The organism is Brevundimonas sp. (assembly GCF_031412435.1).
Taxonomy (GTDB): Bacteria; Pseudomonadota; Alphaproteobacteria; order Caulobacterales; family Caulobacteraceae; genus Brevundimonas.
This window is the reverse complement of the sequence record NZ_JANODA010000040.1, coordinates 1-113113: the sequence shown is the minus strand read 5'-3', so window position 1 is coordinate 113113 and position 113113 is coordinate 1. Positions and strand designations below refer to the sequence as shown.

103 protein-coding genes, 1 tRNA gene and 1 pseudogene (1 of these 105 cut by a window edge) are annotated in these 113113 nt (G+C 66.6%); 44 read left to right on the top strand and 61 right to left on the bottom strand.

The window, feature by feature from the left end:
- Positions 1–330, top strand: partial view of an alpha/beta hydrolase gene (locus RMO01_RS07680; RefSeq protein ID WP_309628455.1) — the end only. The gene continues 552 nt to the left of window position 1, outside the view; only the last 330 of its 882 coding nucleotides appear in the window; the start codon falls outside the window, past its left edge; its stop codon occupies positions 328–330.
- On the opposite strand, the gene RMO01_RS07675 is transcribed toward RMO01_RS07680, so the two are convergent.
- Together RMO01_RS07675 and RMO01_RS07670 are read right to left on the bottom strand one after the other, a co-directional pair.
- Entirely contained in the window at positions 327–551 is a 225-nt protein-coding gene (locus RMO01_RS07675; protein ID WP_298158631.1) for an alkylphosphonate utilization protein, read from the bottom strand. The genes RMO01_RS07680 and RMO01_RS07675 overlap by 4 nt on opposite strands.
- 9 nt (positions 552–560) lie before the next feature.
- Positions 561–2639, bottom strand: a complete 2079-nt coding sequence (locus RMO01_RS07670) for an NAD(+) synthase (RefSeq protein ID WP_309628454.1) — start codon at positions 2637–2639, stop codon at positions 561–563.
- Between the two features lie 264 nt (positions 2640–2903).
- Here RMO01_RS07670 and ftsY point away from each other — a divergent pair, with 264 nt between their 5' ends.
- From ftsY to RMO01_RS07655, 3 genes are all read left to right on the top strand, one after another.
- Positions 2904–3857 carry a signal recognition particle-docking protein FtsY gene (gene ftsY / locus RMO01_RS07665; protein WP_309628453.1) on the top strand — a complete coding sequence of 318 codons (954 nt, stop codon included), beginning with the start codon at positions 2904–2906 and terminating at the stop codon, positions 3855–3857.
- Between the two features lie 3 nt (positions 3858–3860).
- The gene (locus RMO01_RS07660) at positions 3861–4547 is read left to right on the top strand and encodes a septation protein IspZ (RefSeq protein WP_309628452.1); all 687 of its coding nucleotides are present in this window, start codon (positions 3861–3863) and stop codon (positions 4545–4547) included.
- A gap of 188 nt (positions 4548–4735) precedes the next feature.
- The gene (locus RMO01_RS07655; protein ID WP_309628451.1) at positions 4736–5347 is read left to right on the top strand and encodes a MarR family transcriptional regulator; all 612 of its coding nucleotides are present in this window, start codon (positions 4736–4738) and stop codon (positions 5345–5347) included.
- A gap of 3 nt (positions 5348–5350) precedes the next feature.
- Here RMO01_RS07655 and RMO01_RS07650 read toward each other — a convergent pair whose 3' ends face one another.
- From RMO01_RS07650 to RMO01_RS07640, 3 genes are all read right to left on the bottom strand, one after another.
- On the bottom strand, positions 5351–7174 hold the full coding sequence (locus tag RMO01_RS07650; protein ID WP_309628450.1) for a heparinase II/III family protein: 1824 nt from the start codon (positions 7172–7174) through the stop codon (positions 5351–5353).
- Positions 7175–7837, bottom strand: coding sequence for a ribulose-phosphate 3-epimerase (gene rpe, locus RMO01_RS07645; protein ID WP_309628449.1), 663 nt, complete (start codon positions 7835–7837; stop codon positions 7175–7177).
- 105 nt (positions 7838–7942) lie between these two features.
- Entirely contained in the window at positions 7943–9397 is a 1455-nt protein-coding gene (locus RMO01_RS07640; RefSeq protein WP_309628448.1) for a phosphoesterase, read from the bottom strand.
- Positions 9398–9630: 233 nt separating this feature from the next.
- Between RMO01_RS07640 and RMO01_RS07635 the strand changes: the two genes are divergently transcribed.
- The gene (locus RMO01_RS07635) at positions 9631–12417 is read left to right on the top strand and encodes a TonB-dependent receptor (RefSeq protein WP_309628447.1); all 2787 of its coding nucleotides are present in this window, start codon (positions 9631–9633) and stop codon (positions 12415–12417) included.
- Positions 12418–12520: 103 nt separating this feature from the next.
- On the opposite strand, the gene bla is transcribed toward RMO01_RS07635, so the two are convergent.
- Positions 12521–13306: a subclass B3 metallo-beta-lactamase gene (bla, locus tag RMO01_RS07630; protein WP_309628446.1), complete on the bottom strand. Its 786-nt coding sequence runs from the start codon at positions 13304–13306 to the stop codon at positions 12521–12523.
- Positions 13307–13546: 240 nt separating this feature from the next.
- On the opposite strand from bla, the gene RMO01_RS07625 reads away from it, so the two are divergent.
- A complete protein-coding gene (locus tag RMO01_RS07625; RefSeq protein ID WP_309628445.1) occupies positions 13547–14440 on the top strand; it encodes a LysR family transcriptional regulator in 894 nt (297 codons plus the stop codon).
- Here RMO01_RS07625 and RMO01_RS07620 read toward each other — a convergent pair.
- Positions 14421–15395 carry an ABC transporter ATP-binding protein gene (locus tag RMO01_RS07620; RefSeq protein ID WP_309628444.1) on the bottom strand — a complete coding sequence of 325 codons (975 nt, stop codon included), beginning with the start codon at positions 15393–15395 and terminating at the stop codon, positions 14421–14423. The genes RMO01_RS07625 and RMO01_RS07620 overlap by 20 nt on opposite strands.
- A 108-nt stretch (positions 15396–15503) precedes the next feature.
- On the opposite strand from RMO01_RS07620, the gene RMO01_RS07615 reads away from it, so the two are divergent.
- Complete coding sequence (locus RMO01_RS07615; RefSeq protein WP_309628443.1) at positions 15504–15740, top strand: zinc-finger domain-containing protein; 237 nt, start codon at positions 15504–15506, stop codon at positions 15738–15740.
- A 9-nt stretch (positions 15741–15749) separates the two neighbouring features.
- Here the strand turns inward: RMO01_RS07615 and RMO01_RS07610 are convergent, their stop codons facing one another.
- Positions 15750–16940, bottom strand: a complete 1191-nt coding sequence (locus RMO01_RS07610; protein ID WP_309628442.1) for an NAD(P)/FAD-dependent oxidoreductase — start codon at positions 16938–16940, stop codon at positions 15750–15752.
- Positions 16937–17548 carry a hypothetical protein gene (locus RMO01_RS07605; protein WP_309628441.1) on the bottom strand — a complete coding sequence of 204 codons (612 nt, stop codon included), beginning with the start codon at positions 17546–17548 and terminating at the stop codon, positions 16937–16939. The genes RMO01_RS07610 and RMO01_RS07605 overlap by 4 nt, the downstream gene beginning before the upstream one ends.
- Positions 17549–18112: 564 nt before the next feature.
- Between RMO01_RS07605 and RMO01_RS07600 the strand changes: the two genes are divergently transcribed.
- From RMO01_RS07600 to RMO01_RS07580, 5 genes are all read left to right on the top strand, one after another.
- Positions 18113–18340, top strand: coding sequence for a hypothetical protein (locus RMO01_RS07600; RefSeq protein WP_309628440.1), 228 nt, complete (start codon positions 18113–18115; stop codon positions 18338–18340).
- Positions 18341–18365: 25 nt separating this feature from the next.
- Entirely contained in the window at positions 18366–18593 is a 228-nt protein-coding gene (locus RMO01_RS07595) for a hypothetical protein (RefSeq protein ID WP_309628439.1), read from the top strand.
- Positions 18594–18676: 83 nt separating this feature from the next.
- Entirely contained in the window at positions 18677–19939 is a 1263-nt protein-coding gene (locus tag RMO01_RS07590) for a P-loop NTPase fold protein (protein WP_309628438.1), read from the top strand.
- Positions 19939–20922, top strand: coding sequence for a hypothetical protein (locus RMO01_RS07585; protein WP_309628437.1), 984 nt, complete (start codon positions 19939–19941; stop codon positions 20920–20922). The genes RMO01_RS07590 and RMO01_RS07585 overlap by 1 nt, the downstream gene beginning before the upstream one ends.
- 488 nt (positions 20923–21410) lie before the next feature.
- Positions 21411–22049: a hypothetical protein gene (locus RMO01_RS07580; protein ID WP_309628436.1), complete on the top strand. Its 639-nt coding sequence runs from the start codon at positions 21411–21413 to the stop codon at positions 22047–22049.
- Between the two features lie 10 nt (positions 22050–22059).
- Here the strand turns inward: RMO01_RS07580 and polA are convergent, their stop codons facing one another.
- The 3 genes from polA to RMO01_RS07565 are packed head-to-tail and all read right to left on the bottom strand — an operon-like array spanning position 22060 to position 26096.
- Entirely contained in the window at positions 22060–24981 is a 2922-nt protein-coding gene (gene polA, locus RMO01_RS07575) for a DNA polymerase I (protein ID WP_309628435.1), read from the bottom strand.
- Between the two features lie 54 nt (positions 24982–25035).
- Positions 25036–25653 (bottom strand): DUF6655 family protein, encoded by a 618-nt coding sequence (locus RMO01_RS07570; RefSeq protein WP_309628434.1) that lies wholly within the window; start codon positions 25651–25653, stop codon positions 25036–25038.
- A gap of 2 nt (positions 25654–25655) precedes the next feature.
- Positions 25656–26096 carry a VOC family protein gene (locus tag RMO01_RS07565; protein WP_309628433.1) on the bottom strand — a complete coding sequence of 147 codons (441 nt, stop codon included), beginning with the start codon at positions 26094–26096 and terminating at the stop codon, positions 25656–25658.
- Positions 26097–26268: 172 nt separating this feature from the next.
- Between RMO01_RS07565 and RMO01_RS07560 the strand changes: the two genes are divergently transcribed.
- Positions 26269–28254: a CASTOR/POLLUX-related putative ion channel gene (locus RMO01_RS07560; protein WP_309628432.1), complete on the top strand. Its 1986-nt coding sequence runs from the start codon at positions 26269–26271 to the stop codon at positions 28252–28254.
- Between the two features lie 98 nt (positions 28255–28352).
- Positions 28353–28679 (top strand): zf-TFIIB domain-containing protein, encoded by a 327-nt coding sequence (locus RMO01_RS07555; protein ID WP_309628431.1) that lies wholly within the window; start codon positions 28353–28355, stop codon positions 28677–28679.
- Positions 28680–28727: 48 nt separating this feature from the next.
- Here the strand turns inward: RMO01_RS07555 and RMO01_RS07550 are convergent, their stop codons facing one another.
- A complete protein-coding gene (locus RMO01_RS07550) occupies positions 28728–30440 on the bottom strand; it encodes a hypothetical protein (RefSeq protein ID WP_309628430.1) in 1713 nt (570 codons plus the stop codon).
- Between the two features lie 199 nt (positions 30441–30639).
- Between RMO01_RS07550 and RMO01_RS07545 the strand changes: the two genes are divergently transcribed.
- The 5 genes from RMO01_RS07545 (at position 30640) to RMO01_RS07525 (ending at position 34161) form a co-directional block, all read left to right on the top strand.
- Positions 30640–31344, top strand: coding sequence for a response regulator transcription factor (locus RMO01_RS07545; RefSeq protein WP_309628429.1), 705 nt, complete (start codon positions 30640–30642; stop codon positions 31342–31344).
- The gene (locus RMO01_RS07540) at positions 31313–32938 is read left to right on the top strand and encodes a stimulus-sensing domain-containing protein (protein ID WP_309628428.1); all 1626 of its coding nucleotides are present in this window, start codon (positions 31313–31315) and stop codon (positions 32936–32938) included. Before RMO01_RS07545 ends, RMO01_RS07540 begins: the two co-directional genes overlap by 32 nt.
- Complete coding sequence (locus tag RMO01_RS07535; protein WP_309628427.1) at positions 32935–33357, top strand: HPr kinase/phosphatase C-terminal domain-containing protein; 423 nt, start codon at positions 32935–32937, stop codon at positions 33355–33357. Before RMO01_RS07540 ends, RMO01_RS07535 begins: the two co-directional genes overlap by 4 nt.
- 109 nt (positions 33358–33466) lie before the next feature.
- Entirely contained in the window at positions 33467–33871 is a 405-nt protein-coding gene (locus RMO01_RS07530; RefSeq protein WP_271084494.1) for a PTS sugar transporter subunit IIA, read from the top strand.
- A gap of 14 nt (positions 33872–33885) precedes the next feature.
- Positions 33886–34161 carry an HPr family phosphocarrier protein gene (locus RMO01_RS07525; RefSeq protein WP_309628426.1) on the top strand — a complete coding sequence of 92 codons (276 nt, stop codon included), beginning with the start codon at positions 33886–33888 and terminating at the stop codon, positions 34159–34161.
- Positions 34162–34211: 50 nt separating this feature from the next.
- Here the strand turns inward: RMO01_RS07525 and RMO01_RS07520 are convergent, their stop codons facing one another.
- The gene (locus RMO01_RS07520; protein ID WP_309628425.1) at positions 34212–35150 is read right to left on the bottom strand and encodes a rhodanese-related sulfurtransferase; all 939 of its coding nucleotides are present in this window, start codon (positions 35148–35150) and stop codon (positions 34212–34214) included.
- Between the two features lie 264 nt (positions 35151–35414).
- Here RMO01_RS07520 and RMO01_RS07515 point away from each other — a divergent pair, with 264 nt between their 5' ends.
- Positions 35415–36719: a tyrosine-type recombinase/integrase gene (locus RMO01_RS07515; protein WP_309628424.1), complete on the top strand. Its 1305-nt coding sequence runs from the start codon at positions 35415–35417 to the stop codon at positions 36717–36719.
- A gap of 82 nt (positions 36720–36801) precedes the next feature.
- Here RMO01_RS07515 and RMO01_RS07510 read toward each other — a convergent pair whose 3' ends face one another.
- From RMO01_RS07510 to RMO01_RS07475, 8 genes are all read right to left on the bottom strand, one after another.
- The gene (locus tag RMO01_RS07510; RefSeq protein WP_309628423.1) at positions 36802–37089 is read right to left on the bottom strand and encodes a hypothetical protein; all 288 of its coding nucleotides are present in this window, start codon (positions 37087–37089) and stop codon (positions 36802–36804) included.
- Positions 37079–39604 carry a DUF927 domain-containing protein gene (locus RMO01_RS07505; RefSeq protein WP_309628422.1) on the bottom strand — a complete coding sequence of 842 codons (2526 nt, stop codon included), beginning with the start codon at positions 39602–39604 and terminating at the stop codon, positions 37079–37081. Before RMO01_RS07505 ends, RMO01_RS07510 begins: the two co-directional genes overlap by 11 nt.
- Entirely contained in the window at positions 39604–39921 is a 318-nt protein-coding gene (locus tag RMO01_RS07500; RefSeq protein ID WP_309628421.1) for a hypothetical protein, read from the bottom strand. The genes RMO01_RS07505 and RMO01_RS07500 overlap by 1 nt, the downstream gene beginning before the upstream one ends.
- Before the next feature lie 4 nt (positions 39922–39925).
- Positions 39926–40231 (bottom strand): hypothetical protein, encoded by a 306-nt coding sequence (locus RMO01_RS07495; RefSeq protein WP_309628420.1) that lies wholly within the window; start codon positions 40229–40231, stop codon positions 39926–39928.
- Positions 40232–40490: 259 nt separating this feature from the next.
- Positions 40491–41420: a hypothetical protein gene (locus RMO01_RS07490; protein ID WP_309628419.1), complete on the bottom strand. Its 930-nt coding sequence runs from the start codon at positions 41418–41420 to the stop codon at positions 40491–40493.
- Complete coding sequence (locus tag RMO01_RS07485) at positions 41417–41641, bottom strand: helix-turn-helix domain-containing protein (protein WP_309628418.1); 225 nt, start codon at positions 41639–41641, stop codon at positions 41417–41419. The genes RMO01_RS07490 and RMO01_RS07485 overlap by 4 nt, the downstream gene beginning before the upstream one ends.
- Positions 41642–41760: 119 nt before the next feature.
- Positions 41761–42357, bottom strand: coding sequence for a hypothetical protein (locus RMO01_RS07480; RefSeq protein ID WP_309628417.1), 597 nt, complete (start codon positions 42355–42357; stop codon positions 41761–41763).
- Positions 42358–42431: 74 nt separating this feature from the next.
- On the bottom strand, positions 42432–42863 hold the full coding sequence (locus RMO01_RS07475) for a hypothetical protein (RefSeq protein ID WP_309628416.1): 432 nt from the start codon (positions 42861–42863) through the stop codon (positions 42432–42434).
- 1410 nt (positions 42864–44273) lie between these two features.
- Here RMO01_RS07475 and RMO01_RS07470 point away from each other — a divergent pair.
- Both RMO01_RS07470 and RMO01_RS07465 read left to right on the top strand, forming a co-directional pair.
- Positions 44274–45086: a hypothetical protein gene (locus tag RMO01_RS07470; RefSeq protein ID WP_309628415.1), complete on the top strand. Its 813-nt coding sequence runs from the start codon at positions 44274–44276 to the stop codon at positions 45084–45086.
- Between the two features lie 49 nt (positions 45087–45135).
- Positions 45136–46671 (top strand): hypothetical protein, encoded by a 1536-nt coding sequence (locus RMO01_RS07465; protein WP_309628414.1) that lies wholly within the window; start codon positions 45136–45138, stop codon positions 46669–46671.
- 13 nt (positions 46672–46684) lie between these two features.
- On the opposite strand, the gene RMO01_RS07460 is transcribed toward RMO01_RS07465, so the two are convergent.
- The 6 genes from RMO01_RS07460 to RMO01_RS07435 form a co-directional block, all read right to left on the bottom strand.
- Positions 46685–48115, bottom strand: coding sequence for an SMODS domain-containing nucleotidyltransferase (locus RMO01_RS07460; protein ID WP_309628413.1), 1431 nt, complete (start codon positions 48113–48115; stop codon positions 46685–46687).
- Between the two features lie 3 nt (positions 48116–48118).
- Positions 48119–48664 carry an SLATT domain-containing protein gene (locus tag RMO01_RS07455; RefSeq protein WP_309628412.1) on the bottom strand — a complete coding sequence of 182 codons (546 nt, stop codon included), beginning with the start codon at positions 48662–48664 and terminating at the stop codon, positions 48119–48121.
- A gap of 100 nt (positions 48665–48764) precedes the next feature.
- Positions 48765–49442, bottom strand: coding sequence for a hypothetical protein (locus tag RMO01_RS07450; protein WP_309628411.1), 678 nt, complete (start codon positions 49440–49442; stop codon positions 48765–48767).
- Complete coding sequence (locus RMO01_RS07445) at positions 49439–51652, bottom strand: hypothetical protein (protein ID WP_309628410.1); 2214 nt, start codon at positions 51650–51652, stop codon at positions 49439–49441. Before RMO01_RS07445 ends, RMO01_RS07450 begins: the two co-directional genes overlap by 4 nt.
- Positions 51649–52110 (bottom strand): hypothetical protein, encoded by a 462-nt coding sequence (locus tag RMO01_RS07440; protein ID WP_309628409.1) that lies wholly within the window; start codon positions 52108–52110, stop codon positions 51649–51651. The genes RMO01_RS07445 and RMO01_RS07440 overlap by 4 nt, the downstream gene beginning before the upstream one ends.
- 62 nt (positions 52111–52172) lie before the next feature.
- On the bottom strand, positions 52173–53390 hold the full coding sequence (locus RMO01_RS07435; RefSeq protein WP_309628408.1) for a hypothetical protein: 1218 nt from the start codon (positions 53388–53390) through the stop codon (positions 52173–52175).
- A 574-nt stretch (positions 53391–53964) separates the two neighbouring features.
- On the opposite strand from RMO01_RS07435, the gene RMO01_RS07430 reads away from it, so the two are divergent.
- Positions 53965–54669, top strand: coding sequence for a hypothetical protein (locus RMO01_RS07430; RefSeq protein ID WP_309628407.1), 705 nt, complete (start codon positions 53965–53967; stop codon positions 54667–54669).
- A gap of 108 nt (positions 54670–54777) precedes the next feature.
- On the opposite strand, the gene RMO01_RS07425 is transcribed toward RMO01_RS07430, so the two are convergent.
- A tRNA-Ala gene (locus RMO01_RS07425) sits at positions 54778–54853 on the bottom strand.
- A gap of 151 nt (positions 54854–55004) precedes the next feature.
- On the opposite strand from RMO01_RS07425, the gene RMO01_RS07420 reads away from it, so the two are divergent.
- The 5 genes from RMO01_RS07420 (at position 55005) to hisS (ending at position 59822) form a co-directional block, all read left to right on the top strand.
- Entirely contained in the window at positions 55005–55310 is a 306-nt protein-coding gene (locus tag RMO01_RS07420; protein ID WP_309628406.1) for a YggT family protein, read from the top strand.
- A gap of 99 nt (positions 55311–55409) precedes the next feature.
- The gene (locus tag RMO01_RS07415; RefSeq protein WP_309628405.1) at positions 55410–56291 is read left to right on the top strand and encodes a 3-hydroxybutyryl-CoA dehydrogenase; all 882 of its coding nucleotides are present in this window, start codon (positions 55410–55412) and stop codon (positions 56289–56291) included.
- Positions 56291–56848 carry a phthalate transporter gene (locus RMO01_RS07410; RefSeq protein WP_309628404.1) on the top strand — a complete coding sequence of 186 codons (558 nt, stop codon included), beginning with the start codon at positions 56291–56293 and terminating at the stop codon, positions 56846–56848. Before RMO01_RS07415 ends, RMO01_RS07410 begins: the two co-directional genes overlap by 1 nt.
- 75 nt (positions 56849–56923) lie before the next feature.
- The gene (locus RMO01_RS07405) at positions 56924–58168 is read left to right on the top strand and encodes a DUF418 domain-containing protein (protein ID WP_309628403.1); all 1245 of its coding nucleotides are present in this window, start codon (positions 56924–56926) and stop codon (positions 58166–58168) included.
- A 136-nt stretch (positions 58169–58304) separates the two neighbouring features.
- Positions 58305–59822 (top strand): histidine--tRNA ligase, encoded by a 1518-nt coding sequence (hisS, locus tag RMO01_RS07400; RefSeq protein WP_309628402.1) that lies wholly within the window; start codon positions 58305–58307, stop codon positions 59820–59822.
- 401 nt (positions 59823–60223) lie between these two features.
- On the opposite strand, the gene RMO01_RS07395 is transcribed toward hisS, so the two are convergent.
- Positions 60224–62344: a M13-type metalloendopeptidase gene (locus tag RMO01_RS07395; protein WP_309628401.1), complete on the bottom strand. Its 2121-nt coding sequence runs from the start codon at positions 62342–62344 to the stop codon at positions 60224–60226.
- A gap of 165 nt (positions 62345–62509) precedes the next feature.
- Here RMO01_RS07395 and RMO01_RS07390 point away from each other — a divergent pair, with 165 nt between their 5' ends.
- Positions 62510–64351 (top strand): cation:proton antiporter, encoded by a 1842-nt coding sequence (locus RMO01_RS07390; protein WP_309628400.1) that lies wholly within the window; start codon positions 62510–62512, stop codon positions 64349–64351.
- Between the two features lie 185 nt (positions 64352–64536).
- Positions 64537–65187 (top strand): TetR/AcrR family transcriptional regulator, encoded by a 651-nt coding sequence (locus tag RMO01_RS07385; protein ID WP_309628399.1) that lies wholly within the window; start codon positions 64537–64539, stop codon positions 65185–65187.
- 54 nt (positions 65188–65241) lie between these two features.
- On the opposite strand, the gene RMO01_RS07380 is transcribed toward RMO01_RS07385, so the two are convergent.
- On the bottom strand, positions 65242–66357 hold the full coding sequence (locus RMO01_RS07380; RefSeq protein WP_309628398.1) for an aromatic ring-hydroxylating dioxygenase subunit alpha: 1116 nt from the start codon (positions 66355–66357) through the stop codon (positions 65242–65244).
- Between the two features lie 156 nt (positions 66358–66513).
- Here RMO01_RS07380 and RMO01_RS07375 point away from each other — a divergent pair, with 156 nt between their 5' ends.
- The 3 genes from RMO01_RS07375 to RMO01_RS07365 all read left to right on the top strand — a co-directional run bounded on the left by RMO01_RS07375 (position 66514) and on the right by RMO01_RS07365 (position 70334).
- Positions 66514–67464: an alpha/beta hydrolase gene (locus tag RMO01_RS07375; RefSeq protein WP_309628397.1), complete on the top strand. Its 951-nt coding sequence runs from the start codon at positions 66514–66516 to the stop codon at positions 67462–67464.
- Positions 67461–68084, top strand: a complete 624-nt coding sequence (locus RMO01_RS07370; protein WP_309628396.1) for a class I SAM-dependent methyltransferase — start codon at positions 67461–67463, stop codon at positions 68082–68084. The genes RMO01_RS07375 and RMO01_RS07370 overlap by 4 nt, the downstream gene beginning before the upstream one ends.
- 150 nt (positions 68085–68234) lie before the next feature.
- On the top strand, positions 68235–70334 hold the full coding sequence (locus tag RMO01_RS07365) for a PBP1A family penicillin-binding protein (protein WP_309628395.1): 2100 nt from the start codon (positions 68235–68237) through the stop codon (positions 70332–70334).
- Between the two features lie 31 nt (positions 70335–70365).
- On the opposite strand, the gene RMO01_RS07360 is transcribed toward RMO01_RS07365, so the two are convergent.
- From RMO01_RS07360 to RMO01_RS07350, 3 genes are all read right to left on the bottom strand, one after another.
- Positions 70366–71091, bottom strand: coding sequence for a SprT family zinc-dependent metalloprotease (locus RMO01_RS07360; RefSeq protein ID WP_309628394.1), 726 nt, complete (start codon positions 71089–71091; stop codon positions 70366–70368).
- Positions 71045–72325, bottom strand: coding sequence for a polyhydroxyalkanoate depolymerase (locus RMO01_RS07355; protein ID WP_309628393.1), 1281 nt, complete (start codon positions 72323–72325; stop codon positions 71045–71047). Before RMO01_RS07355 ends, RMO01_RS07360 begins: the two co-directional genes overlap by 47 nt.
- Positions 72326–72540: 215 nt before the next feature.
- Positions 72541–73164, bottom strand: coding sequence for an SCO family protein (locus RMO01_RS07350; RefSeq protein WP_309628392.1), 624 nt, complete (start codon positions 73162–73164; stop codon positions 72541–72543).
- A gap of 49 nt (positions 73165–73213) precedes the next feature.
- Here RMO01_RS07350 and RMO01_RS07345 point away from each other — a divergent pair, with 49 nt between their 5' ends.
- Positions 73214–74704: an ActS/PrrB/RegB family redox-sensitive histidine kinase gene (locus RMO01_RS07345; RefSeq protein WP_309628391.1), complete on the top strand. Its 1491-nt coding sequence runs from the start codon at positions 73214–73216 to the stop codon at positions 74702–74704.
- 83 nt (positions 74705–74787) lie between these two features.
- Positions 74788–75354 (top strand): ActR/PrrA/RegA family redox response regulator transcription factor, encoded by a 567-nt coding sequence (locus tag RMO01_RS07340; RefSeq protein WP_309628390.1) that lies wholly within the window; start codon positions 74788–74790, stop codon positions 75352–75354.
- 25 nt (positions 75355–75379) lie between these two features.
- Here the strand turns inward: RMO01_RS07340 and mmcB are convergent.
- The 3 genes and pseudogenes from mmcB to thpR form a co-directional block, all read right to left on the bottom strand.
- A pseudogene (mmcB, locus tag RMO01_RS07335) lies at positions 75380–75831 on the bottom strand (DNA repair putative endonuclease MmcB); the annotation flags it as partial.
- Positions 75832–75862: 31 nt separating this feature from the next.
- Entirely contained in the window at positions 75863–76414 is a 552-nt protein-coding gene (locus RMO01_RS07330) for a GNAT family N-acetyltransferase (RefSeq protein ID WP_309628388.1), read from the bottom strand.
- The gene (gene thpR / locus RMO01_RS07325) at positions 76411–76947 is read right to left on the bottom strand and encodes an RNA 2',3'-cyclic phosphodiesterase (protein WP_309628387.1); all 537 of its coding nucleotides are present in this window, start codon (positions 76945–76947) and stop codon (positions 76411–76413) included. Before thpR ends, RMO01_RS07330 begins: the two co-directional genes overlap by 4 nt.
- Before the next feature lie 149 nt (positions 76948–77096).
- Between thpR and RMO01_RS07320 the strand changes: the two genes are divergently transcribed.
- Positions 77097–77846: a Bax inhibitor-1/YccA family protein gene (locus RMO01_RS07320; RefSeq protein ID WP_309628386.1), complete on the top strand. Its 750-nt coding sequence runs from the start codon at positions 77097–77099 to the stop codon at positions 77844–77846.
- 153 nt (positions 77847–77999) lie between these two features.
- Here the strand turns inward: RMO01_RS07320 and RMO01_RS07315 are convergent, their stop codons facing one another.
- The 4 genes from RMO01_RS07315 to RMO01_RS07300 form a co-directional block, all read right to left on the bottom strand.
- Complete coding sequence (locus RMO01_RS07315) at positions 78000–78341, bottom strand: DUF2794 domain-containing protein (protein WP_309628385.1); 342 nt, start codon at positions 78339–78341, stop codon at positions 78000–78002.
- 412 nt (positions 78342–78753) lie between these two features.
- Positions 78754–80100 (bottom strand): trypsin-like peptidase domain-containing protein, encoded by a 1347-nt coding sequence (locus RMO01_RS07310; RefSeq protein ID WP_309628384.1) that lies wholly within the window; start codon positions 80098–80100, stop codon positions 78754–78756.
- Positions 80101–80127: 27 nt separating this feature from the next.
- On the bottom strand, positions 80128–81573 hold the full coding sequence (locus RMO01_RS07305; protein ID WP_309628383.1) for a HAMP domain-containing sensor histidine kinase: 1446 nt from the start codon (positions 81571–81573) through the stop codon (positions 80128–80130).
- Positions 81574–81577: 4 nt separating this feature from the next.
- The gene (locus RMO01_RS07300; protein WP_309628382.1) at positions 81578–82390 is read right to left on the bottom strand and encodes a response regulator transcription factor; all 813 of its coding nucleotides are present in this window, start codon (positions 82388–82390) and stop codon (positions 81578–81580) included.
- Between the two features lie 210 nt (positions 82391–82600).
- Between RMO01_RS07300 and RMO01_RS07295 the strand changes: the two genes are divergently transcribed.
- A complete protein-coding gene (locus tag RMO01_RS07295; RefSeq protein WP_309628381.1) occupies positions 82601–83059 on the top strand; it encodes a nuclear transport factor 2 family protein in 459 nt (152 codons plus the stop codon).
- The gene (locus RMO01_RS07290) at positions 83060–83449 is read left to right on the top strand and encodes a cupin domain-containing protein (protein WP_309628380.1); all 390 of its coding nucleotides are present in this window, start codon (positions 83060–83062) and stop codon (positions 83447–83449) included.
- Between the two features lie 13 nt (positions 83450–83462).
- Here RMO01_RS07290 and RMO01_RS07285 read toward each other — a convergent pair whose 3' ends face one another.
- Complete coding sequence (locus tag RMO01_RS07285) at positions 83463–84653, bottom strand: acyl-CoA dehydrogenase (protein ID WP_309628379.1); 1191 nt, start codon at positions 84651–84653, stop codon at positions 83463–83465.
- Positions 84654–84783: 130 nt separating this feature from the next.
- Between RMO01_RS07285 and RMO01_RS07280 the strand changes: the two genes are divergently transcribed.
- Both RMO01_RS07280 and RMO01_RS07275 read left to right on the top strand, forming a co-directional pair.
- On the top strand, positions 84784–85050 hold the full coding sequence (locus RMO01_RS07280) for a DUF6356 family protein (RefSeq protein WP_309628378.1): 267 nt from the start codon (positions 84784–84786) through the stop codon (positions 85048–85050).
- Position 85051: 1 nt separating this feature from the next.
- A complete protein-coding gene (locus tag RMO01_RS07275) occupies positions 85052–86248 on the top strand; it encodes a CaiB/BaiF CoA-transferase family protein (RefSeq protein ID WP_309628377.1) in 1197 nt (398 codons plus the stop codon).
- On the opposite strand, the gene RMO01_RS07270 is transcribed toward RMO01_RS07275, so the two are convergent.
- The 9 genes from RMO01_RS07270 to RMO01_RS07230 form a co-directional block, all read right to left on the bottom strand.
- Positions 86240–86794 carry a PIN domain-containing protein gene (locus tag RMO01_RS07270; RefSeq protein ID WP_309628376.1) on the bottom strand — a complete coding sequence of 185 codons (555 nt, stop codon included), beginning with the start codon at positions 86792–86794 and terminating at the stop codon, positions 86240–86242. The two genes, RMO01_RS07275 and RMO01_RS07270, sit on opposite strands and share 9 nt — an antisense overlap.
- The gene (locus RMO01_RS07265; RefSeq protein ID WP_309628375.1) at positions 86698–86982 is read right to left on the bottom strand and encodes an AbrB/MazE/SpoVT family DNA-binding domain-containing protein; all 285 of its coding nucleotides are present in this window, start codon (positions 86980–86982) and stop codon (positions 86698–86700) included. Before RMO01_RS07265 ends, RMO01_RS07270 begins: the two co-directional genes overlap by 97 nt.
- Before the next feature lie 64 nt (positions 86983–87046).
- Positions 87047–88615, bottom strand: coding sequence for a 2-oxoglutarate dehydrogenase complex dihydrolipoyllysine-residue succinyltransferase (gene odhB / locus RMO01_RS07260; protein ID WP_309628374.1), 1569 nt, complete (start codon positions 88613–88615; stop codon positions 87047–87049).
- A gap of 82 nt (positions 88616–88697) precedes the next feature.
- The gene (locus RMO01_RS07255) at positions 88698–91703 is read right to left on the bottom strand and encodes a 2-oxoglutarate dehydrogenase E1 component (protein ID WP_309628373.1); all 3006 of its coding nucleotides are present in this window, start codon (positions 91701–91703) and stop codon (positions 88698–88700) included.
- 328 nt (positions 91704–92031) lie between these two features.
- A complete protein-coding gene (sucD, locus tag RMO01_RS07250) occupies positions 92032–92934 on the bottom strand; it encodes a succinate--CoA ligase subunit alpha (RefSeq protein WP_309628372.1) in 903 nt (300 codons plus the stop codon).
- Positions 92935–92961: 27 nt separating this feature from the next.
- Positions 92962–93258 carry a hypothetical protein gene (locus RMO01_RS07245; protein WP_309628371.1) on the bottom strand — a complete coding sequence of 99 codons (297 nt, stop codon included), beginning with the start codon at positions 93256–93258 and terminating at the stop codon, positions 92962–92964.
- A 23-nt stretch (positions 93259–93281) separates the two neighbouring features.
- Positions 93282–94472, bottom strand: coding sequence for an ADP-forming succinate--CoA ligase subunit beta (sucC, locus tag RMO01_RS07240; RefSeq protein WP_309628370.1), 1191 nt, complete (start codon positions 94470–94472; stop codon positions 93282–93284).
- Between the two features lie 248 nt (positions 94473–94720).
- The gene (locus RMO01_RS07235; RefSeq protein ID WP_309628369.1) at positions 94721–96229 is read right to left on the bottom strand and encodes an MFS transporter; all 1509 of its coding nucleotides are present in this window, start codon (positions 96227–96229) and stop codon (positions 94721–94723) included.
- A 174-nt stretch (positions 96230–96403) separates the two neighbouring features.
- Positions 96404–98611 (bottom strand): TonB-dependent receptor, encoded by a 2208-nt coding sequence (locus RMO01_RS07230; protein WP_309628368.1) that lies wholly within the window; start codon positions 98609–98611, stop codon positions 96404–96406.
- Positions 98612–98791: 180 nt separating this feature from the next.
- Here RMO01_RS07230 and RMO01_RS07225 point away from each other — a divergent pair, with 180 nt between their 5' ends.
- Complete coding sequence (locus RMO01_RS07225; RefSeq protein ID WP_309628367.1) at positions 98792–99514, top strand: TetR/AcrR family transcriptional regulator; 723 nt, start codon at positions 98792–98794, stop codon at positions 99512–99514.
- On the opposite strand, the gene RMO01_RS07220 is transcribed toward RMO01_RS07225, so the two are convergent.
- Positions 99511–100041, bottom strand: coding sequence for a DUF2306 domain-containing protein (locus RMO01_RS07220; RefSeq protein WP_309628366.1), 531 nt, complete (start codon positions 100039–100041; stop codon positions 99511–99513). The genes RMO01_RS07225 and RMO01_RS07220 overlap by 4 nt on opposite strands.
- Before the next feature lie 99 nt (positions 100042–100140).
- Positions 100141–100539 carry a DUF2141 domain-containing protein gene (locus tag RMO01_RS07215; RefSeq protein WP_309628365.1) on the bottom strand — a complete coding sequence of 133 codons (399 nt, stop codon included), beginning with the start codon at positions 100537–100539 and terminating at the stop codon, positions 100141–100143.
- A 92-nt stretch (positions 100540–100631) separates the two neighbouring features.
- Between RMO01_RS07215 and RMO01_RS07210 the strand changes: the two genes are divergently transcribed.
- The gene (locus tag RMO01_RS07210) at positions 100632–101408 is read left to right on the top strand and encodes a LytTR family DNA-binding domain-containing protein (protein WP_309628364.1); all 777 of its coding nucleotides are present in this window, start codon (positions 100632–100634) and stop codon (positions 101406–101408) included.
- Positions 101409–101446: 38 nt separating this feature from the next.
- Here the strand turns inward: RMO01_RS07210 and RMO01_RS07205 are convergent, their stop codons facing one another.
- Both RMO01_RS07205 and RMO01_RS07200 read right to left on the bottom strand, forming a co-directional pair.
- On the bottom strand, positions 101447–102913 hold the full coding sequence (locus RMO01_RS07205) for a carotenoid oxygenase family protein (RefSeq protein ID WP_309628363.1): 1467 nt from the start codon (positions 102911–102913) through the stop codon (positions 101447–101449).
- A 25-nt stretch (positions 102914–102938) separates the two neighbouring features.
- On the bottom strand, positions 102939–103352 hold the full coding sequence (locus tag RMO01_RS07200) for a DUF2141 domain-containing protein (RefSeq protein ID WP_309628362.1): 414 nt from the start codon (positions 103350–103352) through the stop codon (positions 102939–102941).
- Positions 103353–103601: 249 nt separating this feature from the next.
- On the opposite strand from RMO01_RS07200, the gene RMO01_RS07195 reads away from it, so the two are divergent.
- The gene (locus tag RMO01_RS07195) at positions 103602–103835 is read left to right on the top strand and encodes a hypothetical protein (protein WP_309628361.1); all 234 of its coding nucleotides are present in this window, start codon (positions 103602–103604) and stop codon (positions 103833–103835) included.
- Here RMO01_RS07195 and RMO01_RS07190 read toward each other — a convergent pair.
- A complete protein-coding gene (locus tag RMO01_RS07190) occupies positions 103832–104242 on the bottom strand; it encodes a DUF1801 domain-containing protein (RefSeq protein ID WP_309628360.1) in 411 nt (136 codons plus the stop codon). The genes RMO01_RS07195 and RMO01_RS07190 overlap by 4 nt on opposite strands.
- Entirely contained in the window at positions 104242–104646 is a 405-nt protein-coding gene (locus RMO01_RS07185; protein WP_309628359.1) for a DUF1801 domain-containing protein, read from the bottom strand. The genes RMO01_RS07190 and RMO01_RS07185 overlap by 1 nt, the downstream gene beginning before the upstream one ends.
- Positions 104647–104964: 318 nt before the next feature.
- On the opposite strand from RMO01_RS07185, the gene RMO01_RS07180 reads away from it, so the two are divergent.
- Positions 104965–106128, top strand: a complete 1164-nt coding sequence (locus RMO01_RS07180; protein ID WP_309628358.1) for a zinc-dependent alcohol dehydrogenase — start codon at positions 104965–104967, stop codon at positions 106126–106128.
- A gap of 203 nt (positions 106129–106331) precedes the next feature.
- On the opposite strand, the gene RMO01_RS07175 is transcribed toward RMO01_RS07180, so the two are convergent.
- The 4 genes from RMO01_RS07175 to RMO01_RS07160 all read right to left on the bottom strand — a co-directional run.
- Positions 106332–106901, bottom strand: coding sequence for a hypothetical protein (locus RMO01_RS07175; RefSeq protein ID WP_309628357.1), 570 nt, complete (start codon positions 106899–106901; stop codon positions 106332–106334).
- Positions 106898–107944: a hypothetical protein gene (locus tag RMO01_RS07170; protein WP_309628356.1), complete on the bottom strand. Its 1047-nt coding sequence runs from the start codon at positions 107942–107944 to the stop codon at positions 106898–106900. The genes RMO01_RS07175 and RMO01_RS07170 overlap by 4 nt, the downstream gene beginning before the upstream one ends.
- Before the next feature lie 161 nt (positions 107945–108105).
- Positions 108106–110691, bottom strand: coding sequence for an ATP-dependent chaperone ClpB (gene clpB, locus RMO01_RS07165; protein WP_309628355.1), 2586 nt, complete (start codon positions 110689–110691; stop codon positions 108106–108108).
- Between the two features lie 126 nt (positions 110692–110817).
- Positions 110818–113113 (bottom strand): TonB-dependent receptor domain-containing protein (locus RMO01_RS07160; protein ID WP_309628354.1); only part of this gene is annotated, 2296 nt, incomplete at its 5' end.

Genomic DNA, 113113 nt, shown 5'->3' with positions numbered 1-113113 from the left:
GCCTTCGCCCGGCGCGTTTTCCGTGACGGCACCGAGGGCTCGCCCGTCCTCGACTACGACCCCGACATCGCCGTGCCGATCCGCGCCGCCGGGGCCAAGGCCCTGGCGCCCAACCTGTGGCCCTTCTTCCGGCGTCTGGCGAAGAAGCGCCCGACCCTTTTGATCCGAGGCGGAACGTCCGACCTGCTGAGCGCCGACATCGCCGCGAAGATGCAGAAGGCCGCGCCCGACATGCGCTACGCCGAAATCCCCGACATCGGCCACGCCCCCATGCTGGACGAGCCGGAGTCGAAGGCTGCGATCTTCGAATTCCTGCGGGACGTGCCTTAAGCCTTCCGCACGAACTCCGTCCGCAGCACCAGGCCGCGGACCTTGTCGACATTGGCCTCGATCTCGTCCGTGTCGTCGGTCAGGCGGATGTTCTTGACCAGGGTCCCGCGTTTCAGCGTCACCCCGCCCGATCCCTTGACCTTGAGATCCTTGATCAAGGTCACGCTGTCGCCGTCCGACAGGATGTTGCCGTTGGAGTCTTTGGTGGGGGCGTCGGTCATGGCCAAGCTTTAGGCGTCCGGTACGTTGGCCTCAAGCTCATCCAGCCAGACCCGCGCAGTGCCGTCCGACGGCGCCCGCCAGTCGCCGCGCGGTGACAGCGACCCGCCGGTCACCACCTTGGGCCCGTTGGGCAGGGCCGAGCGTTTGAACTGGCTCGTCTGGAAGAAGCGCACGAGGAATTTCCGCAGCCACAATTTGATCGTCGCCAGATCGTAGGCGACCCGATCCGCTTCCGGATGATGCGCCGGCCAGTGCCCGCGCGCGGCGTCGCCCCAGGCCTGATGGCACAGGTATGCGACCTTCGACGGGCTCATGCCGAAACGCGTGATGTGGAACAGGAAGAAATCGTTCAGGGCATAGGGACCGACCGTGCCCTCCGTCGACTGGATCTTCCCGTCGGCGCCCGCCGGCACCAGTTCGGGCGAAATCTCCGTGTCCAGAATGGCCTGCAGGATGCCCGCGGCCGAGGCCATGTCGTCCCGTTTCGCGACCCAGCGGATCAGATGCCGGATCAGGGTCTTCGCCACCCCGCCGTTGACGTTGTAGTGGCTCATATGGTCGCCGACGCCATAGGTGGCCCAGCCGAGCGCCAGTTCCGACAGGTCGCCAGTGCCCAGCACGAACGCCTTGTTCTGGTTGGCCAGCCGGAACAGATAGTCGGTCCTCAGACCCGCCTGCACATTCTCGAAGGTGATGTCGTGGACGGGCTGGCCGTCCGCCCAGGGATGTCTGATGTCGGCCAGCATCCGCTCGGCCGCCGGGCGGATGTCGATCTCCTCGCCCGTGACCCCCAGCGCATTCATCAGGGCCCAGGCGTTGGATTTCGTCCCCTCCGAGGTCGCGAACCCCGGCATGGTGTAGGCGAGGATATCGGTCCTCGGCAGCTTCAGCCGGTCGAACGCCCCGCAGGCCACCAGCAGGGCCTGGGTCGAATCCAGCCCGCCCGACACCCCGATGCACAGCCGCGCGGCGCCCGTCGCCGTCATCCTGCGCATCAGCCCCTGCACCTGGATGTTGAAGGCCTCGAAACAGTCCTGGTCCAGCCGCTTGGGATCGTCCGGCACGAAGGGAAAGCGGTCGAGCGGGCGGATCAAGGGCCCGGATGAGGCGGCCTCGCGCGCCTCGAAGGTGATCGGCTGCACCGTGTCGATGTCGATCTCGCGTTTGGCGCAGTCGGCGAAGGTGCCGTTCCTCAGCCGGTCCAGGCCGATCCGGTCCACATCGATGTCGGCGATGGTCAGGTGCGACTCCATCGAGAACCGCTCTCCGGCCGCCAGCGACGCGCCCAGTTCGTGGATGGTCGCCTGTCCGTCCCAGGCCAGGTCGGTGGTCGATTCGCCCCAGCCCGAGGCCGCGAACACATAGGCCGACATCGTCCGCGCCGAATGGCTGGCGGACAGGATGGCTCGCTCGTCGGCCTTGCCGATCACGATGTTGGACGCCGACAGGTTCAGCAGGATCCGTGCGCCCGACAGCGCCAGCCGCGTCGAGGGCGGCAGCGGCGCCCAGTAGTCCTCGCAGATCTCGACGCCGAAGACGAAGCCCGGCCGGTTCCTGGCCTCAAAGACGATGTTCGGCCCCAGCCACGTCGAACTGTCGCCCAGGCGGATCATCTGGGGCCGCTGGTCGACCGCCGGAGCGAACCAGCGCTTCTCGTAGTATTCGCGGTAGTTCGGCAGATAGGTCTTCGGCACGACCCCCAGCACCTGCCCCTCGGCCAGCACGAAGGCGCAGTTGTAGAGGCTGTCACCGATCCGATACGGCGCGCCGACCACGGTCACGACGCCTGTCGGCTCGATCGCCTTCGCCAGACCGGTAACCTGCCGCTCCACGTCCTCCAGCAGCGCCGCCTGCATGTGAAGGTCGTCGATGGCGTATCCGCTCAGCGACAGCTCCGGGAACACGATCAGGTCCACGCCCTGTTCGCCCGCCTGGCGGATCAGCGCCAGATGCTCTTCCGCATTGGCCTTCGGATCGGCGATATGCACCACCGGCGTCGCCGCCGCGACCCGGACGAAGCCGTGGGTGCGGGCCGAATGGAAGGCGTGGGTCTTGGCCAAGGCGCGGTCCTCGATGCTTATGCTCATATAGAGCCAAACGTCGGACGGACCAAACCTACCCTGTTCTCGTTTCCCTTTCTTCTTTCGTCATTCCGGGCGCCGGGAGCGCAGCGACCAGAGACCCGGAACGCAGCGGCGCCGTAGCGAAGCGCAGGCGATGGTTCCGCCAATGAGTCCGCGACAGGTTCGCGCTCTCGCGCGCCGCTGGGTTCCGGGTCTCCGCTTCGCTACGCCCGGAATGACGAAAGAAGAAAGGGTGACGCCCCATCCCGGCCCCGCTAAAGCCCTCCCATGACCGACACGCCCAAGAAGGGCTGGTTCCAGCGCCTCAGCCAGGGACTGGCCCGCTCCAGCCAGCAGATGACCGAACAGGTCGTCTCCGCCTTCGTGAAGGAGCCTCTGTCGGAGGCCGCCCTCGAGGGTCTCGAGGAGCATCTGCTGGAGAGCGACCTCGGCCCCGCCGCCACCGACCGGATCGTCGCCCGCTTCCGCGAGCTGCGCTTCGGAGGCGGGTCCTCCGAGCGCGAGGTCAAGGAGGCCCTGGCCGAGGCCGTCGCCGCCGAGCTTCTGCCGCGTCAGGCGACCTTCGATCCGCTCGGCCCCGACGGCGTCGGCGGCGGGATCAAGCCCTATGTCGTCCTGTTCGTCGGGGTGAACGGCTCGGGCAAGACCACGACCCTCGGCAAGATCGCCGCCGACCTGACGGGCAAGGGCGCCCGGGTGATGATCGTCGCCGGCGACACCTTCCGCGCCGCCGCCCGCGAACAGCTGAAGGTCTGGGCCGACCGCGCAGGGGCTCATTTCGAGAGCCGCCGCGACGGCGCCGACGCCGCGGGCCTCGTCTTCGACGCCTATGCGAAGGCGAAGGCGGAGGACTATGACGTCGTCCTGGTCGACACCGCCGGCCGGCTTCAGAACAAGTCCGCCTTGATGGACGAACTGCTCAAGATCGTCCGTGTGCTCCGGAAGACAGATCCGGACGCCCCGCACGAGACGCTTCTGGTGCTGGACGCCACCGTGGGCCGCAACGCCCTGGCGCAGGAACAGATCTTCGGTCGCACCGCCTATGTCTCGGGCCTGGTCATGACCAAGCTGGACGGCACGGCGCGCGGCGGCGTCCTGGTCCCCGTGGCCCAGGCGTCGGACGCCCCTATCAAGCTGATCGGGGTGGGCGAGGGGATCGACGACCTGCAACCCTTCGACGCCCGCGCCTTCTCCCGTTCGCTCGTCGGCCTCGAGGACTAGATCATGACCGACACGCCCGAGACCCCGGCGCACAAGCCGCCGACCTGGATCCGTCAGGTCGTCGATTTCGGAGCGCTCGCCGCCTTCGCCGCCACCTTCATCTTTTTCCGCGCGCGCGGCCTGCCGGGCGACGAGGCTCTGGTCCATGCGACCTGGGGTCTGGTCGCCGGTTCGGTCGTCGCGGTGGTCACAGGTCTTATGGTCGAGAAGCGGCTGGCCCTGATGCCGCTTCTGGTCGGCGGTTTCGCCCTCGTCTTCGGCGTCCTGACCCTCGTCTTCAACGACGACCTGTTCGTGAAGCTGAAGGTGACGGTGCTCAACGCCTCGCTCGCCGTCGCCCTGCTCGGGGGTCTCTGGCTGGGCAAACAGCCGTTGAAGGCGCTTCTGGGCACGGTGATCCCGGTCAATGACGCCGCCTGGCGCACCCTGACCTTCCGCTACGGCCTCTATTTCGCGGCTGTCGCCGTGGTCAACGAACTGGTTCGGTCCGAAGCCCTGGTCGGCTGGGCCGCGACCCGGATGGGCTATGCCGACGTCGATCCCGCCGACGTCTGGGTCAGTTTCCGCGGCGTGCTCTGGATCGCCTCCTCGGTCTTCGGCCTGTCGCAGGTGCCGCTGATCATGAAGAACCTGGTCTCGGACGACCCCGTCGACGCCGCGGCGCCGGCTCGACCGGACACGGCGCCCTGAACCGACCCGTCCTGCGCTCAAGTCGTGAGCGACCGCGTCGCGAACATAGCGCCCGTCCTGCGCTCAAGTCGTGAGCGACCGCGTCGCGAACATAGCGCCCGAAGAACAGCGTGACCGTTTTCGGTCACGCTGTCGCTAAACCGTAAGGCTTGGCTGATAATCCTCCGCATACGGCAAGGGGATTCAGTATGGTCAAATCCGGCAAACAGGCTCGTCGCTCCGGCACGCTCGCCGAATCGCCCAGCCATCTGATGCACCGCGCCCTCCAGCTGGCGCTCGACATCTATTCCGAAGAGGCCGGCGACGGCGGCCCGACCCAGCGTCAGTTCGCGGTCATGGAGGCTGTCTCGGTCAAGGAGGGTCTGACCCAGACCGAGCTTGTCCGCGCCACCGGCATCGATCGCTCGACCCTGGCGGACCTCGTCGCCCGCATGACGACCAAGGGGCTGCTGTCGCGCGAGCGTTCGACGCTCGATGCCCGCGCCAAGGCCGTGCGCCTGTCTGAAGAGGGCCAGGCCCTGCTGGATCAGGCGCGTCCCCGCGTCGAGGCCGCCGACAAGCGGATCATGGGCCTGCTGCCCAAGAGCAAGCGCGACGGCTTCCTCGACATGCTGGCCGAGATCGCCGCCGCCGCCGACGCGGCTCCCGATGTTGAAAAGGCCGAGGCCAAGGCGCTGAAAAAGGCCGCCAAGGACGCCCGCAAGGCCGAAAAGGCTGCGGAGAAGGCGGCCAAGCCGAAGAAGGCTCCCAAGCCTCCCAAGGTCAAGAAGGCCAAGGCCGTCGAACCCCAGGCCGAATAGGCGTCAGCTCGGGTCGCCCGCAGCTCCGGCCGGGCTCAGTTTCCAGCGAATCTTGGTCTCGGCGTCGGTCCGCGCCGAGCCGCGCACCACGACCTGCAGCGATCGCCGCGTCAGACCCTCGTCGACGTGCACGGACGGTTCGATGGCCACGTCCGGACCATCGGTCCTGAACCACCATCCCCGGCCGGAATGACCGCGCAGCAGGATCGAGCGGCGATCGCGCGCCAGCGAGGCCTGCACCCCCGGCTCGAGATGGAAGCGCACCGCATAGGGGGCGGCGATGACCCGGACGACGTCGCGGGTTCCGGCGGCGGGATGCAGCCGCTCCTCGGCGCGCAGTTCGTCCAGCCTCTGGTCCAGATAGAGCCGGCGCTGGTGCATCAGGCCGAAAGGCTGGGCCCAGGCGTCGTGCTCGACCTCCAGCCAGACCGCCCCGTCGCCGTCCCGGCGCTCCGACGTCACATGATAGGGTCGGCCGTACAGGCGCGCCCCCAGAAGATCGCCCTTCCACCCGCCCAGAGGCTCGGCGAACGACTGCTCGCCCAGGGTCAGGGTCGAGTGTCCGGGGGTCAGCCTCAGGCCCTGCCGATCCGCGGCGCGGGGCGTCCAGCCGCAGCCGGTGACGATCCGGTCCTTGCCGCAGACGATCTCCAGCGCCAGCGGCTGGGCGCAGGCCGCCTCGGACCAGGCGCCTTTCCCCGGCGATCCCGCATCGGTCATGATGGTCAGCAAGGGCGAGCGGATGCGGCTCAGCCCCCCGACCGTGCCGACGGCGCCGGCCGTCGCCTCGGCGTGTTCGTCATGGGCGCGCGCGGCCGCGACCCGTGCGGGGCTCGACGGCCCGCCGCCCTGGAAGCCCGCCAGCCGCCCGTCCGGCAGGACCTGCAGCCTCAGCGCCGTGGTCAGGCGGATGATCGACCCGCCCATGGCTTCCGGCGCCGGTTCCGACAGCTGCGACAGGGCGTCGTCGAGGGTCAGCAGGTCGAGCAGCAGCTCCATCCCGGCCTCGGGCGCCCGCGAGGCATGGCCGCCGTCGCCCGCCACCGTGACCCTCAGCGCCCCCGGCAGCCGCCCCAGCGCCGCGCGCCTCAGACTTGCGCCCGGCGGTCCCGCCAGCACGCATCCGGCCACAGCCGCCGCGACCAGTCGCTCGGCCTTGCCCGCCAGACCGCCCGGGGGCCGCAGCAACTGACGCGCCTGACGCCCCACGGTGTCGGCCAGCCTCAGCCGGTCAGCCTCCGACGCCACCGCGCCCATCTTCTTGGCGGCGCAGGCCAGGTTGTAGACCCGCCGCCCCAGGATCTGCGGCTCCCAGGCGAAAGGCGACCAGCGCGAGAAGGTGTCGGCCCAGGCCAGGGTCAGCCGCAACGCCTCACGCGCGCCCCGCTCGCCCTGTAGCATCAGGCCGGGCAGCCAGGCGAAGGCGTGCAGGTCGACGGCGAAGGCCTTGGACGGGCTCGGCCGGTTCCACGGATCGGCCGGCGCCTCGGCCTCAAGGTTCGATCCGGCCAGGGGGAAGCGCCCGCCGAGAACGGCCTTGCCCAGGTTGATGTCGGCGGGGCGGAAATCGCGCGGCGTGGCGGCGAAGCCCGTCGCCTTGCCCAGCCCCAGCGTCATCGCATAGCCGGGCAGGCCATAGAGCTCGATCCACATCTGGCGGGTCAGCATCCGCCCGGCGACGGCGGGCCACAGGGCCGGGCCGGTCACGACGCCGCTGGAGCGCACCGGCGTCCGCACCGGCGCGCCGCGCAGGCCCGGGATGGCCCCGCCCTCGCCGACGTTCGGCGTGGGCGGACTGCGGTCGGCGAAGGGCCCGATGGGATTCACCTACGCAGCCTTGATGGCGGCGATATTGGCCGCATAGGCGTCCGGCCCGCCCTTGAACACGGCGGTCCCGGCGACCAGGGCATCGGCCCCGGCGGCGACGCAGGCCCCGGCGTTGGCGGCGGTCACCCCGCCGTCGATCTGCAGATGCGCCTTCGATCCGGCGGCGTCCAGAATGGCCCGCGTCCGCTCGATCTTCTTCAGGGTCGAGGGAATGAAGGACTGGCCGCCGAAGCCCGGATTGACCGACATCAGCAGCACCAGGTCCACCAGATCGACCACCTCTTCCAGAATGGACAGCGGCGTGCCGGGGTTCAGCACGACGCCCGCCTTTGCGCCCAGCTGGCGGATACGGCCCAGGGTCCGGTGCAGGTGCGGCCCGCTCTCCGGATGGACGGTCAGGATGTCGGCGCCCGCCTCGCGGTAGGCTTCCAGCCACGGATCGACCGGCGCGACCATCAGATGCACGTCGAACGGCAGGCGGGTGTGCGGCCTCAGCGCCTTCACCACGTCCGGGCCGATCGTGATGTTGGGCACGAAATGGCCGTCCATCACATCGACATGGATCCAGTCGGCGCCCGCTGCCTCCAGCGCCCGGACCTCCTCGCCCAATTTGGCGAAGTCCGAGGCCAGGATGGACGGGCAGATCAGGGGCGTGACGGGCATGGTCCGGGGATACGGCGGGATGACGTCACGGGCAAGGCATGGCGCCCAAAAGGCCGCGTCCGGTTGCTTGACGGCCCGTCGGGAGACCCTCCGGCCCGAGGCCGATCAGCGAGCGCCGGCCGACCCGGTCAGGAATACGGGGTTCCCGTAAAACCACAGGTCGGACCAGGGATCTTCTCCGGGCGTGTCGACTTGAGGCTCGGTTTCGGCCGTGCTGGAGCCGCGAACACGGAGGTAACGCGGCCCTGCTGCGACGGGCAACCGGTGCGTCATGGTCAGGACCTCGCCCTCGACGGTCCAGTCGGCGGCGGTGAAACGGCGCTCGACCCGTGTCGTCGGGTTGGCGTCGGCGTCGCGGTCGTTTCCAGGCGCGCTCACATCGCCGACGATCAGGTCGATATGGTCCACCGCGGGCGTCCGGCCGCCGGCATTCGCGGCCCGCGGATCGCGGACGCGCAGGGTGACCAGGATGTCCTCCGCCTCACCGACCTCCAGTTCCCCGCCGATCGTCGCCGTGCGTCCCCCGGCCGAAACCGACAGGTCCAGTTCGGAGATCAGGTCGCCGGTGGTCACGAACACCCGGCCCTCCCGAAGGCCGTCGAGAATGTCCTCGCTGTCGGGGCGCGCCATCACCCAGGTCTTGGCGTATTCGCCGGGCCAGAAGTCGTCGCCGCCCTCGCTGATATGGGTGTGCGAATCCGAGGTCGCCGTGATCCACCAGCGACGGCCTTCGCCCAGCAGACTGTCCCAGACGCCCCCCAGTCGCGCCGTCATCTGGTCGAAGCCGCCCAGGGTCGGGAAGCGGCGATAGATGCCGCGCGAGCCGGCCGGGTCGGGACGTCCATCGGCGAACAGGCCGTCCGCCTGATGCCCGGGCGCGCCCTCCATGCCGATGACGACGCGCGGGGTGACCTCGCTCCAGTCCCTCAGTTGGGCGGGGCGCACTTCGCCGTACTCGCCGAGGCCCGTGGCCGAACGCGATGGATGGTTGATGACCACGACCGGCCTCGGCGACATCGTCCCCATGTCGCGCAGCGCCTCCAGCATGAAGGCCTCGGTGTCGCGCGCCGGGTCCACGGGCCAGGGCTGACGCCGCCCGTAGCGGCCCTCGATATGCAACAGGTCCTCCCGCTCATGGGCGGACTGCGGAATGATCAGGCTGGAGTGTTCTGCGCCCGGCGTGTCGAACTCCATGCCGTAGAACAGGACCAGGCCGGGAACCCGTTCCCGCGCCTGCAGAAGCTCGGGCCAGGCCTGTTCGGCGTTCAGCCGTGCGTGCAGCGGCCCGCCGTGATCGGTCGACACCATCCACGACAGCCCAAATCGCTGCGCGGCCTCGGCGTTCTGGATGATGGTGTGGTTGCCGTCGCCGCCCAGTTGCGGAACCGGCGGCGCCTCTGGCGCGGCGGGGTCGGGCGTATAGCGGGCGCTGAACCGGCTATGCACATGGTGATCCCCGGCCAGCCAGCGACGGCCGTCATTCGCGCCCGGATCGGACTGGGCGAACGCCACGCTCGACATGAGCGATAGCGCCAGGCCCAGGGCTACGGATGACGTCATGGCGGCTCTCTCCATTATTCCGTACCCTGAATACAGAATAGTGTGACAGATGCGCGGCACTGATTACAAAAGAAATGAACGTTTCAAAGACTGTTTTATGTATCGTGTGAAATTTTTGCGATCCTGATCTGATTAGGTTGAGGTGTGTCGCCCCTGCTGGCTACACGGCGCCGCTTCGTGGGGAGCGCGTCGCATGGGGCTGGCGATCTCCCGATGACACCGGGAGACATTTCATGATCCGCCTGACCCAGACCGAGACCCGCTCCGTCCTGATGGCCGGCGCCGCCGCCGTGGCCGCGCCCGCCGCCGCCCTGGCCCAGACGGCTCCGGCCCAGGACGAGACGTCGGTCGACGACATCGTCGTCACCGGCTCCTTCGCCAACAGCCTGGCTGACGCCCTGACGATCAAGCGTCGCGCCGACTCGATCTCCGACGTCGTGTCGGCGTCCGACATCGGCAACTTCCCCGCCGTGAACGTCGCTGAGGCCCTGCAGCGGGTGCCGGGCGTCTCGATCTCGCGCGAGGCCGGTGAAGGCCAGTTCGTCAGCGTCCGCGGCCTCGGCCCCAACTTCCAGTCGGTGACCCTGAACGGCTCGCCGATCGCCTACAACGAGAACATCCGCAACTCCGACCAGAGCGGCCGTCAGTTCCAGTTCCGCGTCATCCCCGCCGACCTGATCTCGGCCATCGTCGTGACCAAGTCCCCGACGGCCGACCTGATCGACGGCGGCATCGGCTCCAACATCGACATCCGCACCGCCGACGCCCTGGCGACCGAGCCCTTCGCCACGGCCCGCATCTTCAGCCACTATGAGAACCGGACCGAAGAGAACACGCCGAACGGCTCGATCTCGGCCGGCTGGCGCAACGCCGACCGCACCTTCGGCGTCGTCGCCGGCGTCTCCCTGGCCACCCGCCACGTCCAGTTCGATCGCGTCCAGACCACGGGCTATACGAACCGCGTGATCAATGGTGCGACCGTCTCGGCGCCGAACGAGATCCAGCTGACCCTGGAACAGGAAGAGCGCACGCGCATCAGCGCCATGGCCGGCCTGTCCTGGAAGCCGACCGACAGCTTCGCCCTGCGGGCGGACGCCCTGTATTCGCGCTTCAACAACGTCATCGACGAGGACCGCATCAGCTTCGGCTTCGGCGGACGCGCGGACTTCACGACGCGCTTCGTCGCCTCCAGCGCACGCGTGGTTGACGGCGTCCTCTATGCCGGACAGATGAACGGGGGTCGTATCGACCGCAGCGCCGAATACTCCGAGCAGCAGCACGAGAACCTGTTCGTCAAACTTCAGGCGGACTGGGATGTGCTCGGCTGGACCGTGACGCCGTCCATCAGCTATTCAGAGGCCAACTCCTTCCTGCCCGTGCCGCTGCAGCGGATCGGCGGCGCGACCGCCGAGAACCCGGCCGGCCTGACCTACAGCTATGACTTCGGCGACGACCCCATCGGCAATCGCGAATACGCCTCGCTGCTGACCAATCTGGATCTGTCCAGCCCGACGTCGACCCGGGCCACGACATACCGGACCCGGCCGATCAATTCCGAAGACAACGACAAGACCGCCCTGCTGAACATTCAGCGGGACCTGGACGCCCGTTTCGGCGCGCTGGAACTGGGCTCGATCCGGTTCGGCGGCCAGTACACGGACCGCAGCCGCGACTATCAGCGCCGTGACCGGGTCCTGACGGCGCGCCCCGGCATCGACGTCAACACCCCGGCCTTCCTGGACCAGCAGCTGCCGTCCAACGCCTTCGACCGGTCGATCGGCAACCTGTACCCGCAGGGCCTGACCTACAATCGCACCCTGTACGGCATCTCCTTCGTCATCCCGAACGAGTCGAACGACACCAATGCCCAGTCGGACGACCTGGTCGCCACCGGGGCCGATCTTCAGCAGTCCTATGGCGTGGACGAGCAGATCACCGCTCTTTATGGCCGCGCCGATTTCTCGGTCGACTTCGGCCCCGTGCCGATGGACGCCAACCTCGGCCTTCGCTGGGTCTCGACCGACACCCTGGTCAAGGGCACCCTGCTGACCGCCGGCCGCAACGCCGCCGGGGCCGTCACCACCGTGGTCAATCCCCAGACCTTCGAGGGCTCATACGAAGAGTTCCTGCCCAGCCTGAACCTGAACTTCGAGCTGCGCGACGACGTGTTGCTGCGCCTCGGCGCCTCGCGCACCCTGACCCGGCCGTCCCTCGCCGATCTGCGCACCGCCGTGGTTCCCAACAGCGGGCTGATCACCCGGGTGTTCCTGGAGGGCCAGACTGCGCTCGACACCGCCGTGCCGGGCGCCAGGGTCGGCGTCGGCGGCAATCCGGAACTCCAGCCCTATACCTCGGTCAACTACGACGCCTCGCTGGAGTGGTATTTCAACGACTTCGGGGCCCTGTATGGCGCGGTCTTCTCGAAGGACATCTCGGACTTCATCGGCGGCATCGCCCGCACCGAACAGATCCTGTTCGCCACCCAGGCCGGCCAGACCCTGACGGCCGATCTGCAGATCACCCGGCCCCAGAATATCGGCGACGCTACCATCCAGGGGTTCGAGGTCGGCGTTTCGTACAAGCTGGACTGGGGCCTCGGCCTGTCGGCCAGCGCCACCCTCACCGAGAGCGAGGCCCAGATCGAGGCCACGCCGGGCGTCGTCACCACCGCCGGCCTCCAGGGCGTGTCGGACGAAAGCTTCTCGATCAGCCCCTTCTTCGAACGCGGCCCGTTCGAGGCGCACTTCAGCTACACCTACCGGTCCGACTTCGCCGCCAACGGCAACATCAGCCCGGGCTCCAACGCGGTTCTCGACGAGAACTCGGCCATCATGGCCGACGGCTTCGGCACCCTGGACTTCGGCGCCTCCTGGCAGGTCAATGACACCTTCCAGGTTTTCGCCGAGGGCACCAACATCCTGGACGCGCGTCAGGCGGTCTACTTCGGCAAAGAGAGCCGCCCGTTCCAGATCCACGAATATGGCCCGAGCTATAACCTCGGCCTGCGGGCGACCTTCTAGGTCGTTTGACGATCCCGGCGTGGCGGTCCGCCGCTACGCCGGGATCCTCGCTGACACCGGGCCCCCGGCGTCCGGCGCAGTCCGGGTCAGAGACAGAACAGGCCTATCTCGCCGTCCCGTTGCGCTCGTTGGCCAGTCGGGTCGCCAGCAATCCGCGTGATCGCTGGACATAGGTTCGGCACGCGCCGGGCCTGTCATTGTATCGCCCCTCGCCCGCATTGTCCGGGTGGGCGGAGATCAGGATGTCGCAATCCAGTCCGTCCATCAGCCTGTAGGTCGCAGCGAACCCGTCGAGGATCGGAGCGCCCGCCGGTGCGGTATAGCGATAGCCGTCGGCGGAGACGGGGTTGAGGCTCGACGCGAAGACGATCGCCTTGCAGGCCTCGCCCTCGCACGCCTGCCAGCTCCAGCTCATACTGCCCATCGTATGCCCCGGGGTCGCATGGGCGGTGATCGCTGTGCGGCCGAGCTGGATCACTTCGCCGTTTTCCACCACCCGGATCTGCGTCACGCGCGGCCAGGCGCCGCCGTAGGCCCGCTGGGGATCGTCCTCCAGATGGGCTCCGGCCCGTAGGCCGTCGGCGCCGCGGGCGCTCGCCACCGCCGTCGCGCCCGTATCGCGCGCCAGGGCTGCGAGGCCGCCGGCATGGTCGAAGTGCGGTTCTGTGCTTAGAATAAATTTAATGTCTTCAGGGTCGAACCCCAGACTGCGAACATTGTCCAGGATGGCCGGCGCCGCCTGCGGCAGCGCGCTGTCGACCAGCACCAGACCCGCGCCCGTGTCGATCAGCACGACGCTCAGGCCGCCGAATCCGACCAGATAGCTGTCCCCGAAAATCTTCTCGGGCGGCCGGGGCGCAAGCCAGCTTCTGGCTTGTTCCGCCGCCATCGGCCTCGTCAACGGATCATCCGTGCTTCGCGCTGACCCGCTTACCGCAACCCCGGCTACCGGTTCATGCGCGGCTTCCGTGTTTGGCGCCGACAGGGCTCCCAGGCCCGCAAGCCAGGCCACGACCGTCATCAGTTTGATCATCATGTTTCCCTTCTTCCCCCCCGAAATGACGATCCGATGCGTCGGCGACAAAGCATGATTTCTCGACAGAGCCATGAGAATATTTGAGGGTGAGCGATGGATCGCGCCCAGCTCCCGCTCAACGCCCTGCGCGCCTTCGAGGCGTCGGCCCGCCATCTCAACTTCACCCGCGCGGCGATCGAGCTTTGCGTCAGCCAGGGCGCCGTCAGCCATCACGTCGCCCAGCTCGAACGCCGTCTGGACACCCGCCTCTTTCACCGGCTCCCGCGGGGGATCGCGCTCACCGACGAAGGTCAGGCCCTTGTTCCCGTCCTCGCCGAGATGTTCGACCGCGTCGCTGCGACGCTCGATCAATATGGCGAAGGCCGGTTCCGCGAACAGTTGAAGGTCGGCGTCGTCGGCACCTTCGCGACCGGCTGGCTGCTGCCGCGTCTCGACGCCTTCGCCCGCGTTCATCCCTCGATCGACCTGCGCATCTCGACCAACAACAACCGCGTCGATCTGGTCGCCGAAGCGCTCGATTTCGCGATCCGGTTCGGCAACGGCGCCTGGCACGGCGTCCATGCCGAACCGCTGCTCGGCGCGCCGATGACGCCGGTCTGCGCGCCGGCCGTCGCCGCACGGCTCAAATCCCCCGCCGACCTCGTCCACGAGCGGCTGTTGCGCTCGTACCGGCCGGATGAATGGGCCCTGTGGTTCGACGCTGCGGGCGTGGCCGCGCCGATTCTGCGCGGTCCCATTTTCGACAGTTCGGCCCTGATGGCGTCGGCCGCCGCCGCCGGTCTCGGCGTGGCGCTTGCGCCGCCCGTCCTGTTCAGCCGCGAACTCGCGGCGGAACTGCTGGTCCAGCCCTTCGCGGTCGAGGTCGACGTCGGCCGCTACTGGCTCACCCGCCTGATCTCGCGTCCTGAAACCTCCGCCATGCGGCGCTTTCAGGATTGGCTGTGGGAAGAGATGGGCGGCGCCTCGGTCAATCCTTCGTCGGACTGACCGCGTTCGCATCATTGTAGGTCAGGGCCAGGAAGACGTCCTCCAGGTCCGGATCCTCGGTGGTGATGTCCGAGATGGTGATCCCGGCCGCGCGCACGGCGGCCAGCACCTGTTCCACCGACGACTGCCCCTTCTTGTAGCTGATGGCGAAGGCGCCGTTGGCCCGCGCCACCACCTCGAACCCGGCCACGATCGGAACTCCGTCCAGCGGGTGCTCGGGCGTCACCACGACGTTCCGCGTATCCAGCCGGCGCAGCAGCTGCGGTGTCGGCTCGCAGGCCACGACCTCGCCCCGGTTCATGATGGCGATGGTGTCGCAGAGCTCCTGCGCCTCCTCCAGATAGTGAGTGGTCAGCAGCACGGTCACGCCCTCGGCGTTGATGCGCCGGACGTATTCCCACAGCTGGCGGCGCAGCTCGACGTCCACCCCGGCCGTCGGTTCGTCCAGGATCAGGATCGGCGGATTGTGCACCAGGGCCTTGGCCACCATCAGCCGCCGCTTCATCCCGCCCGACAGGGCCCGCACATAGGCATTGGCCTTGTCCGACAGGCCCAGCGCCGCCAGCAGTTCGTCCGACCGCCGCTCCGACTTCGGCACGCCATAGAAGCCCGCCTGCACCTCCAGAGCCTCTCTGGGGGTGAAGAAGACATCGGCCACGATCTCCTGCGGCACGACGCCCAGGGCCGCACGCGCGTCACGCGGCCGCTCGTCGATGTCGCGGCCCCAGATGGCGGCCGTTCCGCCGGTCTTGTTGACGATCCCCGCCAGGATGTTGATCAGGGTCGACTTGCCCGCCCCGTTCGGACCCAGAAGGCCGAACATCGACCCCCTCGGAATGACCAGATCCACCCCCCGCAGGGCGGTCTTCGGCGGCGACTTCTTCGAGCCCGCATAGGTCTTTTCCAGCCCGCGCACCTCGATGGCGTTGACGGGCAGGGCTTCGGTCTCGGTCATCAGATTCTTTCGGCGCGCGTCCATGGACGCGCTTGGGGGCTTTCAGCGGGAAGGCAGGCCGTCTAACTAGGCGTCGCACCCTCTCGCGCCAAGACCACGGACCGATCAATGCCGCCGCGTCACCCCGATCAACTCGTCCTCCCGCCCGAGGAAATCACGGTCTCCACCAAACGCGTGGCCTGCGACGGCGGCGGCGTGCTGGGCCATCCGCTGGTCTATCTCGACATGGGCGGCGAGAATTTCGTCGAGTGCGGCTACTGCGACCGCCGCTTCGTCCTCTCGGCCCACCATCATGCCGAGAGCGACTACCTCGACCCCGCCGCCCGCCCGCCGGAAGCCCACTAGCAGGCCCGGTCAGCAGGCTTGGCCGGCCGCCCAGCCTGAGCTCCAGGCCCACTGGAAATTGTACCCGCCCAGCCAGCCGGTCACGTCGACCACCTCGCCGATGAAATACAGGCCGGGCACGGACTTGGCCGCCATCGTCTGCTGGTCCAGCTGGTCCGTCGCCACCCCGCCCAGGGTCACCTCGGCCGTCCGGTACCCCTCCGACCCCACCGGCTTGACGGTCCAGCCGTTCACCGCCGCATCCAGCCGCGCCAGCACCTTGTCCCCGACCTCGGCCAGCTTGCCGTTGGCGCCCTCGCGCGCGGTCAGCACCTCGGCCAGCCGGCGCGGCACGATGTGACCGAGCGCCGTATGCACCGCCTGCTTGCCGCCGTTCTCCGCCTTCGCCGCCTTCAGCCGCGCCAGCACATCGACCCCCGGCGCCATCTTCACCGTGATCGCCTCCCCCTCGCGCCAGTAGGAGCTGATCTGCAGGACCGCCGGCCCCGACAGCCCCCGATGCGTAAACAGCATGGCCTCCTCGAACCGCGTCTTCCCCGCCGAGACCACCGCATCCACCGCCACCCCCGCCAGCGGCGTCGTCTGTTCCAGCAGACCCGCCTCGAACGTGAGCGGCACCAGGGCCGGCCGCGTCTCGGTGACCCTCAACCCCATCGACCGCGCGAGGTCATAGCCCCACCCCGTCGCCCCCATCTTCGGGATCGACTTGCCGCCCGTCGCCACGACCAGCGAGGCGCACCGCGCCACCGACCCGTCCGACAGCGCCGCCTCGAACCCGTCGCCGACCCGCTCGACCCGGTCCACGCCCATGCCCAGCGACAGGACCACCCCCGCCGCCCTCATGTCGTCGGTCAGCATGCGGATGATCTGTTTCGCGCTGTCGTCGCAGAACAGCTGGCCCAGGGTCTTCTCGTGCCAGGCGATCCCCGCCCGATCGACCCGTTTGACGAAATCACCTTGAGTATACCGCCCCAGGGCAGACGCCGCGAACCGCGGGTTCTCCCCCAGAAAGTTCGCCACGCTCGTCCCCGTATTGGTGAAGTTGCACCGCCCCCCGCCCGAGATGCGGATCTTCTCGCCCGGCGCCCGCGCGTGATCGACGACCCGCACGCGCCGCCCCCGACGCCCCGCCTCGATCGCGCACATCATCCCGGCCGCGCCCGCGCCGACCACCAGAACATCAAGGGTCTCAGTCTTCATCCCCGCCCCCTAGCATGCCAAGGCCCGGGGATCAGGGTGTCCAGCGCCGCCGAGGTCCTCAGCAGTTGGCGGATGTCGTCCATCCGCCCCTCCAGCGCCGCCTCCCGCACCCGCCGGGCGACCGCCTCCCGGTGCACGCGCGCATCGTTCCGGTCGATGCGAAAGCCCAGCTCCGGCCGCGCCGGCCCCGACCCCCACTGCGGCCCGCGCGGCCGCCACACCGCCCCCGCCAGATCGCATTTCCGTTGGCCATAGCGTTTCGCCGCCGCCGCGATCGTCGACGGATGCACCCGATAGTCGAAGGCCAGCACCGCGTCCGCCTCCCCGGCGTTGCGCCGGTCCAGCAGCTCGCGCCAGCGTCCGGGCGTCATCCCGCTGCGGCTTTGGGCAAAGACATGGTCCTCCGCCCACCCCTCGACCGGCCGCCGGCGCCGATCGACGGCCAGAGGATCCCCGCCCTTCATCCGCCCGCGCTTGCGCGCCTGCCAGCAGATCGTCCCCAGGGAGATCCCGTACCACCCCGCCAGCTCGGTGCGCCTCACCCCCGCCCGATCCAGATCGAACAGCGCCTCCCACTGTTCCTCGCTCAGCTTGCTCGGCTTCCCCATCCCCACAGTCTGGGGCCGCCCCACACCAGGGCGCACAAAAACCCTCTAATCAGACCCGACCCTTGAAATCACAGCCCGATTCCGCCGATCCGTTGATGGGTCAAAAAAGATACGCGACACGCAACTCGCATTCTCCCTCCCCCTCTGGGGGCGCACAGGCGATCGCATGCGATCGACCCGCGAGCCTTCCTTCCCAAATCCCCAATCCCCATCCGCTTTTGTCATCCCGGAAATCGCGCCAGCGATTATCCGGGACGAAAGCCCTCACCTCGACGCTCCCGGAAGACGCGAAGCGGCTGTCCGGGAGACAGCGGGGGCCGGTCGGACCGTCTCCCGGACAATCGCCAGCGCGATTTCCGGGAGCGACGAAGTCCGGAATCCGACGTCCCGGCTCTCCGCTTCGCGTCGGCCGGGATGACAAGCCCCAAGCCCTGATCCCTGGTCCCCAATCCCCAATCCCTACCTGTGCACAAACCAGAACAAACCACGAACATACCCTTGCCTCCGCCCCGCCCCGGGTGTTGAACCACCCCCGGGTCGGCCCCCATCCCCGAGGCGTTTCAAATGACATCACCCACCCCCGACCCCCGTCCCGCCGCCCCCGACCTGGAGCGGCTCCTGGCCCCCCTGCGCGGCCTCGACCTGACCAGCGCCGACGGCCGCTGCGGCATCAAGAGCCTCCTGGCCGAGATCGAGCGCCTCTCCCCGGGCGCCATCCTGCAACAGGCGGCCGGCATCCAGCTCCGGCGGCTGGGCTGCGTGACCCTCGCCGACCACCGGGACCGTGCCTAGGCGGCCCAGGGGGCGCGAGACCATCATGTTCCTGCGCCAGTCCCACTTCCTCGAGAACGCCGGAGGCGGCCCGGTCCACGCCATGGTTCACCGGGACGACGGCCTGTTCGGCTGCGAGGCCTTCCTGTCGCCCGGCCAATACCCCCCGTTCGAGGGTCCCGGCGCCTGGTTCCGCCTGATCCGGCACAAGAAGGGCGCCTACACCTTCATCGAGCGGGTCGCGGACAAGGACGGGGCGCCTTACTCCGGATAGACCTTCTTCACCGACAACGACCCGGCCGGCAGGGGGCGCCAAAAGGCTGTACCGCAGCGCCTCGTCCGTTAAAGTCGAGCGCCATGTATAATTCTGACAGGCCGCTGACGGACCGGCTCCACGACGAACTAGGATTAGCGGCGGTCGCAGATGCGGTCGCGGCGAGAATTATCGATCTTCAGCCCGAAGATGGACTAGTTGTCGGGCTCCAAAGTCCTTGGGGCATGGGAAAGTCGACCTTTCTCAACTTTCTCACACAGAAGATCGAGGAAGAGCCTTCCACGATTGTGGTGCGTTTCGCACCGTGGCTGGTCGATGACCGAAATGCACTGCTGCATGAACTCTTCGCGGAGATGTCTCGCAGCATAGAGCCTCGGGAAAAGAAGAAAAGCCAACGGTGGGACGTAGCTGAGCGGCGACAAAGACAGGCGACTGCTAATCGTCTCCGCCAGTTCGCTCGTATCGCAGACCGCTTGAAGTCGCTCCCTGAACTGCCCCATTTATCGTGGGTAAAGGATGCCCTGAATCTGCCTGTAGCCAGAGAAACAGGAGCGATCACGGGGTTCATCGTTTCGTGCGCAGCCGCCTTCAAGCCGAAGGACGAAACGCTGCGAGAGCTGAAACAAGACATAGCTACGCGACTGATTTTGCTAAAGCAAAAGATTATAATCATAATTGACGATGTTGATCGACTCGATCTGTCGGAGGCAAAAGAGGTATTTCGTTTAATCAGGGCGGTCGCAGATTTTCCTAACACTACTTACATTGTAGCCTTTGATCGCGAACCTATAGGGTTCGATCTTGATCATGAAGCCGATATTGGACGGTCATACCTTGATAAAATCGTCCAGGTACCTCTTGTTCTTCCTAAACCTGAGCCGGTGGACCTGCGAAGAATCTTGACCAAGGCGCTGATGGGGGATCAGGGCCGCCTAGGCGTCGTCGGCCGCCCGCTAAGACAAACAAACAACCCTTACCGATCCGATTCGGAGGCCCAACGGGTTGCGGGAGTTATCGACGCCTTAGTGAGAACATATCTAAACTCTCCGCGCCGTATCGGAATAATAAACAATGTAATGATGACGTTGTGGCCGGATGTCTCCGACGATGTCGATCTATCAGACTACCTAGTTCATCTCTGTCTCGTGAATTTTGACCGACCACTTGCGAGGTGGGTTGACGATTATCTTGCGGTTCGATCAACGAGACACCGTAGAGGTTCGGACCCATCGCGCACGGCGGCGCTTAGGTCGAGACTGGATGATATATTAGACAGCGCTCAACAACATCGTGAGGATCGGCTAATGATTCTTCGGTCTATTTTGCCGTCTATAAGGGGGTATTGATGGCCAATGAAGGTGACGATGGTTGGTTATTCGGCGGTGAAAGCAATGGAAAAAACGAGTGGGAAGCGCACCGTCGTTTTATTAGCGATTCATACAACCCTATTTATCGCCAAGGCGTCTTGGGTCCTCAGCACTTAAGCGAGTCCACGTTCACTCGCTTTCTTGAAAAGTCCCGAGTGGATTTATCGGGAGCGGCTCAGATGTTTATGGCCTGGGTCCGTACAGATCGGCCACTGGGTGGCGATTATGCCGATGTAGTTATGGAACGCTTGACTGCGCGTGCGCCAAGTATGGACGCGGAAACGGCGCGCGGTGTTGTCGCTGTATTTGCGGACGTGATGGATGAGTACTATCTTCTGCGGCCAAAGCGCGAGATGTTTGTCGATGTGTGGGATACGGCAGAAGCGATCATCCATACCTTTCACAAATCAATAGATGGATTCGAAATCGGCGAAACGCTTGAGCGCTTGGCAGGAGATGGCCAAGCCATTTCGTGGCTCACTGGAGGGATTGGTCGATCCGAGTTGTGGGGCCACGGGCTCGCCGGAGACCAGCCCACAGATGAACCCTCGCGCATCCTGACGGCCGTTCAACTGAGGACCTTTATGGACAGGGTCGTCGGCCGAATTCTCAAACTGACCCGCTCAGAAATAATCGGTTTGCCGCGCTTAGGTGGGATGTTGTTCGCCCTACGAGACAGTCCTTGGCACGCAGTGGAGACCCGTAAAATATTGAATCGGGTAGCGGGACCACGCACGCAAGATCGCGACTATCTGTCGTTTATGGAAGCTATGACTGGCGTTGTGGTGTCCTCTGACCGGGGTGCCTATCTGACCCTATCCGTGAAGGCCCTTCGCGACCTGTTAGGTGAAGAAGAATTCAACGGGCGCTGGGAGCGGCTCAAAAAGAAGAATCTTCCCGACGACTTGGATGAAGTTCGAGCCAAGGTCATTTCGATGATCGCCGCGCGTAAAAACTGGTGAGTTGGTGGGTCGCCGTATTTTGATCTAACCGTCAGCCGAGCCCTAATTGCTAGCGACCCTTCGCACGGGCCCCACGCCCAACCTCCAGTCAAACCCCGCGGCGTGCCCGCCCTTTAGTGGCCCTCGTCCCCGGTTTTCGCGGCACGCGCCTTCACCACCAGCGGCACCGATAGCGCCACGGCGGGTTCGGCCGCCTTCCATGACGCGGCGGATGACGGCTCGGCCAAGGGCTTGAGGCATAAGGCGGCCGCCGCCAGCGACTGCTTGCCAACGAACATCGATTGATAAAGTGTGCGTCTCAACTTCAGGTAGGGAGCCAGCCGTTGAGAAGCTTCGTTGGGTTCGTTTTGGCCGCCGTTCTGTTAGCTGTCGGTGGTTGTGCACACAGACAAGTCGACACGGTCACCCCCCTGACGGGCTGTGACCACCGTTCGGGCTGGTGCAATGAGACCCGTGAGACCGCCCAGGAGACTTGGCTGTACGCGCAAATGGCCGCCAATGCCTATGCGGCTCCCTCATTCGATCTGGGGCCTACGGTCGAAGAGTTCGAACGCAAGGCCAACGACGACATCGGTTACGCCTATGTCATTTTTGAGCGCCGTTGGTCGGCGCATCCGCCGGAATGGGTGATCGCCTATCGGGGGACGGAGAACGACACCCTTCTCGACTGGTGGAATGGCAATTTGTGGGGGCGTCAGAATGCGCGCGGCCTTGCCACCTACGATGACCTCCGGATGCGGCTCGGTCCTGACGCCAAAATCTCCGTTGCGGGGCACTCTCTCGGCGGCGGCATCGCCACCTATGTCTCATTGTGCCGCGCCAATACCGATAGCTACATCTTCAATAGTTCGCCGCGTTTCCGGGACTGTTATCCCCGTGCCGAGAACACACGGCGCTCCGTCGCCGAAACGGGCGAGGTCCTCAAGGGTGTGAGAATCTTCGGGAACGAAGCAACCCAGACCTACACCTCGGTCAACTGCATGCGAGGTGTCCGTGTTGTCACTCAGCACAGCATCAGCGCTCTGGCGAACTGCCTGACTGGCGCTGCGGCTTGGAGTGACAGCGAGGCTCGTACTTCCCTGACGCGGAACAGTATCCCGTTCCCAAACGGGCTGTCGCCAAGCTGACTCCGCCGCCCTAGTGCGCCTCGTCCCAGTTCTTCGCGGCCCGCGCCTCCACCACCAGAGGGACAGTCAGCGCCACGGCGGGCTCCGCAGCCCCCTCCATGACCCGGCGGATGACGGGGATGGCGGTCTCGGCCAGGGCGTCCGGGCATTCGAAGACCAGTTCGTCGTGGACCTGGAGCAGCATCTTCACATCCCCTAGCCCGGCCGCCTCCAGGGCCGCCGGCATGCGGATCATGGCGCGGCGGATGATGTCGGCGGCGGCGCCCTGGATCGGGGCGTTGATGGCGGCGCGCTCGCCGAACTGGCGTTCGGCGCCCGACTTTGAATGGATGGCCGGGATGTGGATGCGGCGGCCGAAGACGGTGGAGACGAAGCCCGCCTGGCGGACCTCGGCTTTCGTCGCGTCCATATAGGCGCGGATGCCGGGGAAGCGTTCGAAATAGGTCTTGATATAGGCGCCGGCCTCGCCCTGGTCGATGTTCAGCTGGGCGGCCAGGCCGAAGGCCGAGATGCCGTAGACGATGCCGAAATTGATGGCCTTGGCGCGGCGGCGGGTCTCGGGGTCCATCTGGTCGACGGGGACGCCGAACATCTCGGACGCCGTGGCCGTGTGGATGTCGATCCCGGCCTTGAAGGCGCGTTTCAGCTCGGGGATGTCGCCGATATGGGCCAGCAGCCGCAGCTCGATCTGGGAGTAGTCGGCCGAGATCAGGACGCAGTTGTCGCGGGCGATGAAGGCCTGACGGATCTGGCGGCCCGTCTCGGTGCGGATCGGGATGTTCTGCAGGTTGGGGTCGGAGGAGGCGAGGCGGCCCGTGGTGGCGGCGGCCAGCTGGTAGGAGGTGTGGACCCGGTCGGTGGCCTCGTCCATGGCCGCGACCAGGGCGTCGGTATAGGTGCCCTTGAGCTTGGACAGCTGGCGCCAGTCGAGGATGGCGCGGGGCAGGGGGTGGGTCTCGGCCAGGGTTTCGAGCGTGGCGGCGCCGGTCTCCCACTGGCCGGATGCGGTCTTCTTGCCGCCGGTCAGGTTGAGCTCGCCGAACAGCAGCTCGCCGATCTGTTTGGGGCTGCCGATCGAGAAGGGGCGGCCGGCGATCTCGTGGGCCTGTTGCTCCAGCTCGGCCATGCGCAGGCCGAACTCCGACGACAGGCGGCGCAGGCGGGCGGGATCGACGCGGATGCCCTCGATCTCCATGTCGGCGAGGACGGCGGGCAGGGGCCGTTCCAGGGTCTCATAGACGGTCGCCAGACCCTCCGCCGCCAGCCGCGGCTTGAGGATGCGCCACAGACGGAGCGTCACGTCCGCGTCCTCGGCCGCGTAGCAGGTGGCCGGCTTCAGCTCGACGTGTCTGAACGACTTCTGGGCCTTGCCTGTGCCGGCCACCGACTTGAACGGGATGGGGTCATGCCCCAGATGCAGCCTTGAGAGCTCATCCATCCCGTGCCCGTGCAGCCCGCCCTCGAGGACGTAGCTGATCAGCATGGTGTCATCGGTGGGCGCGACACGAATGCCCCGCCGGGCCATGACGGCCAGATCGTACTTTCCGTTCTGGACGACCTTGAGGACGGATTCATCCTCAAGAATTATTTTTATCCGGGCTAAAACCGTGGCCTTGTCGAGCTGGTTCAGGGGCGCCCGGGTCTCCACCGCATCCCCGAAGTCCAGCCCGCCCCCGCCCGCCCGCGGCTCGTGCTCATGGGTCAAAGGCACATAGCAGGCGTCGTTCGGCCCGATCGCCAGACTGACCCCGCACAGCCCCGCATGGGTCGCCGACAGGGCGTCCGTCTCGGTGTCGAACCCCACCACCCCCGCCTCCGTCGCCCTCGCCAGGAAGGCGTCCAGCTCTTCCAGGGTCTGGATGCAGCGGTACGCCTCGGTGTCGAAGGCCTGTTTCTCGACCTCCTCCGAAATCGCCTGGGGCGCATAGCGGGGCGAGATGACCGGGGCGGTCAGGGGGGCGGCCGGGCGCGACGGGGCGAAGGCCGACCCGTCGTGTCCCGCCAGCTTGCCGTCGCCGACCCGCCGCTGAAGCCCCCGGAACTCCATCGTCTCGAGAAAGGCGGACAGCACCGCCGGATCGGGATCGCGCATTTTGAAGTCGTCGATCGGCTCGGGCGCCGGGGCGTCACAGGTCAGCCGGACCAGCTGGCGGCTGAGCAGAATCTGGTCCCTGAAATTGATCAGGGTCTCGCGCCGCTTCGGCTGTTTGATCTCGCCCGCCCGCTCCAGCAGGGTGTCGAGGTCGCCGTATTCGTCCAGCAGCTGGGCCGCCGTCTTCGGCCCGATGCCGGGCGCGCCGGGCACATTGTCGACGCTGTCGCCGATCAGGGCCTGCAGGTCGATCATCTTGTCCGGCGTGACGCCGAACTTCTCCATCACCGCCTCCTCGGCCAGGCGGCGATCCTTCATCGGATCCCACATGACGACCGAGGGGCCGATCAGCTGCATCAGGTCCTTGTCGGACGAGACGATGACGCACTCCCCGCCCGCGTCCCGCACCTTGCAGGCATAGGTCGCGATCAGGTCGTCGGCCTCGTAGCCGGGCAGTTCGACGCAATGGACCCCGAACGCCGCCGTCGCCTCGCGCACCAGCGGGAACTGCGGGATCAGGTCCTCCGGCGGGGCCGAACGGTTAGCCTTGTACTGGTCGTAGAGGTCGTTCCGGAACGTCTTCTCCGAATGATCGAAGATCGCCGCCAGATGGGTCGGGCCGTCGGCGCCCTTCATGTCCTTCAACAGCTTCCACAGCATGTTGCAGTAGCCCTGGACCGCCCCGACCGGCAGGCCGTCCGACTTGCGCGTCAGGGGCGGCAGGGCGTGGTAGGCGCGAAAGATGTAGGCCGAGGCGTCGATCAGCCACAGCCGGACGGCGGGCCCGTCCTGCGTCAGGGAGCGGTCTGCGGGCGGGGTTTCGGCGACGGCATCGGACATGGGGCGAACATAGGCGGGGCCGCCGCGCCCGTCACCGGTCGAAACGGCCGAAGCCTAGAACTCCCGCCAGCTGTCGCCGGGGTCGCGTTCGCCGGGCCGGGCCGACTGCTGGCCCCAGGTCACCATCATCAGCACCTTGTGGCTGCGGATGCGGTACTCGCCGATCATCGGCGAGACGGCGCCCAGAGGCGCGCCCGTCCGGGCGTCATAGACGAAGCCCGAGAACTCGGCGACGCCGACCCGGTCGCGGCGGCTGTAGAGACTGAGTTCGGGGATCGAGACGACGTTCAGGTTCTCGTTGATCGGCAGGGCCAGCGGCGGCAGGCCCACGACCCGGCGCATCTGTTCCAGGGACAGGGCGCCGGCGCGCAGTTCGAACACGGCGTCGGCCTGGCCCTTGTCGTCGGCCAGGGCGAAGCCCGCTTCCGACAGGGCCGAGCGGATGGCCGAGGTCGCATAGGCCGAGCCCTCGCCCTGCATGTAGCGGTTCTCGACGAAGACGCGCGAACCCGGCGGGATCGGCAGCCGCAGACCGTCGACGGCGATGTCGGCGGCGCGCGCCATCAGCAGCTGTTCGGTCGCGGTGCGGCCGGGATTGGTCTCCGAGGTCGAGGCGCAGCCGGCAAGCAGGGCGGCCAGAACGGCCGCGACGCCCGGAAGAATCAGACGCACGCCTACCAGGTCCCGGTGTTGGGCATCGACAGCCAGGGCTCGGCGGGGGTCAGCGGCGTCCCCTCCTGCAGCAGTTCGATCGAGATGCCGTCGGGTGATTTGACGAAGGCCATGTTGCCGTCGCGGGGCGGGCGGTTGATGACCACGCCCAAGTCCATCAGCCGCTGGCAGGTCGCATGGATATCGTCGACCTTGTACGCGAGGTGGCCGAAGTTGCGACCGCCCGTATAGGTCTCCGGGTCCCAGTTCCAGGTTAGTTCGACCTCGGGCGAGCGCTCGGCGGCCGAGCGTTCCTTGTCCTTGGGCGCGGCCAGGAAGACCAGGGTGAAGCGGCCCTTCTCGTTCTCCAGCCGGCGCACCTCCTCCAGACCCAGTTGGGTGGTCCAGAAATGCAGGGAAGCGTCCAGGTCGGCGACCCGGACCATGGTGTGCAGATAGCGCATGAGAAATCCTCAGGCCGCGAGTGGGGAGAGCGGTCTTCTAGTTGGAAATCGTCAGCTTCCAAAGGCCGGAAAAGGGCTTTAAGCGTGACCTTTCAACGTCCGTGCGCGAATTGTCGCAAGACGTAGCGTCGGCCAGGGGGGCGGGCGGACAGTCAGGGATACGCATCGCTCCATGGGATCGATCACTCGCGCCAACGCCGCGCGCGCCGCCGTCAAGGGCGCCGCCGCCAAACCGAACACCACCAAGGGACAGCAAACGGGCGACGTCAGCCTCGGCGAACGCCTGAAGTACGGCTTCGACAAGTCGATGGCCGGCGGACCGGTCGCCCTGGTCGGCTGGCTCAGCCTGGTGACCCTGGTCGTGATCCTGTTCGCCGCGACGATCCTGGCGATCAGCCGCATGGGTCCGGACGGCGGCTTCAACTTCTTCGAGGCGGCCTGGCAGTCGCTGATGCGGACGATGGACGCCGGGACCATGGGCGGCGACTCGGGATGGCCGTTCCGCTTTCTGACCCTGTTCGTGACCCTGATGGGCATCCTGGTCTTCTCGGCCCTGATCTCCATCATTTCGGCGGGGCTGGACGCCAAGATCGAGGAAGCCCGCAAGGGTCGCTCGCGCGTCCTCGAAACCGACCACACCATCATCCTGAACTGGTCGGCGTCGATCTTCGACATCATCTCTGAACTGGTCATCGCCAACGAGAGCCGCAGCAAGCCTCGCATCGTCATCATGGCCAACAAGGACAAGGTCGAGATGGAGGACGAGATCGCCGACAAGGTCTCAGATCTCAAGAACACCCAGATCATCTGCCGTTCGGGCGATCCGACCGACCTGTTCGACCTGTCGATCGTCAACCCCCAGGCTTGCCGCTCGATCATCGTCGTGTCGCCGGAAGGCGTCGACGATCCCGACAGCCAGGTCATCAAGACCGTTCTCGCCCTCACCAACGATCCGAAGCGGCGTGAGGAGCGTTATCTGATCGCGGCCGAACTGCGCGACGCGAAGAACGCCGAGGTCGCCCGCATCGTCGGCGGCGACGAGGTCCAGCTTGTTCTCGCCGACGACCTGATCTCGCGCATCGTGGTCCAGTCCAGCCGTCAGGCCGGTCTGTCAGCCGTCTATTCCGAACTGCTCGATTTCGACGGCTGCGAAATCTACACGACCGAGCTCGAGGAACTGGTCGGAATGACCTACGGCGACGCCGTCATGGGCTATGAAGATTCCGCCCTGATCGGCCTGCGCTACGCCGACGGCAAGGTGAAGATGAACCCGCCGATGGACGAGGTGATCCCGGCCGGCGCCCGCGCGATCATCATCGCAGAGGACGACGCCTCGATCAAAATGACGCCATTGCCCGACGACGCCGTCGACGCTGCGGCGATCCGCAAGCCCAAGGCCGTGCGTCGGAAAGCGGAGCGCACCCTCATCATCGGCTGGAACCGTCGCGGCCCGATGATCGCCTATGAGCTGTCGAAATACGTCCGCCCCGGCTCGACCCTGACCGTGGCAGGCGACACTCCCGGCTTCGCCGAGGAGATCGCCTCCATGCCTCTGGGCTCGACAAACATGAAGGTCACGGCAAAGACCATCGACACCAGCCACTCGGCCTCGATCGAGGCGCTGGATCCGGTCAGCTACGACTCCATCATGGTCCTTGGCTATTCCGACACCATGGAGGCCCAGTCGGCCGATACGCGGACGCTGATCACCCTGCTGCATCTGCGCAAACTGTCCGAGCGGCTGGGCACCCACATCTCGGTTGTTTCCGAGATGATCGATATCCGCAACCGCGAGCTGGCCGAGGTCACCCGCGCCGACGACTTCGTGGTGTCCAACAAACTGGTCAGCCTGATGCTGGCCCAGGCGTCCGAGAACGAATACCTGTCCTCGATCTTCGACGACCTGCTCGATGAGGACGGTTCGGAAATCTACATGCGCCCGGTCGGCGACTATGCGGACCTGTCCGGACCACTGACCTTCTACACGATCGCCGAAGCCGCCCGTCAGCGCGGCGAGACCGCGATCGGCTATCGCAGGAAACGCGAGGCCGAAGACGGAGACGGCCGCAACATGGGCGGCGTCGTGGTCAATCCGTCCAAGTCCGAGGCGCTGGACTACCTTCCGGAAGACCGCGTCATCGTCCTGTCGGAAGACTGATTTGATTGATCGGGGCGGGGCTGCGACACCCCGCCCCGGTTGGCGCGTTCTGACAGATGCGCCATCTGGACCCAGATTCGTCGATCAGGAGACCGCCCATGCCTTTGCTGATGTGCCCCAACGACAACGCCCAGATGCAGACGCTGGACCGCAACGGCGTCCAGTTCGACATGTGCCCCACCTGTCGGGGCGTCTGGCTGGATCGCGGAGAACTGGAAAAGCTGATGGAGGGCGCCGTCGGCTCTGCGACTCCGGCCCAGCCCGCCTATGCCCCGCCGCCCCAGCAGAGCGCGCCTCCTCAGAGCGCACCGTGGGGCCAGGCCCCGCAGCAGCCGCAATACCGCGAACAACCGCGCTATCGCGATGACGATGACTACCGCTACAAAAAGAAGAAGCGCGACAGCATCTTCGACATCTTCGACTGACAGGGCTCAAGCAAGCGCGAGACCGCGTCGCGCGCGTTAGCTCCTATATCAAGCCGCCAACCCCGCCGCCTTCATCAGTCCCTTGAGCGGGGCGAGGGTCTCCGGCGCAGCGCTCAACGCCGCCCGGGCTTCAGGTGCGCGGCAGATCTTGATCGCCTCGGCCTTGGCCCGGTCGGCGGCCGGTCCCAGCGGAGCGGTCTCCCCGGCTGCGAGCCGAAGCAGGGCCGAAAGCTTCTGCTGAACGGTGACAGGCGCTCGCGCCAACTGCGTGGTCAGCTTGGCCTCGGCCTCCACCACCCCGCCGACATGGCCGATGGCGGTCACGATCTGTCCGGTGTCGTGTTCCGACAGGGCGGCGGCGACGACGGACCGGTTCAGCTGGGCCAGGATCTGAAGCTTCTTAGAGGCCGTCGCCGCGCTGATGCGCATCTCGCTCTCGAAACGCAGGGAGGTCACGCAGGCGGCCAGCCAGCGGGCGGCCGAGCGCTTGTTCGCACCGCCGGTGACGTTCTCGCACAGTCGCGTCAGCTGTTCAGCCTCGCACAGGACGGTCTCGCAGGGCACGACATAGGCCTGGACGAAATCAGCGGTGACCAGGCTCTTGGACCGCTCGGTAAAGGCCGTCTGGACCTCCTCCAGCGTCAACAGACGTCCCGCTGTCGCCGTCAGCGACATGGCCAGGGTGCGCAGGATGTCGATCTCGCCCGATGCATCGGCGGGCCGAAGGCGGCGCGGTCCCATCAGCTCGCGCAGGACCATGCGTGCCAGGGAGGAAGCAAGGATCGGATATTCGCCGGCCTCGATCCGGGCGCCCAGCCGGGCCGCCGGGCCGTCGACGGACGGCATGAGCAGGGCCATGCGCGGATCGTGGCGGATCAGCATGTCGATCTCGCGCGGCGCCACCATCCGAACCACGGCGGCCAGACTGCCGCCCTGATCCAGCGCAGGTCCCAGGATTTCCGACAGGTTGGTTCGCGCGCCCAGCTGTTCGCACAGGATTTGTTCGATCGCGACCATCACCATGGCGCGCGGCGCGCCTTCGCCCGGCGCCCGGTCGGCAAGGTCCATCAGCCGGTCGAGACGCGGTCGCGCGCCCCGCACACCCGCCAGGGCGCCGGCGATGATCCCCCCCATGATGAAGGATCGATCCGGCGCGCCCGCCAGCTTCTGGGCCACATCGGCCAGCGACCGGTTGGCGAGGTCGGTGAAGCTCCCCTTGCGGCCGGCCGTGACCACCCGCTCCGTCGCCTGCCCGACGAGCTTCTGATAGTGGCGGATCAGCTCGTGAGAGGCCTGACCCGTGGCCTGGCTCTCGGGGATTGCGACCTTCTGGATCGCGTGCTGCAGCTCGACGCCGGAGGCCTCGAGCCTTTCGACCAGATCCGGCCGGTGCAGAAGCTCGAAAACGGTGATGCCGTTGCGCCCCAGCCAGTCCTCCAGCACCCGTCCGATCAGCTCGCGGGCGTGCGGCGCATACAGGTCCTGCGGGCCCAGGCAGTTCGAACGGTCCTCGTCCGCGTTGACCAGCCGTTTCTTTGGCGGTTCCGGCGCGCCCCTGGTCAGGACGGTGACGCTGTTGAACTCCATCGTGTCCGGATCAAGGGTCTCCTTGGTGACCCGCACGGCCACGGCGTGCTTGTCCTTCAGGACTTCCTCGGCGGTGTCGATGGCGTGCTTGCGCTCTTCCGTGGCCAGCATCAGCGACCACGGCGCGGGCGCTGTCTTGCGGATGTAGAGCTCGTAGTGGACGGGTCCAGCCATGGGGGCGCTTTCTGCGGTCTTGGAGACGAGACTAGCCGAGAAGGCTTTAAGGTCCCGTTTCGCGCCCCGTTCTTCGAAGGAAACTGGTCAGCGCCGGACTGTGGCCGTAAAGTCACCGCGATCGCAGGCGAACGGTTACGCTTGCCGTGCGTTCAGACGCTCCCGACTTCTGTCAGGATCAGACGAGGAGACCTTCATATTGGCCAACATCACCCTGGTGGACGACGACGAGAACATCGTCGCTTCCGTGTCGCTGGCTCTCGAGAGCCACGGTCACAAGGTGGTCGCCTATCACGACGGCGCCACCGGCCTTGAAGCACTGGAGGCTTCGCCGCCCGATCTGGCCATCCTGGACGTCAAGATGCCCCGCATGGACGGGATGGAGGTGCTGCGCCGCCTGCGTCAGACGAGCCAGATCCCGGTCATCATGCTGACCTCGAAGGACGAGGAGATCGACGAGATCCTCGGCTTCAACCTCGGCGCCGACGACTATATCCACAAGCCTTTCTCCCAGCGTCTGCTGATCGAGCGGGTGAAGGCCCTGCTGCGCCGCTCAGGCGGCGACGGCGGCGAGCCGGAGCCCTCGGCCGAAATCAGCGGCAAGGCGATCCGTCGCGGCAAGCTGGTCATGGATCCGGCCCGCCACGAGAGCACCTGGGACGGCAAGGCGGTCAAGCTGACCGTCACCGAGTTCCTGCTGCTCCAGGCCCTGGCCCAGCGCCCCGGCTTCGTGAAGAGCCGCGACAACCTCATGGACGCCGCCTACGACGATCAGGTCTATGTCGACGACCGCACGATCGACAGCCACGTCAAGCGCATGCGCAAGAAGTTCCGGGTCGTCGACAACGAGTTCGACGCGATCGAGACCCTGTATGGCGTCGGTTATCGATACCGCGAGAGCTGATCCTCCGGAATCGTCCGAGGAGCTGCCGCTTCGCCGCCGTCTGATCCGCTTCGGCGGCTCGCGGCTCGGCGGGCTGATCCTCGTCCTCAATCTGGCCAGCCTGCTGATCCTGCTCGGCGGGGCCCTGGCGCTGAACGAGTGGCGCACGGGTCTGGTCGAGGCGCGTCAGGAATCCCTGCTGGGCCAGGCCGAGCTCCTGTCCAAGGTTCTCAGCGACGAAGACTACACGCGGGGCGAGCCTGTTCCCGAGCTGAACCGCGACCAGTCGGCCAAGGTGCTGATCGATCGCTTCGTCCCGCAGGGGCAGCGCGCCCGAATCTTCGACCGGGACGGGGTGCTTCTGGTCGACAGTTTCGACGTCTCCGACACCATCGAGGGCGAACCCCTCCCGCCGGCTCGCCCGGCCGGAACGCCCGCGCCGCCGGATACGGGCACCGACAAGGCGGCGGATACGCTCGAGACCGCCAACATCGCGCTGGAAGACGAGATCCTCGCCGCCCTCGCCGGTGATCCCCAGACGACGGTCCGACGCTCGGAGAACGGCGAACGGGTCGTCTCGGTGTCCCTGCCCATCCGCCATGTTCAACAGGTCCTCGGCGTCCTGACGCTGGAGGCCAACGACGTTGACCAGATCCTCGACGCCCAGCGACGCGCCCTGATCCCGTTCGCTCTCGTGGCGCTGGCGGTGAACCTTCTGGCTTCACTGCTGCTGCACCTTTTCGTCGCCCGCCCTGTCATGCGGCTGTCGGCGGCGGCGGATCAGGTCCGGCTGCAGCGCGCCCGCGCCATCTCCCTGCCCGACCTGGAAGACCGCCGCGACGAGATCGGGGACCTCGCCCGGTCGCTGGAATCCATGACCGACACCCTGTCGACCCGGATGGACGCCATCGAACGGTTCGCGGCCGACGTCTCGCACGAGATCAAGAACCCCCTGACCTCCATCCGCTCGGCGCTGGAGACGCTGGATCTGGTCCAGGACAAGGACAAACGCGATCGCCTGACCGCCGTCCTGCAACAGGACGTGCGCCGTCTGGACCGGCTTATCACCGACATCTCCAACGCCTCTCGTCTGGACGCCGAACTGTCCCGTGACCGGCCTCGCCCCGTCGATCTGTCCGCCCTGCTGACCGACATCGTCGGGGTCTATGAGACGACATCCAAGCCGGGCGAAGCGCCGGTGACGCTGGAGCTCGCCGTTGATGGCGCGGCGCGGGTCATGGGCCGCGACGGGCCTCTGGGCCAGGTCTTCCGCAACCTGATCGACAATGCCCGTTCGTTCAGTCCCGCCGGCGCGACGGTTCGCGTCAGCGTGATCCGCGATGACGTCGACGCCCTGCCGCTGCATGTGCGGGTCGAGGACGACGGCCCCGGCATCCCGTCCGAGAACCTGGAGACGGTGTTCGAGCGCTTCTACACCTCCCGGCCCCGCGGCGCGGCCTTCGGGTCCAACTCCGGGCTCGGCCTGTCGATCGTGCGCCAGATCGTCGAGGCGCATGGGGGGCGGGTCACGGCCGCGAACCGGCTGGACGCCTCGGGCGCCATCCTGGGCGCGCTGTTCGAGGTGGCGCTGCCCGCTGTGGGTCGCCGGGTTTGACCCAGCCCATCCATGCGACGGCGGTCGCCCGGTACGGCCCGGCGGGCTGGCGTGCCGTTCTGCTGCGCGGCCCGTCCGGATCGGGCAAGAGCGACATGGCGCTGCGCCTGATCGACGCGGGCTGGCGGCTGGTCGCCGACGACTACGCCCATGTCTGGGCGTCGGGCGACGGCCTCCACGCCTGCGCGCCGGAGCGGATCGCTGGACGGATCGAGGCGAGGGGGCTGGGCGTGCTGGACGCGGCGACGCGGCCTGCGGCCCGGGTTTGCCTGCTGGTCGACTGTGTTCAGGCAACACCCGAAAGGCTGCCCGAACCCGCGTTCGAGATCGTGGCGGACGTGGGCCTGCCGCGTCTGGTTCTGGACATCCGGCCGGCCTCCGCGATCCAGACTCTGGCCCTGGCCATCGACCGGCTTTAATCCGGCATCGGTTTGGCCTATCTAGGCCCGCTTGGACCGGGGCGGGGGCCTCCGATCCACGGCATAGGGGATAAGTCGCGTTGCAGACGCTTTCCAGGATCGGCTCGGCATGATCGGCCTTGTGATCGTCACCCACGGTGGCCTCGCGTCCGAATTCCTGTCCGCCATGGAGCATGTGGTCGGCCCGCAGCGCGGGGTCGCGGCCATCTGTATCGGGCCTGAGGACGACATGGAGCGCCGGCGGCGTGACATCGTCGATGCGGCCGCCGCCGTCGACGACGGCTCGGGCGTCATCCTGCTGACCGACATGTTCGGCGGCACCCCCTCGAACCTGGCCATTTCGGTGATGGAACAGACCCATGCCGAGGTCATCGCGGGCCTGAACCTGCCCATGCTGATCAAACTGGCGAGCGTGCGCGGCCGGGAAACGCTGGAGACCTGCGTCGCCCACGCCCAGGACGCGGGCCGCAAATACATCTCCGTGGCCTCCTGGGTCCTGGCCGGCGAGAAATAGCCTTGGGCGAGACCATGCCGACCGCGAAGGCGACCGCGAACATCTGCAACACGCGCGGCCTGCACGCCCGCGCCTCTGCGAAATTCGTGAAACTGGCCTCCAGCTTCGAGGCCGAGATCCAGGTCACCCGCGACGGCGTCACCGTCGACGCCCGCTCGATCATGGGCCTGCTGATGCTCGGCGCCGGCAACGGCTGTTCGATCGACATCTCAGCCGAGGGCTCCGACGCCCGGGAGGCCATCGACGCCCTGGGCGAACTGGTCGCACGCAAGTTCGACGAGGATCAGTAGGGGTTTCTTGCAGGCTATCGCCCGGCGCGCGGCGCCTCGCTGCTTGAGCCTCAGTCCCGGTCCTGCCTCGCCCCGATATGGGCGATGCCCAGCCGCCCGGCGATCCTGACCTGACGATCCCGTTCCAGCGCCGCCTGCCGCTGTTCCTCGGTCCGTGTGTCGTAGCACCGCTCGCAGCAGACGCCCTCGACATAGTGGGGCGAGGTGCGACCCTCGGGGCTGACCGGCATCCGGCACCCCCGGCACAGGGTGTGCGTCCCCTCCGCCAGCCCATGCCCCACCGCGACCCGTTCGTCGAAGACGAAGCATTCGCCCTGCCACAGGCTCCCGGCCTCGGGCACCGTCTCCAGGTACCGCAGGATGCCGCCCTGCAGATGGAAGACGTCCGTCACACCCTCTGACTTCAGGAAGGCCGTCGACTTCTCGCAGCGGATCCCGCCGGTGCAGTACATGGCCACCTTCGGCGGGTTCGGTCGATCGAGCAGGGCGCGCCCCTCGGTCCGGAACCACTCCGGAAAATCCCGGAACGACCGCGTGTTGGGCTGCACCGCTCCGGCGAAAGCCCCGACCTCGCCCTCGTAGTCGTTGCGCGTATCGATCACGATCGTGTCCGGATGGGCGATCAGGGCGTTCCAGTCCTCAGGCGCGACATAGGTCCCGGCGTTCAAGGCCGGCTCGAGGTCGGGCAGGCCCAGGGTCACGATCTCCGGCTTCACCCGCACCTTCAGCCGATGGAACGGCATCCGTTCGGCGGAAGAATATTTGACGTCGGTCTCAGTGAAGCCGGGCAGGGCGGTCAGGCCGTCGATGACCCGCGCGACCGCTGCCCCGGGCCCCGCGATCGTCCCGTTCACCCCCTCGTGCGCGACCAGGAGGGTGCCCCGCACCTCGTCGCCGCACAGTCGCTCAAGGTCGTCGCGCAGGCGTGAAGGATCGGCGACGGCGGCGAACCGGTACAGGGCCGCGACGCGGATATCGGGGTCGGTCACCAGAGCGCATCCTGCTTCGCGCCTGAAAAGAAGGGGACCTGTCCTGCGAAGCGCGAAGCGCGAAGCAGGATGGTGGAGCCGAGGGGAGTCGAACCCCTGACCTCGTCGATTAAGATTATCGACGCACGGCTATAGTCAGGGATGCACAGGCGTTCAACATCCCCAGCCTCATTGACTATGTTAGTTGACGGAGGATCACAAGGTATCACAGGGTTTCACGCGTGCTGCTTATCGAGCGCTTATCAGACGGACAGGGTATCTTCAGTGGCGGTCTCGAAGCTTTCCAAGACGACGATTGAAGCTATTCAGCCAGGAGAGCGCGACATCTATCTATGGGACTCGGTGCTCGGACGGTTCGGGGTCCGTGTAACGCCGGCTGGCGCGCGCATCTACCTCATTCAGTATCGCGCAAAGATGCCCTCAGGCGGCTCAAAGACCCGGCGCGTCGTGATCGGCTATCACGGCAGGCCCTGGACGGTGGATCAGGCCAGGGCGGAGGCTCGGCAGCTACTCGCCAAAGTGGATCTGACACAGGATCCTTTCGCCGATCGTGAAGCCGCCCGCGCCACTCAGGCCGAGGCCATTCTGCAGACCGTCGGTCGAGAGCGTGACACCGTTCGAGCCGTCGTCGATCGCTACATCGAGCTCCGAGGCAGCCAGAGCCGATCTGTCGTGGAGACTTCGCGTCTGCTTCGACGCGGACCCTCGGCCGAGTGGGGCGATCGACACATCGGGGACGTTCGCCGTTCTGACGTCGCCGACCTGATCGACAAGCTCAGCCTTCGCTCTCCCTCGATCGCGCGCTCGACGTTCGCCGTGGTCCGCCCCTTCTTCAGCTGGTGTCTCGAGCGGGATCTCATCGAAAGGTCGCCGTGCGACGGATTCCGCGCGCCTACCCGGCCCAAACCGCGCGAGCGCGTGCTGACGGATGATGAGCTTCGTCTGGCGTGGCTGGGAGCCGATCGTTTGAGCGGGACCTTCGGGCAGATCGTGAAGCTACTGCTATTGACCGGGCAGCGCCGGGGCGAGGTTGCCGGCATGCTCTGGAGCGAGCTCGACCTTGAGGCAGCGGTCTGGCGACTGCCAGGCGAGCGCACGAAGAACGGTCGTGCTCATGAGGTGGACCTCAGTCGCCAGGCGCTTGCGGTGATCAAGTCCGTTCCGCGAACTGGGCCGCATCTGTTCCCGGGGCGTGGCCTCGAGGCGGCCGCGACCGGCTTCTCAGCGACGAAGCGCCAGCTCAACCGACGGGTCCGGGAGGCTGGCGCTCTTCTGCCAATCGACGCCAACCAGCCGCCCCTGCCAAGCGCCGCGACATGGCGTCTGCATGACCTCCGCAGGACGGCGGCGACCGGCATGGCCGGAATGGGCGTCGCGCCTCACGTCATCGAGCGGATCCTAAACCACGTATCGGGTGCGCAGGGAGGTTTGGTCGGTGTCTATCAGCGTCACGAGTATCGCCCAGACCGACGTGCCGCATTGCTCTCTTGGGCCGATCGCGTTGAGGAAATCGTGTCCGGTCAGCCGGCGCCGTCAAACGTCACCAATCTGGCCGAACGCCGCGCATAGCGAGCTGCGTTCGCGTGGGTCTGTCAAATCGGGTGGGAACACTGGGAACATGGGAACTTTCGGCACAACCCTCGGAAAGCCTTCAGCGTTTTTGGTTCCCGGTTTTGTCGCCAGCGGTTCCCGGGTGTGAACACTGGGAACTGGAGAAAAGCGCTTTGGCGGCGGTGCGAGCCAGCACGGACGGGACGTAGCCGAGTTGCTCGCTGGCCAATGCCTCGGCGGCTTCGGATCCAAGCATGCCATCGCACTGGACGACCGCGACCCGTTCCGACCAGTCCAGCGTGCGGGCGATATCATCGTCGGAGACTTGGGCCAGGTCCTCCGGCCGGTAACGCCGCCAAAGGTCACCAAGTGACGCCTCAAGCTTCATCGGTGAAGTCCTCGTCGTCCATCAACGTGCCCAGGATGCTGTAGACGTTGCGCTTCCCCACACCGGGCACGGAGATCTTGTTCGTCAGGCGGGTCGCTTCCCCATTGGAGATCAGGTAGCCGGCGGCCCTGATGGCGAGCAGCGCGGCATGGGCGCTCATGCCGCCAAACACTTCGCTCTTCATAAACTCAGTGTTGAAGTGGAAGACGAGACCCCGACCCGCGTGGAAGCCCTTCCAACCGGCGGAATCGAGAGACCGCGCCTCACCGTCCCTCTGCTTCGAGAGGCAGTCCTCGCCTTCGGCAACGACCGGGTCGGTTTCCGATCCCTCTTTCAGCAGCCGGAATCGCGAGGACTCAAACCGCTCGATGAATGCCCGCACGCGCTGGATAGCCTCACGGTCCTCTCGTTGCGTCTCCCGCCCAAACGTCTTCGCCCAGCGTCCGAACAGCGTTGCCGCCGCTTTCGCCGCCTCGCCGGGCCCCCAAGGAACCACATCCATCAGAGCCGCTAGCTCGCCGGCCGCCGCAACGACCGCGAACCGTTGCGCCGCCCGGTGCGCCTGCCCATGGTCTCCCGGTCTCAGGACGTCGGCGAGGAAGTCCGCCTGGATCTGCTCGGCCGCCGCGAGCATCTCGGCTTTGCGGGTCAGGTAGCGCTCGAGGAAGATCGGCAGCGCATGGCCATAGTGCTTCGCGCTGGCCTCCTTGACGGTGTCCGAGAAGGCGGCCGGCGACACGGCCCCGTGAATCGTTTCCCATGCGCCCATCGACTTCCCGCCTGTACCGGGCGCCTCCATGTCGACGGCGATGTCGATGAGCCTGAGCTCCTGCCCTGCGTAGGTCTTGTCCTTGCTGCGGGTCAGGCTGATCAGGTCCGAGAGCGAGAGCTCCCCCGTGGAAAGGATCATGACCCGCCACGACGGCCGGGCTCTTAGCTCCGCATCAGCCCTGAGACGCCCCTTGGTCGCACCCGTCGCGAGCGCATAGGCGGCGGCCCCGGCGGCTTCAGGTGAGAGCGCACGGAGCTCGTCCAGCGCGAGCATGCCGTCGTTATGGGCTAAGGCGACCGCCTCGAGCGCGTTGTCGGTGTTCCGCCAAGATTGCAGGAAGCCGATCGGACCGCCGCCGCCGCACACGCTGCCGGCGACACGTAGGACCGTAGTCTTCGCGGTCGATGATCCACCCCGGAAGTGGAAGCCTCCGCCTTCGGCGTGCAGAGGGCGCATCAGCGGGCCGGCGAATGCCGCCGACATGGCGAAGAGCCCGATCGCGTTCCCGGACATAGGTGCGGCGACCTCGGCTCTCCACGCGCCATAGGATCCCGCCTCCCCGTGGTAGGTCCCGCCCGATCGCCCGCGGAAGATGACGGTTTCCGTGCTCGCCATCGCGCCGATCGACCGGTGAGGCAGAACGTAGATCTCGCCCTTCCATCCCGTCGATGAAACGAGCCGAGCCCGGGCCGGCGAGATCATGGCCCCCAACAACGACTGGAGACGCTCACGCGCGGCCCGGTTTGTAGCGAGCTGCAGACCCGCTCCCATCAACCGCCGGCGCACGTCGGTCGCGTCCCCGGCCAACTCTGATTTGCCGATGATCTCCCGCTTTGTCCGGCCGTCCGGATCCCGGAAATCCAGCACGAGCGACCAGTCGAGGCCATCCTCGTCGCGAGCCGACGCAGCGAGCTGGAAGGGCGAACTCAACCACATGGGCGGGGGCGGGCCGTCGCCTCCCTTGCTGTCGCCCGGCGGGGCCCAGTACCAGCCCGTCGCATCGCCCCGGTATCCCCAAGGCACGACTGTCTCCGACCGACACGCCTGCAGGGCAGCATCCAGCAAGGCTGAGGCCTGCACTTCATCCAGGAACGGCGGCCAGTCATCTGCGAGATCCCAGCCTTTGGGCAAGCCGCTGGGCAGCTCGACGAGGCGCACGGCGTGCGCTCCCGCCGACGTGGCTGCTCTCCGGATGGCTTCGGCGGCCTTGCGGCCGGCTTCGTCCGCATCCGGCCAGACGACGATCGTCCTGCCGATCAGGGGAGCCATATCGGCCTTTGAGACGGCGTTGCTGCCGCCCGGCCAGGTCATGGCGACGAAAGCGGGGAAGCGCGCCTGGGCCGCATCCGACGTCTTCTCGCCTTCGACGATCAGGACGGGAGCGTCGGGGTGAGCGGCCAGCCGATCGAGACCATACAGTGGTCGACCATCGCCGCCTGCAGCGAACCGCCACTTCAGCTTGCCGTCAGTCGCACGCCACAACGTGGCAGGGCGAATATCCTTCTCGCCGTCCGGCCTGGCGAAACGGAGTGTCCATCGAAGGATCCGGCCGGCGGCGTCCCGATACGGCCATTTCGCGAGAACATCTCCGGGCCCTCGCCATGTGTCGGGGAGAGCGGGAGCCTCACCCGGTACCGGGGCGATCAGTTCGCCGTGATCTTTCGCCGGTTTGGCGCCCTCGTCACCATCAATGGCGTCAGGCGTGATCCGGGCGAAAGGATCCGTGTCATCGGAACCGCTCATCACGCCTCGTCCGCATCATCGGCGGTCAAAAAATCTGACAGGGCGGCCAGGGCCCAACCGTCGCGGGCGCTGGGCGGCTGGCGAAATCGGACGCCATCACCGGCCAGTCGCCCATGTTTCGCGATCACGCCGGCCTTGGCGAAAGAGCGGCCGATGGCGGCGTGGGCGTACAGCTCGAGCTCCTCATCATCCTGCTCGAAGGATTCGATCCGATGACGGTCGATGCCAGAGCGTTTCGACAGCTCCGCCGTCGTCCAGTCGAGCAGTCCTCGAGCGGCGCGGCTCTGCGCTGGCGTGAAGGTTTCTCGGGGTCTCATGGCCTCACTCAAATGGATTGACGCCGAGGCTCTCGGCCAGGCGTATGCAGGCGTCTCGTTGCGACGTGCGGGCCACGAAGGCGGCGAGGCTCACCAGGTCGCCGCCGCGATCGCCGGCAGCGAAGTCTCCCCACTTCCCCGTCTCGAGGTTGACCTTGAAGCTGCCGAGGTGGCGGTCGTTTCGGTGTGGGTTTCGGGCGACCCACTCCTGCCCGTCGCGCTTGCCGTCCGGCAGCAGACCTCGCAGCACCGCGTCGCTGTTGCGGAGCGCTATCGCGTTGACCCGGGAAAAATCGACGCGGCTGTTCACAGAGGAACGAGCCTCGACTGCCTGCACAATTTTGGACGATGCCTGCCGTTATCGACCACGCGAAAGGATACGATGCGCAGAAACGGCCGGATCTCTATTGGCTCGTCCACATCAGGGCCGACGCCGGACCGCGCCACGCGGTATCGGTGCGTTCCGTCCGGCAGCTCTGCGACCCAACCACGCTTGCTGGCGAGGGCAGGCTGTCCGTTCTTGACGAAGGCCCATCTCTCGACCGGTTCTTTGTAGAGCCGCACGGACGTCATTGCGTAGCCGCCAGGTCGCGGTGCTCGGCCAGCTCCCGCAGTTCCGTCCAGCGCCTTGGGGCCGCGACCTCCGGGCGAAGTGTCGGAAGACGGGCATCTTTCAAGCGCGCCCATGTGGTCGTGTGTATCCGTTCCTCCAGGGTGACCTGGACGAGGCGGCGAAGCTCAACGGGATGTCCGTCGGTGACCCGGAAATGTCCTGACGCAGGATGATTGCCCCTGCCGGAGTTGAGACGAGACCGCGACGGCAGAACATGCCTGTCGCTTTGCTCATCCCGCCGGGCCCGGCGAGCGCGGACGATTTCGCTCACTCGATCGGGAGAGACGGGAGAACAGGTGCCTGCGTAGCACCAGACGCTGACGACCTCGCGTTCCACAATGCCACCGGCCTGGCCCAGGACATCGCGCACCCGGGACTCGATCCCCGGCAGAGGATCCCGGCCCGCCGGAAGGTTTCGGTTGGCGGCGGCCACAATGACCTCCGCCTCGGCGACGGCAGACTTCAACGCCTCGAGTTGCACGACGATCACCGGATACTCTTCTGCCAAGCGCCCGGCGACGATCTCGCCCAAGGCGGCGGCTTCATCGGCGCACGCCGTGCGCTGTGCCTCGCGAACGGCCGCCTCCGCCGCCTCGAGCGCAATCTCGGCGTCGGGGATAAGGGTCTCGGCAATGCCGGCGGCCACCGTCCGCGCGCGATCCACGCGACCGATAGCGTCGACGTAAGCGGCCTCAGACGTCTCGTCGGAGGTCCGGGCCATCGCGAGACCGGCGGAGCTCGCATCCCGTTCGGCGGCGACGAGCGCCGCGTCCGCTTCAGTGCTGCGCCGTTGCAACTGAGCGAGATCCTGAGCAGCCGCGTCTCGCGCCGCCAGTGCCGCATCCACCAGGCTGTCGTCGGCGGCCGATACGCTCGCACGGCTCATTGCGAAGCTCCCGCTTCGACCGAGATCTGTGACGTCGACCGACGGCGCTTCGACGCCATCCAGGCCGAGAGGTCGTCCGGCGAGTAGAGCCGGCGGGCGCCGACGCATATAAAGCTCGGCCCTTTGCCGGTTAGCCGGCTCTGCGCCATCCAGGAGTTGGAGACGTTCAGAACATCTGCCGCCTCCTGCGACGTGAGCAGTTTCGGGGGAATGTCAGACATGGATGATCTCCGGAGTGCACCGGCGTCGATTCGCGGGCACGGAGGAACTTGGCTGCGCCACGCGGGCGCGGTCGTCGGGAGACGCTAGGTGCGCCGACGACCGCGCCGCATGGACGCGATCAGGAAGGTGAGGCGTCGGCCGCTTCGTCGGCCCCGTCACCGCCTAGATCCGCGAGCAACGAGGACAACACTGACATGTCCTTGAACGGTCCGTCCCGCCAACTGACCAGCCTGGCCTTGGTGCGAAGCGCCGCCATCGACGTCGCCCGCAGCGCCGAGGCCCGGTCGGACAAGGCGATGATCCGGAAGCTGGTGACTTCCGGATCGACGTCCGGCGCATGGACGCCTTGCGTGTCCTCGTGTCGGCGCAAGACCGCAAAACGATCAGGGATCCGCAGCACATTCCAATCCGGATACTCACGATGCGCCGCGTTGTGTGCCGCCTCGATTCGGTCTCCCTGGACGCCGATGCGGCGCATCAGTTCGGGAAACAGACGATCGAGCTGCAGGCCGATCTGGACCAGCTCGAGGTTGTCCAGCCCGGCGGCAAGGCGGCGTGTGACCGCGAGATCCGCGCTAGATGCTTCGACGGACCTTTGAGCGCAAAATCGAGCGAGATCGTCTGCGATCCGGTGAAGCGCGAGCACATCGATCGGCCGATCAGAAGCCTCAGCCGTGGTGAGTGTCTCCTCGATCGCCGCCAGGGCCCGGCGCACGGCGTGCGCCGGTTCATCGGGCGTTGGGAAGGTCCCGGACGGGTCGTCGAGAGACGGAACGAGGGCACGTGCCATCATGACACCACCGCTGGGCGAGGGCCGATCGCATCATCGCCTCGGAGGATCCGCACGGCCTCACGCAGCACCATGGCCCGGAAGATTGCGGCCCGGCGCGCCTCGGCGTCGGCCGGCTCTCGCAGCTGCAGCCAGACCGGGATGGCCGTCAGGAGATCGCCGTCGGGCGACATCGAAAGCGCCATGCTGAACCAGACACCGCCGCCGGCGGCCTCGAGCTCGCGGATCCATTGGTTGGGGTCGAAGCCGTCCACGGCCAGGTCGCGGCCGAGGATGTGATCCCCGGGCTCGGCGTCGAAGGTCTGGAAGCCGTTTGCGTACAGCTCCCAGAGTTCCGCCGGCAGACCGGCGGGCAGGGGAGCTCGGTGACCGGGATCGATCACATAGGGGAAGGGCTCGCGCATGGCGGCGCCCGTATGGTGAGGGGTCATGTTTTTCTCACTGTTGGCCTGTCACAGCCGCTTCGGCATCGGGCCGAAAGCCGGGGGGTGACAGTAGGTCAGTGAGACCACTCGACGTGCTTTTAAGGGATGAATCCCTCTGGACATGGCGCGCCGCCCCCGGCCATAAAGGCCAAGGTTCGGTCGCGCCGCCAAGCGCGTCCGCCTCGCAAGCCCTGCCAAGGGCTCGCCTTCAACGAGATCCCGTCGCCAAACGGAATCTTCGCCTATCACTGATCCGGGCTGTCACACCCGCGTGCATGCTGAACGAGAAGCCCCCGAGCCGCAAGGCCGGGGGTTCTTCGTTATGGGGCAAGGATTTGCGGCGCACATCGTGCGCTGGCGTTGAGAATCACCGGAGCTGATGATGGGCGATGAGGTCGAAGCCACAACGGCGAGTGCTGATGACCCGCCTCCTCCGGAGGCCGCCTTGGCTTTGGCCCGAGCGCTAGCGCGAATGATCGCCGCGGAACAGTTCTCACAGGATCGACGGGAGGACATCGAACTTGGGCAAAAGTCTAGCCAAGGGTTCACCCGGACGGGCGTTGGGGACATCAAGCGAACGCCGCGATCCTGAGCGCCACGGGTACGGACAGGCAAGTGCCCGCGACGTGCTGGATCGGCGACCTGGTCGGTGCGCTCCGGGAGGGAGCGTTGTAGACGGAAGTCGAGAAAAATCTGTACTTAGAGAATTCGGACCGCTAGCCCGGGCAAAACCGCTCAAACGGCCGTGGGCTCGGCAAAATGAAGCGGGCGATTATTTAAGCGAGGTGTGGCGCCGGGGTCACCCCCGGCGACCGTCACACCAGTGTCACGCAACTGTCTCTTCTACTTATTGATGGGGGTCCAGACCCGTGTGTGCGTGCAGGGCCCTAACCCTGTTTCGCCTCTGGCTAATGCCGGCCAGGGTCGCTGAACCTACGGAGGTAGCGCCATGAGCGCATCCAAGAGAAACCGTCTGCCGCCTTGGCTGGACGAGCTGTTCGAGATCCTTGCCCGGATCTTCCTGCGCGTGATGGTCGCCGGATAAAAGGGCGCCGCCGGAGGGCCCTAACCCCCCGGCGGCTTTCCGGCCGAAGCCGGCTTGAGCACTGAACCTACGGAGGCAAAGAGCTCAAATCGATGAAGGCACTGCTAGTCAGGTTTGGCAACAGCCTCGTGACAACCTGATCAACATGGCCTGTTCGTCTGGCCGACAGCGGCATGTTCGTTTCTGGCTCGGTAGATCCTGTTTCGGCCTCAGACTTTGACCTCCTTCAACCGATCGCGGACGTGGGCCGGGCCGCGTCCGGACCTGGTCCGAAGGGTTCCGGCACATTGGCCAACACCGGCGTGCGAGGCCCAGACTACGAATCGCCGCAGCGTGCCATCTTGGACAAACCTGTTGCGAGGGATTCGATAGTGAGCCTCACCAGAAACTTGCAGGCATTCGGGCGCTTTGTCCTCGCGGCGGTCGCACTTGTCTCATTGCTCAGTTCGATCTGGCTGGGACTGCACGACCGCGTGCCCGCTGGGACCCTGTTGGCTGGTTTAGGCCTTTTGCTGCTCGCCTTCGTGCAGCTGTCGCGGTTCAAGCACATCAAGGGGCTCGGCTTCGAGGCGGAACTCTGGGAGAGCAAACAGGAGGAGGCGGCGGAGCTGATCACCCAGACCCGGGCGCTGTTGAAAATCCTCTCGGGCGCCATGCTCAGATCCGCTCCGCGAATGGGCCGGATGATGGCCGGCTTTGATCGCCGAGAGCAACTTGCATTGGCGTCCGATGTGGAAACCGCGCTGAAGGCGGCCGGCGTACCGCAGTCAGAGTTTGGAAACATGCGAGACGAGATCGACAGATTGATTGCCTGGGATCTCGCGGCACCCGTGACCCGCGCCATAACGAAGTTTGTCTGGGCCCGCGCAGATGAAGTCCGGAAGGAAATTTCTCAGCGGTTTGGGTCGCCCATAAGGGACAACGAGGGCTTCACAGCCGAACACCGGAAGCTCCAGGAGCTCAATCGTAGCGCCACCGACCCAAACCACCTGAAGGATGTGCCGCGCTCACTCTGGGCCGAGAGCCTGAGACAGCATATCGAAGCCATTCCGCTGACCGATGCAGCCTCTCGCGCTGAGCTAGCCCGGTCCCAAGACGAAGCACTGAAAGACCTGCTTGCGTGGACGACTGATCGGACGATCCGCAGGCCGGACGTTTTCTTCGGACCGGAACCAAACGAATGATCCGATTATCGGCTTCCGGGACCGGACTCGTCTGCGCCGGCTTCCCGCTTTGACACGTGATCCCGCCCGTTACACGAAGCTCGCCGAATTGGAATTTGAGAGGCTGTGCAGCCTGCATGGCGCCATCTGCAATCGGGTTACTGATGATCAGAATGGTTGGGATTTCATTGTAGAATTCCAGCCGGGATCGACGCAGGTTCCCGCTGATCTCAGACCTTCACCCAAGCGCTGTTTCGTCCAGGTGAAAAGCTCAGCGGCCCACCGCGATGCTTGCGACATGAAACTGTCGAACGCGGTCCGCTTCGCTCAAGATGACCAGCCCTGCTTCCTGGTTTTCATGTCGTACGGCTCGGACCGGAGGGCCGCTCCAGCGATCTATATGCAGCCGTTCTGGACAGCCGAAATTGGCCGAGCACTTCGCAGCGCGAGGCGAGCTCATGTCGACGGAGACCGACTAAATCGGATCAAGCACCGGTTCAAATTTCGACCAGTGGATCGATTTGATCAAGACGTGGTCTCTCGGATGCTGGACCACCTGTCCGACGTCGGCGCAGGGTATTCTGAGCAAAAACGGACCATCGCGAAGGCGGTGGGATATGAGTCCGGCCCTGCAGCGTCCGGATCCGTCACGCTTGCCGAAGGCGTGACCGTCCGCGACCTGGTAGACATGGTTCTCGGATTGAAAAAAAGCGTGCCGGTGTCCGCAATCTCTGTGGCCGATCATCGGTTCGGAATTGATGTCGATCTCGGCATCTCAGGCCCGGGCACCATGCTCATCGAAGTGAAACCGGTCGCCAAGGCGTTGGTTGTGATCCGTCCTCAGAGCGGGGCTGGCGAAGTTTCATGGGCGGGGGACCTGTTCTCTCCAGGCATGCCTTGGCTGCCGGAGGAAGAGCAGCGGCTACGCGTGAGCGCTGGACCATTCGAAATTCTGCTCGGGATCTCTGGCGAAGCGAACTTCACGTGGGAGATGCCATTGGACCAACCGCTTGATGTGACCGAACTCAACAGACATTTGGCTTTCCGGACATGGGCGTCCGAGGCACCGGTCGTCGTCGAGCTTTGGGTCAACGGCACACGCCTAACGACGGCGGAGATGACCCCTGATCCAAAGGCCGTGGGCCAAAGCGCTTATTGGAAGCCGCTGAGATCAGCGTTCAATGATATCATGTCCCTAGCGCCGCCAGAGCGAGTTCCGAATTCGTTATTGGTTCCATTGCAAGCAGTACTCGACGCACGCTCTGAGATACTCGAATATCAGAAGTACGTCAGCGATTTATCAGCTACGATCACTATGCAATTGGAAGGTCCGATCGATCCGATCGTGGAAAAGACGAAGTCCATCATTAGCCCAGTCCACTTGGAGTTTTCCAAACATCTGTTTGTCGCGGTCATCCAGCGGCAAGTTACATCAGCTGAAATCAAAGATGGGTCGATTATACTCAACACACTCTCTGGGCGCATCCTTAGAAGCGCAATTCTGAAGGGTACGGCAGAGGAACACCGCGACTTCGTTGCAGCAGAGGTCAGGTGGGCCAAGGCCGAGGCCGCCGGCAGCGAAAATGTCCTCTCCTTTGAACCCTAATCTGACGACCTCGTCAGTCGATAGCGACGTAGAACGGGTCGCTGATGCCGGCGAGGACTGAGTCAGATCGACGAACGACGAACACCTCTGCAACGTGCACCCCGCGATACTGGAGCTGCTCGACGCGAGCGTGGGCGTTGTCGGCTGGATAGAAGCCGCCTCGAGGTTGCGGAGATCCCGGTGCGTTCGTGATCCGCCATTCAACACGGTATTCCGGTCCGAGCGACCGGCCATCTGGCTGGAGTGCCTCGAAGTAAATCGATGGACCTGCGTGCAGAATCTGGCCGGAGGCCACGGGCCTTGAGGTCATGTGATGTCTGCCGCCGCCGACGGTGGCGGTGATGATGACTTCGGAATCGACATCGTCGCGCTCCGCCCACGTCGGTGCCGTCATATGAGGAAGATGCGCGTAGTTTTTAGGGATTGCACGCGCGCCGAAAACTCTCACGGCCGCGACCAGGTCGCTGATCGCATTGGCGGCCTTGGCTAAGGGTTCAGCCAAAGCGAAGCGGCCTTCGTCTACAGCGGCTTTGGCAACCACGACTGAAGGCGCGAACGCCTCGCCGAACAGCTTTCGCCAAGCCTCCACACTCTTGTCGCGATCCGGCTCGGCAAACGCCTGGTCGATCCAGCCGCGATACTTGCTGATGCTGTTTCGGAAGCTCGCATACTGGGCATCGGTCCAACTCGCTGCAAAATCCTCCGAGGGAAGGAAGGGGTTGCAGACTTCGGGCTTCGCCGCGTGGTCCTGGAGCCAGTCATCGAGTCGCCCCATGACCGTCTTCAAGGTGCAGGGCACGTTCTTGAATTCGTCGGTGTCCTTGTCATCCGCCGCGATCTGCGAAGCGAGGAGGGTGGTCAGCAATACGGAAGGGCAAACGAACCGGGTCTTGATATCCCGAAGGTACTTGATCAAGCGGGTGACCTTGCGGAACGAATTTCCACCGGAGTAGCCGTTCTGCTCGATAAGCCAGTCGGTGTACTGCTCCGGTTCGGATCGTTCGAACTCGTTCGTCTTCCTATTGCAGACCTCAAGTTCCCCAGCGGTCTGCCTGCCGACGACGAGAGGCGCTACGTCGATCTTCTTGTCGTTCGCATAGGTGATCGTGACGCAGTAGTCGTGCGCTTTCACCTTGCGCTTGTAGGTAGAGCTCGACTTGAAGGCTCGCTTCAGCTCGGTGATGTAATCCTTGGCCGTCCACCCATCAACCGGCTCCACGCGGACCAGTAGGTCGGCGTCAAATTCGCCCTTGTCGACCGGCCTGATGATCGTGTCATGAGCCCAAGACCCCTGCTCGTCGAAACCGAGAACGACAGGTCCCCAGTCGCATTGGCGGACGAACTTCTTGATCGCGTCGACGCTGTCTTCGAGCTGCTGAATGCGAGTGGCGTTCAGGTTCACCGTGTCTTTGAGGAAGTCGCTGAAGGTGGCTGACAGCTCCATTGCTCAGACCTGTCCTGCACGACGGCCAACGGCAGCAGCTAGTTCGGCGGGCGTGTAATCCGCCGTGCCCGCCTTGATCTGCTTACCCGCGTTCTGAAACCCGCCCCTGGAGATCGGCGGGGCGTCGGCGTGCAGGGTGTTGATGTCTCGGGTGAGGAGGTCGAGGCCGTCGCTCAATTGAGCGACGCTCAGATCGTCACGTTTGCACTGCACCTGTACGAAATGGCGGATACGTCGCCGCAGCGCTCCATAGGCGACACCGGTCTGATGATGGCGGGCGGCCTTTTGTTCCGGCTCAAGGAAGGATGACACCCCGGTCAGGATGGCTGAGCTGAAAGCGATCATCGCCGGGACGATCGGCAGGAACAATTCAGACAGGAAGGCGCCGCCGGCGATGGCCGCCAGCGCGGCAGACGGAAGGCCTAGGCCGCGGTGCCAGAAGCGCCAGGCTCGCGCGTCTGCGTAATGGCCTTTTTCAGAGAACAGGGCATCGACACCGAGCTGCGCTGCTTGGCTGTCGATCCTATCTCGAAGTTGTGCCTCGTCCATTCCACCACCTTCCTTACGGTCAAGGTGGGGTGGAACATAACGTGCACAAGAGGGAGCCTGCGGAAACGCGAGTTTTCTCAGCGGCGCACGGCGTGCGCCGCTACAGACCCGCCAAAGTCAGCGCCGCATCATAATCAGTTCCGTAGGCGGCGAAGCGCAACACTCGGGTGGACAGGGTCTGCACTGCGCCGTCGTCCGACCGCAAAAGGGAAGTCACCATAGCATCGCCGCCGCAGTTGTTTCGGCCAGCCTTGTCGGGATTCCGGCGACACTCGAGGTACTGCTGACGAAGGGCGTCGATAAGTGCGCGGGGCACGTTTTCGCCGTGCAGCGCTGCGTGAATGTCCTCGCATGGGTCCTCGAACCCAGGCGCACACATCACGCCGTCTTCAAGCAGCTCGGGGATGAAGGACGACCCGGACCGGTAGGCATAACCCATGAAGCGGCCTGATCTTGGACTCCATCCCCACATGAAGATCGACGTCGATCCCGAGGGAGCAGGATCCTGCCGAGCCCCGTCGTCTCGAAGGTTCCGGATCATCGCTGGCGCGATCTCGCTCAACACGTCGAAATCCCTCGCGATGACCCGGGTCGCGGCATAGGCCGCCCAAGCTGCGATCAGCGACGCGTCACCTCGACCGCTGATCACAGCGTCCAGATGCGGGATCGGATGGGCCTTCTGGACGAATGCCGCCGGCGTGCCGTGTTCATCCGTCATCAGCGTATCGGTGACGATCACGACCGCATTGGGTTGAAGCCACCAGTTCACGACAGTCATCGCTTTATCCTCAGCTCGGGGGGGCCGCGCTCCGGCGTCATCTGCAGGGCGAAGCGTTCGCGGGGGCTCATTGGGCCACCGAAGTTGATCCGATCAAGCAGCGGCCCGGCCGTCTTCGCGCTGGCCGCATTGACCACGTACTCGCCAGCGCTGAGCATGGCAGGGATTCTGTCCTCGCGTGGCCCTCCAGGACCGCTGACATAGCCGCCATTTGCGAAGCCCTTGAGGAACGTGCTGCTGAGGAAGTCGAGGCCCTTTCCAATCAGGGAGTCGCTCCCCGGTCGGGTCCCGCGACTCATCAATGAGAACAGGGATTCCAGTGCGCCGTCCAGGAGGCGAGCCTTCAGCTTGTCTCCGATGTACTCACCGACGTTGCCGTCTTCGATGGCCCCAACCAGATCGCGACCGGCTTGCTTAAAGATGTCGCGGATCCGGTCCTCTTCGGCGACGACGCCCGCCGTGCGCTCGAGGGCCTGGCGCTCAAGCACGGCCTGATAGTGGTCGCGCTCCTCCTTGGTGACGATCTTGTCCGCTCGATTGGCGGCGTCGAGGATCTTGAGCTCGAGCAGCTGCTCGGCCTCCAGGATCTTCCGACCGATTTCGTAGCGTTCAGCTTCCGTCCGGGCCATCTGACCCTGAACTTCGAGGTTGCCGATCGCGTCGCGTGCCACCGTCTCTTCCGCCGCGAGCTGACGCTCCGCGATCGCCGTCCGGTGTTCATTGGCAACTTTTCGGCGTTCTGCGTTGTCGGCCTCCGCATCCAGCGCGACCAAGCCGGCCATCTCCGCTCGAGCCGCTTCCTCCGTCAGGCCCGTCCTCACAAGATCGGCGAGGAGCTGAGCTCTCTTCGCGTCCCGGTCCTCGACGTCGAGAGCGAGGAGCTCGGTGGCAAGGCGCGCCTGTTCCTCGGGCGTGTCACCACCCCACCGGAGTTGAATGGCCGTCCGTCTTGCGGTGAACTCCTCGCGATCGAGTGCCTGACGCGTCCGCTCGGCCTCGGCGGCGGCGCGATCGGCCGAGACGTCAGGCGACCGTACCGTCCCGCCTCCACCTGCTCGCACCACAGGGGGGCGGTCTGGCGGCTCTGACGCGGGCGCGACTATCGCAGTCTGCCGGGCGATGCGCTCGCGAGCGCGCGAAGCGATCTCAGCATTCACCTCGGCCAGTTCGCGTTCCCATCCGAGCGCAACCTGAGACATGGGGATGCCTCGCTCGGCCTGCTGCCGAGAGCGGGTAACGCTGCGCTGCAGACTCTCACTTCGTGTCGCGAGCACCCGGTCGTTCCGGTCTTCGACCTTGTTCAGGCCGCTGAAGAAGTCGACGATTCCGCGAGAGAGTTTCGCCAGCTCGCCGGACGCCCAGACGAAGAACGGCGCCATGGAAGATTGCATCTGCCGCACGTTCGCGTCGATCAGCTGCTGATTGCGCTCAAGGGCCCGATCGGCCTCGTCCAGACCCTTCACGACGCTATCGTTCAGCACCGCTCCAAGATTGGACGCTTCGCCAGACATCTCTGCCAGCCCCGCAGCTCCTCCACGGAGCAGGGGCTCAAGCTGCTCTATCTGGAGCTTCTTCAGGATCTGGACCCGTGATGCCTGGTCACCGACTTTGCTGATCCGGTCCGCGATGAGCGGCAGAAGTTGGCTCGCGTTGGTCAGGCCTTCGAGGTCATCGCTCGAGATGCCGAGCTCGGCAAAGGCCCCTTTGACCCTTGCGTCGCCGAGGCCAGTCCGCATGGCCCCCAAGGTGCCGTTCAGTTTCTGCAGCGACGTTTCAAGGCCATCGATCGGCACGCCGGTCTCATCCGCCGAGTAGCGCAGCGTTTGCAGCGCCTCGGTTGTGATGCCGATGCGATCAGCGGCGTCGGTCAGATCGGCCGCCCACTTCACCGACTCGCGGAGATTGGCGCCCGCTATAGCCACGGCTCCGAGAGCAGCCGCCGCCGCGACCCCGGCCACGCCAAATGCAGATAGTGCATTGCCGGCAGGGCCGACGCGTCCCGCCATGCCCGTGAACCCTGCCTGGACATCATTCGAAGCAGCGCTCAACGCACGCATCGCCGGGTTCGCGGACCGCTCCCCGGTCGCGATCTGGGCCCACATCCGTTTCCCGGAATCGCCGACCTGGTCGAAGGTCCGGCGGACAACCTCGCCGCCGGTCGTGTAGAGACGGATGCCGACGCCGCCGCGCCCTCCTGCGTTGTCGTTCATTGCGCGGCGCCCCGAAGGCGAACGGCAAGGCATTCATCGATCCGCGCCAGAACCTGTTCCTGGAAATCCGGAATGAGCATCGCGGCTTCGATGACCAGCCGCGTCATGGGATGCGCTTTCCCCTGATCGTCATGAAAGCCGGCCCAGTCGGAGAGCGCGCGCACACCCAGCTCGACCGCCGACAGCCAGTTGCTGATCCCCACCATCGCTTCGAGATAGGCCTCGAGATCGGTTTCCGGCAGAGAGCGCCAGACGGTCTCACCTCCCTCAGGCAGCAGTCGGTTCCGAGCCAGAACAATCAGCAATTCCTCGCTGTTCGACATGGTCTGCTGAACGGCAGTCTGGGCTGCGGTCAGGGCCATCGGGTTCAAGCGGCGGATGCTGACGCTCACGCCGGCTACCGCGCCTGACAGATCGAACTGGACGGGCTCTCGATCGAGTTGGAGCGTTACATTCATGGCTATTTCCTCACTTGCGCGAGGAAAATGGCGGCCTTGATCGATGCGGTCGTCGGGCGACGCTAGGTCGTCCGAGCATCCCTCAGCCGCTTCCGCACGATCGCGATATCTTTTGCCGTTTCAGTCGGCCTGGACGGCTCTTCCTTGCGAAGATCTAGGCCATGAGTGATGGGGTGATCATTGTCGTATGCGGCGTGGACCAGTTTCGCGATCGCCATGTCGGAGAGGCCTGCCCCTTCGCTTCCCAGCTGCGAAATGAAGTCCGAAAGAATCTCCAGCCTCCGTTCTTTGGCCTTGGATCTCTCGGCGTTGGCGCCGACCCCGGCAGCCCGCGTGTCGCGATTGACGACGTCGGCCGCCTGGACTGCGCCCATGAATCTGCCGTGCAAAACTCCGCGATCGAGAGCCGAGCTCGTGAGACTGAGCAGGTATCTGGTGGCGCGCGTTGGGTCAGCAGCCGCCAGGCGCACGATCTCTTCCACCCGCCGTTCCGCCACTCCTGCCGACGCCTCGATTTGGCGAACTTCCAAGTAGCGATGCGCCCTGAGCGCCCAGGCGATTTTGCCGAGCGGGCCGCCAACCGCGTCTTGGAATTCGAGAGGCAGATCGGTGAACTGGGGCCGATCCTGGCTGAGGTACCAAAAGCCTCCGTCTATGGCGCGATCGACGTCGACGATCGCCCCACGATCGGCCCACATCAGCCACAGGCCGTTCTCACATATGAGGAACCGGCGGGCGCACCCCCTGTTCAGGCCTAGTTCTGTCAGGGCACTTTCGGCCGCCTGCTCAAGATCCTCCGCTCGCCACTCAGCATCCGGGCCTTCCGCGTCGACCACCGTCCGGCCGTGACGGTCCTCGAGGAGATACTGTCTCGGATTGTACCTTTTCCTCCCAGGCTGACGATCGTGGACCCCGACCTTCGACCAGGGCGAAACTCCGACCTCACTAAGCCAGCTCTCTTCAACGCCTGGCATTGGGGCGCCTTCACCGACATCGGGGATCCGCAGCACTTTCCCGTGGAACGTCTGCCAGAGGCCGTCGCTAGTAGGCAGCCTCATTTCGGCAAAGCCTGCCCCGCCGGCCAGATCATCGTCGTGAACGGTGAACGCTGACCGGTCGCCGACCCGGTCGCCGGAAGCGCACGGCGTGCGCCGCTCTACCTTCGGCGCTAAGACAGCTACGTTCGAAATAGATCCCTCGGAAGTCCCGGCTCGGGAACCGCCATGCGGTCGCACGTCATCGAAGTCTTCCGTCGACGTTATTAGGCGGGAATCAAGCATGCGCACAGGGTAACACCGCCCGCCTACTGCTGTCGCCTGTGTGCATCCAGTCATATATTTGCAGCCGAGAAGTGGGGGAGGGCGACACCTTTGCGCGAAAAATTGGGGTCTCTGAGTTCCCAGTCAGTTCCCAGTAGAAAGAGAGCAAAGTGGGAACCGTCATGGCCGGCCACGGCTCGCCCAGCTTCATCGGTTCCCAGTGTTCCCAGTGTTCCCACCGATCCGTGCGGCGACCGTGCGTTTACCGAGCTCGGCGCATCGATCGAGCAGGCATAGAGAAACACCCGAACCCAACCGCGAACATTTCCGCACGGATCAAGAGGATGCGTGCGCCAAGCCGCCAGACCCGTGCGCGATCCGGACCATGCTCGCAGATTTCCCTGATTTTCGAACGCCCAGGCCTAGAGTTGCCGTATACGGAAGCGACCCCCGGGAAGGACCCAGAGGCTCGTGAACCCTTCACCTGCTGGGCCGATCTGGCGCGCGCGGTGGCCACTACCCTCCCGGGGTCGGCGGCGGTTGCGATGGTCAAAGCAACAGATCACAGTTCGCCCCGAACATCGAAGGGATAGGCATGGCGCCCACTCGTGAGCAGGTCGCGCAAGCGATCTATGGCGCTGAAGTCTCAGCGGCGAGGGAGAGAGTGAGCGCTAGCGCTCTCGCCGCTGACCAGTTGGCGCGGGTCCTTCTAGCTGCTGAGAGCGAGACAGACCGATCGGCGGCCATCCTGCTCTTTGCTTTGGCGGAGGACCTGATGCTTGGCGGGCTGAAGGCTAACCTGAACCCGGATGTGTGGGGCGACGGCAAGAGCGTGGCTGGCCCCAACGGGCCTCTCGGCACGGCCAGTAACCGCCTGATGATGTTGCAGTTGCTGTACTGGATCCGAGACTCCACTGCTCAGGACTTGCGCAGGCTCAAAGCCATTCGAAACCATTTCGCTCACCACCCGGACGTCGCCGCGTTCTCCGACCCAAAGATCGCCAGCTGGATTGATGCGTTGCAGCCGTGGGAGAAGCCACTGATCACTCATCCTGATTTCTCGCACTTTGATCCGGGCCCCCTGTCGTCCCGCCAAAAATATCTGATCAGAGCGGGATGTGCCGTGGCACAGCTAGCCTCAGATCTGGCGGTAGGGCCGGCAGCCCGTATTCACCGCGTTGATCCCGGCGATGTCGAAGGTGGCTTTGACGACCTACTTCCGAATACCCGCCAGGTCCGCCTGTTGATGGCAGACGTAATGCTGAGGGTCCTCGGCGCGGCTGCCGCCCCCACGTCCTGAGTGCTGCTTATCGAGCGCTTATCAGAACCGCGAGCGCCGATGCCGGTGAGCCTGCGGCCGGGGCAGGCCTGCCGTTAACCCTTGAAAACGCGAGATAATAATTGCGCCTGGTGGAGCCGAGGGGAGTCGAACCCCTGACCTCGTCATTGCGAACGACGCGCTCTACCAACTGAGCTACGGCCCCGTTTTCCGGGTGACAGGCGAGGGCGCGACATAGGCGGGGGCGAGGCGCGGTGTCAATCTCTCCGGCATCGGAGCCTGCGACCACGCAAATCCTTGGCCTTCCAGCGCTCGACGGCTAGAAGCGGCCTTCCCCTTCTTTAGGAGTTCCCCGCATGGGAATGGCGATCGTCTGGCTCATCAACGCCATCATCAGCCTGATGACATGGTTCATCATCGGCTCGGCGATCCTCAGCTGGCTGTTCGCCTTCGATGTGATCAATCACCGCAACCGGTTCGTGAACCAGTTGGCGAACTTCCTGGACGCCGTGACCCGGCCGTTGATGGAGCCCTTCCGCCGGATCATCCCGCCGCTGGGCGGCATCGACATCTCGCCGATCGTCGTCCTGCTGCTGCTGAATTTCGCGCGGATCGCCTTCAACAACATGGCCGCCGGGCCGATCATCGCCGTTCTCGGTTAGGGTTCGGGCGCCGCACCGCGTCATTCCAGCCTTGCGCCGCGCCCGGACGCTCTTAAGGTGCGCTCGCCCGGGCGAGACGCCGCTTCTGACCACGACTTCATGACCTCCACGATCAAATCAGTCGCCGTGATCGGCGCCGGGCAGATGGGCGTCGGCATCGCCCACGCCGTGGCCCTGGGCGGATATCAGGTGCGGCTGTACGACCTGGCCGCCGACCGGCTGCCCGTGGCGATCGGCGTCATCGGCGCCTCTCTCGCCCGCTCTGTCGAGCGCGGCGCGGTCACCCAGGCCCAGGCCGATGCGGCTCTGGCCAATATTTCCGGCGTCTCGACCCTGGCCGAGGCCGGCAAGGCGGATCTGGTCATCGAGGCCGCCGTCGAGGACGAGGCCACCAAGAAGGCCGTTTTCGCCGAACTTGTCCCTCACCTCGGCGCGAACACGCTTCTGGCTTCCAACACCTCGTCGATCTCGATCACCCGGCTGGCGTCGGCGACGGACCGGCCGGACCGGTTCATCGGCCTGCATTTCATGAAGCCGGCCCCGGTCATGAAGCTGGTGGAGATCATCCGCGGCATCGCCACCTCGGCCGCGACCTATGACGCCGCCGTCGCCTTTGCCGAGAGCCTGGGCAAGACCACGACCAATGCCGAGGATTTCCCCGCCTTCATCGTCAACCGCATTCTGGTGCCGATGATCAACGAGGCGATCTATGTCCTGTACGAAGGCGTCGGCAACGTCGCCTCCATCGACAAGGCGCTGAAGCTGGGCGCCAACCATCCGATGGGGCCGCTGGAGCTGGCCGATTTCATGGGTCTGGACGTCGTCCTGGCCATCATGAACGTGCTTTACGACGGCCTGGCCGACAGCAAATACCGCCCCTGTCCCCTGCTGGTGAAATACGTCGAGGCCGGCTGGCTGGGACGCAAATCGGGGCGGGGCTTCTACGACTATTCCGGCGACATTCCGGTCCCGACCCGCTGATGGCCCGTTTCGACACGCCCGCCGATCTGCCGGGACAGACGCCGGTCGTCTGGCGCCGGACCCGCAGTGCGATTCCGCTGGCCGCCCTGACCGGCATCATGTGGCCGCCGCTGATCCTCACCCTGCTGGCATGGCCTCCGCAGAACTGGATCCCGGGTCGCGAGATCGACTGGCGGTTGACCGTCCTGTTCATCGGCCTGTTCGCCGTGCCGACCGGCTTGTGGTCGATTCGCCGCGAGCGCGACCGTCGCGGCCGTCCGGCCTCACGCCTCGGCGTGGTCTGGCGCTTCATGCTCTACGGCGGTCTGCTGGCCGCCGCCGCCCAGACCGTGCTGGCCCTGGCCATGATGGTCTATGGCTGGGTCCAGTCGGGCAGTCTCGGCCAGGGGGTGGGCGCGACCGAAACGACTCTCCTGATCTACGGTGTCGCCGGCCTGCCGGTCGCCATCCTGGTCGGGGTCAGCTATGCCCTGTGGGCAGGTCTCTGCGCCGCGTTCATCGCCTTCATCCCCGCGCCGGAAAAGGTGAAAGACCGGCTGGGCGTCCTCGGCGGCTGACTGGCGCCCATCGGGCGGTTTACGTCCGGCTGCTTTGCTCTAGATTCGATCCATCGTCTGCTTTGGGGGAAGCACATGGCCATGCCCGCACTCGAGGTTCAGCCTCAAACCGCTGCCGGAGGCCTCGCGCCGACCGGGGCGAAGGACCGGATCTTCCAGCTCGACGTGCTGCGCGGCTGGGCGATCCTCGGGATCCTCGCCGTCAACGCCATCGCCTTCGCCTGGCCTTTCCAGGTCATGATGTCCGAGGCGCCGCCTCCGGGCACGACCAGCCAGGCCGATCTGATCGGCGTGTGGGTGACCGACGTCTTCTTCCACGACAAGTTCCGCACCCTCTTCACCATGCTGTTCGGCGTGTCGATCTTCCTGGTCGGCGGCGAGAAGAACGACGAGGCCCGTGGCTCCCTGCTCTGGCGCCGCCTGCTGTGGCTGGGCCTGTTCGGTCTGCTGCACGGGGTGGTGCTCTGGTACGGCGATATCCTGCTGCACTACGCCTATTGCGGCCTCTTGATGATGATGATGCGCTCCTGGAGCGCCCGGCGGCTGCTGTGGATCGGCGGCGGCGTGACCCTGCTGTGGGCCGTCATCGCTGCGGTCGCCTCCTGGGGCATGGCCAATCTGCCGGCCGAGATCGCGACCCAGATGGAGGCCGGCCGCCCGGTTTCGACCCCCGAAGCCATCGCCGAGGCGGTGGCGGTCTACCGCGCCGGCTGGCCCGGCGGCCTGATGGAGAACATCAAGGTCTGGGCGACCTTCCAGCTGATGGCCAGTCCGTTCCTGATCCCGGTGACCGTGCCGCTGATGATGCTGGGTCTGGGTCTGTTCAAGTCGGGCTATCTGATCGGTCGCGCGCCCCTGTGGACCTATGCGCTCGTGATGCTGATCGGCGGCGCCAATCTGGCGGCCTTCGCCGTCTGGGGCTGGCAGGACACAATGGCCGGAGAGGCCGATCCGACCAACGGCCTGGCGGCAGGCGCCAGCGGGGCGGCTTTCCTGATCACCCTCTTCTACGCCAGCGTCCTGATCCTGCTGGTGCGTTTCGGCCTCAGGCCGCTGGTCGCCTGGCTGGCGCCGGTCGGGCGAATGGCCTTCACCAACTACCTGACCCAGACCCTGATCATGGTCACCCTCTACTATGGGCCGTGGGGTCCGATGTGGATGGGCCAGCACGGTCCGGCCCAGATGTGGGCGGTCGTCGCCGCGATCTGGGCGGCCCAGATCGTCTGGTCGCCGCTGTGGCTGTCGGTCTTCTCGATGGGGCCGCTGGAATGGATCTGGCGCTGCCTGACCTACGGACGGAGGGTGCCGATCCGGAAGTAGGGCAGTGGCGAGTGAGGAGTGACGAGTGGCGAGGTCCGCTCCGGACCATCGCGCGTCCCCGGTCACCACGGGCGGTGGAAGAGCGCCTTGAACTCGCCACTCGCCACTCGCCACTCGTCACTCTAGAACGCCGCCCATGACCGACGCCTCCTCCGTTGCCGAAACGCCCGACCCCATCCGCCCCGAAGCCCGCGCCCCCCGGGGCTTCGCTGACCGGCGTGGGCCCGAGGTCGCCCAGGAGCGCCGGATCGTGCGCCAGGTGTCGGAGGTCTATGAGCGCTGGGGCTTCGAGCCGTTGGAGACCGGGGCCTTCGAGTACGCCGACGCGCTCGGCAAATTCCTGCCCGACGCCGACCGTCCGAACGAAGGCGTCTTCGCGCTCCAGGACGACGACGAACAATGGATGGCGCTGCGCTACGACCTGACCGCGCCGCTCGCCCGGTTCGCGGCCCAGACCTGGGAGACCCTCCCCAAACCCTATCGCCGCTATGCCTTCGGGCCGGTGTGGCGCAACGAGAAGCCCGGTCCTGGCCGCTTCCGCGAGTTTGTCCAGTGCGACGCCGACACCGTCGGCTCCGACCGCCCCGAGGCCGACGCCGAGATCATCGCCATGGCCTGCGAGGGCCTTCAGGCCGCAGGCCTGGCCGAGGGTCAGGCCGTGGTCCGCGTCTCCAACCGCAAGCTTTTCGACGGCCTGTTCGAGGCCGGCGGGATCACCGATCCGATCCAGCGCCTGACCGCCCTTCGCGCCATCGACAAGTTCGACCGCCTCGGCTGGGAGGGCGTCGCCGCCCTGCTGGGCGAGGGCCGTCTGGACGACAGCGGCGACTATACGAAGGGCGCAAATCTGCCGCTCGGTCTTGCCGCGACCATCGAGGCCTTCCTCGGCTCGGCCTCGGAAGGCACGCGCGCAGAGACGCTGGACGCCATCGCCCGCTCGGGCGGCCTCGGCGCGGCCGGTGAGGCGGCCCTGGAGGAGCTGGCCGGCATCGACCGGGCGCTCAACGCCATGCGGGTCGATCAGGCCACCGTCCGCTTCGACCCGACCATCGTGCGGGGCCTGGAATACTACACCGGCGCCGTGTTTGAGGCCGAGTTGCTGCTGGACACCACCGACGACAAGGGACGCCCGGTCCGCTTCGGCTCCATCGGCGGAGGCGGTCGCTACGACGATCTCGTGGCCCGGTTCACGGGCCAGTCGACACCGGCGACCGGTTTCTCCTTCGGCGTCTCGCGCCTGGCCTCGGCGCTGCGGGCCGCCGGACGGGCGGGCGAGGTCGCCCGCGGCCCCGTGGTCGTGATCGTCTTCTCCCAGGACGACATGCAATCCTATCTCGACGCCGTCTCCGAACTGCGCGCAGCCGGGATCGCGGCCGAGCTCTATCTCGGCCGGGCGGGGATGAAGGCCCAGATGAAGTACGCCGACCGGCGCAACGCCCCCGCCGTCGTTCTCCTGGGCGGCGACGAGATCGCGGCCGGTCAGGTGACGATCAAGGACCTCGACGCCGGGCGCGCCGCTGCGGCCGGTCTGGCGGACAACGAGGCCTGGAAGGCCGAGCGCCCGGGTCAGCAGACCGTCGCCCGCGGCGACCTCGTGCGAACCATTCGCAGTATTATCGAAGCTTCTTCGAGAATGGCGCCCGCTCACGGATGAGTTATCGACGTTCAGTCATGAAACCGCCCGTTTTCGCTTGTGCTTTGATTGACTTGAACAGGCCCGAGGAGCCATCTGATCTCACTCGAACGGCGCGGCGCTGACAAGGCGCAGCCGCTGATCGGAGGCGTTTCGGGGAGGAAACGTCCGCTCCTCAGAGAGCGTGAAAGCCCGCTGCGATGTATCCCCCGCAGCGGGCTTTTTCACGTCCTGATGTTGGGCGCTACCGCTCGCGACCCGGTCGCTCGCGGCTTGAGCGCGCATTCGACCATCCGTCCCCGCAGCTCACGTAAGAAAGGCCGGAGCGTCGAACTCCGGCCTTTCATCATTTTGATCATTCTGGCCGTTTTGAACGGCGAGAACCTGTCGTGGTTTTCACCGTTCACTGGCGCCGAAAATCGCTACCAGATGCGGACCCGCTCTTCCGGCGTCAGATAGTACCGCGTGCCCGGCTGGACATCGAACGCCTCGTACCAGGCGTCCATGTTGCGGACCGGGCCGATCACGCGGAACTCGTCAGGCGAGTGCGAATCGGTGGCGATCCGGTTCTTCAGGGCGTCGTCGCGATATTTCGACTGCCAGACCTGGGCCCAGCCGAGGAAGAAGCGCTGGTCGCCGGTGAAGCCGTCGAGGACCGGGGCCTCGGCGCCATTCAGCGACAGGTGGTAGGCCTCCAGACCCACGGCCACGCCCGAGGCGTCGCCGATGTTTTCGCCCATGGTCAGGCCCGGGTTGATGAAGTGGCCGGCGATCGGCTCATAGGCGCCGTACTGGGCGCCGAGGCGGGTGGTCAGGGCGTTGAAGGCCGTCGCGTCGGCCGGGGTCCACCAGTCGCGCAGCACGCCCTGGCCGTCGGATTTGCGGCCCTGGTCGTCGAAGCCGTGACCGATCTCGTGACCGATGACGCCGCCGATGCCGCCGTAGTTGACGGCCGGGTCCGCGTCCGGATCGAAGAAGGGCGGCTGCAGGATCGCGGCCGGGAAGACGATCTCGTTGTTGGTCGAGTTATAATAGGCGTTCACCGTCTGGGGCGTCATGCCCCATTCGGTCTTGTCGACGGGCGCGTTCAGGCGGGCGAGATCGTACTCCCAGCGGAAGCGTCCGGCCCGCTCGCCGTTGCCGAACAGGTCGTCGGCGCGGACCTCCAGATCCGAATAGTCGCGCCAGCGGTCCGGATAGGCGATCTTGACGGTGAAGGCCGCCAGCTTGGCCTGGGCCGCCGCCTTGGTCTCGGGGCTCATCCAGGAATAGCCCTCGATGCGGCGGCTCAGCGCGACCCGCAGGTTGGCGACCAGCTGCTCCATCTGGGCCTTGGATTCGGCCGGGAAATATTCGGCGACATACTGGCGGCCGACGGCCTCGCCCAGGGCGCCGTCGGCGAAGCTGATGCCCCGCTTGTCGCGGCTGCGCTGTTCCAGGGCGCCCGACAGTTCACGCGAGCGGAACTCCCACTGGGCGTCCGAGAAACGCTGCGACAGGCGCGGCGCGGCGCGGTCGACGGTCTGGAAGGCCTGCCAGGCCTGCAGGGTCGCAACCGGGGTCTCGGCGTACATGGCCGCGAGCTTCGGCATGGCGGTGTTCTGGCGGACGATCAGGCGGGGAATGTCGCCCAGACGCGCGGCGCCGAAATAGCCGGCCCAGTCGAAGCCCGGCGCGTCTGCCGCCAGGCTCTGGATCGTATACTCGTTGTAGGTCCGGTCGCGGTTGCGGCTCTCGGCCGGGGTCCAGTGGGCCTCCGCGATCGCGGTCTCCATGGCGACGATGGCGGCCGCGGCGCCGGCCGGATCGTCCCAGCCGATCATCTCCAGCATCCGGGCGACATAGGCCTCATACTTCACCTTCTTTTCGGCGAAGAGCGGGGACAGATAATAGTCGCGGTTGGGCAGGCCCAGGCCCGACTGGCTGGTCGAGACGACGTAGCGGTTCGGATTCTTCTGATCGGTGGTGATGCCGGTGCCGAAGAAGGAGCCGCCCAGGCCGCCGATCGTCTGGCCCATATAGGCGGCCATCGCCTCATGTGTGCCGGCGGCGCGGATTGCGGTCAGATAGGGCTCCAGCGGCTGGGCGTCGAGCGCCTCGATCCGCGCCGTGTCCATGTAGCTGCGATAGGCGTCGGCGATCTTCTGCTCGTCGGTGCCGGGCTGCAGGTCGGTGCGGGCGACCAGGGTGTCGATCATCGCCTTGACGCGGTTGTCCGACAGTTCGCGCAGAAGGCCGAAGGAGATGCCGTAGCTGGACCGATCCGCAGGGATGATGGTGCGGGCCAGGGCCGCGCCGTTGGCGAAGCTGTTGAAATTGTCGCCCGGCAGGACCGACCGGTCCATGCCGGCGGTGTCGAAGCCCCAGGTCCCGTAATGGGGCGTCTCGACGCCGCGATAGCCGGTGAAGGCCGCGTCGCCTTCCTGGAAGATCGACTGGATCGTGCAGGCTTCGTCGATGCAGCCGTGGTCGTGATCTTGAGCCGAGGCGGCGGCGGGCAGCAGGAGCGCAGCCGTTGCCGCGCCGATAAGCAGAGACTTCATGAGGATTTCCTGGGGTTTCGGATCGTCGCCGCACAGGTGTCGCGGGTTCGGCGCGGACCCTAAGCCGCGCATGTGGCCTGTCGCCTTAAAAAAAGTTCATGAAACGACGCGCGCGGCTCGCCAAGCGGCGCCTTTAAGGTGACGATCAATCATCAAGGAGATCGAATGGCGGGCGGACACGGCGGCGGCGACTACAAGGACCTGGTCGTGTTCCTGGCGGCGGCGGGAGTGGTCGTACCCCTGTTCAACCGCTGGAAGATCAGTCCCGTTCTGGGCTTCCTGGCGGCCGGGGTGCTGCTGGGGCCGGACGGGCTCGGCCGTTTCGCCGATGTCGTCCCCTGGCTCGGCTGGTTCACAATCGACGACGCCGACCAGCTGGCCCAGCTGTCGGAACTCGGCGTAGCCTTCCTCCTGTTCATGATCGGGCTGGAGCTGTCGTGGGAGCGGCTGAAGGCGATGCGCAGGCTCGTCTTCGGCTTCGGCATGATGCAGGTCCTGCTCTGTGCCGCCATCCTGGCCGGAGCCTTCATGCTGCTGGGCCAGCCGTTGGCCGGCGCTGCCGTTCTGGGCATGGGCCTGGCCTTGTCATCGACGGCGGTGGTCCTGCCGGTCATGGCCGAGCGGGGACGGATGCGGGGCGTGGTCGGTCGGGCGACGTTCGCCGGACTGCTGGCCCAGGATCTGGCCGTCGCGCCTATCCTGATCACCGTCACGGTGCTGACGACCCTGTCGGCGGCCGGAGGCGACCTGTCGCCCGCTGTTCTCGGCCCCGCCCTGCTCACCCTGGCGCCCGCCGCCGTCGGCCTGGCCCTGATCGTCCTCGTGGGCCGGTTAGGCCTGCGTCCCCTGTTCCGGTCCGTGGCCAAAAGCCGGACCAGGTCCCATGGTGGCAGTCAGGAACTGTTCGTCGCACTGTGCCTGCTGGTCGTCGTCGGCGCCGGGGTCGCGGCCCAGGCGTCCGGCCTTTCCATGAGCCTCGGCGCTCTGATCGCAGGCATCCTTCTGGCCGAGACCGAGTACCGCCGCGAGATCGAGATCAATATCGAACCCTTCAAGGGCTTGCTTCTGGGGGTCTTCTTCGTCGGCGTCGGGATCGGGCTGGACCTGGATGTCGTCGCAGCCGAGCCGATTCTGGTGTTCGGCCTGGCTCTCGGCGTCATCGCCATCAAGGCGGTTCTGATCTTCGGCCTTGCCCGCGCCTGGGGCCTGTCGGCTCGCGCGGCCATAGAGACGGCGCTGGTGCTCGGCCCGGCCGGGGAGTTCGCATTCGTCATCGTCAACACCAGTCTTGTGGAAGGCGTGGCGACGCCGGCCTTCACCCAGGCCGTCCTGGTGGCCGCGACCATCAGCATGTTCGCCGTGCCCTTGATGGCGATGCTGGGCCAGCGGATCGCGGGCGCGCGGGTCGCCGCCATACCTATCGCCGACGATCCTGTCCTGGCATTGGCGCCCGAGACCGATCGGACGGAGGTTTCCGTACTGATCGTCGGCTTCGGCCGGGTCGGTCGTCTGGTCGCCGAGATGCTGGCCGAGCACGGCCAGAGGTTCATCGCGGTCGACACCGACCCCTCCGCCGTCGCCGCCGGCCGCCGCGACGGCTATGACGTCTCCTACGGCGATGCGGCGCGGTCGGAGATGCTGTCCCTGTGCGGCATCGAGACGATCAAGGCCCTGGTCGTCACCATGGACGCCCCGACCAAGGTGGACGACGTCGTGATCGCGGCGCGGGCCCTGCGTGATGATCTGGTCGTCATCGCCCGTGCCCGTGACGACCGCCATGCCGCGCGGCTTTACGGGTTGGGCGTTACGGACGCGGTGCCCGAGACGACGGAGGCCAGCCTTCAGTTGGCCGAGAACACCCTGGTCGATCTGGGCGTGCCGATGGGGCTCGTTCTGGCCTCCATCCATGAGCGTCGGGATCAGTACCGGGCCGTCTTCCAGGCCGCTATCCCCGAGGACCGCCGCAACCGCGCCACCCGGGCGCTCAGGGCCAGCCTGAAGCCTTAACCAGAAACGGGACCCATTTTGGTCATCGTTCCGTGATGAAAGCGCGCCTTCCCCCGGGGGCTTCGCATTGCACGGGTCGCTCGCAGCGTCCGTTTGCGACGTGATCGACCCAGTCGCAGCCCCTTCTGTCCATCTGTTTCGCGGATCCCCCGCCGTGAAGCGTCAGCTACAGAGTATCCCTGTTCATGCGTGAGTCCGCGTCGACCGCCGCCCCCGTTTCCAGTGATCCGCACCCGCGCCTCAACCGCCGTCAGGCCGCCAAGGTGCGCACGCGTCAGAAGGTCCTCGACGCCGCCCGCGGTCTGTTCGCGGAGCGCGGCTACGAACCCGCCACGATCCGCGACATCGCCAAGGGCGCGGGCATGTCCACCGGCGCCGTGTTCGCCAACTTCCAGGACAAGGCCGAACTGTTCGAGGCCGTCCTGACAGAGGACATGGCAGGGCTGGCCGAGGTCATGCTGAACGGCGCCGGCGACGGCCCAACCCGTGATCGCCTCGTCAACGCCCTGACCGCAGGCTACCACGGCTCGATCGATCAGCTGCCGCTGTTCCAGGCCATCGTGGCCCGTTCGTGGTTCCAGCCCGTCGCCGCCGAGACGCGCCAGCGCGCCGCGACGCAAGGGTTGACCGACGTCATCTCCGACATCCTGCGCGCCGGCATCGGCGCCGGCGAGATTCGTCAGGACGCCGACATCGCCCTGCTGACCGAACTGACCTGGGACGCCTATCTGTCGAACTACCGTCGCGCCGCCTACGACGGCTGGACCGTGGACCAGCTGGCCGACCACATCGGTCGCCAGGTGGACACCCTGCTGGCCGGCGTCAGCACGAAGTAAAAGGGTCGGGCCTCAAGGAGCGCGACGCGCGACAGGCCCACCAGGAAGAGCGTTTCAGCTCTTCCATTTCAGAACCGCCGGCTTGACCGGGTTTGAGAAGCCGCGCCCCTCAGCGCGGCTTTTCTGCCATTCGCGCTTCAGCTGCTGGTACCATTTCGCCTGTTTGTCTGCGTCGTCGATCCAGATCAGGGCGGGGTCGTAGCGCAGGCCCTCGTTCTGCAGGTTCACCATCCCGCCGTCCTGCTTGAGGAAGGCGACGACCCCCATCCGCAGGAAGGGTCTGGCGAGACCGAACACCCAGTGGTCGGACCAGAAGATCTGGGTGATCCGGGTCTTCGTCTCGGTGACCGGCGTCAGGCAGGTCAGGGCCAGGACCTGCTTCTCCCCCACCTGGATATGCTCCCAGCGATAGCCGGGCAGGCGGAAGGTGATCTCGGTCGCGGGCGCGCCGCCCAGGATCCGGTAGGCCCGGGAGTTTGACGACGGCGCGTGTCGGACCATGGCGAAGCCCAGCTCGCGCGGTTCGAAGGCCTTGGACTTTTCGTGCATCGAATGCTCGGACCGCCACCACCACTGCTGGTGGACATAGGGGCCGTGGGCGGGGTCCATCAGGCCGACGACCGCGTGGTCGATATGGCTGTCGAAATCCATCCACTCGACCAGTTTCGCGTCCCCACCGACAACACCGGGGAAGGTCGGGGGCGGATGATCGGGCTCGGCGTCCGAGCGGGGGTCTGAGCGTAGATAGACGAACACCATCCCCTGGCTTTCGACCACCGGATAGGACCGCACGCGGACCCGCCCCACATCGAACGGCTGTGCGTCGACCAGGGACGGAATGGCGGCGCAGACCCCGTCGGTGCGGAAGCGCCAGCCGTGGTAGCAGCACTCGACGGTCTCGGGCTCGCCGGGCTTCTGCACCAGCCGCCCGGCCGACAGCGGCGCGGCGCGGTGCGGACAGATGTCGCGCATCGCATAGACCTGGCCGTCGCGACGTCGCCCGATCAGCACCGGTTCGCCCAGAATCTCGTAGCGCTTCAGCGACGCCTCTGCGACGTCGCGCGACAGGGCGGCGAAATACCAGGTGTCGAGCACGAACCCCTTGCCGAAGGCGGCGGGCGGGGCCTTGGCTTCGGGCGAGGCGTTCATCGGGCTTTCGGCAGGGCTCATGGCCGGATGATAGAGGCTGGTTTCGCTTTCGTCATTGTTCGAGGAAATTCGTCGGGGCAGGTTGCGTCCTGCATCCGTTCGCACGACCTGTGACGACAAGGGGTCAGGACGCCGGATCGGACCGGCCCGAACAACAGGACCCAGGGAAACGACACCATGAACAGCCAGATCCTCACCGGCGTCATCGCCGCCCTCGGCCTGATGGCCAACTTCGCCTTCGTCGGCGCGGCGAGCGCCCAAGACGGCCATGCGCCCCATGCCGACCACGGACACCATCACGCCGACTTCGAATCGACCCGCATGCACGTCCGCGTGGACGGCGAGGCCGGGCCGGGCGTGCGCGACATCATCCTGATCCCGGGCCTCTCCTCCTCACCAGAAGTCTGGCAGGGCACGGTCGACCACCTCGGCAGCGGCTGGCGCGTCCACCGCATCCATATCCAGGGCTTCGCCGGCGCGCCGGTCGCGGGCAATACCGAAGGCCCGGTCGCTGCGCCCGTGGCCGAGGAGATCGCCCGCTACATCGCCGAGAACAGTCTCGAGAAACCCGTCGTGGTCGGTCACTCCATGGGCGGCACCATCGGCATGATGCTGGCGGCCCGCCATCCTGATGCGGTCAGCAAGCTGATGGTCGTCGACATGGTGCCTTTCATGGGCGCGATGTTCGGGGCGCCCGGCGCAACGGTCGAGAGCGTCGGCCCGGTCGCCGAGCAAATCTATCAGGGCATGGCGACCTCCGCCCCGGCCGAGTATCAGGCCCGCGCAGCCGCCTCGATCACCGGCATGATCAACACGGAATCAAAGCGCGCCGGCCCGCTGGAAGATTCAGCGACCAGCGACCAGCAGGTCTCCTCGCGCTCGTTCCGCGAGCTGATCCTGACCGACCTGCGTTCCGAACTGCCGCGCATCACGGCTCCGACCGAGGTCCTGTACGTGAAGTTCAACGACGCCCGTATGACCAACGAGATCACCGATATGGTCTACCAGGCCTCCTTCGCGACCCTGCCGGGTGTAGAGCTGAAGCGGATCGATGACAGCGCCCACTTCATCTTCCTGGACCAGCCTGAGGCCTTCTACGCCCGACTGGACGCCTTCCTGGCCGAATGAGCGACCCGGTCGCTCCCAGCGTCCTGAAGGCCGCGGCCGACATCCTCGACCTCTACGATCGGCGGTCCAGCGACTGGATCGCCGATCGCGGTGCGGTCCTGACCGAGGCCGACCGGACCTGGCTCGACCGGTTCACGGCCCATCTGGCGCCGGGAGATCCCGTGCTCGACGTCGGCTGCGGCTCGGGGCGGCCGATAGCGGCGGCCCTGCTGGATCGAGGCTTCCGCGTGACCGGCGTCGACGCCTCTACCCGGTTGATCGCCCATGCTGCGGCGGACCTGCCGGCGGGCCGGTTCGTCCAGATGGACATGCGCACCCTCGACCTCGGCGAAACCTTCGCCGGAGTCCTCGCCTGGCACAGCCTGTTCCATCTCTCGCCCGGGGATCAGCGCATCGCCCTGCCGCGCCTTCTGGCCCACGCGGCCCCGCGCGCGGCGATCATGTTCTCCTCCGGTCCACGCGAAGACCATGTCGTCGGCTCATGGCGGGGCGAGCCCCTCTATCACGGAAGTCTCGACCCGGAGGCCTACCAGGCCCTGCTCTCCTCCCAGGGGTTTCAGGTTGAATCCGGCCTCTGGGCGGATGACGGCTCTGTCTGGCTCGCCCGCCGCGATGGATGATCGTTAAGTCCCGCGCCATCGTTTCGGCCGAAAGGACCATCACGCTGACGTGAAGTCTTCACGCGCCGTTCACCACAAAAGCGTTTTGGTGGGTGGCGTTTTGGTGCAGGCGGCGAACGGCTATGACGGCCGGGGTTTCTGGGGATGTCGATGGCCGGTCCGGGTTTCGGAAACAGAGGTGGCGGCGGCGCGGCGAAGCCCGCACGCACGCGGCTGCAACAGGTCCTCTACTGGGGCTCGGTGCTGGCCGTCTGGGGCGTCATTTTCCTGGTGGTCTTCTTCGCCGTCTTCGCGCGCGGCCTGCCGGACACCTCGGCGCTTTACGACGTCGATCGCCAGCCTTCGATCACCTATCTGGATCGCAACGGCGCCCTGATCGCCACGCGCGGCTCCCAGCAGGCCCCGCCGGCCGATCTGGAGGCCCTGCCCGACTATGTCCCGGCCGCCTTCATCGCCATCGAGGACCAGCGTTTCTACTGGCACCCGGGGTTCGATCCGATCGGCATGACCCGGGCCATGGCCGCCAACATGCGCGCCGGCCGGATCGTCCAGGGCGGTTCGACCCTGACCCAGCAACTGGCCAAAAACCTGTTCCTGACCCCCGACCAGAACGTGCGCCGCAAGGTGCAGGAGCTGATGCTGGCCGTCTGGCTGGAGTTGAAATTCTCCAAACAGGAAATTCTCGCCCTCTATCTGAACCGGGTCTATTTCGGCGCCGGCGCCTACGGGATCGAGGCCGCGTCGCAACGCTATTTCGACAAGTCGGCCAAGGATCTGACCGTCGGCGAGGCCGCCCTGCTGGCCGGCCTGCTGAAGGCGCCGTCGCGCTATTCACCCGTGTCGGAGCATGAGCGCGCCGCCGCCCGCGCCACCGTCGTGCTGGACGAGATGGAAGAGTCCGGCGTCATCACCACCGAACAGCGCGCCGACGCGGTGCTGGAGCCGGTCCGCGTCTCCCGCACCCTGGCGACCCAGCACGCCCAGTATTTCGTCGACTGGCTCGACAAGGAGATCCGTGGCCTGGTCGGTCAGCCGACCGAGGACATGATCGTCGAGACGACGCTGGATCTGACCCTTCAGACCGCCGCCGAGCGGAACGTGCGCCGCATCCTGGACCGCGACGCCTCTCGCGGCGTGGAGCAGGCGGCTCTGGTGGCTCTGGACGGCGACGGCCGGGTGCGGGCCATGATCGGCGGCGCCTCCTATGCGGACAGCCAGTTCAACCGCGCCGTCGACGCCCGCCGCCAGGCCGGTTCGGCGTGGAAGCCCTTCGTCTATCTGGCGGCGATGGAGGCCGGCTATACGCCCGAGACCCCGGTGGTCGACGAGCCGGTCCGCATCGGCAACTGGAGCCCGCGCAACTACTCGGGCACCTTCGCCGGCAACATGACCCTGGCCAACGCCGTGGCCCAGTCGACCAATACGGTCGCCGCCTATGTCGCCGACCAGATCGGTCGCGACAGCGTGTCCCGCGCCGCCCGCCGGCTCGGAATCTCGTCCCGCATCGGGCTGGAGCCGGCCATGGCCCTGGGCGCGGTCGAGGTCTCGCCGATCGACATGGCCACCGCCTATGACGCCTTCGCCAACGGCGGCCGCCGGGTCGAGGCCTATGGCATCAGCCGCATCCGCACGCCCCAGGGACGGGTCATCTACCAGCGCGGCGCGCGCGACGCGGCTTCGGGTCAGGCGATCAACAACCCGGCGCTCTACTATATGAACCAGATGCTGCGCGGCGTGGTCACAGGCGGGACGGCGCGCAGCGCGGCCATCGCCGGCCGCGATATCGCGGGCAAGACGGGCACCACCTCGGACTACAAGGATGCCTGGTTCGTCGGCTACACGGGCGGTTTCGTCACTGCCGTCTGGGTCGGCAAGGACGACAACACCGCCATGCGCGGCGTCACCGGCGGTGCGGCCCCTGCCGCCATCTGGAAGGGTTTCATGGAGGCCGCCCTGCCGCGCCTGAATGTCCAGCCCATCCCCAACGGCCCGCCGATGCCGGAGGGCTGGGTCGCGCCCGATCCGATCGGCGACCTGATCGGCGATGCGGAGGACCCCTACGGCGACTCCACTGTCCTGCCCGGCGGCGTCGATCCCGACCAGGGCGACCCCTATGATCCGACCGCGCCGGGTGAACGGCCGCGCCAGGACGCCATACCCACCGACCGTTCGCGTCGCGACGACCCGCCGGACCAGAACCCCGAACCGGCCACCCAGCCGGAGAAGGAAAACAACCCGCTGTTCTTCTAGGTTTTCCTTCTCAAGGGGAGAAGGATCGATGTCATCTTCCCACCGCATGCAAGGCCGGGCCGTGATCCCTGAGCCAGGCGCGGAACGGGCGGTGGTCGCCGACCAGCCGCTTCACGACCGACCAGTAGGCCGGGCTGTGGTCGGCGTGGACCAGATGCGCGACCTCGTGGGCGGCCAGGTAGTCGAGCACCTCGGGCGGGGCCATGATCACGCGCCAGGAATAGCGGATCGAGCGCGACATCGGGCTGCACGAGCCCCAGCGCGACGCCGGGTCGTTGATGGTCAGGGTCACCGGCCGCTGGCCGAGGGCGCGAAGATGGAAATCGGTTCGGGTCTGGAGCGTTTCTCTCGCGGCTCTCTTGAGCAGGTTGATCACCCGGCGTGCGAAAGCCTCGCCCTCGCCGCCCGAGACGATCCGCAGACCGTCGGGCCCTTCGACCAGTCGCGCCGCGCCGGCGCCTCCCGTGGCCTCCAGCCGAACCGATCCGCCCCGATAGGGAATGACCGCACCGGGCTCGATCGCCGTGCCGCCGGGTCGCGCCGCCAGCCGCTCGGCGATCCAGGCGCACTTCGACCGTGCGAAGGCGACCGCATCGACCAGCCTCCGCTCGGACGGCGCGATGGCCACGGCCTCGCCCTTGCGCGTGTCGATGCGGATCGAGATGCGCCGCGCGCGCGGATTGACGCTCAGACGAAGGGCGTGACCGCCCTCAAGCGGCAGCCGCTGACCGGTCTGGTACGGCGCAGAGCTTTTCATTGGCGGCGATGAAGTCCCGGGTGCGGGTGTAGATCTCCTCGCGGAATCTGCGCCCGTTGAAGACGCCGTAGTGGCCGACGCCCGGCTGGACGTAAAGCACCCGTCGGTCGTCGGGGATGTTGGTGCAGATCGTGTGCGCCGCCTGGGTCTGGCCGACGCCGGAAATGTCGTCCTTCTCGCCCTCGACGGTCATCAGGCCGATGTCGGTGATCGCAGTCAGGTCCACCTTCTGGCCCCGGTGTTCGAGAAGGCCGCGCGGCAGCAGGTGCGACTGGAAGACGATATCGATGGTCTGCAGATAGAATTCCTCGGTGAGGTCGAGGACCGACAGATACTCGTCGTAAAACTCCTCGTGCTTCTCGACCCCATCGCCGTCGCCGGCGACCAGGTCGCGGAAATACTCCCAGTGGGCGTCCTTATGCCTCTGCTCGTTCATCGACATGAAGCTGTAGAGCTGGACGAAGCCCGGATAGACCTCGCGGCCGAAGCCCGGATAGGGCCAGGGCACGGTGTGGATCATGTTCGACTGGAACCAGGCGAAAGGCTTGGCTTCCGCCAGCTGGTTCGTCACCGTTGGCGACAGGCGCGCATCGATCGGCGAGCCCATGAAAGTCATCGAGGCCGGTCGGTTCGGGTCGTTCTCGGCGGCCATCACGGCGGCGGCGGCCAGGACAGGGGGGCCGGGCTGGCAGACGCCGACGACGTGGGCGCGCGGGCCGATCTGGGCCAGCATGGTGCGGACGTGGTCGATGTAGTCGTGAAAGTCGAACCGGCCTTCCAGCATCGGTACCTGACGGGCGTTGACCCAGTCGGTGACATAGACGTCGTGGTCCTGAAGGAAGGTTTCGACCGTGCCGCGCAGCAAGGTGGCGTAGTGGCCGGACAGCGGGGCCACGATCAGGACGCTGGGCGCAGCCACAGGCTTCCCGGCCCGCTTCAGATCACCCACATTGCGGGCGAACCGCACCAAGCGGACCCACGGGCTCTGCCAGACTACCTGTTCGGTCGTGCGCACCGGTTGATTGTTGATGGTGACGACGTCCAGTTTCCAGGCCGGCTTGCCGTAGCGACGCGTGACGCTTTCGAACAGCTCGGCGGAGGCATAGGCCGTTCGCCCGACCGCGGTCTGTGACGCGGGATTCATGGGCGACGTCCAGAACTTGCGGGCGAACGACGCCCCGATCCGGAAAGGCTGCGCCGATTGATAGGCGAGCTCGTGAAGTGCGTAGAGCATGAAATCCTGTGATCGGCCCCGCCGAGGCGGTGATGCCATCATAGAACGCGCTGCACTGCAAAAGGATTTATATTCCTCTCCAAAGCGAAGCGCAGGGGAAGGGGGATCGCAGCGCCCGTGCGCCGGGGGTGGAGGGGGCTGATCCAGGGCCGGTGTGTGCGGTGGGCCGCCTCCACCACTCCGTGGTCGATGGCTCCCCGGATGGGGGAGGAATATCAGCCCCGCGCCATGACCCGCTTGATCAACTGCGCCGACCGCTCCGGGCCAAGGTCGTGGCTCAGGGCCGAGCGGAACTGCCCGTCCGGTCCCATCAGATAGACGGTCAGGGAGTGGTTCATCGTGTAGTCCTCGCCGTCCCCGACCTTCTGGAAATAGGCGCGATAGACCTTGGCCGCGTCCGTGACCTGTTGCGGCGTGCCGGTCAGGCCGATGACGCCGGGCGGGAAGCCGTCTGACGACAGATAGTCCTTCAGGGCCTGGGGCGTGTCCCGTTCCGGATCGATCGAGACGAAGACGATCTGCAGATCGCCTGCGTCAGACCCCAGAAGGGTCCGCGTGGCCTCAAGAGAGGTCAGGGTCGTCGGGCAAAAATCCGGGCAGTAGGTGAAGCCGAAAAACACCAGGCTCCATTTGCCGTCCAGCATCGTCTGGTCGACCGTCTGACCGTCCTGGTTGACCAGCTGGAACGGACCTCCGACGGCGGGTTGACCGGTCGCGGAGCCTTCTGCGACGGCGTCGGCGCGCTCACGCCCGGACACCACGACGACCGTAACAGTGGCCAGCGCTGCGGCGATGGCGATACAGGCGCCCGCGAACAGCAGGACGGAACGGCGTGGCATCATGTCTCTCCGGGCCGACAGCGGCGCGCAACGGGTCTATAGACGCCGGGTGAGCCAGAGCGAAGTCCGTCCCGATCCCTATGACGCCCCCGATGACGTCATGTCGCAGTTTCCGCCCTCGGCGCCGAGCTGGGCCAGTTTGCCGCGTCGCAGCCGGGGCCTGTCGCTCAGGACCCTGATCATCCTGCGCTGGCTGGCCATCGTCGGTCAGACCGCGACCCTGATCGTGCTGGATACCCTGTTCCACTTCCCCCTGCCACGATGGCAGTGCCTGCTGGTCATCCTGGCCAGCGTGATCGTCAACCTGCTGGCCATGGGCCGGCTCCAGCGGGTCGACAGCCGCCTGCCGGACGGACGCCAGACCGGCATCCATCTGGGGTTCGACATCCTTCAGCTTTCGGCCCTTCTGGCCTTCACGGGCGGGCTCGCCAATCCGTTCTGCCTGCTGCTGGTCGCGCCGGTGACAGTGGCGGCGGCCTCCCTGCCGGGGCGTCAGGCCCTGGTGCTCGGGCTGATGGTGCTGGCCTCGACCACGGCCCTGTTCTTCTGGTCCATGCCCCTGCCCTGGCAGAACGGGGCGGATATCGCCCTGCCGGTGCTCTATCGCTTCGGCATCGGCCTGGCCCTGACGACGGGGGTCGTGTTCACCGCCGCCTATGCCTGGCGGGTGGCGGCCGACGCCGAAAAGCTGGAGCTGGCCCTGGCGACGACCCAGGACGTGCTTCAGCGCGAACAGCGGCTGGCGGCCCTGGGCGGACTGGCGGCGGCGGCGGCGCACGAGCTGGGCACGCCTCTGGCGACGATCCAGGTGGTGGCCAAGGAGCTGTTGCGCGCCTCCCCGCCCGACGGGCCGATCGCCGAGGATGCACGCCTGATGCTGCAGCAGGCCGAACGCTGCCGCGAGATCCTGAAACGCCTGTCCCAGCGGCCCGAGGACGGCGATCCCCTCTATACGGAAATCGGGCTGAAGGCCCTGCTGAACGAGGTGGTCGATCCGCACCTCGGCTTCGACCTGGACATCGAAGTGGCCGTCCACACGCCGCCGGGCCTGGAGGAGCCGCACGTCAAACGGTTGGCCGAGGTGGTCCATGGCCTCTCCGCCCTGGTCGAGAACGCCGCTGATTTCGCCGCCTCGACGGTCCGCGTCACGGCGACGGCGGACGCGCAATGGATCACCATCGATGTCCTCGACGACGGCCCGGGCTTCGCGCCCGACATCCTGCCTCGGCTCGGCGAGCCCTATGTGACCAGTCGGCCCCACGGCAAGTCGCGTCAGGCCCTGGCGGCGCAGCTGGCCGCAGCGGCCGCCGCCGCCCGCCCGGCCCGGCGCGGCAAGACTGCTCCTCCGCCGCCTCCGCCGGAGCCCGATATCATTCCCAGCCAGGGCGGGATGGGGCTGGGCTTCTTCATCGCCCGCACCCTTCTGGAACGAACCGGCGGCAAGGTGGTGGTCGGCCATGGCGAGGGCGGACCGGGCGCGAACCGGGGCGCCCGGGTCACCGTGCGTTGGGACCGCCGGTCGCTGGAACTGGTTCCGTGAGGGCGCGTCCGCCTGCGCTCCATCGCCGCACCGCTTGACCGGACCGTCGCGCAAGCCGACTTGACGTCCAGGGAGACCAAGCCATGACGACCGCCGCCGCCACTCTGGAAGACCGTATCGCCGGACTTCAGGACCGCTCGCTTCTGTTGCTCGACGATGACCAGGCTCTGCGGACCCGCCTCGGGCGCGCGCTGGAATCGCGCGGCTTCCAGGTGACCACCGCCGGGTCCGTGGCCGAGGCGACCGAAGCCTTGCGCACCCATCTGCCGGCCTTCGCGGTTCTGGACATGCGCCTGGACGACGGCAACGGCCTGAAGGTGGTCGAGGCCATCCGTGAGCGCCGCGACGACGCCCGCATCGTCATGCTGACCGGCTACGGCGCCATCGCCACCGCCGTGGCGGCGGTCAAGGCCGGGGCCGTCGACTATCTGTCAAAGCCCGCCGACGCTGACGACGTGGTCAAGGCCCTGCTCGCCACCGGCGACGCGCCCGAGCCGCCGGAAAACCCGATGAGCGCCGACCGGGTCCGCTGGGAGCATATCCAGCGGGTCTACGAACTGTGCGACCACAATGTCTCGGAGACCGCGCGCCGTTTGGGCATGCACCGCCGGACCCTGCAGCGCATCCTGGCGAAACGGGCCCCGAGGTAGCTTTCCTTCTCCCGCGAGGGAGAAGGGCGTTTAGTCCCGCAGCGTCCGCATCGCCGCCAGACGTCCGAAGGCGATCGTCAGGGCCTTCCGCCGCGCCGGCGCCAGGGTCATCACCGGGGCATCCCGCACCACCGCTCCGCCGAATGCATCGGCGACGATCAGACCCGGCTCTTCCGGCAGGACGCCTTGCGGAAACTCCGGGGCCACGGCGAAGAAGAAGGCGTCGCAGAAGGGCGCGTATTCGGGCCATTTGCGGTCGACGCGATAGTCCTCGATCCCCGACTTCACCTCGACGATGACGATGTCGCCCTTGCGGCCGAGAGCCATGACGTCGGCGCGGCGCCCGTTGGGCAGGCACACTTCGAGCAGGGGCGCATAGCCCATGTCGGCCAGCAGCCTGGCCGCCCCGCGCGTCACGCCGAGCGTGGTCTCCGGGCGGCTGAAGACGAGTTCCAGATGAACGGAGGCGGCGGGCATTCCGCCTTTATGTTCCGGTTCCGTTCCGGCTTCAAGCGAAGCGTTTGCGGTTCTCCGCCCATTCCGCCTTCGCCTGGCCCCAGCGGTCGACCCGCACAGTGTCGAATGGTGGCGGCAGGGCGGTTGGCCCTAGATTGGATGAGCCCAGCGCCTCGGCCAGCTTCTGAGACGGCCGGTTGTCTGGATCGATGCAGTGGATGACTTCGGTCCAGCCCAGCACATCGAAAGCGTAGTCGAGGGTGGCGACCGCCGCCTCAACGCCGTAACCCCGACCCTGGGCGTCGGGGTGCAGCCCCCAGCCGACCTCGGTCCCCGGCCAGCCCAGCGGGGTCCACGGACCGATCCGTCCCAGCCAGCGGCCGCTGTCACGTTCGATGAGCGAGAACATGGCGACGCCGGTGAGGGCCCAGGCGCCCGCCATGGTCATGAACCCGCGCCAGGCCGAGGCGGCGGCCATCGGGCCGCCGATGAAGCGCGAGGCCTCCGGGTCGGCCATCAGCTCCGCCCAGCGCGGAAAGTCCTCCATCGCCGTCGGTCGCAGGATCAGGCGTTCGGTCTCGAGGGTCGGTCCCGGCGAAATCACAGCGGATACTCCCGTTCCAGCTCGTAGTGGCTGCCGTCGTCGGTCAGAGTGCTGGAATACAGGCCGAACCGGTCGATCCGGATCGGCGGCGAATGCAGCAGGTTGTGGTTGGTGATCCAGGCCCCGATCCGGTCGGGATTGGTCTGGGTCTTCAGGTAGGCCAGGGTCACATGTGGACGGTACAGCCGCGGCTCCATCGTCACGCTGGCCCGCTCGGCCGCCGATTTGCAGCGCCCGGCCAGCACGTTCAGCCGCTCCGATGGCTCCAGTCCGGCCCACAGGGTGTGACTGCGATGCGCATCGCCGAACGCGCCGACGCCCTTCAGCTCGATGTCGAAGGCGCCGCCCGGAATCCGCGCCAGCTCAGCCGCCAGGTCGTCGGCGCGGCGCTCGTCCACGTCGCCATAGAAGGCCAGGGTCACATGCAACGCTTCTGATGGCCTCCAGCGCGCGCCGGGCAGGCCCGTCTGTCGTCTCGCGAGCGTCTCGGCGACCTCGAAGGGGATCGGTACGGCGGTGAACAGGCGCAGCATGCGACCGTTCGTAGCGGCTGGCGGCGAAGGCGTGAAGCGGGCGGAACCCCTGCGGCGATCAATCCCTTGCGCAGAGGGTTCCAGAACCCGATATTTCCAACTTCGGCGCGGGGTCTGTCCCGTCGCCTCAACAGGAGAAGACACTCGCGATGAGCGACTTCAGAAACGGCTACTCGACGCCGGCTCCGGCCAAGGCCGACATGGCCGTGGACGCGGGCCTGCGCAGCTTCATGCTGGGCGTCTACAACAAGCTCGCCCTCGGCCTCGTGGTCGCCGGCGTCCTGGCCTACGCAACCGGCAACGTGCCGGCGGTGCAGCAACTGCTTTTCGCTGTGGGACCTGACGGTCGCGTCGGGATGACGGTTCTGGGCATGATCATCCAGTTCCTGCCCCTGGTCCTGCTGTTCGGCTCGATGTTCTTCATGAAGAACCCCACGGCCGGCGGCGTGAACATGCTGTACTGGGCCGTGGTGGCCTCGATCGGCGCGGGCATGGGCATCCTGTTCCTGCGCTACACCGGCGAAAGCCTGGCCTCGACCTTCTTCGTGACGGCCGCCGCCTTCGGCGCGCTGAGCCTGATCGGCTACACGACCAAGAAGGATCTTACGGCCATGGGATCGTTCCTGATCATGGGCGTGATCGGCCTGATCATCGCCTCGGTCGTGAACATGTTCATGCAGTCGGGCACGATGGCGTTGATCATCTCTGGTCTGGGCGTGCTGATCTTCTCGGGCCTGATCGCCTACGACACCCAGCGCCTGAAGATGACCTACTACCAGCTGGGCGGCGATCACGCGGCGATGGGCGTGGCCACGGGCTTCGGCGCCTTGAGCCTGTTCATCAACTTCGTGAACCTGTTCCAGTTCCTGCTGGCCTTCATGGGCGGCAACCGGAACTAGCCTCAAGTCGCGAGCCTCCGCGAGGCGAGCATAGGCAAACAAGAATCGAGGGCCCCGGTGGAAACGCCGGGGCCCTTTCCGTGCCTTGTGGTTGGTGACGGGTGGCCAGAGCGCACCCGTTCCAGCCACCCGTCATGAGCCACCAACCCCTGTCTATTCCACCACCTGGAACTTGCGGCTGTCGAAGACGCGCAGGACCTGATTCAGCTCACGCCCCCGTTTCAGGACCACGCCACCTTCGCCGATGACCGACCACTGGCCCTGGCGGGTCTGCAGGGCCGGGCGCTTCTCGATACGGTATGCGGGGGCATCGCCGGACCGGCGGAAGACGGCGAACTCGGCGGCCTCCTTCCCGCCGACCATGGCGTAGTCGCGCCACTCGGCCTGGGCGACCATCCGGCCGTAGACCCGCAGGATCAGGTCCAGCTCGCGCCGCTCGAAGAAGACGGACGAGGGGTGTGCGCTGCTGTCGTTGGCGCCGGAATCGAAGGTCATCCCCGGCAATCTAGGCTCGGTGCGGACAAACGCCAGCGCCGCCGGAACGGGCCTGCAAACACGAAATTAGCCACGACACGAAATGGCCCCGTTTCGGTCCTTCGGCGGCCCGGTTGGGCGGCGAAACAGTGAGCGTCGGCCTGACGGAGTTCGGTAGCGTCCCGGATCCTGAACAGCCCCCCCAGCCCCCCTGGATGATGCCGCGTATGGCTTCGCCGGGCCGACGCTTCCTCCAAAGCGAGACCCCCGCCCTGCCACCCCTCCCCCCTCCGGCACGGCGGGGGTTTTGCTGTGTGGCGCGTAACGCCACACAGCTTTGTTGTTTGGGGGCCATCGCTCGCGACGCGGTCGCTCACGGCTTGAGCGCGGGTGGCGCTCCTCAGGAAATCAAGAAGCGCCTGCCTGGGTTTGCTCAGTCCGCAGCCGCCAGGACGATCTCGACGCTCTCATCGCCGCGCTGGACCGTGAGGGTAGCGCCGGCCGTGGCTGACAGGGCCCGGGCCAGTTCAGGGAAACCGGATACCGACAGTCCGTTGGCGGCGGTGACCAGGTCGCCGGCGCGCAGGTCCTGCTGAGCCGCCGTGGAGCCACCCTCGACCGCCACGACCAGGGCGCCCGGGGCGCTGATCCCGTCCGAAGGCTTCACGTCGCGGAAGTTCGCGCCATAGGCCTGGAGCGAGGTCGCGCCGAGCTGGACCGGAACGGTCGACTGGACCTCGACGTTCAGCGACGTCGTCGCCTCGCGCCCGTCGCGCAGATAGACGAGGCTGATGCGGGTGCCGGGAGGGGCGATGCCGACCGTCGCCTGGACCGAGCCGGCGTTGGCGACCGGGCGGTTCTGGATACGGGTGATGATGTCGCCGCGCTGCAGGCCCGCGCGCTCGGCCGGGGAGCCCGGCAGGACGTCCTCGACGATGGCGCCGCGCACGAAGCCCAGACCGGCCTCGACGGCGCGTTCAGCGTTCAGCGAGCCCAGGGTCGCGCCGATCCGGCCGCGCGTGACCTCGCCGTTGGCCCGCAGCTGCTCGACCACGAACATCAGAATGCGGGTCGGGACGGCGAAGGCGATGCCATCGTTACCGCCGCCGAAATCACCCGACAGGATCGAGGTGTTGATGCCGATCAACCGGCCCCGGCTGTCCAGCAGCGGACCGCCCGAGTTGCCCGAGTTCACGGCCGCATCGGTCTGGATATAGTCCTCGACCGCATCGCCCATGCCGGAGCGCCCCAGGCCCGAGATCACCCCCATGGTCAGGGTCTGGTCCAAGCCCAGCGGATAGCCGACCGCGAAGGCCAGGTCGCCCGTCCGCAAGGTGTCGGAATCGACCGTCTCGACCTGCGACAGGCCCGAGGCGTTGATCTGCAGGACGGCGATGTCGGTCGCCTTGTCGGACCCGATCAGGGTGGCGTCGACGAGCCGTCCGTCGGCCATGTCGACGCGGAACTTCTGGCCGTCCTCGATGACGTGGTGGTTGGTCACGATGATGCCGTTGGCCGCGTCGATGATGACGCCGGAGCCGCTGGAGACCGGGGTCGGCTCGGTCTCGCCGGTGGTCGGGCCGGCCGACATGCCGAGCGTCGTCACCTGGACCACGGCCGGCAAGGACCGCTCCAGGCCGGTGGCGAAGCTGAACACGCCCCGGCGGGCGTCATAGGGCAGGGGGGAGTCAGGAGCGCTCTGGGCCTGGGCGGCGCCGGCGACGGCGCCCAGCAGCGTCAGTGCGAGGGCCGAACCGGTCAGAAGGCGAAGACGCGTCATGCTGTATCCCCAGAAGTTGAGCGAAGCCTAGCGCGAGAACCTGGCCGTGACGATGGCTCCGGGCTTCGCGTCATCAATCGTCATCTGGCCTCCGTGGCGGCGCAGGATGGCGCGCACGAAGGCCAGACCCATGCCGTGGCTGTCGGGACCGCGCGGGGCCGTCGATGGCGCGCCGGACATGCCCGGACCCTGGTCGGCGACCGACAGGCAGGGACCGTCTTCGCAATCCCAGGCGCGGATCGTGACACGGCCGCCGTCGGGCGAGAATTTCACCGCGTTGTCGACGAGGTTGGCCACGGCCCGCTGCAGCAGGGACCGCACCCCCAGCACCGAGACCGGCTCGCCCTCGGCCACGATCCGGATGTCCCGGATGTCGGCGATCGGCTGATAGAGTTCGACCGCCGCCTCGGCCAGCACGTCCAGCCGCACGCTCTCGAACAGCCAGGCCTCGCCGTCGCGCAGCGCCATGGCCTCGTTCATGGCCCGGGTGATCTCGGCGATGTCCCGTCCCGCCGCCTCGCCCAGCCGCATTCGTTCGACCGGGTCCTCTGTCTCCATCAGCTTGTCGAGACGGGCCGAGGCGCGGGCCAGCGGCGTGCGAAAATCATGCGCCAGCTGATCGGCGGAATCGCGCAGCCAGCTCAACAGTTCCTCCAGCCGATCCAGAGTGCGGTTCACCTGGATGGACAGCTGGGTCAGTTCCGGCGCGACGGCCACGTCGGGCGCGCGGCGTGAGAAGTCTCCCAGCGCGGCGCGGTCCAGCACCAGGCTGACTTCGGCGATGGCGCTGGTCAGACGCTGGCGGGCGAACAGGGCGGCGGTCAGGCCGGACACAAGGATCAGGCCGCCGGTCAGGGCTACGGCCAGCACGGCCCAGCGCCAGGCGACGCCGGCCGGGTCGACCACCCGGCCGACGATGATCGACAGGGAACCTATCGGCCGCTTGACCACGATGACATCGACGCCCCGCGACAGGCACAGCTGGCCTGCCTCCAGGCGGATCAGATAGACGCCCTCGCCCAGTCCCGGAAGACGCTGGGCCCGCGCGGTCTCCAGGGCCAGTAACCCGGCCGGCTTGCCGACCGGGGCGCGGATAAGGCGCACGCCGGCGCCGCCCTGACCGGTGCGGCAGGTCTGTTCCAGGGTGGTGACGCTGCGGGTCGGCCCGTCCTGGAAGGCGCTCAGGAAGGCCGACATATAGGCGGCGTCCCCTTCGGTCATGGCCGAGGCGTCCATCGAAGTGTCTGCGGGAAGCTTGGAAGCGATGGCGCCGAAGTCGTCGAGGGCCGACAGGGCCGCCTGCTGGCGCTGGTCCAGCCGGGCGGCCTGGCCGGTCACGATCAACGACCCGGTCAGGGCCAGGGCCGCCATGACGGCGAGGCCCGAGGCGAGCTGGGTCAGGGTCCGCCGCGCCATCCAGGTCATGAGACCCTCGGGGCGGACCTTGCGCCAGATCGCCGCGACCCGACTCAAGGGATCACGTGGCGTCGAGATCGCGGAAGATCAGGCTCTGGCTGCGGGCCGAGACGATCAGCGGATGCAGGTCCTCGCCCAGTTCCGGGGCCTGTTCCTTCAACCGGCGCCGCAGCGCCGAGATGCGGGCGTCTATGATGTTGACGAAGTTGTCGGGCAGGAAGGTCCATTCGACCCAGCAGCGGTCCCACAGCATGGTCTTGGTCACCGGCTGGCCGCGCGCGGTCATCAGTTCCGAGACGATGGCGAACTCCAGCGGCGACAGGTCGATCAGCCGCTCGGCCCCCTCGACTGTCAGCTTCAGGGTGCGGGCGCCCGGCGACAGGCGGAACGGGCCGTTGATCAGGTCGGCGTTGGCGGGCCTGGCGCGACGGGCCACGCGACGCAGCTGGGCCGCGATCCGGGCCAGCAGCTCCTCGTCGCCGATCGGCTTGGACAGATAGTCGTCGGCCCCGCCCAGCAGGCCCTCGACCCGCTGCCGCTCCCCCGTCAGGGCGGTCAGCATCAGGGCGGGCGCATCGGAGGACGGACCGGACGACGTCCGCAGACGCTTCAGGGTCTCCAGACCGTCCAGCCCCCTGGTCATCCGGTCGAGAATGAGGATGTCATAGGCATGGGTCGCCGCCGCCGACAGGGCCTGTTCGCCCGCATCGACGCAGTCCACGGCCTCGAACCCGGCGCGCAGCAGCCGGTCCGACACATGTTCGGCCAGGGCCGGATCGTCCTCCAGCACCAGGGCCCGCCGGCCGGCGAAGACCTCCGCCAGGGCCGCGAAGGGATCGGTGTCCGCCGCCTGTTCGATGTCCGTGCTGCTCATACGCGTGTTTCCCCGATCCGACTTCCCGCCAGCTTAGTCTGGCCGGTCGCCAGAACAAACCGGCCCGGCATTTTGATCCTGGGGCGTTCGGCCCGCCCGCGCCGCTGATCCTTCCTGACGAGACAAGGTCGGGGGCGCGGCTTGTCGGGTTCGGGCGGCGTGATAGCGTCGCGGTCGGCGCGATCCGGCGCCGGATGGGAAGACGCCGCCATGTCCATGCTCGCCCTGTTCGCCGCCCTCGCGATCCAGACGACCGCGCCCGCCGATCCGGCCTCCGCCGAGGCCGTCGCCGTCATGGCCCCGGTCAACGCCACCTTCGCGGCGCTGGCGGCGCGCGACGGGAGCCTTCTGGCCCCGCATTTCGATCCCGAGGCCCGGATGATCGTGGCGCTGGAACGTCCCGACGGGACCCGCTCCATCCGCCGCCTGACGGGCGCCGAGTTCGCCGCCGGCCTGCGTCCCGGCGCCGAGCGGTTCGAGGAGGTCATGCCCGACCCGATCATCGCCATCGACGGCGACGTGGCCTCGGTCTTCGGCCGCTATCTGTTCAAGGTCGACGGCGCGGTCGTCCACTGCGGCGCCAACCATTTCGACATGGTCCGCAAGGACGGCGCCTGGACCATCGCCGGCATCAGCTGGAGCCAGCGCACGACGGGCTGCGAGGGGTAAATGGCCCGCAGAGATTTCGATCCGACGACCGTCACTGCCGACGGTCGTCCCGCGACCACGGAAAGGCTCTTCGATCCTTCGAAGGACGGTCCATGGCGCGGATCGATCGATGGGCTCGCCATGGGCGCTTCGGTCACCGTCCTCGCCTATGGGACGGACAAGGTCGGCGAAGGTCCGCGCCTCCACGTGCATCCCTACGACGAGACCTTCATCGTCATCGAAGGGAGGGCGCGGTTCTTCGTCGGCGACGCCACGCTCGACGCCGCCCAGGGGGAGGTTGTGCTTGGACCGAAAGGCGTTCCGCACCGGTTTGAAAATCTGGGGCCCGGTCGTCTTCAGACGATCGACATCCACCACTCGCCGACGTGGATCCAGACGGATCTGGAGTGAACGCGGTCCTTGGCTAGAACGCGCTCTCGCCCGTGATGGCCCGCCCGAGGATCAGGGCGTGCACGTCGTGCGCCCCCTCATAGGTGTTGACCGTCTCGAGGTTCATGGCGTGGCGCATCACATGCAGCTCGCCGGTGATGCCCGCGCCGCCGTGCATGTCGCGCGCCTCGCGGGCGATGGCCAGGGCCTTGCCGCAGTTGTTGCGCTTCATCAGCGAGATCGCCTCGGGCACCCAGGCGCCGGTGTCGAGCAGACGGCCCAGGGCGTAGGCGCCCTCCAGACCCAGGAAGATCTCGGTCTGCATGTCGGCCAGCTTTTTCTGCACCAGCTGGCGCGACGACAGCGGCCGGCCGAACAGCATCCGTTCGCCGACATACGCGCGGGTGGCATGGAAGCAGAACTCGGCCGCGCCCATCGCGCCCCAGCTGATGCCGTAGCGCGCCTTGTTCAGGCAGGAGAACGGCCCGCGCAGCCCCTTCACGCCGGGCAGCAGATTGGCCTCCGGCACGAAGACGTCGTTCAGCCCGATGTCGCCGGTGATGGAGGCGCGCAGGGACAGCTTGTCGCCGATCTTGCCGGTGGTGAACCCCTCCATGCCGCGCTCGACGATGAAGCCCCGGATCACGCCGTCGAGCTTGGCCCAGACGATGGCGAGGTCAGCGATCGGCGAGTTGGTGATCCAGTATTTGCCGCCGTTCAGCCTGTAGCCGCCCTCGACCGCCACGGCATTGGTCTTCATCGAGGCGGGGTCGGAGCCGCCGTCGGCCTCGGTCAGGCCGAAACAGCCGACCAGTTCGCCCGCCGCCATCCGGGGCAGGAAGCGCATCTTCTGCTCCTCCGAGCCGAAGGCGTAGATCGGATACATCGCAAGCGACGACTGCACCGACATGGCCGAGCGATAGCCGCTGTCGACCGCCTCGATCTCGCGCGCGATCAGACCATAGGCGACGTGGCTGACGCCCGAGCCGCCGTACTGTTCAGGCAGCATGGCGCCGAGGAAGCCCATCTCGCCCATCTCGGTCATGATCGTCCGGTCGAACACCTCGTCGCGGAAGGCGGCCACGACCCGGGGCAGCAGCCGTTCGCGGGCATAGGACCGGGCCGCGTCGCGGATCGCCCGTTCGTCCTCCGTCAGCCGTGACTCCATGTCGAACGGATCGTCCCACTTGAAGGTCTGGGTCACGGGTGCGGCGCCGTCGGCCATGGGATGCGTCCTCAAATACTTGGGGGCTTCTCACGCGAGCGTGACGCGCAGGCCCTGTTTCGAGCGCCGGTTTAGGCCAGAATGCGCGCGACGGGTAGAGACGAGGCCCATCTCAAGCTAGGCTGTCAGGATGATCCGAGCCCTGAAGACCCTGTTCGTCGATCACCCGCGTGAGGTCGAGGAAAGCTATATCCACCACGCGGGCGTCGCGACGCGCATGGGGGTGCGGCTGGCGAAGCTGTCCGGCTGCGCCTTCATCCACGCCGTGATCCCCGGCCTGCACAAGACGACGGTGTCTGCGGACATCCGGCGGATGGCCGATGACCTCGGCTATCGCGCCGAGATCGCCCGCGAGACCCGGATGCGGGACGCCGGCGCCTTCGATCCCGGCCTCTAGGATGACCACACCCCAGGCGCTGTCCGGCGTCCGCGTCCTCGACCTGTCGCGCGTGCTGGCGGGCCCTTGGGCGACGCAAACACTGGCCGATCTGGGCGCCGAGGTGATCAAGATCGAGCGCCCCGGCGTCGGCGACGACACCCGCGCCTGGGGGCCGCCCTTCACCACGAAGACCGACGGCACCCGTGGCGACAGCGCCTATTTCTTGTGCGCCAACCGGGGCAAGAAGTCCGTCGAGCTGGACATCGCCTCGCCCGAAGGCGCTGAGACCATCCGAAAGTTGGCCGCGACCTGCGACGTCGTGGTCGAGAATTTCAAGGTCGGCGGCCTGAAGAAATACGGCCTCGACTACGCCAGCCTCTCGGCGACCCATCCGCGCCTCGTCTACTGCTCCATCACCGGCTTCGGCCAGTCTGGCCCGCGCGCATCCCAGGCCGGCTACGACTATATGATCCAGGCCATGGGCGGGCTGATGAGCGTGACCGGCCAGCCGGACGGCGCGCCGGGCGCCGAGCCGATGAAGGTCGGGGTCGCCGTGGTCGATCTGGCGACTGGCCTCTATGCCTCGAACGCCATCCTCGCGGCCCTGCTGCATGCGCGGGCCACGGGTCAGGGCCAGCATGTCGACATCGCCCTGTTCGACGTCCAGGCCGCCATGCTGGCCAATCAGGCGACGAACTATTTCGTCTCAGGCAAGGCCCCGACCCGGATGGGCAATGCCCACCCCAACCTGGTCCCCTACCAGCCCTTCCCCTGTTCCGACGGCATGGTGGTGATCGCGGTCGGCAATGACGCCCAGTTTCATACCCTGTGCGGCGTGCTGCAGGTCGGGGCGTTGGCGGGGGACGCCCGCTTTGTCACCAATGCCGGACGGATTGAGAATCGAGCAGAGGTCGTCGCAGCGATCTCCGCGATCACGGGCGGCTGGACCATGGGCGGACTGATGGCTCGGCTGGAGGCGGCCGGCGTCCCCTGCGGCCCCGTCAACACCATCGACCAGGTCTTCGACGAACCCCAGGCGAAGCATCGCGGACTGGAGATCGAGCTGGCGCGCGATGACCTGTCCGCCCCGACGCGGTCGGTCGCCTCGCCGATCCGGCTGTCGGAAACGCCGGTCCGCTATGACAGTGCGCCGCCTGCGCTGGGGGCGGATACAGAGGCGGTGCTGGCGGGCTTGGGATCTCAAAGGTCAGATTGAAATGGCGACCCGCTCGGCGATTTCCGCTGGAGACAAGGGCTCGGGTCGGATCGACCAGTCGATCAACGCCAGACCCTCTACGCGTCCGAAATGGCGAATATTGCCTGTCACGACCGTCCATTGTCGTGCGAGGGCCTGACCGGCAATCAACGTGTCGAGGTCGCCTATCGGGCGCCCGCTACGTCGAAGCAGGCCGCCGACCCGCCCTGTGACCTCGGCATCGTCAGCAGTCAGTTCGACGACGTCGATCCCGAGCAGGGCTTCTTCGATGCGAGCCCGTTCGATCACGGGGTTGGGGTTCATCCATGATCCCACGATGAGTTCGTGCATGACCGCTGCCGAGACCACCGGCTTCGCACCCAGGCTGACCGCCTGATGCAGACTGTTCCGAGTCAATGAGGATCGCCGTCGCATGATGTCGATCATCACGGCAGTGTCGAGCGACAGAATCACCACCAGGTCTTGGCCGGAGTGATCGTCTGAGGCGGTGGATCGGGGAACTCGTCGTCCGACAATGAATCCAGACGCGCCCAGTGTTCCTCCCATTCCGCATCACTTTGAGGCATGCGGCGCTCAGCAGGCTTGGGCTCGAGAATGACTGCGTCACCCTCCCTGCGGATCAGGACTTCCTTGGTGTCGAAGCGATAGGCCTTGGGCAGGCGAACGGCCTGGCTGCCGCCATGGGTGAAGACCTTCGCGGATTCGGCGACGCCTCGAGCCTTGGGATCAGCCACGCAGTCCTCCTGTATCTACAGTATGTAGATACGCCTGTGGGGCTGGTTGCGCAATCCGCGCCGATCAGAGGTCCAGCAATGCCCGCGCAGGGTCTTCCAGCAACTGCTTCACGCGCACCAGGAAGGTCACGGCTTCCTTGCCGTCGACGATCCGGTGGTCGTAGCTCAGGGCGACGTACATCATCGGCCGGATCACCACCTGACCGTCCACCGCCATCGGGCGCTGGACGATGTTGTGCATGCCAAGGATGCCCGACTGGGGCGCGTTCAGGATCGGCGTCGACATGAGCGAGCCGTAGGTGCCGCCGTTGGTGATGGTGAAGGTGCCGCCCTGCAGCTGGTCCAGCGTCAGGTCGCCGTCACGCGCGGCCTTGCCCAGCGCCCCGATGCCCTTCTCGATGCCCGCCAGCGTCAGGGCGTCGGCGTCGCGCAGGACCGGAACGACCAGGCCCTTCTCGGTGCCGACGGCGACGCCGATGTCATAGTGGTTCTTGTAGATGATGTCGGTGCCGTCGATCTCGGCATTGACCGCCGGGATCTCCTTCAAGGCCGCGACGACCGCCTTGGTGAAGAAGGACATGAAGCCCAGCTTCACGCCGTGGGCCTTCTCGAAGGCCTCCTTGTACTGGTTCCGCAGGGCCATGACATTGGTCATGTCCACCTCGTTGAAGGTGGTCAGCTGGGCGGCGGTGTTCTGCGATTCCTTCAGGCGGCGCGCGATGGTCTGGCGCAGCCGGGTCATCTTGACCCGTTCCTCGCGCGGCTGGTCTGCGCGCGGAGCGGCCGGCGCGGCGGCTACGGGGGCGGGCGTCGGCGCCGTGAAGGCCTGTGCGGCTGCGGCCGGGGCCGGAGCAGCGGCGGCGGCCCCGATCGCAGCCAGGGCGTCACCCTTGGTGATGTTGCCCTTCGGACCGGTCGGCGCGATGGCCTTCGGGTCGAGATTGTTCTCGGTCACTACGCGCTGGACGGCGGGTGAAAGGGTGTCGTTCGAGATCTGGGCCGAGCCCGCGTTGGCGCTGGCCGGAGTGGCGGCAGCCGGAGCCGCGGCGGCGCCTGAGCCCGAGATCGAGCCGATGACCTGACCCGGCGTGACCGTCGCGCCTTCGTCGACCGCGATGCTCAGGACCCCGTCGGCGGGGGATACGACCTCAAGGGCGACCTTGTCGGTCTCGATCTCGACCAGGATCTCGTCCTTCTTGACCGTGTCGCCGGACTTCCTCGACCACTTGCCGACCGCGCCTTCGGCGACGCTCTCGCCCATGACAGGGATGGTGATGTCGACTGAGGCGGACGCAGCGGCCGGGGCGGCGGCGGCTGCGGGAGCCGGTGCGGCAGCGGCCGGAGCGACTTCAGCCTTCGCGGCCGGAGCCGGCGCAGCGGCCGGCTTCGGGGCGGCGGCGCCTTCGGTCACGGAGCCCAGGATCGCGCCGGGCGTCACGGTGTCGCCCTCAGCGAACTTGATGTCGCCCAGGGTCCCGTCGGACGGCGAAACCACTTCGAGCGAGACCTTGTCGGTCTCCAGCTCGACCAGGACCTCGTCCTTTTTGACCGGGTCCCCGACCTTCTTTGACCACTTGGCGATGGTCGCCTCGGAGACGGATTCGCCGAGGGCGGGGGTCAGGATGTCGGCCATGTGTCGTTTCCGGTCGTTCGGTCTGGTGTCTGTAAGATAGGCGAGAACGGCGACAGGCGGGAGACCGCCCGTCTCCGCAGGGTCAGGCGAGGGCCTCGGAAGTGAACTTTTCAAGTTCCTGCAGGTGCCGGCTCATCAGACCGGCGGCGGTCGAGGCGGAGGCCGGACGACCCACGTAGCGGGCGCGCTTGGCCTTGACGGACATCTTCTCCAGCGTCAGCTCGATCCACGGATCGACGAAGGTCCAGCCGCCCATGTTCTTCGGCTCTTCCTGGCACCAGACCAGTTCGGCGTTGGGGAAGCGGGCCAGTTCGGCCGTCAGCGACTTGATCGGCCACGGATAGAACTGTTCCAGCCGCAGGATGTAGACGTCGTTGACGCCCTTCTTTTCGCGCGCGTCCAGCAGGTCGTAGTACACCTTGCCCGAGCACAGGATCACGCGACGGATATCCTTGTCGCCCTTGATCGTGATGCCGGAAACCTCGGGGCGGGTCTGGGCGTCGTCGTGCAGGACGCGGTGGAAGGACGAGCCCTCGGCCATGTCCTTCAGGGTCGAGACCGCCTTCTTGTGACGCAGCAGCGACTTGGGCGTCATGATGATCAGGGGCTTCCTGAACGGCCGGTGCATCTGGCGACGCAGGATGTGGAAATAGTTGGCCGGGGTCGTGCAGTTGGCGACCTGCATATTGTCTTCGGCGCACTGCTGCAGGAACCGCTCCAGTCGGGCCGAGGAGTGCTCCGGACCCTGACCCTCGTAGCCGTGCGGCAGCAGCATGGTCAGGCCGCACATGCGCAGCCATTTGCGTTCGCCGGAGCTGATGAACTGGTCGATGACCACCTGGGCGCCGTTCACGAAGTCGCCGAACTGGGCTTCCCACATGACCAGGGTGTTGGGGTCCGACAGGGCGTAGCCGTATTCGAAACCGAGCACCGCCTCTTCGGACAGGGCCGAATCGATGACCTCGAAATTCTGCTGGTCGGGGCTCAGGTTGTTGAGCGGGACGTAGCGGTCCTCGGTGGTCTGATCGATGATGCCGGAGTGGCGCTGGCTGAACGTGCCGCGCACCGAATCCTGACCCGACAGACGCACCGGGAAGCCCTCGGTCAGCAGCGAGCCGAAGGCCAGGCTTTCGGCCGTGGCCCAGTCGATGTTCTGGCCGGTGTCGATCGCCTCGCGGCGCGCTTCGATGACCCGCTTCAGCGTCTTGTGGATGTCGACCTGGTTCGGAACGGTGGTCAGCCGGTGGCCGAGATCCTTGAGCTTGGCCTCGGGTACCGCCGTGTCGCCGCGACGGTCCTCGCCCTCGGGCAGGCCCACGCCCTTCCACTGACCGTCGAGCCAGTCGGCCTTGTCAGCCTTGAAGGTCTTCCCGAGCTCGAACTGTTCGTCCAGCCAGGCCTCGAAACGCGTCACCTCGGCGTCGACCTCGGCCTGGGTCAGGACGCCTTCCTCGACCAGCCGCTTGGCGTAGATCTCGCGCGTCGACGGCAGGGCGCGGATCTTCGAATACATGATCGGCTGGGTGAAGGTCGGATCGTCGCCCTCGTTGTGTCCGAAGCGGCGGTAGCAGAACATGTCCACCACCACGTCCTTCTTGAACTTCTGGCGGAACTCCGTGGCCACCTTGGCGGCGAAGACGACCGCTTCCGGATCGTCGCCGTTGACGTGGAAGATCGGCGCCTGGACCATCAGGGCGACGTCCGAGCAATAGGGCGTCGAGCGCGAGTTCCGCGGCGAGGTCGTGAAACCGATCTGGTTGTTGATGACGAAATGCATCGTCCCGCCGGTGCGGTAGCCCTTCAGGCCCATCAGGGCGAAGCATTCAGCCACCACGCCCTGGCCGGCGAAGGCGGCGTCACCGTGGATCAGCAGCGGCATGACCTTCGAGCGATCCAGCGCCCACTGGCTTTCCGGCAGCCCCTTGTTGGCCTCGCGGATGTCGAACGCCTGTTTGGCACGCGCCTTTCCGAGCACGACCGGATTGACGATCTCCAGGTGCGACGGGTTGGCGGTCAGCGACAGGTGGACGTGGTTGCCGTCGAACTCGCGGTCCGACGAGGCGCCCATATGGTATTTGACGTCGCCCGACCCCTCGATGTCCGAAGGCACGGACGAGCCGCCCTGGAACTCGTGGAAGATGGTCTTGTAAGGCTTGCCCATCACGGCCGCGAGCGTGTTCAGACGGCCCCGGTGGGCCATGCCGATGACGATCTCGTCGACGCCCAGGGCGCCCCCTCGCTTGATCATCTGCTCCAGCGCCGGGACCATGGCCTCGCCGCCGTCCAGGCCGAACCGCTTGGTGCCGGGGAAGCGTTTGTGCAGGAAGCGTTCGAAGCCCTCGGCCTCGATCAGCTTGTTCAGGATGGCGATCTTGCCTTCCCGGGTGAAGCCGTTCTTCTCGAAGGCGTCCGGCCCCTCGAACCGCTGCTGGAGCCAGGATTTCTCCTCCGGCTCGGCGATATGCATGAACTGGATGCCGATATTGCCGCAGTAGGTGCGCTTCAGGACCGCCATCACCTCACGGATCGTGCCGGTCTCCATGCCGAGCACGCCGTCCAGATAGATCGGACGGTCCATGTCGGCCTCGGTGAAGCCGTAGAACTCGGGCGTCAGCTCGGGATTGTTGGTCGCCGCCTCGATACCCAGCGGATCCAGCGTGGCCTGCAGGTGCCCGCGAACCCGATAGCTGCGGATCAGCATCAGGACGCGGATGGAATCGTGGGCGGCGGCGCGGATCTCGGCGGCGGAGGCGCCGGCCGGGGCCGGGGAGGCGGCGGGAGCCGCTGCGGCGGGGGTCGGCTTCGCTTTCGGGTCGGGCCTGGGTGCGGGCCAGCGGCCGTCGAACACGCCGGTCTCTTCGGTGGGTTCGGTGACTCGCGACCGGCCCCAGCTCCCGGCGGCGGCCGAGGCCTGAACGGTCGCAGCGGTGTCGCGCAGCTGGTCGAAGAAGCCGCGCCATTCGGCCGAGACGCTGGACGGATCGACCGCCCATTTGTCGTGGAGCCCTTCGATGAAGGCGGCATTGGAGCCGTAGAGGAAGCTGGTCTCGGCAAAGACCTGGTTCAGCCGACCGGCATCGTCCGCCATAGTATCGTCGTCCCGCATCGGCCTCGGGTTTCTGAGCGGTCACATCCGCGTGAGGCCGGCGCGGATCATATAGGCTGTGTTTCCTTATGGGTCATGACCGAACCGGGGCGAATGGCGAAGAAATTGGCTGAAACGCCAAAGAAAAACGCCCCCGGCACGAACCGGAGGCGTCTTCGATGTCATTTCGCCGCACGAACGATGCCCAAAACGCCGGATCGCGCTCAAGCAGAGAGGCGGAGCCTGTCCTCCGGCCGATCGAAGATCGGACCGGGGGGCGAGCCGAGTGTTAGCGCGGCGCTTCGCAGGAACGCTCGCTGAAGGGGTTTGTTTAGCCCTTCAGCACTTCGACCAAAGTCTTGCCGAGGCGAGCCGGCGATTCCGACATGCGGATGCCGGCGGCTTGCATGGCGGCGATCTTGGATTCCGCATCGCCCTTGCCGCCCGAGACGACAGCGCCGGCGTGACCCATGGTGCGGCCCTTCGGAGCGGTACGGCCCGCGATGAAGCCGGCCATCGGCTTCTTGCGGCCCTTCTTGGCTTCGTCGATCAGGAACTGGGCGGCGTCTTCTTCCGCGCCGCCGCCGATCTCGCCGATCATGATGATCGAGGTGGTTTCCGGGTCGGCCAGGAAGAGCTCCAGCATGTCGATGAACTCGGTGCCCTTGACTGGGTCGCCGCCGATGCCGACGGCCGTGGTCTGGCCCAGGCCTTCATTGGTCGTCTGGAACACGGCCTCGTAGGTCAGGGTGCCCGAGCGCGAGACGATGCCGACCGAGCCCTTCTTGAAGATCGAGCCCGGCATGATGCCGATCTTGCATTCGTCGGGCGTCAGGATGCCGGGGCAGTTCGGACCCAGCAGTCGCGACTTCGAGTCTTCGAGGCGGCGTTTGACCTTGACCATGTCCAGCACCGGAATGCCTTCGGTGATGCAGGTGATGAAGGGGATCTCGGCCTCGATGGCCTCGATAATGGCGGCCGCCGCTCCCGCCGGCGGGACGTAGATCACCGAGGCGTCGGCGCCCGTGGCCTCCTTCGCTTCCGCGACCGACGCGTAGATCGGCAGGGTCTCCCCGTGCGAGCCGGTCCAGGTCTGGCCGCCCTTGGTCGGGTGCACGCCGCCGACCATCTGGGTGCCGTGATAGGCCAGGGCCTGTTCCGTGTGGAATCCGCCCGTCTTGCCGGTCAGGCCCTGGACGATGATCTTGGTGTTCTTGTCGACGAGGATGGACATGTTCAGACTTTCAATCGCATCGTTAATTTATTCAGTGCGGCGTTCGATGGGTTGAAAAAGGGTGCGTGCATTCCACTTGCCTCGCTTCTCAGCCCAGCCCTCGTTGTCACTCAGATCCGCAGGGTCTTCTTCCCAAGTATCTTTGGACCAGAAGGTGCACACCCAGTCCGCCTTGCCGTTGTCGTCGCGAACACCCCATTCCAACAACCACATGAACTCATACTGGGCTGCCAGCGCATCCCAACCATCCAGAGCAGCGTCTTTTGACTCGTAGTCGCTCCAAGCAGGTGGAACGGTAAAATCGCTGTTGCTCGTATACTCCACCCGAAATCGTGGAAACGACGGCATCACCCCACCGCCGCGACGATCTTCTGGGCGGCGTCGTCGAGGTCGTCGGCGGCCTGGATGGTCAGGCCCGACTCGTTGAGGATTTTCTTGCCCAGCTCGGCGTTGGTGCCTTCGAGGCGGACGACCAGCGGCACCTTCAGCCCGACTTCCTTCACGGCCGCGACCACGCCCTCGGCGATGACGTCGCACTTCATGATGCCGCCGAAGATGTTGACCAGGATGCCCTGGACGGCCGGGTCGGCGGTGATGATCTTGAAGGCCGCCGCGACCTTCTCCTTGCCCGCGCCGCCGCCGACGTCGCAGAAGTTGGCCGGCTCCTTGCCGTACAGTTTGATGATGTCCATCGTCGCCATGGCCAGGCCGGCGCCGTTGACCATGCAGCCGATGTTGCCGTCGAGCGCGACATAGGCGAGGTCCCACTCGGAGGCCTCGATCTCCTTGGCGTCTTCTTCGGTTTCGTCGCGCAGCAGCTTGATGTCGTCGTGGCGGAACAGGGCGTTGCCGTCGAAGCTGACCTTGGCGTCCAGCACGCGCAGGCGGCCGTTGGTCATGACGATCAGGGGGTTCACCTCCAGCATCGACATGTCGGTCTCGATGAAGGCCTTGTAGAGGATCGGGAACAGGCTCTTGCCGTCCTCGGCCGCCGCGCCGTCCAGCTTGAAGGCGGCGTTGATCTTCGCCACGTCGGCGTCGGTCACGCCCGTGGCCGGGTCGATGGCGATGGTCTGGATCTTCTCGGGCGTGTCGTGGGCGACGGCCTCGATGTCCATGCCGCCCTCGGTCGAGACGACGAAGGCGACGCGGCCGACTTCACGATCGACCAGCAGCGAGCAGTAAAGTTCGCGGTCGATGTCGGCGCCGTCCTCGATATAGAGGCGGTTGACCTGCTTGCCGGCGTCGCCGGTCTGGGCGGTCACCAGGGTGTTGCCGAGCATCTCTTTCGCGTTGGCCACGACCTCTTCGATCGAGCGGGCCAGGCGGACGCCGCCCTTGGCGTCGGGACCCAGTTCCTTGAACTTGCCCTTGCCGCGCCCGCCGGCGTGGATCTGGCTCTTCACGACATAGAGCGGACCCGGCAGCGAGCGCGCCGCAGCCTCGGCCTGATCGGCGGAGGTGATGGCCACGCCCTCGGCGACCGGCGCGCCAAAGCCCTTCAGGACCTGCTTGCCCTGATATTCGTGAATGTTCATGGGGAGACCGCCGCGATCGCTGGGAAGGATTGGCCGCGCTTATAGGCGGGCCGCCTTCGCAGGCGCAACCGTCTCGGACCGCCGCGCCGCCCGCGACGACGGCTGGACGGCCGTCTCTGCCGTTTCAGACTGCGGTTTTCGCCGCCTTTGCGACGTTTGCCGTAGCCGAAATCGCCGGAAACTGCGGTCCATGCGTAGTCGAAATCACCGGGATTGGCCGGGAATGCGTAGCCGAAATCGCCGGCGAACTAGTCGATCCAGTCGCGCTTCAGGGTCTTTGAGGCGCCGATCAGCAGCACCGCCGCCAGCAAATAGAAGCCCATGCCGGTGTAGATGGCCCAGCGCAGGCTCTCCTCCCCGAACCGCGGAGCCAGCAGGTCGCTCATCCAGCCGAAATAGAAGAAGCCGACCGCGATCCCGAGCAGATTGTTGATCAGCAGGAACAGGGCCGAGGCGGTCGAGCGCATCGGCGCCGGGACCAGATGCTGGATCGAGGCGGTGATCGGACCCAGCCAGGCCAGGTTCAGGCCGGTGGGAATGATGAAGATCAGGAAGGCCAGGATCAGTTGCTGGGCGTTGGTGCCGCCGCCCGGGATGACCAGGCCGATCAGCCAGGGTGAATTCATGGCCAGGATGAACATCGGGGCCGAGATCAGGAAGGCGATGGCGGGCGTCAGAGGATAGGCTCCCTTGCCGCGCTTCGACAGCTTGTCGGCGATGGCCCCGCCGGCCCAGATGCCCAGCACGCCGCCGATCAGGGCGATCCCGGCGTAGTACCAGCTGGTCTGGGACAGGGTCAGGCCGAAGCTGCGCATGAAGAACAGCGGCAGCCAGCCGGCGACGCCGTATCCGCACACCGAGGACGAGGCCGCGCCCAGCGCCAGCAGCCAGAAGCTGGGTTTGGGAATGACGGCCGAAGCGGTGCGGCGCGCGATGGTCAGCGATATCCCGATGACCGTGGCCAGCAGGCCGCCGAAGGCCAGCACCAGGGCGTTGCCGAGCTGGAGGCCGGCGAAATGATTCAGGGCCGCCAGGATCAGACAGCCGGCGCCGAGGCCAAGCATGATCAGAGCGGCGATGGCGCCGGATCGGCCGGAGCCGACCACGGGCGCGGCGGCGATGGCGGCCAGCTCGGCCTCGGTCTTGATCGTGTCGGTGCCACCCCGGGTGGGATTCCGCACCGTGAAAAGAAGCACGGGGGCCAGCAGCACGCCGACCAGGCCGACCACGATGAAGGCCGTGCGCCAGCCATAGGTCGCCGCCAACAGGCCGCCCACCAGAGTGCCCGCCGCCGTACCCAGCGGAATGCCGAAGGCGAAGGCCGCCAGCGCCCGGGCCCGCTGATGCGGCGGGAAATAGTCGGCGACGAGGGAATAGGCCGGGGCCACTCCGCCTGCCTCGCCCACGCCCACGCCCATGCGGAACAGGAACAACTGGGTGAACGAGGTGGCCACGCCGCACAGGGCGGTGAAGCCGCTCCAGACCGCCAGCGCCCCCGTCATGATCCAGACCCGGCTGTAGCGGTCCGCCAGCCAGGCCAGCGGAATGGCCAGGGTCGAATAGACCGACGCGAAGGCGATGCCGCCCAGCAGGCCGAACTGGCTGTCCGACAGGCCGAACTCCGCCTTCAGCGGCGCGGCCAGGATGCCGATGATCTGCCGGTCCAGGAAGTTCAGCATGTAGACCAGGATCAGGACCGCCAGCACGTAGTAGCGATAGCCGGGCTTCGCCGGGACTGCTGCGACCGTATCCGTCATCTGGGTCTCCTCTGGACTCTCGTTCCTTGCCTGGACCGTAGGGCCAGATCAGGAAAAGTGTGAAGCGGTTTTCCGCCCGGATCAGGCCTCGTCGACATGAGAGCCGGCACAGGCTGCAAAAGAAAAAGGGCGGCGGCTCTGTCGAACCGCCGCCCCAGTCAGGTCGTGCGTGGATCAGTACCGGACGGTCACCGACGCCGAGAAGGTGCGCGGCGGGCCGTAGAAGGCCGAGATCGAGTTGTTGAAGGTGGCGCCGGCGAAGTTGTAGCCGCCGACCTTGTATTCCTCATCCGTCAGGTTCTTGCCGGTCAGGGCGACCTGCCAGTGGCCGCTCGGAGCGGTCCAGATCGCGGCCAGGTCGACCAGGGTGTAGGCGTCCTGGTCGAGGATCGGATCCGGCGCGTCGAACAGATGGTAATCCGAGCGGTAGGAGATCGACGGGGTGATGTTCAGCTCGCCGCCTGCCAGATCCCCCGACCAGGTCACGCCCCAGAAGGCCGACCATTCCGGAGAGTTCTGCGGCTCGCGGGTGTTCGAGATATCGACCGGCGTACCGGTGATCCGGGTGATGAACTGATCGAACTCATTTTTCAGGTACCCGACCGAGAAGTTCGAGGTCAGGTTGTCCGTCATGAAGGCGCGGCCTTCGAATTCAAAGCCGTAGATGGTCGAGGCGCCGGCGTTGTCGACGACCGAGGCCACGCCGACGGCCGGCAGCGTCGCCACCTGCTGGGTCGTGATCTGCTGATCCGTGTAGTCCGAATAGAAGGCCGCCGAGGCGAACGACAGGCGGTCGTTGAACGCGGTGCCTTTCAGGCCCAGCTCATAGGTGGTGACGGTCTCGGGCTGGTAGCCGTTGACGGTCGAGGGCACCAGGGCCGCGTCGCCGCGCATGTCCCAGCCGCCGGACTTGAAGCCCTGGCTGATCGAGGCGTAGCCGGTCAGTTCTTCGGTCAGATCGTAGGAGACGCTGACCCGCGGCGTGAACTTCTCGAAGGTGTCGTCGGCCAGATAGTTGGTGCGGGTGGCGAAGATGGCCCGGGCCGTCCCGCCGGTCAGCGGCGAGCGGGCCGCGCCGAGGTAGAAGAAGCGCTGGACGCCGGCGTCCTTCTTGTCCTGGGTGTAGCGACCGCCGATCGAGGCGTGCAGGCGATCCGAGAAGTCGTAGCTGAAGTCGGCATAGGCCGAGAACGACTCGGTGTTCACATAGCCGGCCGCGGCGATGGCCAGACCCAGGTTGCCGGCGATGGTGTCGAACACGCCCGAGGACTCGCCGTCGAGGTAGAACAGGCCGGCGACGCCGGACCAGTTGTCGCCCTGCATCAGGGCCTGGAACTCCTGGGTGAACTGTTCGTCGGCGTAGACGGCCGGAACGTCCAGGAACGGCAGGGGCGTCTGGTCGAAGTCGATGACGGTGGCGGTGTCGCCGCTGCGCCAGGCCGAGATCGACTTCAGGGTCAGCATGTCATTGACGGTGTATTCGACCGTGACGGACGTGCCCTGGGTCTCGACTTCCTGGTTGCCCCGGATGCCGGCGTTGGTGTCGTAGATTCCGGCCGGAGGCGTGAAGCCGCCGGTGGTCGAGTTGACCTCGCGGTGGCCGTGACGCGGAGCCGAGTCATCCTCGACGCGATCCCAGGCGAAGCGCACGAACAGCTGGTCGGTGGGTGTCCACTCGGCGCTGGCGCGATAGGCGGTGACGTCCTTGTCGTACTGCTCTTCGCCGGTGAACAGGTTCGTACCGAAGCCGTCACGGTCGTATTTGGCGAAGGCGCCGCCGACGGCGAAGGTGTCGCCCAGCGGGAGTGTGGCCGAAACCAGGGCGTCACGCTGGTTATAGCTGCCGAGGGTGCCGCGACCCATGAACTCGAACTCGTCGCCGAGGCGCTTGGTCACGTATTTGATCGCGCCGCCGATCGTGTTGCGGCCGTAGAGGGTGCCTTGCGGACCGCGCAGAACCTCGATGCGGTTCACGTCGAAGATGTCGAGCACGGCGCCTTGCGGGCGGGCGACATAGACGTCGTCGATATAGAGGCCCACGCCCGGCTCGAAGCCCCACAGCGGGTCCTGCTGGCCGACGCCGCGGATGAAGCTGATCAGGGTCGAGTTCGAACCGCGGGCGATCTGGACAGTGGCGTTCGGCGTCTGCTGCTGCAAGGCGGTGATGTCGGTGGCGCCCGTGTTTTCCAGCTGTTCGGCCGACAGGGCCGAGACGGCGACCGGGACGTCCTTCAGTTGTTCGTCGCGACGACGGGCGGTGACGACGACGTCGTCCAGCGCGGTCTGTTCGTCCTGCGGTCCGGCGTCCTGCGCCATGACCATCGACGAGGCGGCGCTCCACGCGGCCCCGGCCAGCAGCACGCTCTTCATGAGTCTGTTCATGCGAAACCCTCTTCCAATGATGTTTCCAGCCGTCGACGCTTTTATTCAGCGTTCGATGATTTTCCGAGAAACTGACGACCTTTGGCCCCGGTGTCAAACGGCAGCGCTTCCCCGACCACACGTGGCGGTCCGTCTGTGGCGCCGTTGCACCGAAACGCTTTTTCGTGACTAGCTTGGCGGATGAGCAAGCTGGACGTTCCACCGCCCGTTCCCGCCGCGCCCGCAAAACGCGGCCGGCCGCCCAAGGTGAAGGCGGAGGGCGTGGGCGGCGACACCCGCGAATCTATTCTGGATGCGGCCGAGGACCTGTTTTCGAAGCACGGCTTCTATGGCGTGACCATTCGCGAAGTGGCGCGCGAGGCCGGTGTGGATACGGCCCTGGTCCATTACTATTTCGGGGCCAAGCGGGATCTGTTCGACGCTGTCTTCCTGCGCCGGGCCGAGGTGTGGAACAACGAACGGGTCGAGGCGATCAACCGGTATGCCCTGGCCAATGGGGAGTCGATGACGCTGGAGGGACTGCTGCGCGCCTTCCTCGAGCCGCCATTCCAGTGGTCGCTGAAAGGCGGTCCCGGCTGGAAGCACTATTCGGCCCTCGTCGCCCAGACCAACGCCAACCCGACCTTCGGCGGCGAGACCATGGCCCGCTACTTCGACCCGGCGATCCGGCGACTGATCGAACTCGTCAAGGTCGTCCTGCCCGACGCCCGCGAGGTCGATCTCTACTGGGCCTATCACAACCTGTCGGGAGCCCTGACCCTGACGCTGGGCGAGACCGGGCGTCTGGACCGGCTGTCCGGCGGGCTGTGCCGATCGGGCGACCTGGAGACCGCCTGCGACTACATGGTTCGCTTCGCTTCGGCGGGGTTCCGCGCGGTGTGTCCCGCCGAAGCGAAGGCCTAGCCCAGGAACACCCGCCACATCAGCCGGCCGGGAAAGAGCGTCAGCAACCCTGCGATCACCAGGGCTCCGACGAAGAGGCCGGTCATCCGTCCCCGGTGTTTGACGACCTCGTGACGTCGCGCGGCATGGACGGCCATCGGCAGGATGACGACGGTCCAGCCGCTCAGGAGATGGACCAGCGAGAGAGCGCCGCCGTTCAGCTCGCGCACGAAGAACGAACTGATCGCTACCGTCGCCATGGCCAGGACCCAACCCCACCCCAGTGTCCGGTGCAGGCGGGTTGCCTTGATTCCGGCCAGCAGGATCAGGCCGATCACCAGGGCGAGGAGCGCCGCCGCGATATGGACCTGCAGCACGGGGGTCTGGCGGGCCAGAAGCGCCCAGTCCGGCGCGTGAGGCTGGAACGGCAGCCCGCCTTGTGGCCCTGCCACAAACAGGAACCAGGCCAGCGCCCCGGCCGCAATCACGGGCGGCGCGAGCAGGAACAGACGATGGGTCTGCGACAGTGGCGGTTGAACCTGGGTCACGGCGGTGGCTCCCTGAAAAACGAGTCACCGTCTCGCTCCAAAGCCCGGACCGACAGCGCCGGTTCGCCAGCCGACGCCTGCGCTTCGCGAACGAACGCCTCAGTGCAGCCGGAACGCCTGGGTCGCACCCGCCGCCGGCAGATCGAAGGCCGCCCGGCCGAAGGGCGGCGGCCCGAACCGGCCACGCGCGTCGTTGGAGAAACCGTAGGCCTCGCGGGGCAGACCGATGGGCCACAGGGTCAGGTCGCCGTTTCCGTCCGTGTCGTGGAAGGCCGCGACCGCATATCGGCCCGGCGCCAGGCCTGTGATGGTCAGGGAGGTGACCGCGCCGGTCCGCGGGACCATGCGGCTCGCGACCGGCCCTTCGCCGCGCCGAAAGGCCTCGGCGTCGCGATAGACGGCGACCGCGATCCGCCCGCCCGAGCCCCGCGTCGACAGGTTCAGGACCAGATCGGCGGCGGTTGCAGCCGAGGCCGAACCGGTGAGAAATATCGCCAAGGCGCCAGCCCGGATTGCCAACTTCATCAAAGCACCCTTTGGTCCGCGAAAGTCCGATCCACAGTCAACGCGCCGGAGCGCTTCGTCCACCCATGACCGCGACCGCCTTGCCATTGCGTCCGAACCGACCGGCCACACTGGGTCTGTTCCGCGGCCTGCTCATCGCGGCGGCTGCGGGCGTCGTCCTGGCCGTGTCGGGCGCGTTCGGCATGATCGATGCGCCCCTGTGGCTCCGGCTTGTCTATTGGGTTCCGGTCATGCTGGCGGGCGCGCTTTGGGGTCAGGTCTGTTCGCGACTGATTGATCGCTGGATCGACATGGACGAACGGCCATGGCTGGCTGTCGCCGCGCTGACGGCCGCGATCACCGGACCGGTGTCTTTCATGGTCTGGTTCGTGACGGGGGTGGTGTTCGAGGGCGAGCCCTATCCCCTGTCGACCCTGCCTCTGATGGTCGGGCCGGTGCTGACCATCACGGCGGTGATGAGCGCGATCAACGTCTTCCTGTCCAGGGCACAGCCAGTCCAGACCCACGCCGGCTCCGCCGGTTCGGCCCCGGCCCGTTTTCCTGACCGGCTGCCGATGAAGCTGCGCGGCGCGGCGATCCGGGCCGTGCAGGCCGAGGATCACTACCTGCGCATCCACACCGACCGGGGCTCGGATCTGATCCTGATGCGGCTGTCCGACGCGCTGGAGGAGCTGGAGGGGCTGGAGGGATCCCAGACCCACCGCAGCTGGTGGGTGGCGAAGGACGCGGTTCGCGACGTGGCCCGGGGCGACGGTCGGGCGACCCTGACCCTGGACGGCGGCGTGACCGCGCCGGTCAGCCGCCGCTACGCCCGGGCCCTGCGCGAGGCCGGTTGGTACTGACTGGTCCGGCTATCGCGCGGGCGCGCTGCTTGAGCCCGTTACCCTCTCCAAGCCCCATGGAAGCCGGCAGGCAGGGCGACGTCGGCCCGCCAGGTCGCGACCGGCCCGCCCTCGACCGAGGCGACATCGAAGACGTGCAGTTCGGTGACACCCTCGGCCAGATTGATCGACGGGGCGACCAGCCAGGCGTCGCGTTCGGCGGTGGTTCCGGGCTTCGGCACGAAGACCGCCTCCTCCATGATCTGGTCGTCGCCGAAGCTGAAGGCGTGATTGCGGCCAGTCTTCCAGTCCTGCACCGCCAGACCGTTCGGCAGGGGGCGGCCGCCGCGCTCTCCGGCGACATGGACGGTCAGGCTGCGCTCGATCCCGGCGCGACGCGGATCGCCCTTCGGGAACTCCGCCGTCACCCCGGACGAGGTTAATTCGGCGCGCCCGTGCGGATGCAGGGTGACCAGTTTCAGCACGCTGGCCTCGCCCGGGACCGTGCCCCGGCCCGCGACCAGGACCCGTGCGCCCTCGATGGCGAAGGTGGCGTCCCGGTTGGTCGCGACGTCGAAGCGGATCGTGCCGTCGGCCTCTTCCCAGCCGTCACCGAGGTGGAAGAAGCTGAAGGTCTCCAGCTCATAGATCCGGGTCGAGGTCAGGTCGGCCTTGTCGACGACCAGCACCTGGGTTCCCAACTCCGGCTTCCAGGCGAACTGCGTCAGATAGGGCATGCCGGGGTGGTCGAAGACCCAGGGCTGGAGCACGAAGATCAGGTGACGCGCGGTCGCCGTGAAATCGTGCAGGTAGGAGGCGCGCGGCAGGCGCAGCACCTGTGCATCGATCAGCGCGCCCGAGGCCTGTAGATGCCAGACGATGACCTGATCGCCATTGGTGCCGACGTTCCAGATCGTGCCGTCGGGAGCATACCGGGGATGGGCCTGGAACGGCATGCCCTTCAGGTCGTCCCTCAGGCTGACGAACTGTTCCGTCGCGAGGGTCGCGGCGTCCATGCGCAGCGGCGAACCGCCCTCCCACAGGGCCCAGACCTTGTCGCCCGTGACCATGACGGCGGTATTGGCGGCGTTCGCATCGTCGTTGGAGCCGATCCGCGCCCGGCTGTCGCCTGCGGTGCCGAAGCCGGGGGTGACGACGGCGTTCAGCTCGGTCTCCGTCCGACGCTTGGGCGTGTCGGCGAAGCGGGCGGCGAGGGTGACGGCCCCGTCGGTCAGGGTGAACGACCGCATCAGGCCGTCGCCGTCGAACCAGTGGGTGGCGCTGCCGCCCGGGCGGCGGAACTTGCCGGGACCGTTGCGGAACAGGGTCCCCTCCAGCCCCGCCGGCGCCCGGCCGTGGACCAGCCGCATGGCGCGCGGCGCGATGTCGCCCTCGAGGTCGGCGGTGGCCAGGGCCCAGGGGGCGGCGACCTCCTGGGCGATCGCGGCGCGGACCATTTCGGGCGTGGCGACGGCGGCGGACAGGGCGGCGGCGCCCATCAGGAAATGGCGGCGGGAGGGGGTCATGTCGGGTCTCTTCGAACGGGGTGGGTTAGCGGATGCTGATCGTCTGGGCGGCGGCGCCGGAGACGCTGAACCTGGCGCGGTCCCAGCTGGCCGGACCCATGTTGCCGACGGCGTTGTTGGAGAAGGCAAAGGGCTCGGTCGGCATGCCGAAGGGGTTGGTGTCCATGCGGCCGTTGCCGTTGACGTCGTGGAAGGCCTTCACGCCATAGTCGCCGGCGGGCAGGCCCTCGAAGGTGACGCTGTGCTCGCCGGCGGCGACGTCGATGCGGGCGGCGCGGATCGGCTGGCCGCCCCCGTAGGTGGTCTCGTCGTAGAGGGCGACCATGACGGCGCCGGTCGAGGCGCCGGTGTCGAAGGTCAGGGCGAGGCTGGCGGGGTCCGAGGCCAGGGCGGGCGCGGCGGCCAAGAGGGCGATGGCGAAGGCGGCGGTGCGGATCATTGTGGTGTTCCTCTGGATAGCGGGAGGCCCGGCGGGTCTCGATGTCCCGACCCTCGGCCCGGCCCGGCCCGACCGCCAGCGGACTTGCGGCGACGGACGGCCCGGCTTCGTGAACGGCGGCGCGCGGTCACCCACGATGCGTGAACGAACACCTGCGAGCGGCCCCCTTCGCCAACGGACGGGTGGCGGGCGGAGCCGTTCGGGCGCAGGATGCGTTCCGGGGCTGACCGTCCACCCGGAGACCTGCCGATGACCGCGCGTATCCTCCTTTCGTCCCTGCTCCTCGCCGCCTCCCTGGCGGCCTGCGCCGGGCCGCCGCGTTCCCACCCGACCTATGGCCAGGAGCTGGACCGGCTGACCGCCGACTGCACGGCCCGGGGCGGCATCCTCGCCCCCATCTCCGGCGCCCAGTCGGGCCGGCCCCAGACCGACTACGTCTGCGAGATCCGGGGCGGGACCAGCCGGCTGACCCGCGGCAACTAGGCCTTCTTCGCCGGTTTCGTTCTCGCCGTGTTGTACGCGGCGGCGGCCTGAATCAGGGCGATGAAGGCCGCCTCATCGACCGTCTCGCCCTCCTTGAGGTCGATGGCGCGGCGGGCGCCGCCGCCGAAGCCGGCGTTGAACACACCCGTCGGGTCCGGCAGGGACGCGCCGGTCATGAAGGTCAGTTTGACGTAGGTCTTGTAGACCTCGCCGGTGCACAGGATGCCGTCGACCTCCCAGACCGGCACGCCGTTGGGGTTGGTCGGTTTGCGCCACTTCACCGTCTCGACCACCTGCGGCAGGGCGCGACGGATCAGGGCGCGAAGGTGGGACAGCTTCTGGCCGCGCCAGTCGCCGAGACCGGCCAGCTTTGCGTCGATCAGTTCGGTGGCTGCGGGTTCGGTCATCACATCTTCTCCCCGGGCAGGGCGGCGGCCTGGCGCATCCAGTCGGTCAGTTGCGCCTCGTCGAACTGGCCTTCCCGGATGTCGTGATAGCGGACGGCGCCGACCTTGGACGGGCCGGCGGGGACGGGCGTCATCTGCGTGCCCTGGAAGAAGCTGACCCGAACGTAATTCGTGTAGCAGTGCATGGACGCGAACCAGCGGCCCTCCTCCACGCCATACAGCGGCGTGTTCCATTTCACGGCCTTCAGGACGCCCGGAACGGTGGCGACGATCAGGGCGTCGAGGCGGCGGCAGATGTCCTGCTTCCAGCCCGGGACGGCGTCGAGATACGCCTGCACCGGCGCGTCGCCGAACCCCTTGGCGATCTGCGGATTGCCGCCGGAGAGGAGGACGGGTTCGGTCATCGGCGGCTCCTTGCTGTGTCGGCGTCGAAGGTGACTCCGAAATTGGAGTCCAGATAGTCCACTGAGTCCCATCGGGCGGACGGCAAAACACAGTCCGAAGCGTCCGTAGCGTCCGAAGCGTTCGGCAGCCTGAGACCGCGTGCAGGATACACCCGCCGGAACGGGCGCCGCACATAAAGCCCTTCGTCAGGGCCGCCTGTTGAAATCGCGGGCGGAATCCGGGCATCCGTTGACGGGTATGGACCTCTGTCTGGCGCCGGACAGTGGAACCGGGCCGCCGCCCCGGGCCTTCTTCCTCTTCACACCGAGGAGATCGACATGAAGGCGTTGTGCTGGCACGGCAAGGGCGACATCCGCTGCGAGACCGTGGACGACCCCGAGATCCAGGACGGCCGCGACGCCATCATCCGGGTCACCTCCTGCGCCATCTGCGGGTCTGACCTGCACCTGTACGGCGGCTTCGTGCCGGGCATGAAGTCCGGCGACGTCATGGGCCACGAGACGATGGGCGAGGTCGTCGCGGTCGGCAAGGACAACACGAAACTGAAGGTCGGCGACCGCGTCGTCGTGCCCTTCACCATCAGCTGCGGCGAGTGCGACTATTGCAAGCGCGGCCTGTTTTCCGTGTGTGAGCGGTCGAACCCGAACGGGGCCGAACAGGCCAAGATGATCGGCTATCCGACCGCGGGCCTCTATGGCTACACCCACACCTACGGCGGGATCCCGGGCGGCCAGGCCGAGTATCTGCGCGTCCCCTATGCCGACGTCGGGCCGATCAAGGTGCCGAACGGCCTGACCGACGACCAGGTCCTGTTCCTGTCCGACATCTTCCCGACCGGCTGGATGGCGGCCGAAAACGCCAACATCCAGCCCGGCCAGACCGTCCTCGTCTTCGGCTGCGGCCCCGTCGGCCAGTTCGCCATCCGCAGCGCCTTCATGATGGGCGCCGAACGCGTCATCGCCATCGACCAGGTCGAGGAGCGGCTGCGCCTCGCCGAGGCGTGCGGCGCCGAGACCATCGACTTCGCCGCCGTCGCGGGCGAGCTGCAGGACGAGATCATGGCCATGACGAACGGCGTCGGCCCCGACGCGGTGATTGAGGCCGTCGGCCTGGAAAGCCACGGCTCGGGCGGCATGCTGGAAAAGGTTCAGGAGACCGTCGCCGGCAAGATGGAGCGTCCCTACGCCCTGAACCAGGCCATCATCGCCTGCCGCCCCGGCGGCACGATCAGCCTGCCCGGCGTCTTCGTCGGCCCCGTGCCGGTGATGATGGGCGCCGTCGTCGGCAAGGGCCTGACCCTCAAGACCGGCCAGACCCATGTGCAGAAATACCTCGAACCCCTGATGCGCCGGATCGAGGAGGGCGAGATCGACCCGAGCTTCCTGATCACCCACAAGATCAAGCTGGAAGACGGCCCGGACGCCTACAAGATGTTCCAGGAAAAGAACGACGGCTGCATCAAGGTGGTCATCAACCCGTAAGGCCGGGAGCGCGACGGCGAGGAGACCAGAGGCTCCCGTGGAGACGCGGGGGCCTTTCGTCGGCTGAAGGATGTGATGACAGCCGCCTTGCACGAGGCGGCAGAGGGGCTGTTCGACGGACATCCACAAAATGTCGATCTTCGTGTGCGACGGGATGCAGGGCTGCTGCGTGTTGGGACTTGAGACGCTAGCGTGCCCCTCGACTAGTCTTTCCATTCCTTTGGTTTGACCGGTGGCTGCTTACGCAATCCAGCGGCGGCCATGTCAGCAATCTTGGAGGCGGCGATCTTTCGCTCTGCCTCTACAGCTTCCCGCTCCCCGCTCTCATCAACCAATTTTCGTTGAAGACAAACGATATCGAAGTCGCGCCAAACGACATAGGCCATCCTGGCTATACAGAGGCCGGAAAGAAAGCCAACGACAGCAGAGAACGCGATTTGGGCTGCCGGTAACAGATGCGAGACGCCTTGTATCCCAGCTGTGATGAGACCCACCGCAACCAAGAGCAGCAGTCCGTTGATTGCGACGATGACTGCGTATTCCTTCGTTAGCTCCACGATTGCCCGGGTTAGGCGTTTGCGTTCATCGATCGTGAGGCTTTTCCAATCGAGGGTCGGCATACCCCTATTGAGGCGCACGAAAACCGCTGCCGTGACGATCGAAAGGGCCGTAACGACAGATTGTAGGCCCCCGAGCATCTGCTCGAGCGGTACAAAAATACCGAAGAGCAGAGCTGACAAGCACGCGCCAACGATGGTGACCAGAAGGATCAAGCTGCAGGTATCTTTCCGTCGTCGACGAACCGCTGATACGTCACTTGAAGTTGGTCGGCGACGTTGTCGAAGTTAAGGAGATTGCTGGTGTCGGCTTCGATATCAAACGGCATTCGAGTTCTCAAAATCGCGTCGTCGTCCGAGACACGCCCGAATTTACCTTCAACTTGAACCATCGCGTCCGTGGTATCGGCTAGTTCGTTTGCCAGCTCTTTCATCACTTCGCGAGATCGTTCCGTCCTTCGCCCTTGCACTTTGAAGGTGGTTTCGGCGGACAAAAATTCTTCTGGCCCCATGCTCTCGACGAGCGACTCCGTCTTGGCTTTGCCGAAGACGACCTCGGCCAACGTTTTGGCCTGCTCAAACACAGCGTACTTCTCGGCGACCTTTCGCGAGGTAGCGACTGTTCGGTCCCGCTCAGGAGCGTCGTTTGGCACGATGGTGAGCTGCGGAACAGACTTGCCACTAATCCGCAGGCTCCGGACGTCGCCAATATCGCCCGCGACTTGCGCCTTGTCGAACTCCGCTTGGAAGTTCAGCGGAACATTCTGGCCCAGCGTGCCGGTCTGCTGCTTCAGCAACCAGTCCATATACTGTTTGAACAGGTCAGAGGTCATCGACTGCGTTTTGACGAATAGCACGTGGTCTCCGATTGCCAGCCAATAGGCCATGCCTCGCACAAACTGAGAACCCGCCGGAGCCGCGCGCTCGTCGAGGCCAAAAATCTCGGCGGTCGTAATATTGGAGAGCTGTACGGTCTGCGCCCTCAGTTGCAGGAGAGCTTGGAGCCCGTGGTTCTGGACCAAGCACATCTCGCCAAAGACGGCGCTTTCCAAGTCTGCGACCCGGTTCAACACGAGCTGACCGCCGTCGCCGCCACCCAAATCAAGCAGCCGGTCTTGTGCGCGCTCCCATAGCGACTGTCCTCCGTTAACAGCCTGTCCGAGGGCTTTCCGGCACGCGGATTCAAAAGTTTCTGGCCCGATATCGACGCCACCGGTGTTGAAGCGGCGGTAGTGAACCATGTGGTAGGCAGTGGGCATTCCATTCCCCTGTCCTCAGCGAGCGCTGAGTCTCTAAGATGTACAGGGAGCATGTCGCCTACCGAAGGTTTCGCCAAGACCGATGTTCTATCAGGAACAAAGATAGAACATTGATACGTCAGTTTCGGTCGTAGAGCCCGCGTGGTGAATAAAGCGGCGATCTAATGCACCCGCGCCTTCCCGATCTCCAGCCCGTCCGCCCCCGCTGACACGGCGATCACCGAGCCGTCCTCCAGCTCTCCCGCCAGCAGCTTCTTCGCCATCGGGTCGACGAGGTCCTTCTGGATCACGCGCTTCAGCGGGCGCGCGCCGTAGACGGGGTCGTAGCCCTTGTCCGCCAGCCAGGCGAGGGCGCCGTCGTCGATGGACAGGGTCAGGCGGCGGTCGGCCATCAGCTTTTCAAGGCGCTGAAGCTGGATGCGGACGATGCCGGCCATCTGGTCGCGGCCGAGGCGGCGGAACAGGATGATCTCGTCGATGCGGTTCAGGAATTCCGGGCGGAAGTGGGCGCGGACGGCCTCCATGACGAAGGGGCGCACGGCCTCGACGTCGTCGCCCTCGCCCTGGTTGGCCAAAGCTTCCGAACCCAGGTTGGAGGTCATGATGATCAGGGTGTTGCGGAAGTCGACGACGCGGCCCTGACCGTCGGTCAGGCGGCCGTCGTCCAGCACCTGGAGCAGGACGTTGAAGACATCGGGGTGGGCCTTTTCGACCTCGTCGAACAGGACGACCTGATAGGGGCGCCTACGGACAGCTTCTGTCAGGGCGCCGCCCTCGTCATAGCCGACATAGCCCGGAGGGGCGCCGATCAGGCGGGAGACGCTGTGCTTCTCCATGTACTCCGACATGTCCATCCGGGTGATGGCGGTCTCGTCGTCGAACAGGAAGGCGGCCAGGGCCTTGGTCAGCTCGGTCTTGCCGACGCCGGTCGGGCCGAGGAACAGGAAAGAGCCGAGCGGGCGGTTCGGGTCGTTGAGGCCCGCGCGGGCGCGGCGGACGGCGTCGGCGACGGCCTCCAGCGCCGCGTCCTGACCGACGACGCGGCCGCGCAGGGCGTCCTCCATCGACAGCAGTTTCTCGCGCTCGCCCTCCAGCATCTTGTCGACCGGAACGCCGGTCCAGCGGGAGACGACGGCGGCGATCTGTTGCGCGTCGACGACCTCGGGCGTGAGGGGCGAGGCGGTCTTTTCGTCGGCCTCGGCCTGGGCCAACTGCTTTTCAATTTGCGGGATCTGGCCGTAGGCGATCTCGGACGCGCGGCCGAGGTCGCCGTTGCGCTGGGCCGCAGCCAGTTCGGCGCGCAGGCGGTCGAGGGTCTCGCGCAACTGGGCGCCTTGCCCGACCTTGTCCTTCTCGGCCTTCCAGCGGGTCGTCAGTTCCTGGGACTCGATCTCGAGGTCGGAGATCTCGTCTTCCAGCTTTTCGAGCCGCTGGACCGAGGCGTTGTCGGTCTCCTTCTTCAGGGCCTCGCGCTCGATCTTCAGCTGGACCAGGCGGCGGTCGATTTCGTCGAGGGCTTCGGGCTTGGAGTCGACGGCCATGCGCACGCGGCTGCCGGCCTCGTCGATCAGGTCGATGGCCTTGTCGGGCAGGAAGCGGTCGGTGATGTAGCGGTTCGACAGGGTGGCGGCGGCGACGATGGCGCTGTCGGAAATGCGGACCCCGTGGTGGACCTCGTACTTCTCCTTCAGGCCGCGCAGGATGGAGACGGTGTCCTCGACCGACGGCTCGTCGACGAAGACGGGCTGGAAGCGGCGGGCGAGGGCGGCGTCCTTCTCGACGTGCTTGCGGTATTCGTCGAGGGTGGTGGCGCCGACGCAGTGCAACTCGCCGCGCGCGAGGGCGGGCTTCAGCAGGTTGGACGCGTCCATGGCGCCGTCGCCTTTGCCGGCGCCGACCAGGGTATGCATCTCGTCGATGAAGAGGATGATCTGGCCTTCGGCGGCCGTGACCTCGCCGAGCACGGCCTTCAGCCGCTCCTCGAACTCGCCACGGTATTTGGCGCCGGCGATCAGGGAGCCCATGTCGAGGCTCATGACGGTCTTGTCCTTGAGGCTCTCGGGCACGTCGCCGTTGACGATGCGCAGGGCCAGACCCTCGACGATGGCGGTCTTGCCGACGCCGGGCTCGCCGATCAGGACGGGGTTGTTCTTGGTGCGCCGGGCCAGGACCTGGATGGTGCGGCGGATCTCTTCATCCCGGCCGATGACGGGGTCGATCTTCTGGTCGCGCGCGGCCTGGGTCAGGTCGCGGGCGTAGCGTTTGAGGGCGTCGTAGCCGTCCTCGGCGGCGGCGCTGTCGGCCGTCTTGCCCTTCCTCACATCGGCGACGGCGGCGTCGAGCTTGTCGGCGGTGACCCCGGCGGACTTCAGCGCGTCGCCGGCGGGGCCGCCCTCGCGGGCGATGGCGGCGAGGATCCGTTCGGTGGTGACGAAGGCGTCGCCGCCCTTCTTCGCCGTCTCCTCGGCATTGGCGAAGACGCGGGCCGTGGCGCCGTCGAGATAGAGCTGGCTGGTCGCGCTCTCGACCTGGGGGCGTTTCTTGAGCAGGGCCTCGGCGCCGTCAGCGGCCTTCGCTGCGTCGCCGCCGGCGGCGGTGATCAGGTTGCGGGCCAGGCCGTCGCGCTCCTCCAGCAGCACCTTCAGGAGGTGCTCGGGGGCGAACTGCTGGTGCTTCCTGGCCAGGGCCAGCGACTGGGCGGACTGGACCGCCTGTTTGGCGCGGTCGGAATAGAGGTCGAGGTTCAAGGCGTATCCCCTTCAGAGGCGGAGTTCCGGCCGGCGCGCCCTCTGTGGCAAGCAACGCGCCGTCCGGTGCGACTGATCTGGGTGTGGCGAGGGGGCCACACAAGGGGCCGGTTTGAACCGGCGGGATCACCCGCCGGTGGTCGGGGCCGCAAAGTCGAATTGTTCCGGCCGCCGCTGTCCGCCGCCGAAATTCCAGGTCAGGCCGATGAAGGCCGCCCGGCCGCCGAACACCTGATCCGACCGGTCGGTGAAGGCCGGGGTGGCGATGGTCGTGGTGGCCCCGAAATCGTCGAACGCGTCCCGCACCGTCACATTGAGTGACCAGGAGGCGCTGAGCTTGCGGCGATAGCCGAGGTTGACCAGCGTCGACTGTTCGCGCGTGCCCTGGGCCAGCAGTTGCTCACCGCCCCAGACGCCCGACACCTGGAGGAAGTCCGCCTGGGTCGGCGTCCAGTTCAGGGTCAGCCGGCCGGAGACGCTTTCGCCCTCGCTGTCAGCAGTGCCGACCAGACCGGCGGCGTCGATCTCCTGACGGAAGACGTTGACGGTGGCGTTGTAGCGCAGGGTCGGATGCAGGGCGCCGCTGGCCACCAGCTCAAGGCCCGTCGAGGTGCTGGCCCCGAGATTCTCGGGCCGCGTCAGGAAGACGCCGCCGCCCAGATCGGTCGTGACCGGGGTGAAGGCGTCGCGCGTGTCACGGTAATAGAGGGTGGCCTGGTAGAAGGTCTGCTGCTGGCGATAACCCCAGATCAGCTCCAGCGCGTCCGTCTCCTGCGGCAGCAGGTCGGGATTGCCGGAGCGGCGGTTCAGATTGTCCTGATAGGTCAGGAAGGGGTTCAGGTCACCCGGACCCGGGCGCTGGATCCGGCGGCCATAGCTGGCCCGCAGGGTCTGGGTCTCGTCCAGCTGATACGACATATTCAGGGTCGGATAGGCGCGCAAATAGTCCTGTGACGACCGGAGACCGGTCGTGACCTGGTTCAGCTCGAGTTCGGCCTGTTCGAGGCGCAGACCGAACTGGGCGGTCAGCTTGTCTCCGAAGGGCCGTTCCAGGGTCGCATAGACGGCGTGCACCGTCTGATCGAGGCGAAACTCATTGGACACCACAGGGTCGGCGACCAGCATCGCCGGGGTGGCCCCGCGGGCAAAGAGATTGTCCTGATCGAGGGTCAGGGCCTGACGCTCATAGCCGAGTCGCAGCCGGCCGCCGTCGGCCATCGGCCGGACATAGGCGCTGGTGAAGCCGATCTGGTCCTGCCTGTTCTGGTTGCTCAGAAACTCGCTGAAGGGGGCCGCCACGGGGATGAGGCGGTCGGCAAGGGTGGCGAAGTCGATGCCGAAACGGTTGCGGTCATAGCGCAGCTCATTGGACCACTCATGGCCCGCCTCGTCGAAGCGGCGCAGGATGCGCGCGCTCGCGCCGGAGAACTGGCCCTGAAAGCCGCCGCCCGAGACACGGCGATAGGCCGAGGCGATGCCGCCGCCGGCCGCGTCGGCTTCATACAGGTCGATACTGTCGGCGAAGCTGTCGACGTCCGTGTGGCGCACGTCGCCCGTCAGCTGGGTCCTGGCGTCCAGATTGTGCTCGACCGCCAGGCGGACGAAGACGCTGTCGGAATCGCCCTCGACATTCTGGCTCTGACGGGCCTCGAGGAACCGGCCGGAACCGGCGTCAAACCGCGTCCGCAACCGCGTCAGCTCCTGCAGATAGGCGTCGTGGCGCACGCCGAAGTCGGCGGACAGGGTCGTCGGTCCATTTACATGCGAGAGGCTGCCGCCGACATTGTAGCGACCGCTGTCGCCGACATTGGCGCGCAGCGAGCCGGTCGTGGTCTGCCCCGGTCGCACCGTGGTCGGTTTGGAAATCAGATTGATGACGCCGCCCGAGCCCTCGGGGCTGTAGGCGGCGGACGGATTGGTCAGGATTTCGATACGGGCATACTGGGAGGCCGGGATCTGCTGAACCAACTGGCCCCGGCTGGGGCCGTTGAACTGGCTGGCGGGCCGACCGTCGACGAGGATGGTGACGTTGGGATCGCCGCGCAGGCTGACATTGCCGTCGGGATCGACCTCGACCGAGGGAATGTTGCGCAGCGCCTCGGCGAGGGTGCCGGTCTGGGCCTGCAGATCGTTGGCGAGGCTGTAGCTGGTGCCTTCGCTGGAGGTGCGGATGTCGTTGGGCCGGGCGGACACGACCACGTCATCGAGCGCCGCCGCCTCGGCGGGCTTTTCGCTATCCTCGGCCGGAGCCTCTTCCTGCGGCGTGGCGGCGGGTGCCGGCGGCGGGGTCTGGGTCGGGGCCTGGGCCCGGGCGGGAACCGCCGGCGCGGGCGTCTGGGCGAAGGCGGCGCCCGACGAGGTGGCCAGGGCGGTGCCGACGAGCAGCAGGAAACGGATGGAAGTCATGGCGTGCGCGGCGATG

Coding starts and splice junctions, on each gene's coding strand:
- RMO01_RS07675 (WP_298158631.1), bottom strand. CDS start 551: ATGACCGACGCCCCCACCAAAGACTCCAACGGCAACATCCTGTCGGAC.
- RMO01_RS07670 (WP_309628454.1), bottom strand. CDS start 2,639: ATGAGCATAAGCATCGAGGACCGCGCCTTGGCCAAGACCCACGCCTTC.
- ftsY (WP_309628453.1), top strand. CDS start 2,904: ATGACCGACACGCCCAAGAAGGGCTGGTTCCAGCGCCTCAGCCAGGGA.
- RMO01_RS07660 (WP_309628452.1), top strand. CDS start 3,861: ATGACCGACACGCCCGAGACCCCGGCGCACAAGCCGCCGACCTGGATC.
- RMO01_RS07655 (WP_309628451.1), top strand. CDS start 4,736: ATGGTCAAATCCGGCAAACAGGCTCGTCGCTCCGGCACGCTCGCCGAA.
- rpe (WP_309628449.1), bottom strand. CDS start 7,837: ATGCCCGTCACGCCCCTGATCTGCCCGTCCATCCTGGCCTCGGACTTC.
- RMO01_RS07640 (WP_309628448.1), bottom strand. CDS start 9,397: ATGACGTCATCCGTAGCCCTGGGCCTGGCGCTATCGCTCATGTCGAGC.
- RMO01_RS07635 (WP_309628447.1), top strand. CDS start 9,631: ATGATCCGCCTGACCCAGACCGAGACCCGCTCCGTCCTGATGGCCGGC.
- bla (WP_309628446.1), bottom strand. CDS start 13,306: ATGGCGGCGGAACAAGCCAGAAGCTGGCTTGCGCCCCGGCCGCCCGAG.
- RMO01_RS07625 (WP_309628445.1), top strand. CDS start 13,547: ATGGATCGCGCCCAGCTCCCGCTCAACGCCCTGCGCGCCTTCGAGGCG.
- RMO01_RS07620 (WP_309628444.1), bottom strand. CDS start 15,395: ATGACCGAGACCGAAGCCCTGCCCGTCAACGCCATCGAGGTGCGCGGG.
- RMO01_RS07615 (WP_309628443.1), top strand. CDS start 15,504: ATGCCGCCGCGTCACCCCGATCAACTCGTCCTCCCGCCCGAGGAAATC.
- RMO01_RS07610 (WP_309628442.1), bottom strand. CDS start 16,940: ATGAAGACTGAGACCCTTGATGTTCTGGTGGTCGGCGCGGGCGCGGCC.
- RMO01_RS07605 (WP_309628441.1), bottom strand. CDS start 17,548: ATGGGGAAGCCGAGCAAGCTGAGCGAGGAACAGTGGGAGGCGCTGTTC.
- RMO01_RS07600 (WP_309628440.1), top strand. CDS start 18,113: ATGACATCACCCACCCCCGACCCCCGTCCCGCCGCCCCCGACCTGGAG.
- RMO01_RS07595 (WP_309628439.1), top strand. CDS start 18,366: ATGTTCCTGCGCCAGTCCCACTTCCTCGAGAACGCCGGAGGCGGCCCG.
- RMO01_RS07590 (WP_309628438.1), top strand. CDS start 18,677: ATGTATAATTCTGACAGGCCGCTGACGGACCGGCTCCACGACGAACTA.
- RMO01_RS07585 (WP_309628437.1), top strand. CDS start 19,939: ATGGCCAATGAAGGTGACGATGGTTGGTTATTCGGCGGTGAAAGCAAT.
- RMO01_RS07580 (WP_309628436.1), top strand. CDS start 21,411: ATGGCCGCCAATGCCTATGCGGCTCCCTCATTCGATCTGGGGCCTACG.
- polA (WP_309628435.1), bottom strand. CDS start 24,981: ATGTCCGATGCCGTCGCCGAAACCCCGCCCGCAGACCGCTCCCTGACG.
- RMO01_RS07565 (WP_309628433.1), bottom strand. CDS start 26,096: ATGCGCTATCTGCACACCATGGTCCGGGTCGCCGACCTGGACGCTTCC.
- RMO01_RS07560 (WP_309628432.1), top strand. CDS start 26,269: ATGGGATCGATCACTCGCGCCAACGCCGCGCGCGCCGCCGTCAAGGGC.
- RMO01_RS07555 (WP_309628431.1), top strand. CDS start 28,353: ATGCCTTTGCTGATGTGCCCCAACGACAACGCCCAGATGCAGACGCTG.
- RMO01_RS07550 (WP_309628430.1), bottom strand. CDS start 30,440: ATGGCTGGACCCGTCCACTACGAGCTCTACATCCGCAAGACAGCGCCC.
- RMO01_RS07540 (WP_309628428.1), top strand. CDS start 31,313: ATGGCGTCGGTTATCGATACCGCGAGAGCTGATCCTCCGGAATCGTCC.
- RMO01_RS07530 (WP_271084494.1), top strand. CDS start 33,467: ATGATCGGCCTTGTGATCGTCACCCACGGTGGCCTCGCGTCCGAATTC.
- RMO01_RS07525 (WP_309628426.1), top strand. CDS start 33,886: ATGCCGACCGCGAAGGCGACCGCGAACATCTGCAACACGCGCGGCCTG.
- RMO01_RS07510 (WP_309628423.1), bottom strand. CDS start 37,089: ATGAAGCTTGAGGCGTCACTTGGTGACCTTTGGCGGCGTTACCGGCCG.
- RMO01_RS07505 (WP_309628422.1), bottom strand. CDS start 39,604: ATGAGCGGTTCCGATGACACGGATCCTTTCGCCCGGATCACGCCTGAC.
- RMO01_RS07500 (WP_309628421.1), bottom strand. CDS start 39,921: ATGAGACCCCGAGAAACCTTCACGCCAGCGCAGAGCCGCGCCGCTCGA.
- RMO01_RS07490 (WP_309628419.1), bottom strand. CDS start 41,420: ATGAGCCGTGCGAGCGTATCGGCCGCCGACGACAGCCTGGTGGATGCG.
- RMO01_RS07485 (WP_309628418.1), bottom strand. CDS start 41,641: ATGTCTGACATTCCCCCGAAACTGCTCACGTCGCAGGAGGCGGCAGAT.
- RMO01_RS07475 (WP_309628416.1), bottom strand. CDS start 42,863: ATGACCCCTCACCATACGGGCGCCGCCATGCGCGAGCCCTTCCCCTAT.
- RMO01_RS07460 (WP_309628413.1), bottom strand. CDS start 48,115: ATGGAGCTGTCAGCCACCTTCAGCGACTTCCTCAAAGACACGGTGAAC.
- RMO01_RS07455 (WP_309628412.1), bottom strand. CDS start 48,664: ATGGACGAGGCACAACTTCGAGATAGGATCGACAGCCAAGCAGCGCAG.
- RMO01_RS07450 (WP_309628411.1), bottom strand. CDS start 49,442: ATGACTGTCGTGAACTGGTGGCTTCAACCCAATGCGGTCGTGATCGTC.
- RMO01_RS07445 (WP_309628410.1), bottom strand. CDS start 51,652: ATGAACGACAACGCAGGAGGGCGCGGCGGCGTCGGCATCCGTCTCTAC.
- RMO01_RS07440 (WP_309628409.1), bottom strand. CDS start 52,110: ATGAATGTAACGCTCCAACTCGATCGAGAGCCCGTCCAGTTCGATCTG.
- RMO01_RS07435 (WP_309628408.1), bottom strand. CDS start 53,390: ATGCTTGATTCCCGCCTAATAACGTCGACGGAAGACTTCGATGACGTG.
- RMO01_RS07430 (WP_309628407.1), top strand. CDS start 53,965: ATGGCGCCCACTCGTGAGCAGGTCGCGCAAGCGATCTATGGCGCTGAA.
- RMO01_RS07420 (WP_309628406.1), top strand. CDS start 55,005: ATGGGAATGGCGATCGTCTGGCTCATCAACGCCATCATCAGCCTGATG.
- RMO01_RS07415 (WP_309628405.1), top strand. CDS start 55,410: ATGACCTCCACGATCAAATCAGTCGCCGTGATCGGCGCCGGGCAGATG.
- RMO01_RS07410 (WP_309628404.1), top strand. CDS start 56,291: ATGGCCCGTTTCGACACGCCCGCCGATCTGCCGGGACAGACGCCGGTC.
- RMO01_RS07405 (WP_309628403.1), top strand. CDS start 56,924: ATGGCCATGCCCGCACTCGAGGTTCAGCCTCAAACCGCTGCCGGAGGC.
- hisS (WP_309628402.1), top strand. CDS start 58,305: ATGACCGACGCCTCCTCCGTTGCCGAAACGCCCGACCCCATCCGCCCC.
- RMO01_RS07395 (WP_309628401.1), bottom strand. CDS start 62,344: ATGAAGTCTCTGCTTATCGGCGCGGCAACGGCTGCGCTCCTGCTGCCC.
- RMO01_RS07390 (WP_309628400.1), top strand. CDS start 62,510: ATGGCGGGCGGACACGGCGGCGGCGACTACAAGGACCTGGTCGTGTTC.
- RMO01_RS07385 (WP_309628399.1), top strand. CDS start 64,537: ATGCGTGAGTCCGCGTCGACCGCCGCCCCCGTTTCCAGTGATCCGCAC.
- RMO01_RS07380 (WP_309628398.1), bottom strand. CDS start 66,357: ATGAGCCCTGCCGAAAGCCCGATGAACGCCTCGCCCGAAGCCAAGGCC.
- RMO01_RS07375 (WP_309628397.1), top strand. CDS start 66,514: ATGAACAGCCAGATCCTCACCGGCGTCATCGCCGCCCTCGGCCTGATG.
- RMO01_RS07370 (WP_309628396.1), top strand. CDS start 67,461: ATGAGCGACCCGGTCGCTCCCAGCGTCCTGAAGGCCGCGGCCGACATC.
- RMO01_RS07365 (WP_309628395.1), top strand. CDS start 68,235: ATGGCCGGTCCGGGTTTCGGAAACAGAGGTGGCGGCGGCGCGGCGAAG.
- RMO01_RS07360 (WP_309628394.1), bottom strand. CDS start 71,091: ATGAAAAGCTCTGCGCCGTACCAGACCGGTCAGCGGCTGCCGCTTGAG.
- RMO01_RS07355 (WP_309628393.1), bottom strand. CDS start 72,325: ATGCTCTACGCACTTCACGAGCTCGCCTATCAATCGGCGCAGCCTTTC.
- RMO01_RS07350 (WP_309628392.1), bottom strand. CDS start 73,164: ATGCCACGCCGTTCCGTCCTGCTGTTCGCGGGCGCCTGTATCGCCATC.
- RMO01_RS07340 (WP_309628390.1), top strand. CDS start 74,788: ATGACGACCGCCGCCGCCACTCTGGAAGACCGTATCGCCGGACTTCAG.
- thpR (WP_309628387.1), bottom strand. CDS start 76,947: ATGCTGCGCCTGTTCACCGCCGTACCGATCCCCTTCGAGGTCGCCGAG.
- RMO01_RS07320 (WP_309628386.1), top strand. CDS start 77,097: ATGAGCGACTTCAGAAACGGCTACTCGACGCCGGCTCCGGCCAAGGCC.
- RMO01_RS07315 (WP_309628385.1), bottom strand. CDS start 78,341: ATGACCTTCGATTCCGGCGCCAACGACAGCAGCGCACACCCCTCGTCC.
- RMO01_RS07310 (WP_309628384.1), bottom strand. CDS start 80,100: ATGACGCGTCTTCGCCTTCTGACCGGTTCGGCCCTCGCACTGACGCTG.
- RMO01_RS07300 (WP_309628382.1), bottom strand. CDS start 82,390: ATGAGCAGCACGGACATCGAACAGGCGGCGGACACCGATCCCTTCGCG.
- RMO01_RS07295 (WP_309628381.1), top strand. CDS start 82,601: ATGTCCATGCTCGCCCTGTTCGCCGCCCTCGCGATCCAGACGACCGCG.
- RMO01_RS07290 (WP_309628380.1), top strand. CDS start 83,060: ATGGCCCGCAGAGATTTCGATCCGACGACCGTCACTGCCGACGGTCGT.
- RMO01_RS07285 (WP_309628379.1), bottom strand. CDS start 84,653: ATGGCCGACGGCGCCGCACCCGTGACCCAGACCTTCAAGTGGGACGAT.
- RMO01_RS07280 (WP_309628378.1), top strand. CDS start 84,784: ATGATCCGAGCCCTGAAGACCCTGTTCGTCGATCACCCGCGTGAGGTC.
- RMO01_RS07275 (WP_309628377.1), top strand. CDS start 85,052: ATGACCACACCCCAGGCGCTGTCCGGCGTCCGCGTCCTCGACCTGTCG.
- RMO01_RS07270 (WP_309628376.1), bottom strand. CDS start 86,794: ATGGGAGGAACACTGGGCGCGTCTGGATTCATTGTCGGACGACGAGTT.
- odhB (WP_309628374.1), bottom strand. CDS start 88,615: ATGGCCGACATCCTGACCCCCGCCCTCGGCGAATCCGTCTCCGAGGCG.
- RMO01_RS07255 (WP_309628373.1), bottom strand. CDS start 91,703: ATGGCGGACGATGCCGGTCGGCTGAACCAGGTCTTTGCCGAGACCAGC.
- sucD (WP_309628372.1), bottom strand. CDS start 92,934: ATGTCCATCCTCGTCGACAAGAACACCAAGATCATCGTCCAGGGCCTG.
- sucC (WP_309628370.1), bottom strand. CDS start 94,472: ATGAACATTCACGAATATCAGGGCAAGCAGGTCCTGAAGGGCTTTGGC.
- RMO01_RS07235 (WP_309628369.1), bottom strand. CDS start 96,229: ATGACGGATACGGTCGCAGCAGTCCCGGCGAAGCCCGGCTATCGCTAC.
- RMO01_RS07230 (WP_309628368.1), bottom strand. CDS start 98,611: ATGAACAGACTCATGAAGAGCGTGCTGCTGGCCGGGGCCGCGTGGAGC.
- RMO01_RS07225 (WP_309628367.1), top strand. CDS start 98,792: ATGAGCAAGCTGGACGTTCCACCGCCCGTTCCCGCCGCGCCCGCAAAA.
- RMO01_RS07210 (WP_309628364.1), top strand. CDS start 100,632: ATGACCGCGACCGCCTTGCCATTGCGTCCGAACCGACCGGCCACACTG.
- RMO01_RS07205 (WP_309628363.1), bottom strand. CDS start 102,913: ATGACCCCCTCCCGCCGCCATTTCCTGATGGGCGCCGCCGCCCTGTCC.
- RMO01_RS07200 (WP_309628362.1), bottom strand. CDS start 103,352: ATGATCCGCACCGCCGCCTTCGCCATCGCCCTCTTGGCCGCCGCGCCC.
- RMO01_RS07195 (WP_309628361.1), top strand. CDS start 103,602: ATGACCGCGCGTATCCTCCTTTCGTCCCTGCTCCTCGCCGCCTCCCTG.
- RMO01_RS07190 (WP_309628360.1), bottom strand. CDS start 104,242: ATGACCGAACCCGCAGCCACCGAACTGATCGACGCAAAGCTGGCCGGT.
- RMO01_RS07185 (WP_309628359.1), bottom strand. CDS start 104,646: ATGACCGAACCCGTCCTCCTCTCCGGCGGCAATCCGCAGATCGCCAAG.
- RMO01_RS07180 (WP_309628358.1), top strand. CDS start 104,965: ATGAAGGCGTTGTGCTGGCACGGCAAGGGCGACATCCGCTGCGAGACC.
- RMO01_RS07170 (WP_309628356.1), bottom strand. CDS start 107,944: ATGCCCACTGCCTACCACATGGTTCACTACCGCCGCTTCAACACCGGT.